73 protein-coding genes and 1 other RNA gene (1 of these 74 running past the window's edge) are annotated in these 115343 nt (G+C 47.6%); 38 read left to right on the top strand and 36 right to left on the bottom strand.

All coding sequences use genetic code 11. From position 1 onward, the window contains the following. From KW844_RS18185 to KW844_RS18170, 4 genes are all read left to right on the top strand, one after another. A protein-coding gene (locus tag KW844_RS18185) for a DoxX family protein (RefSeq protein ID WP_218378201.1) crosses the window boundary here: on the top strand, positions 1-461 show its 3' portion. Its footprint begins 16 nt before the window's first position; 461 of the gene's 477 nt are visible here — the last part of the coding sequence; the start codon falls outside the window, past its left edge; its stop codon occupies positions 459-461. A gap of 336 nt (positions 462-797) precedes the next feature. Continuing rightward, positions 798-1871: a Smr/MutS family protein gene (locus tag KW844_RS18180; protein WP_218378200.1), complete on the top strand. Its 1074-nt coding sequence runs from the start codon at positions 798-800 to the stop codon at positions 1869-1871. A gap of 112 nt (positions 1872-1983) precedes the next feature. Beyond that, positions 1984-2353, top strand: an RNA gene (rnpB, locus tag KW844_RS18175) — RNase P RNA component class A. A gap of 66 nt (positions 2354-2419) precedes the next feature. Further along, the gene (locus tag KW844_RS18170) at positions 2420-2839 is read left to right on the top strand and encodes a DUF4870 domain-containing protein (protein WP_218378199.1); all 420 of its coding nucleotides are present in this window, start codon (positions 2420-2422) and stop codon (positions 2837-2839) included. A 192-nt stretch (positions 2840-3031) separates the two neighbouring features. Here the strand turns inward: KW844_RS18170 and KW844_RS18165 are convergent, their stop codons facing one another. The 10 genes from KW844_RS18165 to panD form a co-directional block, all read right to left on the bottom strand. Beyond that, the gene (locus tag KW844_RS18165) at positions 3032-4729 is read right to left on the bottom strand and encodes a S8 family peptidase (protein ID WP_218378198.1); all 1698 of its coding nucleotides are present in this window, start codon (positions 4727-4729) and stop codon (positions 3032-3034) included. 564 nt (positions 4730-5293) lie between these two features. Next, the gene (locus KW844_RS18160; protein WP_218378197.1) at positions 5294-6820 is read right to left on the bottom strand and encodes an aldehyde dehydrogenase family protein; all 1527 of its coding nucleotides are present in this window, start codon (positions 6818-6820) and stop codon (positions 5294-5296) included. A gap of 22 nt (positions 6821-6842) precedes the next feature. Continuing rightward, positions 6843-7733, bottom strand: a complete 891-nt coding sequence (locus KW844_RS18155) for a DUF1338 domain-containing protein (protein ID WP_218378196.1) — start codon at positions 7731-7733, stop codon at positions 6843-6845. A gap of 10 nt (positions 7734-7743) precedes the next feature. Next, on the bottom strand, positions 7744-8820 hold the full coding sequence (locus tag KW844_RS18150) for a saccharopine dehydrogenase family protein (RefSeq protein WP_218378195.1): 1077 nt from the start codon (positions 8818-8820) through the stop codon (positions 7744-7746). Positions 8821-9306: 486 nt separating this feature from the next. After that, a complete protein-coding gene (gene panB / locus KW844_RS18145) occupies positions 9307-10122 on the bottom strand; it encodes a 3-methyl-2-oxobutanoate hydroxymethyltransferase (RefSeq protein WP_218378194.1) in 816 nt (271 codons plus the stop codon). Between the two features lie 61 nt (positions 10123-10183). Further along, positions 10184-11080: an exopolyphosphatase gene (locus tag KW844_RS18140; protein WP_218378193.1), complete on the bottom strand. Its 897-nt coding sequence runs from the start codon at positions 11078-11080 to the stop codon at positions 10184-10186. Positions 11081-11150: 70 nt separating this feature from the next. Further along, positions 11151-13298 (bottom strand): polyphosphate kinase 1, encoded by a 2148-nt coding sequence (ppk1, locus tag KW844_RS18135; protein ID WP_255578513.1) that lies wholly within the window; start codon positions 13296-13298, stop codon positions 11151-11153. Positions 13299-13407: 109 nt separating this feature from the next. Continuing rightward, on the bottom strand, positions 13408-14841 hold the full coding sequence (locus KW844_RS18130) for a hypothetical protein (RefSeq protein WP_218378192.1): 1434 nt from the start codon (positions 14839-14841) through the stop codon (positions 13408-13410). Positions 14842-14926: 85 nt separating this feature from the next. After that, positions 14927-15961, bottom strand: a complete 1035-nt coding sequence (locus KW844_RS18125; protein ID WP_218378191.1) for a lysylphosphatidylglycerol synthase transmembrane domain-containing protein — start codon at positions 15959-15961, stop codon at positions 14927-14929. Between the two features lie 58 nt (positions 15962-16019). After that, positions 16020-16364: an aspartate 1-decarboxylase gene (gene panD / locus KW844_RS18120; RefSeq protein ID WP_218378190.1), complete on the bottom strand. Its 345-nt coding sequence runs from the start codon at positions 16362-16364 to the stop codon at positions 16020-16022. Between the two features lie 308 nt (positions 16365-16672). Here panD and KW844_RS18115 point away from each other — a divergent pair, with 308 nt between their 5' ends. From KW844_RS18115 to KW844_RS18095, 5 genes are all read left to right on the top strand, one after another. Next, positions 16673-20731 carry a hybrid sensor histidine kinase/response regulator transcription factor gene (locus tag KW844_RS18115; RefSeq protein WP_218378189.1) on the top strand — a complete coding sequence of 1353 codons (4059 nt, stop codon included), beginning with the start codon at positions 16673-16675 and terminating at the stop codon, positions 20729-20731. Between the two features lie 196 nt (positions 20732-20927). Next, positions 20928-24119 (top strand): TonB-dependent receptor, encoded by a 3192-nt coding sequence (locus tag KW844_RS18110; RefSeq protein ID WP_218378188.1) that lies wholly within the window; start codon positions 20928-20930, stop codon positions 24117-24119. A gap of 19 nt (positions 24120-24138) precedes the next feature. Continuing rightward, positions 24139-25788 carry a RagB/SusD family nutrient uptake outer membrane protein gene (locus tag KW844_RS18105; protein WP_218378187.1) on the top strand — a complete coding sequence of 550 codons (1650 nt, stop codon included), beginning with the start codon at positions 24139-24141 and terminating at the stop codon, positions 25786-25788. Positions 25789-25805: 17 nt separating this feature from the next. Then, complete coding sequence (locus KW844_RS18100) at positions 25806-27035, top strand: glycan-binding surface protein (RefSeq protein WP_218378186.1); 1230 nt, start codon at positions 25806-25808, stop codon at positions 27033-27035. Between the two features lie 85 nt (positions 27036-27120). Continuing rightward, positions 27121-28851 carry an alpha-L-arabinofuranosidase gene (locus tag KW844_RS18095; protein ID WP_218378185.1) on the top strand — a complete coding sequence of 577 codons (1731 nt, stop codon included), beginning with the start codon at positions 27121-27123 and terminating at the stop codon, positions 28849-28851. Between the two features lie 91 nt (positions 28852-28942). Here the strand turns inward: KW844_RS18095 and panC are convergent, their stop codons facing one another. Then, positions 28943-29809: a pantoate--beta-alanine ligase gene (gene panC / locus KW844_RS18090; protein ID WP_218378184.1), complete on the bottom strand. Its 867-nt coding sequence runs from the start codon at positions 29807-29809 to the stop codon at positions 28943-28945. 110 nt (positions 29810-29919) lie between these two features. On the opposite strand from panC, the gene KW844_RS18085 reads away from it, so the two are divergent. Genes KW844_RS18085 through metK form a run of 3 tightly spaced genes read left to right on the top strand, consistent with a single transcriptional unit; the run spans position 29920 to position 33422 of the window. Continuing rightward, positions 29920-30738 (top strand): glycogen/starch synthase, encoded by an 819-nt coding sequence (locus KW844_RS18085; RefSeq protein ID WP_218378183.1) that lies wholly within the window; start codon positions 29920-29922, stop codon positions 30736-30738. A 50-nt stretch (positions 30739-30788) separates the two neighbouring features. Beyond that, complete coding sequence (locus KW844_RS18080) at positions 30789-32144, top strand: DUF4270 family protein (protein WP_218378182.1); 1356 nt, start codon at positions 30789-30791, stop codon at positions 32142-32144. A gap of 21 nt (positions 32145-32165) precedes the next feature. Further along, positions 32166-33422 (top strand): methionine adenosyltransferase, encoded by a 1257-nt coding sequence (metK, locus tag KW844_RS18075; RefSeq protein ID WP_218378181.1) that lies wholly within the window; start codon positions 32166-32168, stop codon positions 33420-33422. 67 nt (positions 33423-33489) lie between these two features. Here metK and KW844_RS18070 read toward each other — a convergent pair whose 3' ends face one another. The 8 genes from KW844_RS18070 to KW844_RS18035 form a co-directional block, all read right to left on the bottom strand. Next, a complete protein-coding gene (locus KW844_RS18070) occupies positions 33490-35142 on the bottom strand; it encodes a hypothetical protein (RefSeq protein ID WP_218378180.1) in 1653 nt (550 codons plus the stop codon). A 7-nt stretch (positions 35143-35149) separates the two neighbouring features. Continuing rightward, a complete protein-coding gene (locus KW844_RS18065; RefSeq protein WP_218378179.1) occupies positions 35150-35896 on the bottom strand; it encodes a TolC family protein in 747 nt (248 codons plus the stop codon). Positions 35897-35915: 19 nt separating this feature from the next. Next, positions 35916-37340 carry an O-antigen ligase family protein gene (locus KW844_RS18060; RefSeq protein WP_218378178.1) on the bottom strand — a complete coding sequence of 475 codons (1425 nt, stop codon included), beginning with the start codon at positions 37338-37340 and terminating at the stop codon, positions 35916-35918. 90 nt (positions 37341-37430) lie between these two features. Beyond that, positions 37431-38486, bottom strand: coding sequence for an acyltransferase (locus tag KW844_RS18055; protein WP_218378177.1), 1056 nt, complete (start codon positions 38484-38486; stop codon positions 37431-37433). After that, positions 38486-40687 (bottom strand): exopolysaccharide transport family protein, encoded by a 2202-nt coding sequence (locus KW844_RS18050; RefSeq protein ID WP_218378176.1) that lies wholly within the window; start codon positions 40685-40687, stop codon positions 38486-38488. Before KW844_RS18050 ends, KW844_RS18055 begins: the two co-directional genes overlap by 1 nt. Positions 40688-40818: 131 nt before the next feature. Continuing rightward, complete coding sequence (locus KW844_RS18045) at positions 40819-47847, bottom strand: fibronectin type III domain-containing protein (protein ID WP_218378175.1); 7029 nt, start codon at positions 47845-47847, stop codon at positions 40819-40821. Positions 47848-48226: 379 nt separating this feature from the next. Continuing rightward, positions 48227-49399 (bottom strand): glycosyltransferase family 2 protein, encoded by a 1173-nt coding sequence (locus KW844_RS18040; protein WP_218378174.1) that lies wholly within the window; start codon positions 49397-49399, stop codon positions 48227-48229. Positions 49400-49407: 8 nt separating this feature from the next. Next, entirely contained in the window at positions 49408-50655 is a 1248-nt protein-coding gene (locus tag KW844_RS18035; RefSeq protein ID WP_218378173.1) for a hypothetical protein, read from the bottom strand. Positions 50656-51083: 428 nt separating this feature from the next. Here KW844_RS18035 and KW844_RS18030 point away from each other — a divergent pair, with 428 nt between their 5' ends. Genes KW844_RS18030 through KW844_RS18010 form a run of 5 tightly spaced genes read left to right on the top strand, consistent with a single transcriptional unit; the run spans position 51084 to position 55946 of the window. Beyond that, positions 51084-51473: a response regulator gene (locus tag KW844_RS18030; RefSeq protein WP_218378172.1), complete on the top strand. Its 390-nt coding sequence runs from the start codon at positions 51084-51086 to the stop codon at positions 51471-51473. 34 nt (positions 51474-51507) lie between these two features. Beyond that, a complete protein-coding gene (locus KW844_RS18025) occupies positions 51508-52662 on the top strand; it encodes a sugar transferase (RefSeq protein ID WP_255578512.1) in 1155 nt (384 codons plus the stop codon). A 2-nt stretch (positions 52663-52664) separates the two neighbouring features. After that, complete coding sequence (locus KW844_RS18020) at positions 52665-53891, top strand: glycosyltransferase family 2 protein (RefSeq protein ID WP_218378171.1); 1227 nt, start codon at positions 52665-52667, stop codon at positions 53889-53891. Continuing rightward, positions 53878-54771, top strand: coding sequence for a glycosyltransferase family 2 protein (locus KW844_RS18015; protein ID WP_218378170.1), 894 nt, complete (start codon positions 53878-53880; stop codon positions 54769-54771). The genes KW844_RS18020 and KW844_RS18015 overlap by 14 nt, the downstream gene beginning before the upstream one ends. A 20-nt stretch (positions 54772-54791) precedes the next feature. Further along, a complete protein-coding gene (locus KW844_RS18010; RefSeq protein ID WP_218378169.1) occupies positions 54792-55946 on the top strand; it encodes a glycosyltransferase in 1155 nt (384 codons plus the stop codon). Here the strand turns inward: KW844_RS18010 and KW844_RS18005 are convergent. Together KW844_RS18005 and KW844_RS18000 are read right to left on the bottom strand one after the other, a co-directional pair. Continuing rightward, the gene (locus KW844_RS18005; RefSeq protein ID WP_218378168.1) at positions 55943-56794 is read right to left on the bottom strand and encodes a beta-1,6-N-acetylglucosaminyltransferase; all 852 of its coding nucleotides are present in this window, start codon (positions 56792-56794) and stop codon (positions 55943-55945) included. The genes KW844_RS18010 and KW844_RS18005 overlap by 4 nt on opposite strands. 8 nt (positions 56795-56802) lie before the next feature. After that, on the bottom strand, positions 56803-58143 hold the full coding sequence (locus tag KW844_RS18000) for a lipopolysaccharide biosynthesis protein (RefSeq protein ID WP_218378167.1): 1341 nt from the start codon (positions 58141-58143) through the stop codon (positions 56803-56805). 349 nt (positions 58144-58492) lie between these two features. Here KW844_RS18000 and KW844_RS17995 point away from each other — a divergent pair, with 349 nt between their 5' ends. Continuing rightward, positions 58493-60757: a PKD domain-containing protein gene (locus tag KW844_RS17995; RefSeq protein WP_218378166.1), complete on the top strand. Its 2265-nt coding sequence runs from the start codon at positions 58493-58495 to the stop codon at positions 60755-60757. Between the two features lie 91 nt (positions 60758-60848). Here KW844_RS17995 and KW844_RS17990 read toward each other — a convergent pair whose 3' ends face one another. After that, the gene (locus KW844_RS17990; protein ID WP_218378165.1) at positions 60849-62048 is read right to left on the bottom strand and encodes a glycosyltransferase; all 1200 of its coding nucleotides are present in this window, start codon (positions 62046-62048) and stop codon (positions 60849-60851) included. 183 nt (positions 62049-62231) lie between these two features. Between KW844_RS17990 and KW844_RS17985 the strand changes: the two genes are divergently transcribed. The 3 genes from KW844_RS17985 (at position 62232) to KW844_RS17975 (ending at position 64750) form a co-directional block, all read left to right on the top strand. Continuing rightward, on the top strand, positions 62232-63758 hold the full coding sequence (locus tag KW844_RS17985; RefSeq protein WP_218378164.1) for a bifunctional GNAT family N-acetyltransferase/carbon-nitrogen hydrolase family protein: 1527 nt from the start codon (positions 62232-62234) through the stop codon (positions 63756-63758). Positions 63759-63876: 118 nt separating this feature from the next. After that, complete coding sequence (locus KW844_RS17980; protein ID WP_218378163.1) at positions 63877-64179, top strand: thiamine-binding protein; 303 nt, start codon at positions 63877-63879, stop codon at positions 64177-64179. A 73-nt stretch (positions 64180-64252) separates the two neighbouring features. After that, positions 64253-64750: a PH domain-containing protein gene (locus KW844_RS17975; protein ID WP_218378162.1), complete on the top strand. Its 498-nt coding sequence runs from the start codon at positions 64253-64255 to the stop codon at positions 64748-64750. A gap of 155 nt (positions 64751-64905) precedes the next feature. Here KW844_RS17975 and KW844_RS17970 read toward each other — a convergent pair whose 3' ends face one another. After that, positions 64906-66147 (bottom strand): nucleoside recognition domain-containing protein, encoded by a 1242-nt coding sequence (locus KW844_RS17970; protein WP_218378161.1) that lies wholly within the window; start codon positions 66145-66147, stop codon positions 64906-64908. 119 nt (positions 66148-66266) lie between these two features. Between KW844_RS17970 and ychF the strand changes: the two genes are divergently transcribed. From ychF to KW844_RS17950, 4 genes are all read left to right on the top strand, one after another. Beyond that, positions 66267-67370 carry a redox-regulated ATPase YchF gene (ychF, locus tag KW844_RS17965; RefSeq protein ID WP_218378160.1) on the top strand — a complete coding sequence of 368 codons (1104 nt, stop codon included), beginning with the start codon at positions 66267-66269 and terminating at the stop codon, positions 67368-67370. Positions 67371-67658: 288 nt separating this feature from the next. Continuing rightward, entirely contained in the window at positions 67659-70964 is a 3306-nt protein-coding gene (locus tag KW844_RS17960) for a hypothetical protein (protein ID WP_218378159.1), read from the top strand. A gap of 15 nt (positions 70965-70979) precedes the next feature. After that, positions 70980-72617, top strand: coding sequence for an SWIM zinc finger family protein (locus KW844_RS17955; protein WP_218378158.1), 1638 nt, complete (start codon positions 70980-70982; stop codon positions 72615-72617). A gap of 372 nt (positions 72618-72989) precedes the next feature. Beyond that, positions 72990-74516 carry a reverse transcriptase domain-containing protein gene (locus KW844_RS17950; RefSeq protein ID WP_218378157.1) on the top strand — a complete coding sequence of 509 codons (1527 nt, stop codon included), beginning with the start codon at positions 72990-72992 and terminating at the stop codon, positions 74514-74516. Positions 74517-74745: 229 nt separating this feature from the next. Here KW844_RS17950 and KW844_RS17945 read toward each other — a convergent pair whose 3' ends face one another. Next, a complete protein-coding gene (locus KW844_RS17945; protein ID WP_218378156.1) occupies positions 74746-77568 on the bottom strand; it encodes a TonB-dependent receptor in 2823 nt (940 codons plus the stop codon). Positions 77569-77721: 153 nt separating this feature from the next. Further along, on the bottom strand, positions 77722-78735 hold the full coding sequence (gene metX, locus KW844_RS17940; protein ID WP_218378155.1) for a homoserine O-acetyltransferase: 1014 nt from the start codon (positions 78733-78735) through the stop codon (positions 77722-77724). Between the two features lie 138 nt (positions 78736-78873). Between metX and KW844_RS17935 the strand changes: the two genes are divergently transcribed. The 4 genes from KW844_RS17935 (at position 78874) to KW844_RS17920 (ending at position 83527) form a co-directional block, all read left to right on the top strand. Continuing rightward, positions 78874-79293: an OsmC family protein gene (locus tag KW844_RS17935; protein ID WP_218378154.1), complete on the top strand. Its 420-nt coding sequence runs from the start codon at positions 78874-78876 to the stop codon at positions 79291-79293. 18 nt (positions 79294-79311) lie between these two features. Next, positions 79312-80496: an O-succinylhomoserine sulfhydrylase gene (locus tag KW844_RS17930; protein WP_218378153.1), complete on the top strand. Its 1185-nt coding sequence runs from the start codon at positions 79312-79314 to the stop codon at positions 80494-80496. 108 nt (positions 80497-80604) lie between these two features. Further along, positions 80605-80967, top strand: a complete 363-nt coding sequence (locus KW844_RS17925; protein WP_218378152.1) for a hypothetical protein — start codon at positions 80605-80607, stop codon at positions 80965-80967. A 37-nt stretch (positions 80968-81004) separates the two neighbouring features. Next, a complete protein-coding gene (locus KW844_RS17920; protein ID WP_218378151.1) occupies positions 81005-83527 on the top strand; it encodes a DUF5686 and carboxypeptidase regulatory-like domain-containing protein in 2523 nt (840 codons plus the stop codon). 589 nt (positions 83528-84116) lie between these two features. Here KW844_RS17920 and KW844_RS17915 read toward each other — a convergent pair. After that, positions 84117-84533, bottom strand: a complete 417-nt coding sequence (locus KW844_RS17915; protein WP_218378150.1) for a response regulator — start codon at positions 84531-84533, stop codon at positions 84117-84119. A 665-nt stretch (positions 84534-85198) separates the two neighbouring features. Between KW844_RS17915 and KW844_RS17910 the strand changes: the two genes are divergently transcribed. After that, the gene (locus KW844_RS17910) at positions 85199-86218 is read left to right on the top strand and encodes a rhodanese-related sulfurtransferase (RefSeq protein ID WP_218378149.1); all 1020 of its coding nucleotides are present in this window, start codon (positions 85199-85201) and stop codon (positions 86216-86218) included. 171 nt (positions 86219-86389) lie between these two features. On the opposite strand, the gene KW844_RS17905 is transcribed toward KW844_RS17910, so the two are convergent. From KW844_RS17905 to KW844_RS17880, 6 genes are all read right to left on the bottom strand, one after another. Next, on the bottom strand, positions 86390-89491 hold the full coding sequence (locus tag KW844_RS17905; protein WP_218378148.1) for an efflux RND transporter permease subunit: 3102 nt from the start codon (positions 89489-89491) through the stop codon (positions 86390-86392). An 11-nt stretch (positions 89492-89502) separates the two neighbouring features. Beyond that, entirely contained in the window at positions 89503-90594 is a 1092-nt protein-coding gene (locus KW844_RS17900; RefSeq protein ID WP_218378147.1) for an efflux RND transporter periplasmic adaptor subunit, read from the bottom strand. Positions 90595-90601: 7 nt separating this feature from the next. Then, positions 90602-91873, bottom strand: a complete 1272-nt coding sequence (locus KW844_RS17895; RefSeq protein WP_218378146.1) for a TolC family protein — start codon at positions 91871-91873, stop codon at positions 90602-90604. A 105-nt stretch (positions 91874-91978) separates the two neighbouring features. After that, on the bottom strand, positions 91979-93355 hold the full coding sequence (locus KW844_RS17890) for a HAMP domain-containing sensor histidine kinase (RefSeq protein ID WP_218378145.1): 1377 nt from the start codon (positions 93353-93355) through the stop codon (positions 91979-91981). Between the two features lie 2 nt (positions 93356-93357). Continuing rightward, a complete protein-coding gene (locus tag KW844_RS17885; protein ID WP_218378144.1) occupies positions 93358-94047 on the bottom strand; it encodes a response regulator transcription factor in 690 nt (229 codons plus the stop codon). Positions 94048-94115: 68 nt separating this feature from the next. After that, positions 94116-96080: an ABC-F family ATP-binding cassette domain-containing protein gene (locus KW844_RS17880; protein WP_218378143.1), complete on the bottom strand. Its 1965-nt coding sequence runs from the start codon at positions 96078-96080 to the stop codon at positions 94116-94118. 111 nt (positions 96081-96191) lie between these two features. Here KW844_RS17880 and KW844_RS17875 point away from each other — a divergent pair, with 111 nt between their 5' ends. The 4 genes from KW844_RS17875 to KW844_RS17860 all read left to right on the top strand — a co-directional run bounded on the left by KW844_RS17875 (position 96192) and on the right by KW844_RS17860 (position 100894). Then, positions 96192-96779 carry a DUF3347 domain-containing protein gene (locus KW844_RS17875; RefSeq protein WP_218378142.1) on the top strand — a complete coding sequence of 196 codons (588 nt, stop codon included), beginning with the start codon at positions 96192-96194 and terminating at the stop codon, positions 96777-96779. A gap of 179 nt (positions 96780-96958) precedes the next feature. Beyond that, the gene (gene thrS, locus KW844_RS17870) at positions 96959-98899 is read left to right on the top strand and encodes a threonine--tRNA ligase (RefSeq protein WP_218378141.1); all 1941 of its coding nucleotides are present in this window, start codon (positions 96959-96961) and stop codon (positions 98897-98899) included. A gap of 172 nt (positions 98900-99071) precedes the next feature. Beyond that, complete coding sequence (gene infC, locus KW844_RS17865) at positions 99072-99755, top strand: translation initiation factor IF-3 (protein ID WP_218378140.1); 684 nt, start codon at positions 99072-99074, stop codon at positions 99753-99755. A 158-nt stretch (positions 99756-99913) separates the two neighbouring features. Then, positions 99914-100894 (top strand): cation diffusion facilitator family transporter, encoded by a 981-nt coding sequence (locus tag KW844_RS17860; RefSeq protein WP_218378139.1) that lies wholly within the window; start codon positions 99914-99916, stop codon positions 100892-100894. Here the strand turns inward: KW844_RS17860 and KW844_RS17855 are convergent, their stop codons facing one another. Further along, positions 100895-102103: a serine hydrolase gene (locus tag KW844_RS17855; RefSeq protein ID WP_255578511.1), complete on the bottom strand. Its 1209-nt coding sequence runs from the start codon at positions 102101-102103 to the stop codon at positions 100895-100897. A gap of 322 nt (positions 102104-102425) precedes the next feature. Between KW844_RS17855 and serA the strand changes: the two genes are divergently transcribed. From serA to KW844_RS17840, 3 genes are all read left to right on the top strand, one after another. Continuing rightward, positions 102426-103661 (top strand): phosphoglycerate dehydrogenase, encoded by a 1236-nt coding sequence (gene serA, locus KW844_RS17850; protein ID WP_218378138.1) that lies wholly within the window; start codon positions 102426-102428, stop codon positions 103659-103661. Positions 103662-104055: 394 nt separating this feature from the next. Beyond that, positions 104056-104805: a hypothetical protein gene (locus tag KW844_RS17845; RefSeq protein WP_218378137.1), complete on the top strand. Its 750-nt coding sequence runs from the start codon at positions 104056-104058 to the stop codon at positions 104803-104805. Between the two features lie 38 nt (positions 104806-104843). Then, positions 104844-106433 carry a S41 family peptidase gene (locus KW844_RS17840; protein ID WP_218378136.1) on the top strand — a complete coding sequence of 530 codons (1590 nt, stop codon included), beginning with the start codon at positions 104844-104846 and terminating at the stop codon, positions 106431-106433. A 78-nt stretch (positions 106434-106511) separates the two neighbouring features. On the opposite strand, the gene KW844_RS17835 is transcribed toward KW844_RS17840, so the two are convergent. The 3 genes from KW844_RS17835 to rpmI all read right to left on the bottom strand — a co-directional run bounded on the left by KW844_RS17835 (position 106512) and on the right by rpmI (position 109483). Next, positions 106512-108758, bottom strand: a complete 2247-nt coding sequence (locus tag KW844_RS17835) for a family 20 glycosylhydrolase (protein ID WP_218378135.1) — start codon at positions 108756-108758, stop codon at positions 106512-106514. A 138-nt stretch (positions 108759-108896) separates the two neighbouring features. Continuing rightward, a complete protein-coding gene (gene rplT / locus KW844_RS17830) occupies positions 108897-109241 on the bottom strand; it encodes a 50S ribosomal protein L20 (protein ID WP_073087560.1) in 345 nt (114 codons plus the stop codon). A 44-nt stretch (positions 109242-109285) separates the two neighbouring features. Continuing rightward, positions 109286-109483: a 50S ribosomal protein L35 gene (gene rpmI, locus KW844_RS17825; protein WP_218378134.1), complete on the bottom strand. Its 198-nt coding sequence runs from the start codon at positions 109481-109483 to the stop codon at positions 109286-109288. Positions 109484-109909: 426 nt separating this feature from the next. On the opposite strand from rpmI, the gene KW844_RS17820 reads away from it, so the two are divergent. Then, the coding region (locus tag KW844_RS17820) for a hypothetical protein (RefSeq protein ID WP_218378133.1) at positions 109910-115343 on the top strand (5434 nt) is incomplete at its 3' end.

Raw genomic sequence — 115343 nt, 5'->3', positions numbered from 1 at the left:
GAATCGAAAAATGGGGTGATACACATCATCCTAAATGGCTCAGCGTTGTCCGTATAGCGCTGGGTATTTTCCTGATGTACGTAGGTATCATGTTTGTTCAAAACAGAGATGCCCTGGTACGTGTTATCGATGAAAGCCCTGCGCTGGCAGCTATGTCAGTCGGCATCGCGCATTACATTGTATTTGCGCATACTGTAGGTGGATTATTCATTACAATGGGCCTTTTTACCCGCATCGCGGCAGCGCTGAACCTACCTGTTCTGCTGGGTGCACTGATTTTTGTTCAGTCGCCAACAGGCCTGTTTAATGTTTACCCGGTGTTAGGCCTTTCACTCCTTGTGATGTTTCTGCTGGTCCTTTTCCTTATTGAAGGCAGCGGCCCCATTTCAGTAGATGACTACATGCGCCGTCATCCGGAAAAGAAGCACAGCCGCAACTATTCTGCGGGCATCAAAGATTGAGGCTGTTTTCATACAGGCCTTCACGTTAGACGGGTTTGTTAACCCTGTCTTATCAATTATTGTCTGTGGCAGCCAGCCATTGGCTCATCCAATCTTCAATGCAATAATTCTATCTGTGGTTGCTTCCGGGGCAGCCTGGATTCGCACAATGTGAGTGTCGTTGCAGTTATGCTGTGAAATAATTCTTCCTGCTGCCTTCCCGCGCACAGCGCGGAACCTCCCCAATGACACCGAAGGTGTCATTTAGATCCGAATCAAAAAGCACGATCCCCCTCATTCTCACTTCCTTCTCCATCTTTACCAGAAAAAAATTAGCTTTGCGTCAAGAATGCAATTATGAAATACGAAATAGGAGATAAAGTTCTGCTGCTCAGTTCTAAAGAAGAAGGAACTGTAGTAGAGATCGTGAATGATAATATGGTGATGATAGAAGTAAAAGGTACCTCTTTCCCGGTATACCTGGATCAGATCGACTTCCCTTACTTCCATCGCTTTACAAAGGAGAAACTGGTGAAACCGCAACCCAGGCTGATTCCGGGAGATGAGATCAAAGTAAACCGCAGTAAATACGAAGATCTGAAAACAGATAAGGGGATGTTCATTTCCGTACTTCCCGTGTACCATCATGATGGCTTCGATGAAACCATCAAGCTGATGAAGTTCCATCTGTTTAACGATACGCCCAACGCCATGCGCTTTTATTTCCAGGTATGGCTGGCCAACAAAATGGAGCTGGAGATCAAGAATGAAATCCATCCATACAATCACTTTTACCTGACGGATCTGCATTTTGAATCGCTGAACGACAACCCCCGCTTCGAGTTTACCTTTGTGCTGAAAGATCAGCAGCCGAACCTGGCATCTTCGGTCAAAAAAACCTGGAAGATAAAAGCCAAGCAGATGTTTAGCCAGCTGGAGGACCTGCGTACCAAAGCAGAAGCCACGCTTACCATTCCGCTGTTCGATAAGTATCCTGATAAATCCGCTGAAACGCCACCGCCGGCACCCGCCGCCACAACGTCGGCCGGTGTTCCTGGTAAAAAGCCGGGAAACAACAAGATTGTAGGTACAGGTACCATGGCCAGCTTGCTGAGTAAGATCCAACTGCAGCCGGAAGCCGCCCTGGAACCAAAACATGAAGTGGACCTGCACATAGAGAAACTCGAAAAGAACTGGAAAGGACTTAGTAACATTGCTATCCTGGCTATTCAGCTGAATGAGTTTCAACGTTACCTCGATCTGGCTATCACGCACAAACAGCATCATATGGTGGTAATACATGGTATTGGAAAAGGAAAGCTTAAAGATGAAATTCATGCGATCCTGCGCCAGACGCCGGAAGTGGCCAACTTTGTGAATCAGTACAATGCCCGTTATGGCTATGGGGCTACGGAGATAAATTTCAGATAGTAATTTACTTTATATTATAGAAGTCAATACTGGTAAGGGATTGGGGCTAATAAAAGTCTCAATCCCTTTTCTGTTAATGGTTTGATCAATCTTTTCCTTACCTTTGCCGTCAACTACAAACCGTGCTATCGTCTTTCAGACTTGAGCTGAAAGAAGGAAAGTCTGGACAGCGCAGAGCAACGCACCACCTAACGGGTGGGCCTGTTCGCAGGAACAGGACAGCAAGTGCCACAGAAAATGACCGCCGGGCAACCGGTAAGGGTGAAAATGTGGGGTAAGCGCCCACGGTATAGGCAGGTAACTGTTTATGCGGGTAAACCTTGCGTGCTGAAATGCCATGTATACGGTTGCTTGAGGGCTGCTCGCCCGATGACCGAGGGTAGGCAGATACAGGCGGTGTGTGAACATCGTCGTAGATAAATGATAGCAGTTCTCCGGCTTGCCGGAGTTCACAGAATCCGGCTTACAGGTTTGTAGTTTTTCTTCTTCACTGCTTGGATTTTACAGCATTAGCCTTTAACTTCTTCCTAAATTTATAATCCTCAACTATGAACGAAAGAGACGAAAGAACCTGGGCCACCCTGTTACATATTGCCGGCGTATTTGCCTACATCTTCCTTAACTGGGGATGGGCAGGAAATATAGTGCTGGTACTGGTTTTATGGCTGATCAAACGTCATGATTCCGCCTTTGTGGAAACAGAAGGAAAGGAAGCGCTGAACTTCCAGATTACGATTAGTCTTGCCTCTGCGGCAGTGATGATCATCGGTGGTATTACCTCCGGCATCTGGGCTATCGGAACAGGTATATTTAACGGCCATTTCAATTTTACACGCATTGGTTTTAGCTGGCTGGGACTATACTCTCTGTTGAAACTGTTTAACCTGGTTTTCTCTATCCTGGCTGCTGTGGCGGTTAACAAAGGAGAGCATTATCGTTATCCGCTGTGTTTGCGGTTAGTGAAATAATATCGTAAAGCCGGAATGCTTCCGGCTCCTCGCTTAAAACCCGTTAAGCAACAGGATTAGGGCGACGAGCCGCAAGCATTGCGGCTCTACAATAATTTATACGTAATGGCCAGTCGATGTGCGGCGCCACAATAACTCATAAAAAAAGACCGGACGCATCGCGCCCGGTCTTTTTTTTATGCTTGTAACTAATTAATTCTTCTTAACCGGCTTCATTTTAGCCTTTGACTTTTTGGGCTGTACACGCTCCCCTTTAACAGTAGCAGCGAGTTTCAGTGCCTCGTAGCTATTAACCAGGCCACCAGTTACGGATAAATCCGCGAAAGGAACCTCTGTGTCATCAGCACCTGGTTTGTTTACCATCACACTGCCATCAGGCAATGGGGTAGCACTTTTTTCCAGGATGTATTTTAATTGTTTTGCAGTCAGATCAGGGTAGTAGGAGAGCACGAGTGCCGCTACACCTGCCACCACCGGAGATGCCATACTGGTACCACTTGCAGCGCCGTAGGTATTGCCACCCGGAATGGTAGAATAGATCTGTACCCCTGGTGCAAATAAGTCTACTCCTTCTTTTCCGTAATTAGAAAAGCTGGCTACCTTATCCTTGCCTCTGCCGGTACTGTTAGCGCCTACAGTAATGAAGTTGCTGGCTTTACCGCCGGTGAGATAGTAAGGGTTAGGGTAGTTGGGTACGGAGTCGTTATTCTGACCGTCGTTGCCGGCAGCATGAACGAGGAGTACTCCTTTTTCTTCTGCATATTTTACGGCATCGTCCACCCAGGCTTTGTGAGGGGAGAAGCCTTTACCGAAGCTCATATTGATGATTTGTGCGCCATTGTCCACCGCATAGCGGATAGCCAGTGCCACATCTTTATCGCGCTCATCGCCGTCTGGTACTGCTTTCACTGCCATTATCCTAACGTTGTCGGCTACACCGTCCATGCCTGCGCCGTTGTTGCGCACTGCCGCGATGATACCTGAAACGTGGGTGCCGTGGAAACCGAATTTGCCCATTACGTCGTTGTTGCCATATTTAACATCGGTGATGTCTTCAAATTTATCACCTACGATCCTTTCTCTGTTTGCGTTTGGCTGAACGTCTGTACTTTCTGCCTTGCGCTTGATTTCGCTGATGTATTCATCGAACTCCGATTTGAATTCGTTGAAACTATCTGGCATATCATCACCGGAGGATTTCAGCAGGCGGGATACGAAGTTGCGCGCCAGCAGTACATCCTGGCTGGTGGTTTGAATGCTGTCCAGTTGAGCCACATTGAAATCTTCCTTACCGAGGTAGTTTTTCAGTATGGTAGCACATTTGTTCAGGTTGTCCTGCAGTTTAGACATTGTTTTGTAGGAAACCTTGTATTGAGAGGAAGGCTTTTCCACTTTAGCCTGCAGGCGCTGCCAGTACTCATACTCCTTGGAGTCCTTGCTCAGGGCTGAGTCCGGGTTGATGTACAATTGTTTGTAACGGTAGTATTCCCGGGTAGCTTCGTCAGAGTCCTCTTTGAGACTGCTGCCGTCTTTACCTCCCAGAAAGTTCCAGCCATGGATATCATCGATGTAGCCGTTGCCATCATCGTCTTTCCCGTTGTTGGGAATTTCCTTGCGGTTGGTCCACAGGATAGGCTTGAGGTCTTCATGGAGGGTATCAATCCCCGAATCGATCACCGCCACAATCACTGGCGTACTCTTTTTGCCCTGCAGCAGTTGTTTGTAGGCTTTTTCCGTAGCTGTGCCATAAACAGAGTCCGTATCGTAACTTAATAATTGCCAGTTTTTAGGCACTGGGGTTTTGCTTTGCGCAATGGTTTTGGTATTCAGCGCAGTCGTCATCGCTACACATACCACCGCGACTGCTATCTCCCGACTAAACGATTTCATGTCCAACATTTTCCCGATATAAGAGTAAAATAAACTAGATAGGTTAAAGGTATGGAAAAAGCGGTATAACATTAAAATTTAATGATAAACGCGCAACTAACTAGTTGACTGGTTATAATCTTAGCTGAATATTTATATTAATAAGCTAATATATATTATAATTTTTGTTAAAATAATATTTGAATGCTTATGTAAACGCTTTTCAGTTACAGAAGGATTACTGTCGTAGCACAAACGTTGAATATGAATATTCAAAAATTAGTATCATATTTATGGTCTGAAGAGTATATGATAGCGTCCCTGCTATCAGATATTTTTCTCATAAGCATGGTTTCCGTTTAACGAAAAGCGGGGTTCTCTAGCCTCGCTACTATTTTTGAAAATCATGCGACGTTGATGTATGTAGAGAAACGTTTACCACGGGAGCCGGGTCACACTGGCCGGGGTAAGTCAACGATTTATCAACCGCTTTTAGTAATCTGATCGGGCAGTAACCTCCTGAAATGAAATTAAAAGCTCCGACGCAAAGCGTCGGAGCTGGAGAAAAAGGATTCCACTAATACTTTATAGATCGAACTTGATACCTTGTGCCAATGGCAGTTTGGTAGAGTAGTTGATGGTATTTGTTTGTCTGCGCATATACGCTTTCCAGGCATCTGAGCCGCTTTCACGACCACCACCCGTTTCTTTTTCGCCGCCAAATGCACCACCGATTTCCGCACCGCTGGTACCGATATTAACGTTGGCAATACCGCAGTCGGAGCCGGCAGCAGATAAAAATTCTTCGGCCTCACGGAGGTTCAGCGTCATGATAGCGGAGGAGAGGCCCTGTGGTACATCATTCTGGAAGGCGATACCTTCTTTCAGCGTCTGGTACTTCATTACATACAGGATAGGTGCAAATGTTTCATGCTGTACAATGGCGAAGTGGTTTTGTACTTCGGCAATGCAGGGCTTCACATAGCAACCGGTTTCATATCCCGGACCCTCAAGCACGCCGCCTTCCACAAGGAATTTACCTCCCTGGGCGTTGATCTGTGCAATACTTTTCAGGTAAGCATTCACCGCGTCCTTATCGATCAGCGGACCTACGTGGTTGTTTTCATCCAGCGGATTGCCGATACGCAGCTGGGAATAAGCCTTTACCAGTCGCGCTACAAACGCATCATATACTTTTTCATGAATGATCAGGCGCCTGGTGCTGGTGCAGCGCTGGCCAGCGGTACCTACTGCCCCAAACACGGCCCCAATCAGGGACATATCCAGGTCGGCATGTTCAGATATAATGATCGCGTTGTTACCACCCAGCTCCAGGATGGATTTGCCGAGTCGCGCCCCTACGGTGGCAGCTACCTCTTTACCCATACGGGTGGAGCCTGTGGCAGAGATCAGTGGTACGCGTGGATCTGCCGACAGCCATTCGCCGGTTTCACGGCCGCCGATCACGAGGTTGCAAACGCCTTCCGGTACATCGTTGGCAGCAAATACGGTTTCGACTATACGTTGACAAACCAGCGCCGTCACTGGTGTTTTTTCAGAAGGTTTCCAGATACACACGTTTCCGCAAACCCATGCCAGCATGGAGTTCCAGCTCCATACGGCTACCGGGAAGTTAAACGCGGAAATAATACCGGTGATTCCCAGGGGATGCCACTGCTCATACATGCGGTGGCCGGGCCTTTCGGAATGCATGGTTAAGCCGTGTAGTTGTCGCGACAATCCCACAGCAAAGTCGCAGATATCAATCATTTCCTGTACTTCTCCGAAGCCTTCCTGCAGGCTCTTGCCCATTTCGTACGACACGAGCCGGCCCAGGTCGTGTTTATGTTTGCGCAGGGCTTCACCGATCTGGCGTACTATCTCGCCACGGCGGGGTGCAGGCCACTGCCGCCAGGTTTTAAATGCTTCATGTGCCGTAACTACTACAGCATCATAATCTTCTTTGCTGGCGCCTTTGATGGTGGCGATTTCCTTGCCGTCCACAGGGGAAACAGAGGTGATTTCTGCGCCTCCACCTGGCAGCCAGTGTATGCCGGTACTTACACCGCTTTGCTTACCGGTGATACCGAATGATTTTAATATATCTTCCATGGTAATGATCTCTCTCTTAAAATTAAGAACTTTTTTTCGTCTGGGTGGAGTAGGTGCTTTCAAAGATCTTGTCGGCGTTGCCGGCCTCAAAGCCCTCTCGGCGGTGCTCCCTGCGTATTTCGCTGGCAGGTAGTGATGCAAACTCCGGCAGCACCCTGCGTTCGGCAAACTCCACATAGGAGCCTGCGATTTGATAAGTTTCACCACCTGCAAACTCCGCTTCAATCATACGGGCTACAGTAGCGCTTTGCAGGAGGTTGCCATCCGGACTCGCCTTTATTTTACCGCCTGAATCATTTAGCACAAATCCGTGTTTTTCCAGGAACTCATTAAAGCCCGCTACAGTGTTATATCCTGTCGGCAGGTTATGTACGCTCACGGTGAAGTGATTGAGGTAATACCGGTTATAAATCACCCAGGCGGCATACTCACTTTCGGCAGCCAGGGCTTTAAAATCGGCCAGGGTTGGTGTGCGCCAAAGGCCGCTGTGGAGAAAGGTATCCACTGCCTGGCTATCATCCAGGTTCAGTGCATCCACCGGATCACTGGTAATCGCATCTGTATAGCTGTGAATGATACGCTGTGCGGTTTCGCTCAGGTCATTTACTCTTAGTTCGCTGATGAAAATACGTGGATATTGTGGCTCCGGTGGCGCATACCACCAGGCATCCAGCTTTTTACCGGCGAAATAATAATGTTCTCTTTTGGTATAGCCGTAGTGCAGAAAAATTTTCTCCAGTGACTGTACGCCCAAGTGGGGTACACCCATGGTACGGAAAGCGATATGGTCGTTTTCGATGTCGGAGGCCTGTGCTATCATTCCTTCTCCGATCATAGCGTCAATAACGGCAGCTACATCCGGAACACGTTCCTGGTAGCGGCTCATGAGGCCATGTAAAATCTCGCTAAGCATAACAATCTGTTTAATTCCTGTTGTAATAAACTGCAAATCTGTTGGTGATCAGGTCCTGGAAAATTACATCTTCCTGGCGGATAAAGCCTTTGGCGGGCAACTTGCCGTTTGCATGCAGATCAATGACTGCACAGGCAGCTCCCGCGGTGGTCAGCTGAATGGCAGTAAAATCTCTCCCGTTAACTTCCTGGTTATATATTTTCCTGGAGTAGGAGCGCTGCACATAACGACCATCTATCCTGCCGGCTACTGATACAAATACCAGCACCACATCTTGCGGGGTGAAAGGTATGCTATCCTCCATAATTTCTTTCAAAACCTGGCGTTTTTTGTTCAACTTTAACTCATTCAATAAAATCTTCATAAGTTGACAATGCCCCGGGTAACGCACCGTTTTGTAATCCAGGCTGCTTACCTTTCCGTCAAGGATTTCGGCTAATGCGCCCAGGCCACCGGAGGTGTTAAATGCCTCGTATTCTACGCCATCCAGCGCGAATTTCTCCAGGCCTTCCATTGGCATTACTTCCTTGCGCTGACCTTCATCAATGGCATCACAAGGGTTGCAGTATTCGTTGATTAATCCATCTGTGCTCCAGGTAAGGTTGTACATGAGGCTATTAGTAGGAAACTGCGGCAGCGCGCCTACGCGCAGGCGTACACTATCCAGCTGATCAAACTCTCTGGCAATATCATGGGCGGCGATGCTGATGAAACCCGGTGCCAGTCCGGATTGTGGCATAAAACTAACACCTGCTTCAGCGGCAATTTCGCGGATAGCATTGGTAGTGGCTACATCCTCCGTTAAATCAAAATAATGGGTATTAGTAGCAGCTGCTGCAGTAGCAATTTTCACATTCAGGAAATAGGGGCAGGCACTCAGTACCATGTCCTGTGGTTGCAGCGCCGCTGTAAGCGCTGCTGCGTCGTTTACATCCAGTTGTAAACCCGTAACACCGGGGGAGAGATGGGCTTCCAGCATGGCAGGGTTGTTGTCGGCCATGGTAACCTGGTAGTCACCGGATGTTTGCAGTAAAAATGCGGCTGTTTCGCCGATCTTGCCGGCACCGATGATCATGATTTTTTTCATGTGCGATGGAATTGGTGATGATTAAATATTCTTTCCCGCAAGGCATATAGCTTGCAAAGAAGTAAAGGATTCTATTCTCCCGTGAAGCTGCTTATGCATATCACTTTTTATTGCGGATAGCGGCGGGCCACAAGCCCGCAGCCATATGCCTTTACTCCTGTGCCGGAGGCATAGAAATAAAGCAAAAGCAAATGCAACTTTGCAGGAAAATCAGGTGCAACTCCCACGAACGAACAATTCATTTTTCAGCTAACGCATACGCGCATACGAAAAGCTGTCAGACTAAATTGCTGTAGCAGGAATACAATAAATAATAAAAGGGAAAACCCGCGTCCATTAAGGCACGTGGGAGCAAGTGCTCCGTAGATAGGAGAGTAGAGAAAGCTGTATGTTTAACAGGTAGTTCATTGCTGGAAGCGAATATAGGAAAAAACTACTGAAAACAAAAACGACGCACATTACTGTGCGCCGTTCGTATTGGTGATTTTAGTATTGTTCGCTGTCGTTCGGGAAATCCCTGGTCTTCACATCTTTAATATAAGACTGTGTAGCGTTGTAAATTTCGCCGTAGAGGTCCAGGTACCTGCGCAGGAAGCGAGGTTTGAAGTCTTTGTTGATGCCCAGCAGATCGTGCATCACCAACACCTGACCATCTACATATTTACCGGCACCGATACCTATGATTGGAATGGCCAGTTCCTCTGCCACGCGTTTTGCCAGCAGGGCAGGAATCTTTTCCAGTACAATGGCAAAGCAGCCGGCCTCCTGTAACAGTTTAGCGTCGTTGATCAGTTTGGTGGCTTCCGCTTCCTCGGTCGCTCTTACTGCGTAGGTGCCGAATTTATAGATCGACTGTGGCGTGAGCCCGAGGTGCCCCATCACGGGAACGCCTGCACTGATAATGCGTTTTACAGATTCTATAATTTCTTCTCCACCTTCAATTTTTACACCGTGCGCACCCGTTTCTTTCATGATGCGGATAGTGGAGTTGAGTGCTTCCTTGGAGTTGCCCTGGTAGGAACCGAAAGGAAGGTCTACTACCACAAAGCAGCGTTTAGCGGCTCTTACTACGGAGGCAGCATGATAAATCATCTGGTCCAGCGTAATCGGCAGGGTAGTTTCATGACCAGCCATCACATTGGAGGCGGAGTCGCCTACAAGCAGAATATCAATACCGGCATCATCCAGGATTCGCGCCATGGAATAGTCGTAGCAGGTAAGCATGGAGATTCTCTCCCCGTCAACCTTCATCTTCTGCAATACGTGCGTGGTTACACGCTTGATTTCTTTATTCACAGACATAAGCAGTAAGCATTTGCTTTCCGCAAAGGTGGGGATATAAATATTAAAATGGAAATGTTTTTTACAACTGGCTGGTAGCTGCTGCAATTTCGCTGTGAAGGGCGTGGATCAGCCCATCGGCGAGCCCGATCTTAGGCACGTAGATCTCCGGTGTATCGGTCCAGCGCATGATGTTGATATAGATCTGCAGGGCAGGCACAATCACATCGGCACGGTCTTCCCGCAGGTTGTAGAGATGTATGCGTTCCTCTACGGTGAAGCTGCTGAATTCTTTATGGTAATCTTTCAGTGTTTCGAGCGATAAAGGTTTTCCTTCTTTACGTTTAGACATGCTGAAAACCTTATTGATATTGCCTCCTGAGCCGATAGCCATCACCGGCCCGAGGCCCTTGAGGTTATTTTTGATGAAGTCCTTCAGCTGCTGCCAGGTGCTTTCTTCTACCTGGTTATGCAGCAGGCGGATGGTGCCGATATTAAAGGATTCTTTGAATACCAGTTGTTTCTTGCTGAACAGGGTGATTTCGGTACTACCGCCACCTACATCGATGTACATATAGGATTTGGTATTATCCAGTTGTTCGGCCACATGGTTTTCGTAAATATAGGCTGCCTCTTCACGACCGCTGATCAATTTAATGTCGATCCCGGTCTGCTCTTTTACCTGTTGCAGCAGGAACTGCCCGTTGCTGGCATCCCGCATAGCGGAGGTAGCGCAGGCTTTGAGGTATTTCACTTCGTATACATCCAGCAGGAGCTTATAGGCCCGGATGGTGTCGATGAGGCAGGCGGCACGTTTTTCTGATATCATGCCGTTGGCAAAAACATCGAATCCCAGGCGCAACGGTACTCTCACCAGGTTTACCTTGGTGAAATCCATTTTACCTGCACTGTTGGGTGAAGCTTCTGAAATCAGGAGCCTCGCAGCATTTGATCCTATGTCTATCGCAGCTAACTTCATCTATACGAATTGATTATGGCAGCAAAAGTAATTATTTTCCTTTACCCTAAAAAACAATACCAGTAAAAGCTTACTGGTATTGTTTCTCGTGTAGATATTTTAAGATTTCCACCTGGGACCGGATTTTTTTATCTCCCTCCCGGTAGTATTCATTTCGCTGTTCGTTGTCCAGTACACGGGCTTTAACATTGCCGCTGAGCTGGATTTTCATGATATCGATAATCTCCTTGCGTATAGCCAGGTCCGTTATAGGGGCGGCGGCTTCCACGCGGTGATCAAGGTTGCGTATCATCCAGTCGCAGGAGGCGATGTATACCTTTTCCTGTCCGCCATGATGGAATATAAACACCCTGGCATGTTCCAGGTATTCATCCACGATGCTCACGGCATGGATCTGTTTCTTCCATTTTTTATTTTCCGTATAGGCGCAACAGATACCCCGGATAACCATTTTTATATCCACCCCTGCCTTGGCCGCGTCATACAGTTTGCTGATCAGCACGGCGTCGGAGAGGGAGTTCATTTTAATGATGATGCTTGCTTTCTTTTTGTTGCGGGCATTTTTGATTTCCCGGTCAATCAGGCGCAGGAAAGTGTTACGCATGTTGAACGGACTCACCGGCAATGTTTTGCAGTTCTCCAGGAGTTTGATGTCGTGGTGACCATTTTCCAGGTAGGCGAATACCTTGTTGATATCTGCCATGATGGCGCGATTGGCTGTCAGCAGGCAATGATCGCCATAGACCCTGGCCGTACGCTCGTTGAGGTTACCGGTGCTCACAAAGCCGCACTGGATGGTTTTATTGCCGATGCGTTTCTTAATTACACACAGCTTGGCATGTACTTTCATGCCGGGAACGCCCAGCAGTACTTTTACCCCTTCTTCCTCCAGCCGGGATTTCCAGTCGAGATTAGCCGCTTCATCAAACCGGGCGCGCAGTTCCAGCACAATTGTTACCTGCTTACCATTGCGCACGGCATTGATCAGCGCATTGATAATCTTGGAGTTCTTAGCCAGGCGATAGGCCGTAATTTTAATGCTGGAGACATTCGGATCAATGGCCGCTTCCCGCAGCAGATCGATAATAGTATCGAAGGAGTGGTAAGGGAAGTGCAACATTACATCCTGGCGCTGCACCACATGCATCACACTGGTGGCGTTCTGGAACAGCGGATGAATAAAGGATTTGCGATGTGAATGCGGCGGAAAAATGGATTCCGGAAAATCCATGAAGTCCTTGAAATTATGGATACGCGCGCCGGGAATCAGGTTGTCTTTACCGGACAAACCTAACCTTCTGATGAGGTATTCCAGCAGCAACGGATCAATATCCTTATCATAAACAAAACGTACCGGTTTGCCTTTACGCCTGTCTTTCAGTCCTTTTTCAATCTGGTGAATAATGCTGGTTGCAATATCATTATCGATATCCAGTTCGGCGTCTCTCGTTACTTTGATGATGTGCGAGGAAAACTTATCAAATCCGAAGTAGGAGAAGATATTAGGCAAACAAAAACGCACAACATCTTCCAGCAGCATAATATCATGCTCTCCCGGTTTAGAGGGCAGAATGATAAAGCGTGGCAGTACAGAGGTTGGGATTTCTATCAGCGCGAATTTCTGACTGATGGAATTATCTGCCCGGGCCAGTACTACGGCCAGGTAAATAGATTTATCACGGAGGAAGGGGAACTGCTGAATACTTTCTATCATCAGCGGGATGATGTTGGTACGTACCTGTTCATTGAAGTAGTTCAGTACAAACTTCTGTTGCTCCCTGTTAAGTTGTTTTTCTGTGCGCAGGAAGATATGCTGTGCTTCCAGTTCTTGTGCAATGTCTTTCCACACACGGTCAAACTCACGTTGCTGCTCCATCACAATCGTTTGAATGGAGTCAATGATTTTGCCGGGATTTTCCTCCAGGTGCATCTTTGCAGATTTACCGAAAGAGAGCATACGGCGGAGTGTGGCTACACGAACCCGGAAAAACTCGTCGAGGTTATTGGAAAATATGCCGAGGAATCTGATTCTCTCATACAACGGCACAGTTTTATCTGCAGCTTCCTGAAGTACTCTTGCATTAAATGCCAGCCAGCTGACATCGCGTCCAATCATCTTCTTTTTGGCTACGGGGGCCTTTTTGCGGGCTAATTTCTTTGTGGTTGTTTCTATGGGCATCGTCATAATATCCAGGTTCTCACCTTGCTGCAAACGCATACGGACTAATTTACATTCAAAAATTCACACTAATTGGCGGTGCGATGATACGGTTTTAGGTTAAGTTCCAGTATTATATTAAAGTTAACGATTAGTCGCCATAAATGGTTCATTGTTTTATGGGCTTGCCGCGCATCCATTGGTTCCACACGGTATATACGAGCAGGAACAGGAATAACGGAATTACCTGGAAACGGAAACGGTTATTCTCTCCCAATTCAAGAAAATTACCTGCCAGCATCAGATACAAGATGTTAAAGGCAGCATAAACCGCAGCTATATCCTGCCATTCCCATGCCAATATTCTTTTACGTACCCCTTTCCAGCGTTGAAGGGAGTGCCAGGCCAGCAGGCCGAATGAAACGGCGTAAAGCAGTACCAGTATAGCATTTGTCAGGAAGATATAATCCTTGTGGATCGGAATATAACCGAGATTAAAAAAGTATTCATATCCCAGGATCTTGCTCCGGTTTTTAACCAGATTGAAATAATTAGTAGTAGGGGAGAAGTAGAGCGAATTAGCCGTGAACGTGAGTTTGAGATATTTTTTAGGATCAGCTTTCAGGCATTCCATGCCAGCTTTCTGGAACTGATCAGAGATGTAGATATACTGGATATTATTGAAATTACTTTCGCTGGTACCTTTGCACCAATCGTGCAGCGCACCTATTCCCGGATATTGTTTGTTTTCCGGCAACCACTGTACACCATACTCTTCCAGGCAGCGGAAAGGCCCGATATCGGCATACCTGCGGATGGTATCATTGGTGATGGCAGGCGGCAGCTGCCGGTCGAGTGGCAGCATGATACGCGCCACGTTCATGCCCATCCAGGTGCTGGCGGTGAAATGGCCAAACATCACTTTATTTTTACCATACCAGCCGGTTACCAGCAATACAGGAAACAGGGCAGCCAGTATAGTTTTTTTACGGAGATGTGGTTGGCACATGAGCAGCACCAGCACTACAGCTGCTATCAGCCATACGAGGTGAAACATACTGATTGTAAGGCAGATGACGGCAAGGGTGAGGAATAACGCGAACCCCCATACGAATTTTTCCGTACGCAGAAAACGGATCAGGAAATACAGGGAGTAGGAAAGGAATATCATTCCCAGGTAGGTATAAAAATACCAGGCTTCATACAACAGGAAAGCAGGTGTGATGCAGAAGTAGGCACTAACGGCAAAGCCTATCCATCGTTTGCGGGTAAGCTGGTATATGGAGAGATACAGGAGTATCGTTTGCACAAAGCCGAGGATAATCCACAGGGCCTCCATCACTTGGATGTAATGAACGGGGAAGGCATTCATCAGTAAACTGCATAACCCGTTAAACAGCGGTGGCTGCGAATGCAGGTACCACATACATTCCCAGGGGTGATCGATCAGTAGCTGCCTGTCCAGCAGGTGCCAGGTTTCGAGCACAGGGACTGCATTGATATCAAAATGGTAAAAGTATCGGACGATAAATCGGCTGATGACAGTGATAAGCGTTAACAGCAATATCGCCGGCATGTGCTTACGGGGCATAAGGTGCATCATATCTGCGGTACGGGATTAAATAGTAGTTAGGGCGGATGCAGGGGCATCCGACTCCAAAATACAAAAAAATAACTACGCAGGCAGATTAATTATCGGTAACAGGTTGTAATTCCTGCTTTTGCATTCTTTTTCTGTTATAGATGGGAAGTGCCACCAGGCTTACAAAGCCCAGTACAATCACCAGGATAGTTTGTACCACCCAGATGATCCATCCGAAGGCAAAGCCGATCACCTTATTGATATGATAAAGTTCAAGGGTTTTTTGTACCAGTGTTTGGTAGGCGCCGATACCACCAGGGGTAACGATCATGCCTATACTACCAATGACCAGTACGGCCAGCGCGGCGCTCATACCAAGGTGAGTGGTTTCCTGGAGGCAATAGAAGCCAATATAGACCTGCGAGAGGTAACAGCCCCAGATGATGACAGACTGAATGATGAAAGCCCATTTGTTTTCCATTTTACCGATGGATAAAATGCCTTCCATAACCCCGCGCGCCAGGTTTTTTATGGTGATGGCGGCTTTGGAGCGGGCAAACCTGCGCAGCAGCCATACAATGAGGCCTATGCCGGCGGCAGCGCCCAGCAGGAGTAATGATAATTGGAGAAAATTGGCGTTGGCAAATTTGTTGCCCATGGGAATCAGGATTTCCTTGTTCACATAGGCGCCCAGAACATCCACCTGTGTGAGCACGGTGATGGCCATGAGCAGGATGAGGCATAGCATGTCGACCGCACGTTCTGCGATCATAGTGCCTACCAGCTTATCAGCGGGTATTTTTTCGTATTGGGCAAGAATGCCGCAGCGGGTAACTTCTCCCAGCCGGGGAACGGCCAGGTTAGCCAGGTAACCCACCATCACGGCAAAGAAAGTATTGAGGGTAGTGGGCTGGTGACCCAGTGGTTTCATCAACAGCTTCCAGCGGGTAGCACGGAACCAGTGACTGGCAATACCAAGTATAATAGCAGGTATTACCAGCCAGTAATTTGCCCGTTGAAATGCCTCTTTCATCATCTCCCATTCCCTGGGAGTTAAATCTTTTGTAACCAGCCATATTAATAACACACCTATGCCAAAAAAACAGATGAACTTAATGACATTCTTAAGTGATTTAGGCATAACTAAAGCTGTTTAGGGTGTTACAATATTTACAAATGGTCACAAACCGGCAAGGGTATTATAATTTGTTTCCTTCTTTAGGGAAGATGGCAATAGGCTGGTATTTCTTCGCCTCTTCGAAATCCATGGTAGCATAGGAGATGATGATCACTATGTCGCCCGGCGCCACCAGTCGTGCTGCAGGTCCATTCATACAAATCACACCTGAACCACGTTTGCCTTTTATTACGTAGGTTTCTAATCTTTCGCCATTGTTGACGTTGAGTACCTGCACTTTTTCGTATTCAATCAGGCCCGACGCATCCATCAGATCTTCATCGATGGTAATACTGCCAACATACTGCAGGTTCGCTTCTGTTACAACTGCGCGGTGAATCTTACACTTTAAAATTTCAATTTGCATAGCTCATAAACTCCCTGTGAAAAGGAGCGTCTGCAAAGCTAGGGAAAATAATGTTTTGCGCCAAAGCCACTGAGCTCCCTTACCGTGCTCCCCAAAATGTTTTTTCTGTCCGCCTTTGCAAATACTGTATAATTTGCTGAAATTAGTAGCAGAGGCGTAAGAATAACTGAAAAGTCAACCAAAAAAAGAAATGTTAATATGTTTAAGTACTTGTCAACCAAAATAATATAAAAATAATTTTTCAGTTATTCCCTGCGTTTGCCCGGTTCCTGTGTGATTGATGCTGACCTATAGCCACCCTGATTTCCATGTTTACGAAACAACTGTTGATTCCACTGTTATTGCTGTTATGCCTGCACGCGCCGGCACAGGACTTTGTATCGCTCAATGTCAATGATGGCCTCTCCAATAACCAGATAAACTGCATTTATAAAGATAGCAAAGGGTTTATGTGGTTTGGCACCATGAGCGGCCTAAACCGCTTTGATGGTACTGCCTACCGCATCTACCGCCATAAACCGAATGATTCGCTGTCCATCAGCGACAACTTCATCCTGGCCATTTATCCCGCTCCGGGCGACCGCATGTACATCCGTACCCGCAACGGTGACGCGGTGTACAGCCCCATAACCGAACAGTTTGAAAAGGCTGCCCGCTGGCTCGCCGCCATGGGCCTGCCGGAATACGGTATCACCTGCATGCAGCGCAGCGGTAACACCTACTGGTTTGCCTACCAGGACGGACGTTTGTTCTGCAAAAAACAAGATCACCCTGTACAACAGATAGCAGTAAAGCAGGATCCCGAAAATCCCGTGACAGATATGGGGGCCACACAAAGTGGTTACATGCTGGCGCTGCATAAAAATGGAGAGCTCGATAAGATTGCAGTCAATACGCTGCAACTCAGCGAACGAAAAAATCTTATCTCTCCCCAACCCCAAAAAAAACCACTCAGCATGCACCTGTTTATCGACAGCGACGACGATCTATGGGTGTTTATGGAAGGCTCCGACTATGGTGTTACCTACGTAAATGGCAATACCTGGCAAACACAGCGACTCAGCAGCCGCAACAGCGAACTGAATAATGATATAGTTAATAGCATCGTGCAGGATGATAAAGGCCAGATCTGGATCGGAACAGACCATGGCGGCATCAACCTGCTCCATAAAAAAACGTTTAAGGTACGCCACCTCCTGCACCGCGATGATAACAGCAAAAGTCTGGCAGACAACGCCATCTATTCCATGTACAAGGATGACCTGGGTATCATCTGGTGTGGCACCTACAAAAGTGGCGTCAGCTACTATGCGGAAAGCATGCATAAGTTTGCCCTCCACAACCGCCGCCCCGAAGAGCGCGCACCCATGAGCTACAACGATGTGAACTGCTTTGCGGAAGATAAGAACGGTAACCTGTGGATTGGTAGCAACGGCGGGGGACTTATGTTTTATGACCGCCAGAAAAATACTTACCGCGAGTGGAAACATAACGCCAACGACCCTACGAGCATCAGCACGGACGTTATCCTCAGCTTACTGGTAGATAAGGACAATAGTTTGTGGATCGGCTACTACTACGGTGGCCTGGATCACTTGGTAGATGGACGTATTACCCATTACACCCCGGACCCTGACAACACCCTGAGCCTGGCTGATAAAACGGTCTGGAAGCTCTTCCGTGACAGCCAGAACGATTTCTGGATAGGCACACTCGGCGGAGGGATGGACCGGTTTGCCCCGCAAATACCGGCATTCTATCACAATAACGTGAGCATGCATAACTCCGTGCACTCGAATTTTATTTCCGACCTCACAGAGGATAAAGCCGGCAACCTCTGGATAGGCACGGCATACGGGATCGATATGATGGACAAGGCCAAAGGTCTGTTTATTCATTACCTGCATGATACACATGGACTCAGCAACGACAACGTAAGTACGGTATTATGCGACTCAAGGGGTTTCATCTGGGCGGGTTCCCGGGATGGACTCTGTGTGTTTAATGCAGCAGATCAGCGTTTCCGGACCTTCAGAATGGAAGATGGGCTGCCGGATAATAATATCATTGCTATTCTGGAAGATAATGGAGGGCACCTCTGGGCAAGTACCAGTAACGGGTTGTCGAAAATCACTCCGCGGCAGGAAGCGGGCAAAGGAATCATCGGCATCAGCTGCCGCAACTTTAACTATAAGGACGGCCTGCAGGGAGATGCTTTTAACGTAAACGCAGCGCTGAAGCTCCGCTCCGGCGAGCTGGTATTTGGCGGGGCCAACGGCTTCAATCTCTTCGATCCGGCCAGCATTATCCAGGCACGGACCGAACCACCGCTGGTGTTTACCAGTCTCCAACTATTTAACCGCACCGTAGGAGTAGATGAAAAAATACATAATCATGTCATCCTGCCTGCCGGCTTGCCGGAAACAAAAGCAATTACCCTGCGCTATGATGAAAACGATTTTTCCCTGGACTTTGCCGCGCTGGATTTTTTGAATACGGACAAGAATAAGTACACCTACGTGTACATGCTGGAAGGCTTCAACAGGGAGTGGCAAACCGCTGACGCACGTTCTAAACGTATCACCTATACGAATATCAATCCCGGCACCTATACGCTGCGGCTTAAAGCCCTCAATGACGACGGCGACTCCTCCTGGAAAGGCATCAGCCTTAAAATTACCATCCGGCCGCCGTTCTGGGCTACCGGCTGGGCCTATGGCGTATATGCGTTGCTGTTAGCGGGTGGCTTATTTTTGTTACGCCATTTCACTTTACAAAGGGTGCATCGCCGCTTTGCGCTGGCACAGGAACGAAAAGAGGTGCAGCGCCTGCATGAACTGGACATGCTGAAAATAAAACTCTTTACCAATCTCAGTCATGAATTCCGTACGCCGGTATCCCTGATCCTGGCACCACTGGACGAAGTAATCCGTCATGAAAAAGAGCCTGCCTACCGCCAGAAGCTATACCTGATGCGGCGCAACGCCCGCCGGTTGCTCAACCTGGTAAACCAGCTGATGGACTTCCGAAGGATGGAAATGCATGAACTGAAGCTGGATACAACACCGGGCGATCTGATAGATTTTATCCGCGAAGCAGTGTACAGCTTTTCCGACCTGGCAGAGCGCAAGCAGATGCAGCTGGATTTCCAGACGAATACGGAACAGCTGTTTACCTCCTTTGATCATGATAAGATAGAACGGATATTATTTAACCTGTTGTCCAATGCGTTTAAGTTTACACCGGTGGGTGGTGCTATTCGTGTAGGCGTACAGGTGACTACTGTGGAGGAGGATGCAGTATTGGAACTAAAGGTGGAAGATACCGGCATCGGTATTCCGGCAGATCGCCAGGAGAACGTGTTTGAGCAGTTCTTTAAACACGATGTGCCAGGTGGAATAAACAGTCAGGGTAGCGGTATCGGATTAGCCATTACCCGGGAATTTGTGAAGCTGTGCCAGGGCCAGATCACCGTTAACAGTGAAGTAAACAAAGGCACCGTATTTACCATCACCTTACCTCTGAAAGTGAGTGCAGCCATGCAACCCGGGTTGAAAACTGAGCCGGCCCCGGTAGTGTCGCAACCTGAGTACAAACCTGTTGTAAATACCAAAGGCAAAGCCACCGTGCTGCTGGTAGAAGATAATGATGACTTCCGCTTTTATCTCAAAGAAAATATGAAAGAGGAGTACCAGGTGTTGGAAGCCTGCAATGGCGTGGAAGGCTGGCAGAAAGTGCTGGCGGAGCACCCCGACCTGGTAGTAAGTGATGTAAATATGCCGCTGATGGATGGGATTACACTCTGCGCCAAAATCCGGGGCGACAACCGTACTAAGCGTACCCCGGTAATTCTGTTGACGGCCATGGCCGCAGAAGAAGAGCAGCTCAAGGCACTGGATCACGGTGCGGCTGATTATCTGGTAAAGCCATTTAACGTGGAAATTATGTTGTCGCGCGTGCGAAACGTGCTGGCCGCCAGAACGGTGACACCAAAAGTGACATTACCTGCGGCTGGTAAAGACCAGGCCATCCCAAGTGCAGACGAAAAGTTTATGCAGAAGGCATTGGAAATTGTGGAGCGGAATTTATCGAACCCCGATTTTTCGGTGGAGGAGCTGAGCAAAGAACTTTGTATGAACCGGGTATCCGTATACCGGCGGATTTTTGCGATCAGTGGTCAGCCGCCGATTGAGTTCATCAGATCCGTGCGTTTACAACGTGCGGCGCAGCTGCTCAGCAGGTCGGAAATGAACGTGGCCGAGGTGGCATATGAGGTAGGTTTCAACAACCCGAAATACTTTTCCAAATATTTTAAAATGGTATACCATATGCTGCCAAGTGCTTACCAGGCGGCCAACAGGAAATAAACGTGTAACAAAAAGATACCCCCGCTGTTACATTTGAACCCCTACTTTTGTAACAATTCTGACAGTTAATATTAACAATGCAGTACCTATGAAACCACTGCGATGAGATACCTTTATGCTCATCGTTATGAAAGTAAATCTACTAATGAACCAAAATCGACAGATCGCGAATTTTTAAAACTTAATCTCTCCACGTATGAAAAGAGCCAGTATTACTGGAAAATCATTCCTCCTGGTATGGTTAGTGGCCTCCTGCATGGCATTTCTGAGCCCTGTATATGGTCAGCAACCCACCGGCGCATCACCCAGGGTAACAGGTAGAATCACCTCAGACTCCGGGGACCCGCTTCCCGGCGCTTCCGTGTCCATTAAAGGTACGCGCTCCGGCACCGCAACAGATGGTGACGGACAATTTAGTATAGACGCTGCCGTTGGGCAGGTACTGGTGATTTCTTCCATGGGTTATAATACCCGCGAGGTGAAAGTACCGGCCAGCAGAGTAGTAGCCTTGCGCTTACAGGAAAATGCCACCAGGCTGAAAGATGTAATGGTGGTAGGTTACGGCACCATGAAGAAAACGGACCAGAGTAGTGCGCAGGTCTCCATCTCCTCGGCCGATATCAATAAAACGATCAACACGACCATGGATCAGGCGATTCAGGGCCGTGCGGCCGGTGTTTATGTAACGCAAAACACCGGGCAGCCCGGCGGTGGTATCTCTGTAAATATCAGAGGTGTAAGCACGATTAGTTTCACCACTGAGCCCTTGTATGTGATCGATGGGGTGCAGATACAGCCGAGCCAGATCTCATATGGTAACAGCAGCTCCGTGAATCCGCTGGCAGGTATCAACCCGAGTGATATCGAATCGATGGAGGTATTGCAAGGGCCATCTGCTACCGCTATCTATGGTTCCAGGGGTACGAACGGGGTAATCCTGGTGACTACCAAAAGAGGCAGCAAAGGCCTGAAAGTAGGGTATAGCTACCTTTATACCAATCAGGAACGTCCTAATGAGGTGCCCACCATGAACCTGCAGCAGTTTGCCACCATGAGCAACGCTATTGCCGCTGACCTGAACAGAACACCGACGCCTGAATTCCAGAACCCGTCAGTACTGGGAGCTGGTACCAACTGGCAGCATGAGCTGTTCCGGCCATCTCCGCTGAGTAAACATCAGTTTAATGTAAGTAATAGCAACAGTGTTACCAATTACTATATTTCCGGCGAATACCTTACGCAGCAAGGGGTAGCTACCGGTTCTGATTTCGAACGGTATTCTTTCCGCGCCAACATGGATAACCAGGCGTTTAAATGGCTGAAGCTGAGCACCAGTGTCAACTTCTACCAAACCAATGAGCGCTTGTCCAGTACCTCCGAAGATGTGATCCGTACCGCCCTGAACCTGGCGCCCAACGTGCCGGTTAAAAATCCGGACGGTACCTGGGGAGGAGCTACTACCAATGAATTTGGCTCCAATGCACAATACGCCCCGCTAAATCCGGTGGCTATATCCACACTGATTGATAACACCTACAAGCGTACCGGCGGATTAGGTGGTATGTCCATAGATGTAACTCCTATCCCGGGATTATTGATCCGTGCCAACTTCAATGGTAATTTTGAGTACGCAGATGGGTCCAAGTTTACACCAACCTATCAACTCGGTTACCAGCAGAACACGTCCGCTACCATGAACGTAACCACCGCTAAAAATTTCTTCTGGATGCTGAACCAATTGGTGCAGTACAACAGGAATTTTGGTAAGCATGCGGTAGGGGTGATGGGAAGTCATGAAGCCCAGGCAAACAACTACCAGGGTTTAAGTGCCAACCGTACCGGATTTGCCAGCAACTCCGTGCAATCCATTAATCTTGGAAATGCTACCGGCCAAACTACCGGCGCTTACAAAGGTTGGGGTTCCATGGAATCTTACCTGACCCGTATCAACTATACTTTCAACGATAAATATATTGTGCAGTTTGTAGGCAGGGCTGATGGTTCTTCCAACTTCGGGGCTAATAGCCGCTGGGGGTATTTCCCATCTGCCTCAGCAGCCTGGCGTATTTCACAGGAACCATTCATGCGGTCAGTCACATTTGTGGATGAACTTAAAATCCGTGGTGAGTGGGGTATGACAGGTAACAGTGGCCCTGGAAACAGGCAATTTGCCAACCTGGGACCGGTAACAACTCCATTTGGATCATCTTTCCTGACCTCGCAGTATGGGAATGCTGATCTGGCTTGGGAGCCTACCGAAACCAAGAACATCGGTTTCAATCTGAACATGTTTAAAAACAGGGTTCAGCTGGAAGCAGATTTTTATCTCCGGAATACAGATAAGTTGCTGCTGGATCTCCCGTTGCCAGGCTACCAGGGAACGGTAGGAGAAGGATCGATCCGCCCGCCGGCGTCCAACATCGGTAGTATGAAAAACAAGGGTTTCAATATTACCCTGAATACGGTTAATATCCAGAACAAAGCTGGATTTGTATGGAAAACAAATTTCAACATTTCTTCGTTCCGTTCCGAAATTAACCGCTTTTATTCCGACAATGCTTTCGTTACCAAAACCCTCTGGAGCCTGAATAATTTTGCAGAACGGTCAGCGGTAGGGCAAGCCCCATGGCTATTTTACGGTTACATCTCCGAAGGGCTGTTTACCTCCGTGGATGAAATCAACAAAAGCGCAGTGCCCACCCAGGCCGATGGTACCCGCCTGCCTACTGCCCGCGATGGCGGTGTATGGGTAGGAGATGTGAAATATAAAGATCTCAATAACGATGGTCTCATCGATTCCAGGGACCAGACTTTTATCGGTAATCCATGGCCTAAACTGACTTTTGGATTTAGCAATACTTTCTCCTATAAAGGATTTGACCTGAATATTATGGTAACCGGTTCCCAGGGTAACCAGATTTTCAACTACCTCCGTTTTGAAAATACACAGCCAAATAATATCGTGCTGGGTAGAAACCTTTTCCAGGAAGCATTTGACTATGCAAGAGTTACTAATGACGGAGATAAATCCGTGATCACTAATTCGGGAACTAAAATACCGCGACTGGTAGCCAACGATGTAAACGGCAATAGTAACCGTTTCACGAATGACTATGTAGAAGACGGTTCTTATATCCGCATCAAAAATGTGCAGCTGGGATATAGCTTCCCCTCCTCTTTGCTGAATATGCAACGGATCGTAAAAGCACTACGTGTATCCATTGGCGTACAAAACCTTGCGACGTTTACCAAATACACCGGCTTTGATCCGGAAGTGGGTGCCTATGTAGGTAAAGAAGCCCAGGTTTCTGCCCAATACATTGGTGTGGACGCCGGCCGTTACCCGCTTACACGTATGTATTCCGCCAGCATTGCTGTTGATTTTTAACAGAGAAAAACGACATTTTATGACGCACAGATATTTTCAGTTTTTGTTTTTGATGACATTGGCAGCAGGCATGCTGACCGGGTGCAGCAAAGACTTCTTAAATCGCCCACCACAAGACCAGATCGTAGATGCTAACTTTTACCAGACTGCTGAGCAGGTTATGGCCGGTACCGGAGGTTTATACAACCAGGTATGGTTCGCCTATAATGATAAAGCCTCTCACGGTCTTGGTGATGGCAGAGGTGGAATATTGATGTCGGGTTCCTACCAGGTAGCCAATATTCGTATGCAAACAACGGATGTGACACCGGAGGTATACAGTGCCTGGAATGCCTTCTATAATGTAGTGGCACAATCCAATATGGCCATCAATAACATTACAAAGTTTGCCGGCCCGGCTGTACCGGACAATATCAAGCGGTATGGGATTGCAGAAGGACGTTTTATGCGTGCTTCCGCATACATTCATCTTGTGATGAACTGGGGCCCGGTACCGGTGATAGAAGATAACCTGGCTATCATGACAGACACCAGTGTGGTTCGCAATACGGTGGAATCGGTATGGGAGTTTATCATCAGAGACCTGCGTTATGCAGAAGAGAATCTGCCTTCCACCCCTTATCAGAAAGGGCGCATTACCAAATGGGCGGCCAAAGGTATGCTGGCCAAAGCTTATCTCACACGCGCAGGGCTGAATCAATCCGGCACCCGTGTGCAGCTGGACCTGGACAGCGCAGCTATACTTGCCGATGATGTGATTAAAAACAGTGGCGCTTCTTTAATGGAGAATTACGAAGACCTGTTTTTGACAGCCAGCAATAATAATTCAGAGAGCCTGTTTGCCTTGCAGTGGAAATATGATGGCGACTGGGGCACACAAAACAGCGTGCAGGCGTTCCTGGCCTTCAGTCCGGCTATCACAGGATTTAGTGATGGTTGGGGGGGAGACATAGGAGCCTCTTATGATCAGTTGAAATTGTATTCTCCCAATGATAAAAGGAGAAAGGCCACTTTCATGTTCCCGGGTGATCACTATTCCTATATTCATCAATCGGTGGATGATCCGAATAATCCCGGTAAAAAGCTGATCCAGGAACTGGATGTACCCTGGAACTATGTGGGTACAGAGCGTTATAACACCCGTGCCTGGGTAAAGAAATATATAGTAGGAAGGCCGGAAGATAACGGTGGTAAAGTGACCCAGCAGCACACCGAAATCAATACCTATATGCTACGACTGGCTGATGTATACCTGGTTTATGCAGAAGCGAAACTGGGTAACTCGGCAACAACTACTGATGCAGCGGCGCTTTCCTATGTAAATGCCTTACGCAGACGTGCCGGCGTTGGGCTTAAAACCTCGCTCACCTGGGATGATATTTATATAGAAAGAAGGCTGGAACTGGCCATGGAAGGACAAGCCTGGTATGACCTGATTAGATTGTATTACTACAACCCTTCCAAAGCATTGTCACTTTTAGGTAGCCAGGATAAAGGTACCTACCGCATTGTGCCAAATACGGAGAAAAACGCTACCAGCTGGACGATTACCTCCGATACGCCGGACTTCTATCCCGTTACGGCCAGTAATTTCCAGTTGCCTATACCTGCACAGGAGTTATCAGCAGCACCTAGTTTACGTAAGCCTCCTGTTCCGTATAAATTCTAATCTCAAAAAAATCACTTATGAAAATTATAAAGAATTGCTGGTTGCAGGTAGTGATGGGATTAATGATGCTATGTTATGTGGCCTGCTCCAAAAACGGAGATGTGTCAGCACCACCAAGCGTTACAAAGATTACGCTGTTGGATAGCACCCTGCAGGACAGCTCCTTTACCAAAGCATTGCCCAGTACACTGATATTGGTGACCGGTCAGAACCTCCATGGCATGGTGAAGGTATTGTTCAATAACCAGGAAGCCTACTTTAATCCCACCTACAACACCAGTACGCACCTGATCATTTTGATTCCGGAAAAAGCGCCTACTGAAGCGGTGGATCCGAATGTGCCGAATAAAATTAAGTTCGTTACCACACATGGTGACTTCGAATACAGTTTTGTATTGGATATACCACCACCTTCTATATCCAGCATTTCCAATGAAAATGCATTGGCCGGTGATTCTGTATTCGTGAATGGCAGCAGCATGTACCTGATCAGTAAGCTGGTATTGCCCGGCAATAGAGAAATTACGGATCTGACTACAAATCCTGCAGGGACCCGCGTTGGTTTTGTGATGCCTGATCTGGGTTCAGATACCGGCAGGCTGGTGATGCATGCCAAGTATGGTATTGCAAGGAGTGACGGGCCGCTGAATGATCATGAAAGCGGAGATGTAATCAGTAACCTGACGAATGACGAGCCAGGGGAGAAGCCGGTATTCAACTGGGCATGGTGGGGAGCCGTGAGAACCAATGATGCTACATTATTTCCGGGTACCCGCGGAGCATACCTGCAAAGTGTGTTCGGTAGTGTAGGCGCCAAAGACGGCGGCTGGTGGAATGACAATCGATCCGGTAATTTCAATGATGTGCCGATGTTTACTGCTGGTATACCTAATGCCGAAGCAGGTAATTATGCCCTGAAGTTTGAGATGAATACGAAAGAGGCCTGGTCGGCAGGAATTATGGTACTGCGTTTTAATGATAAATTCTGTTATCGCTATATGCCATATCTCGCCGCTGCGGACGGTAAATTCTCTACAAAGAATAAATGGCAGACGGTGACTATCCCTATTTCTCAGTTCAGACAAACAGCGGATGGGATAGAGGGTACCGGTGCGCCTGCGGCTATGTTTGCAGATGTATTGAAAAATGGGGTGGTCGTATTCGGTTATCGTTTTATTACCGAAGAAGATCCGGTGGACGTTTACAATGCCGCATTCGACAATTTCAGGATTATAAAAATCAAATAGCTGGGTGATAGAAGCGTAGAAGCGCCGGGTGTTTCCAAATGGGGAAACACCCCGGCCTTTTATTTCGCCTTTCAAATTATTATTCATGAAGAGAGCGCATTTAAAATATCTGTTATTGCCGATGTTGTTGCCGCTGATGCAGGCCTGCGGGAGGCATCAGGCAGGGCCGCCGGAAACAGGTAACGTGGACGACACTACGAAAGTAGTGGTGCCACCAGATCCGGCCGTAGCACCCACTACCGGATTTTTTATCGATAGCTGGCAGCCGGTACGGTTTACGGCCCCTGCGGCCGTGGCTGGGAGCAGTCCTGCATCTGGAGCTGTAAAGGTGCTGGTGGATGCATCTACTGTGATTTGCCGTATATCGCCGGCACTGTTTGGCAATAACGCCAACCCCTATATGACGCAGATAGTGACGCAGCCGTTATTGATGGAGCACATCAAGCAATTGCAGCCGGGCATTATCCGTTTTCCTGGTGGAAACCTGAGCAGCATATACTTCTGGAATGCAGCGCCAGGGGTGCCGCCCGCAGACGCACCTGCCAAACGGCTGGATGGCGATGGGAAAGAAATTGACGGAGGGTATTGGTTCGGTAATAACGATTACGACTATACGTTATCGTTGGCTAATTATTACAAGTTATTGCAGCAAACGGGCAATGAGGGAATTATCACGATCAATTACGGATATGCCCGGTATGGGCTGGGACCTGATCCGGTGGCGGCGGCTGCGCATCTGGCGGCGGATTGGGTAAGGCACGATAAAGGCAAAACACGTTTTTGGGAGATCGGTAATGAAAGCAATGGTAACTGGCAGGCAGGCTACCGGATAAAGACGGCGGATAACAAGGATGGTCAGCCCGAAATCATCACGGGAGAATTATATGGTAAGCATTTTAAAGTCTTCGCCGATTCGATGCGCAGCGCTGCTGCCGAGACCGGTGCGAGAATATACATCGGGGCGCAACTGCTGGAAAAGGAGCCTGCTTCCTGGGCCAATGCAACGGATAAAACCTGGAATGCCGGTGTGCTCGCACAGGCAGGGGAGAAGGCTGATTTTTACATTGTGCATAGCTATTTTACGCCTTATATGACCAATGCAGGTCCGGCAGAGATATTATCGAGTGCGACGGATGTTACCACGGAAATGCTGGCTTACATCGATAAAACGAGAAAAAGTGCCAATGCCCCTGAGCGACCGGTGGCACTCACCGAGTGGAATATATTTTCTGCGGGCTCCAAACAGATGGTATCGCAGGTGGCAGGGGTGCATGCGCTGATTGTGGTGGAGGAGCTGATACGTAAGCAGTATGGAATGGCGAGCCGCTGGGATCTATCCAATGCCTGGGAAGACGGGAACGACCATGGCTTGTTCAGCAAGGGAGAGGCGGCATCGGGGGAGTCGCTTTGGGCGCCGAGGCCAGCGTTTTACTACCTCTGGCTGCTGAAAAAGACTTTGGGCGACAGATGCATACCGGCGAGTGTCACCACCGGGCAAAAGGAGGTATTGGCGTATGCGAGCTCCTTTAGCAGCGGAGAGGTGCAGGTGGTGTTGGTGAACAAGGGGAATACGGCTACTGACATCACCCTGGACTTCAAAAACTTCAAACCGGGGGGCAGGTACTACTGGTATACTATTTCAGGAGAAAGCACCGGATTTAGCCGGAAAGTGCTCATTAACGGGCAGGGGCCATCAGGCAGTATTGGCGGGCCGGGAGAGTATACGGCGGTAAAGGCATATAGTGCTGGTACCGCAGGTGGTATCAGGGCAAAGGTGCCGGCGATGGGAGTGACGATTTTACAGATAGAGAAGTAAGGTTTTACATGGATAGGCGGATGGGATAGGGCGCAAGCCCTATCCCATCCGCCTTTTTTGTCTTTGCCGCAGGCAAAGACAAAAAAGGCGGCTATATTTTCCCCTGAATAACCATGTTATCAATCAACCGCACACCGTCCAGCCAGGCGGCCACTGCTGCCACCACGGTGGTTTGATCATCAGCAGGGTGGTCCAGCGGGAGGAGGTCACCGTTTTGCAGCACGAGGATATCGACATACTCAGGGTCAAAGCCCCCGGCTTTGAGGTTGTCGAAGGCTTCGTGGGCGCTTTCCATGAACAAGAGACCTTTACCGAAGTTTTCCCGGATGGTGGTGAGGGCCTGGTAAATGGCTACTGCTTTTTTACGTGCAGCGGGCGACAGGCGCGCATTCCGGCTGCTCATTGCCATGCCGTCCGGCTCTCTTTCAGTTGGACATACAACTAATTCCGTGGAAGATCCGATGATTTTGAGTAACTTACTGACGATAAGGCACTGCTGAAGGTCTTTTTGTCCCATAAACAGCTTATCCGGTTGAACGATATCGAGTAGCTTATGAACAATCTGGCCAACACCCTGGAAGTGTCCGGGGCGGAATTTTCCTTCCAGAATGGTTTCGAGGGTGCCAAAATCGTAGTGGATGTTTTCGGAGAGTCCGTTCGGGTACATCTCGTCAACAGATGGCAGGAATACTATATCTGTTGATACATCATTTAATTTTTTAATATCAGCTTCAATAGTAATGGGATATTTTTCAAAATCTTTCGGGTCGTTGAATTGAGTCGGGTTGACGAAGATGCTGCAGACCGCCACGTCGGTTTCTTTTTTTGCGGCCTGAATAAGTGACAGGTGTCCCTGGTGCAGGGCGCCCATAGTTGGCACAAAACCAATAGTTTTGCCGCTTTTTCTTACCAGGTCCAGGTGCTTCTTCAGGTCAATGCTGCGCTTAAATTGATACATAAAACATTGTTAAAAAGGATGTTAAAACTGACAGATTGGCCAATATTCCTAAAAAAATCCGTAATTTTGCAAGCCAAATTAAAAATTACTGCATTAATAATCAGCGTTAAATGTCCACAAAGAAAAGAATTCTTTTTATTGCCCAAGAGATGTCGCCTTACCTGGAACTGAGTGATTACGCGGCTATGGTCAATAAAATGGCAATTAAGTCCAATGAGGCCGGACTGGAAGTGAGAGTGATCATGCCGAGATTTGGAATTATTAATGAGAGAAGACATCGTTTACACGAAGTGGTAAGGTTGTCTGGTATTAACATTGTGATTGACGGGGATGATTATCCGTTGATTATCAAGGTGGCTTCATTGCCAAATGCCAGATTACAGGTCTACTTCCTGGATAACGAAGACTATTTCAAGCGTAAGACAGTATTTGCTGACGAGAATGAGCAATTCTTTGATGATAATGCTGCCCGTGCTGTATTCTTCTGTAAGGGTGCGTTGGAAACTGTTAAGAAATTCGGATGGCCTCCGGACGTAATTCATTGCAGTGGCTGGATGACCTCCCTGATACCCATGTACCTAAAGACTGCTTATAAAAAAGAGCCGGTTTTTGCCAACAGCAAAATCGTGTATTCTCTCCTGCCTAATACTTTCAAGGAAAAACTGGGAACGACTTTTGTAAAGAAGGCGACCATCAGTAATCAGATCAAAGAAAAGGATATGGAGCTGTTCAAGGAAGGTACCAATACCGCGCTGAACAGAGGCGCTGCTAAATACGCAGATGCCGTAGTGCTTGCAGCCGACAAGCTGGAGAAAAAAGTGGTGGATGAAGTGAAGGCTGAAAAAGGCAAAATTATTTTGCCTTTCAAGAAAGATAATGAAGATCTGAGCGATTACCTGGGGCTGTACAATCAGTTGCTCGGTAAATAGCTATTAATGAAACGAAAGTTCGGCAACTCAACACAAAAACACCATAACGCGTGAAGATCAAATTCAGGAACCTAAGCTATATAGCTGCCATTGTATCTGTATTGTATGTGTCCTCCGGTTGTAATGAGGCTACCCTGCTGGGTAAAAACCTGATTCCTCCCGGCGACCTGGTAAATGCCACTGATACTACTATCACCGGCATCATTACCCACAACGTATTGCAGTATGATTCCTCCATCATTAACGGCTACAATTATTATAATAAAACCCTCGGTTCCATCACTGCTGATCCGGTTTTCGGTAAAACCCACGCCTTTGTTTACATGCAGGTAGGCCTGCCCAGCTCAGGATTTACCTTCGAAGGGGTAAGCCAGACGCTGGACTCCGTAGTGCTTTCCATCAGTTACGGAGGGTACACCGGAGATTCTACCACGCCGCAAACGTTCAGCGTATACCGCATGAACGAAACAGGGTTTAAAATCGACTCCAACTACGCTTATAACAAGCCGTTGAAATACGATCCATCCCAACTGCTGGGAACAGCCACTGTTACTCCATTAACCGCCCGCGACTCCGTGAGCGTATATGGGGCCAAAGAAACCGCGCAGATCAGGATTAAACTCAGCAACGCTTTCGGTAATGAACTGCTGGCTCAAAAGTCAGACGGTGCATTTAAAAATGACTCCGCATTTGCCGTATTCCTCAATGGCCTGGCCATCGTACCCGATACGGTGCAAGCCAACCACAAGAATATGATGTATGTGACCATGAACAGCACCAACACCAAGCTGACCGTGTTTTACAAAAATACAACCACGGATTCGCTGCGTGCTGCCTTTACCTTTAACAGTTCTTCCAGTGCTCACTCTAACTATTTCGCAAGAAACTTCAACGGGTCAGAAGCTGGTAACTATATCAATACGGCCAACCCGCTGGGCGACAGCCTGCTGTTTATCCAGGCGCAACCCGGACTGGCTACCAAATTTACCATTCCAGGGCTCGAAAACTTCCCCAATGTCCTGATCAACAATGCAGAGCTGATAATAACTCAGGTTACAGTAGGAGAAAGTGATCAAAATAATATTTATTCTGATCCAACTAGCTTAATTTTGCGCCAGTATACTAACGGAGACTCCACCAAACTCCCGATAGATGCCAGCGCCGGAACTGCCTACTATGGCGGAACCAAGCAAGTAGTGACCAACTTTGGAGGTATGATGATTTCTCAGTACAAGTTTACACTGAATCACTACCTGCAGATGCTCATTAAGAAAACCGAAACTAACAATGGATTTATACTGATGGGGTACTCTCCCTTGGTAATGGACGTAAACCGTTTGAAAGCTGGCGGTGGAAACCATTCCCAGTACAGTATGAAATTGAGAGTTATTTATACTAAACCATAAAACTGCTAATCCAAGTTTTTTATGCCTTATTTATTTACATCAGAATCCGTTTCAGAAGGACATCCTGATAAAGTTGCGGATCAGATCTCCGATGCATTGATTGACAACTTCCTTGCATATGACGCCAAATCTAAAGTTGCCTGTGAAACGCTCGTAACCACTGGTCAGGTGGTGCTGGCCGGTGAAGTAAAATCAGAAGCTTACCTCGATGTACAGGATATCGCCCGTGAAGTGATTCGCAAAATCGGTTATACCAAAAGCGAATACATGTTCGAAGCTAATTCCTGCGGTATTCTCTCAGCTATACACGAACAATCTCCAGATATTAACCAGGGCGTTGACCGCACCTCTCCTGAAGAGCAGGGCGCCGGCGACCAGGGTATGATGTTTGGTTACGCTACCCGCGAAACTGAAAACTACATGCCGCTGGCACTGGATCTGGCACATAAACTGCTGCTGGAACTGGCTGCGCTCCGTCGTGAAAATAAAGATATCACCTACCTGCGTCCGGATGCTAAATCCCAGGTAACTATCGAATACTCTGACGATAACAAGCCTCAGCGCATCGATACCATCGTTATCTCTACTCAACATGATGATTTCGATAACGATGAGAAAATGCTGGCGAAGATCAAAGAAGATATGATCAATATCCTGATCCCTCGCGTAAAAGCTCAGCTGAAACCAGAACTGCAACAGCTGTTCGATGGTTTTGATATCCAACACCACATCAACCCAACCGGTAAATTTGTAATCGGTGGTCCTCACGGTGATACCGGCCTGACCGGCCGTAAAATCATCGTGGATACTTACGGTGGTAAAGGTGCCCACGGTGGTGGTGCTTTCTCTGGTAAAGACCCTTCCAAAGTAGACCGCTCCGCAGCATACGCTACCCGTCACATCGCTAAAAACCTGGTAGCTGCCGGTGTTTGCGACGAAGTACTGGTACAGGTATCCTACGCGATCGGCGTAGCTAAACCTTGCGGTGTTTACGTGAATACTTATGGTACTTCTAAAGTAAACATGAACGATGGTGAAATCGCCAGAAAAGTAGAAGAGATCTTCGACCTGCGTCCATACGCTATCGAACAACGCCTGAAACTCCGTAACCCAATCTACTCTGAAACTGCTGCTTATGGTCACATGGGCCGCGAACCACAGGTGGTTACCAAAACTTTCAACAAAGGCAAAAAACACGAGAAATCTGTTGAAGTAGAACTCTTCACATGGGAAAAACTCGACTACGTTGATAAAGTGAAGGCTGCTTTCAATATCTAAGCAGTACCGCTCAAAATACAGAAGGCTGGCTCATATGAGCCAGCCTTTTTTTCCGATATACGCACTATTAATAAATCTCTGATGTCACCGAGGCCGGCAGCTTTGCCTTAAATGCCTCCAGGTTCCGGCGCAACGCCGGTGCATCCGCACTATCCAACGCAAAAAAGTGTACAATCTTATCCGCACAAACCACATTGTCCTGTATCGTCCAGTCGCCAGCTGAAGTCCATTTGCCATACAACTCCGGACTATACCAGTTTTTATAAATCACGGCAATTTTTACATGCTCTTTTTTTAAAAAGCCACCCAGGTAGGCATCGCTGTAATGCCCGGTAAGCTTGCTTTTAGCCACTTCATTATTACCAAGGCCCCACACATCAATGATGCGACTGTCAGATAAAAAGCTCACCGCACCAATGTCATTGGCAGCTACGGACGTCTCCGGATAATACTGCTGCAAAAATCTGCCCATCTGCACCTGCTGATCATAAATATTCCGGCAGGCCCTGTATTGAATCCTGTAACCGGATAATGCTCTTACCAGCAAAGGACTGCCGGCGAAGAACAGCAACAGCAGCAATACTGCTTTCTGCGGGATATTAATCCCCTGATACACTGCCGTGATCTGCGGCCATACACACCATAGCAACATGCTAATACTAATAATGCCTAGTCCCACGAGATAGGCCTCGTAACGAAACATCCAGCCAACCGCTGCCAGGGCCAGGTGCAAAGCACAACCAATGCTCGCGATGATACCGAAGTTCACCGCCTGCTTAGTCAGCTGACCCGCTCCTTTAACCCGTACCAGCACTACCAGCAACGGTAGTACGATCAGTATCCTGATCAAAGAAGTACCTGAAATAGAAGAAGCATAGGCCTTGGAATGATCTGAACTAAATAAGCCCAGCACAGTACTGTTGCCATACATCAGCCGGTATACCAGTATGTCCTGTAAGGCCTGCATAATGCTGCCCGAAGAAGCACTGCCACCGCTGCTTTTTAGCAATACAGAGTTGGGCAGTATATAGCCGCCATAGGCCACCGACACCACCGCAAAAATCACCACCGGCAATACCGCGATAACACCTACCACCAGCGCAGTTCCTATCTTCCTATAAAATAATAAGAGTAATCCTGCTGCCCCCAGCAAAAACAGGGATTCAAAGCGGGCTCCTATCATCAGGGCGCCATAAGCGCCAGCAATCAGCATTTGGCGACCACTTACCTTATCGGCCGTGATCATCTCCACCACCACCTGCACAAACAACAGCGAAAACCATAGGTGTAACAGGTGCTCCATACCGGTAAGTATCATCACGGTAAACGGCAATAATATTATCAGTGTCACCAGCACGATTACACGCCCCATTTCCGGCATGCCGTACTTCAACAGTATGCGATGAGTGCTGTAAAGCAGCCCATACGCCGCTGCCACATTAATCCAGAAACCCACCATATAACCATTGATGCCGGTGCGGTAAATGGCCGCCAGCAATACGGTAAACAGGGGAGAAGAAGAGGCCGACCCATAAGCATCACTCGTGATGCCCCAAACGCCGTGTAACGCAAAGTTTTTGGCTACCGCCATATGAATAAATGCATCATCCAGCGAATAACAGAAATGCCCGCCGGTGAGACGGGAAATTTTATACCAGGAGTAGATTAACAATACTGTAAGAAAAATCCAGGCGGTGTAAAGCGGTTTGTTATTTTTCATTCCTTATTTATTTGTTCAATAAACTGATCGCCGATTCCAGTGGCATATTGATCGTGGTTTCTAATTCTATTTTAGTGAGATTATAACTTTTGTTGAGGTTAATTTGCTGCACCATTTCCTGGTTGTACGCCTTGTAACCGGTACTATATACTTCCAGGCTGATTTCTCCGGCAGTGAATTTCTTTTCCAGCGCCTGGTGATTGTTATAAGCATCCTCCAGTATTGGCATGTGGAGCTCCAGTATTTTTTTTGCAGCTACAAAATTTTCATAGTCATTCAGCACTTTATTGCGACTCCCACGCAAATCATCCTGACGCTCTGCGGCCAGTAATTTCTTTTGTGCCACGGCAATTTTTACCATCTTGGGAGTGGTGAATAAATCACCCAAAGCAAACGCCAGACCTACGTTGTAGGTAGGGTAGTAGTTGTTTTGGTTTACATTGGTTTTAGGATCATTGGGGTTATAATACACCGTATTCCTGTTAAAACTGTTCTCATTGAGGTTAGTGAAAAACGACAGGTGATTGAGCCACTGCAGTTTTGCATTTGATATCTGGTAGTCACTGATTTTTTCTTTCGTGTCTACAGCATCCTGTGTAGGCGTTTTACTCGCCAGATTAATCAGTACCTGCTTGAAACGATGTTCCATACCAGGATTTTTAAGAATGGTGTTGATGTCGAGGGAGTCATTTGACTGCGCCGCTGCCAGCAGTACCATGCACAGCGATAGAGCGATTAACAGCAGTTTTTTCATTTCTGTCAGTTTTCAGTATTTATAAATATCTTGATCTTACAATTACACCGGCCAGTGTATTCATGAATACAGCCATCTCCATCAGCCCGCCGGATTCCTGGGCATACATGGAGATGATAAACGCAAATACCATAGAAGCGGTGGCAATGGCCAACAGTTTATCTTTTTCATCTGTAAAGCGGAAGTAATTTTGCAGGCAAAAACGTAGCTGCAGATAATACATGAATAATAAAAACAACAGCATCACCCAGCCGCATTCCAGCACTACTCTCACCAGGTTACTATCCGGTGGAAAGCCTGCCAGGGGATGACCTGGATTATAAGCCCTTCCTTCTCCCCCAATGGTAAACAAACCTCCACCAAAAGGATGCGAATGGATAAACGGCTGCACACTGTGCCGGTTGATTTCACGCACATTCAAAGAGGCATCCTCAGTGCCGATGAAGGCGGTGCGCACCCGGTTGATAGTGGCATTGCCATAAAAAGGACCGAACAAAATACCACCACCGGCAAAAATCAAAAACATGGCTGCCAGTATAGTATTGCGCTTATGAATAGTAACGAGCAGAAACAACAGTAATCCGGCAGGAATCATCACGTAGCCGGTACGGGTGCCGGAATAACCCAGTGCCAGCAAATGAAGGATCAGTGACAGGACAATCAGCCCCTTTCGCTGAAGATTTATCCAGCTATTGCTGGCTGTAAGTAAGATGATCAGCAATATACTGGTGATCGCCATCATGAGGCCATACACCGCCGGATCCGTCATGGTACCATTTACCCGCAAATGCCCGCCAATCATAGTCGTCAGCAGCTTCTCCGGGGTGGTCATGATCAGTGCCATTTCCCAGGAAGGAAGTCCAAACCACTCCTGGTAACAGCCATAAAATGCCGAAATGGTCGACAGTCCAATCCAGAACTTGAAGAAAAAATAAATATCCTTCTTGCTGCGGAGCGCGATGGTAGTGAGTATGGCAATAAACAGGTACCGCAGCGATATCCTGAAAAAGATGCCTAACGTTGTTTTATTAGGAGCCATCGGATTCAGCGACTCCAGCATGTAATAACTAAACTGCAGGAAAAGCATCAGGAAAATCGGCTCCCTGAAGTAGTTGATGGCACCTTCCGTAGTCCTGCTTTTTTTCAGCATGGTCCCAAGGGCCGAGCTGAAAATCATGAGATCAAGTACCACACCCACCGGGGCTTCCTGCTGATATATTCTTTCAAAAAAACGTATAGTGATGACCGTAGTCAGGGTAATATAGAATCCCAGCTTCGCATTGTTTAAACACGTGGTGGCGAGTGCAATGCCGAATATAGCGACCAGGATCAGCACACCTGTACGGTAATTCCCGGCTGTCAGGTATGGTACTGCCGGTACTGCTATCGCCATCAGTGAAAACAGTAAGAGGTCTGACCTATATGCTTTTATCGGTTCCAGCATCAGAGAAATACAACTTTTACAAATAGCGCTATTAGCACGATGATGATAAAAATGTTAATGAGTGCCTGGTGAAAGGCCGGGCTCATTGCTTTATTTTGTTTTTTCATAATAGAGCCGATTCGTTTTTAATGGTCCTTTAAACAACCAGCCCATGTGCAGCCGCAGTAATAGTCTGTAAGCCAGTATGGATAAGGGAATTGAGCTGCCTATCAATACCAGTACCAGTACTATAACCGGAACATCCTGCATCCATCCTGCCTTGAGTAAAACGGCTCTGATAACAGCAGCAATCATTACATGCATCAGGTAGATGTAAAGGCTGTAATGGCCGATAGTTTTCAGCCATTCGGCAATTTTGTATTTAGCCAGCCAGGCAGATAACAATAGCATAAACGCACTGCCAATGAGCGCAATCACTGCATACAGGAACAGGTTCATTTGCTGGTGGTGCAGGAAATACCACTGGCTCACGGCAAAGAGTGGTAGCAGCAGCAACAGATTCTTTCCGGAGGCCAGTTGTTCCTGAGCTTTTTCTGTAAAGAGATAGGAAGCCAGCATGGGGCCAATGGCAAAGAACAGGTAATGCAGCATCACGTCATATATGGTACTCCAAAGCGCCACCAATGGGGCTAATGCGAGGAAAATAAGCCCCAGCGCCATTTGCTGGAGATTATTTAGTCGGAGCACGGTATGCGTAAACAGATATAATACAGATACGTTAAATAGCGCGCACAAATACCAAAGCTGGTCTAACTCTCTCGGCTGTATGAAAATATCGAGGTAGCTCCAGGCAGTACGTTGTGCATTCACATACCGGGAAAAAATAATCTGCAGGCTGATTTGTATTACCGCCCAAACAAGATAGGGGTACAGCAGGTTATTACTTCTTTCTTCCAGGTAGCCCACTGCACCACGCTTTTCAAGTCCACGTTTAAAAAACAATCCTGACAGTAAAAAGAATAGTGGTATGCGAAAGCTATACAGCATATTATTGCCGTCCAGCGCATATTGCGGTATACTCAGCCCGGAGTGCTGTAACCCGTATAGCATATGGCGGTACACCACCAGCACAATCGCGATGCCTCTGGCATAGTCAATCCACTGGTAACGGGAAGCTGGGGTGATATGTGCAGCGCCTGTACTCATTACAATTCCAGGTAATCTTCTTTTACTTTGTTGAGAACGGCTCCAATACATTTGTCGCCCAGGCTATGCAGAAACTGTATCGATTCTTTGCTGGTCTGGTTCAGTGTGCCCTGGGAGGAAAAGATCGCAATCACTCCCTGCACGTAGTTCACCAGCTCTTTACTATCGGTATAATCGTTTAATGGTGCGCCTTCCAACAGAATAAAATCATAGTGCTTTGCCAGCTCCGGGAGGTAATTCAACAGGTGATTTTCTGGCAGTATTTCTGACGGCGTATAGTCGCCACCTTTACAACCGATGACTTCCACACCTTCGGAAGGGTAGCGGGTAACGTAATCTTTTACCTTATCAATACTGAACTGACCCGGCGGTATTGACAGCGTTTCCAGCGTGGGTTTGGCTTCCAGCTGCACCGTGAGGTCGTTGTTACAGAAGTTGGTATCAATGATGAGCACTTTACGGTTGCTCAGGCTCAGGCTATAGGCCAGTGCCTGTGTGAGGGTGGTTTTTCCCTGCTGCGACTCTGTGCTGGTAAACAGGAAAATCTGTTTACCGCTATGTTCCACCTCATATCGTAGTTTCCGCAGCAGTTCCCGGAAAATATTTTGTCGTTGCTTTTTCACGCCAGGGCCCAGTGCTTCCCGTTTCTGCAGGATTTCGAGGATGCTGAATTTATGCAAGTCGGTTTGGTTGATGGAGCTGATCAGTTTCAGGTCCACCGACCTTTCGAAGATGGAAGGTGATTTCAGGGAGTTATCCAGGAATTCTATAAAGAGAATAGCCATCACGCTGAGAAAAAAAACGGAAACACCGGAAAGGCCCATGATGATGAGTCTTTTGGAAGATTCGGGCCTGATGGCCGGTTGCCCGATCAGGCTTTGTTTAAAGCCATCCTGTGGCACCGTACGGTTGTCGATGGCGGCGTTGAGTTTTTCTTTCAGTTTGTTGTAGTCTTCCTGCGCCATGGTTACTTCCTGTTGAAGGGAGCCAACGGTGGCTTCTTTATTGGCATAGGAGCCCAGGGTGCCACGTAAGGAGGCAATACGGGATTCCAGTGAGGCGATGTTCATGTTGGTGGCTTTGATCTGTGCCAGCAGGCTGCCTTTTTGCTGTTGCAGCTCATCCGCACTTACCACGTTTTTACCGGTGACCACCGTCATTTGATCCAACTTGTTTTGCAGCTGTCCGCGGAGGGATTTTAATTTCGCTTCGATGACTTCATCCGTACCGCCTTGTTTAAGGTAGGTTTCGTTGAGGTCGTTGATCTGGCGGCGCAGTGTGATAATATCTGCATTGTTGTTGGTATTATATACTGTTTTACCACTGCCGGCAAGGGTGAGCTGGCCGTTGATATTTTCCAGGGATGCCTGGAGGGTGTTCATGTTGGCACGTTCATCGAAGAGCTTTTTTTCGAAGCCTTTGATTTGTTCCATTTCGCTGCCGCTGGCGGCATCTACGTTCAACAATCTTTCAGAAGCTTTATAGGCACGCAGTGCCTCAATTTTCTGATCGAGTTCAATTTTTTTCTGTTCTACCAGGTTGGCAAATGTCTCGACGTTTTCGACATTTTGTTCGGTACGTTGACTCCGATAGTAGCGTATAAATTCAGTGTACAGCCGGTTTACAATATAGGCGGAGAGCTCAGGATTCTCTGAGCGGTAGGTAAGGTCAATGTAATCGGTTCTTCCCATGCGGCCTGCGGCGAGTCCGCCACGGAGCGACTCATAATCATACCCATACACTTTGAGGATGTCCTGCAATTCCCGCTCATTGGGGCGGTAGGCGCTGAGCATCTGCATGGAGTCGTGTTTCTGCTGGCAGAGTGCGAGTACCTTGGCTTTGTCTGCGTTTTTGAGGAGGGGGTTATTGCTCTGTCCTTCCTTTAATGTGCGGAAAGGCTGGCCTTTCCCTCCCATATCATGCAGCAGCAGGTCGTACGACAATAAGGAGATAACGATCGGGGAAGTGATGGTGGTAAGGATGCCGTCAAATTTCTGATCAATTTCAAACATGCCTACATGATCGTCGCGAAGGCGGATCTTATCAGTGTAGGTGAGTCCGGTGGCCATTTGAGAGCTGGAGACGTAGAGTTTCGGTTTGTTTCTGGTAAACATGAATGCTGCTACCACGGCTAACATAGAGCTGATGAGGATCAGCCATTTTTTTTTCAGTAGTGCCTTCAGAAAATAGATAATATCCATAAGTTGACTATTCTTTCTTTTTGCTTTCGCGATTTAACCCAGGCCTGAGGCCTGGGTTAAATCGCGAAAAACAGGGCCGAGGCCCTGGTTCTCGCGATAAACAACCGCGCTACGCGCGAAACTTTTCGCAATTATTGTTTGATCGTGCGAATCACTTTCGACTGGCGCTGATCATCGGTTAACCTTATCAGGTAGTAGCCAGGTATCTGTATGCTGCTGCCTGTATTGATTCTTAAAGTTGATTTGCCTTGCGGTACCTCTGTAAGCTGCTCGCTGTAAACGAGGCGGCCGGTGAGGTCGAATATTTCCACCAGTACCCTGGAGCTGCGCGTCATGGTCATGTCCAGGTTCAGCTCTGTCACGAACGGATTCGGGAAGGCGGTGAGGTTAGCAAAGGCGGTATTGGATTGTTGCTCAATATTAGTTGGTGTTACTGCGGCCATCAGGTTATTCTGCTGCAGGCTTTGTAAAGAGCCGGTAGTAGTGCCCAGTGGGGTTGGGGTGAAGCCCTGGATAACCAGTGCACCCATCAGCCCATAATTGGCATCCAATGCGGCGTCTATATCCAGTTTGATTTCACCGTTAGCGTCTGCAGTAACGTTGTAAATGGTGGCAGTACCTACGGTGTTGATAGAGCTGTTTAACCAGGTAACCAGTTTACCATTGGCAGTAAACCTGGTGTTGCAGTTCATCAGGTCTCTTGCGCTGGAGAATACGGTGAGGTTATAGGTCATGGCCTGATTCAGACCGGTGATCTTCATGCTCGCGTGTCCGCCGCCAAAGAGTACATAGTTCTCTGCCAAAACAGCATCCGGGTATACTCCGGAATTATTGCCGGTATTCATACCCAATCCACCGTATATACCGAGGAAGTTTTCCAACACTTCCAGACCTACACTGGTTGGAGCGCCATTATCGTCGAGGGCATTGCTGATTAATGGAATACCTACCTGTGGTCTGCGGCCGATGTTGTTCCAAGGTGACGGTGCCACGCTGGTATCGGAGAAGTGGATATACACGTTCATCGCATAGGTGGTAGCGGTGGCTGCGCCGCTGTAGTCGGAGAACACACCGGATTTTACCGCCCTGATACGATATGCATATTGCGTATTGGCGCTGAGGTTATTGTCACTGTAGGCCGTTGCATTGGCAGCGAGCGTAGCAATCTGGGTTTCAGTACCATTGAGTCCCGCTTTTCTCCATACCTGGAAGCCGGTTTCGTTGTTGCTCCTGTCGGACCAGGTAAGGTTGATACGTTTACCATCTAACGCGGTAGCACGTACGCTGGCAGGGCTTACCACTGACACAACCGGATCATATGATTCTACAATCAGCGCATTGAGGAACGACATCGCATTAACCGGCAGGCTGGTTGGGCGCAGGAACCTGATAGTTACCTTGCCATCTACCGGCGTGATGCCATTGATCTGGGAGGTTTTACCAATATTGTAATGACCCTTGATTTTAACAGTATCCTGGTTGATGACAAACCATGTTTCGGTAGGACCACCATAGTTCTGACTCACAAAGAATACGAAGTTGTATTTCAGGTTGTTTTGCAGCCCGGCGATTTCAATGTCCTTAGGATCATTGCCATTATTCATGTACCAGGAAGACTCCATTACCGTATCTGGTACGATACCGATGTTTTGGCCGGTATTCATACCGATATAGGTCCACCAGCCGGAGCCAAAGGAGTCATCCAGGCGGAAGCTCATACCGTTTGCTACATTATTTTCATCTACCACCGCAGGAGTATTAGGTACACCTACACCGTTATTCACTACCGGTGCATACATGATGTTGTTCCAAGGTGCCGGTGCCGGACGCTCTGCAGCAATGTTGAAATAAGTAAGGGTGGTAATACGGTCGGATACAAACAGCTTGAAGGATTTACTGCTGGTACCACCGTAGGTGTCTTTGGCTGTAATAGTGATATTATAACTGCCTACGTGGTCAATAGTAGGATTGAATACCAGCTGTCCGTTGCCAGATCCGCCATCTGTAAATGTTACAAATGAAGGCAGGCCAGCGGCGGTGAAAGTTAGTCCGGTAATATCCGCTGCATCATCGGTAGCATGCAGTGTTACAGTAGCCTGTGTGCCGGCGCGGAGTTTCACATCTGCAATAGAATCCAATACCGGGGTGCGGTTTGGTACTTTAAGACCTATGATCTTTGTGTATACAGAGCCGCCATTGTCGTTGAAGGCACGGACTTTATAGTAATACTTAGTATTCCCTACCGCAGCGGAATCGATGAAGTTATCGGTGTCCGGCAGGGTTGATTTAATCTGTGCGTAGGTACCGAGACTATCCAAACTTCTGTATACCTGGTAGCTGGTTTCGTTGTAGGCAACATCTGTCCAGGTGAGTTTTGGATAACCATTGGTAATAGTGCCGGTGAAATTCGCCGGTTCCGTAGGGGCAATGTTATCCGTATAGTTCCAGCCCAGTTCAATCGTGTTGATGAAACCAGCCTGTGTAATATTTGGATTACGACTGGCAGCTGCAGTAATGGTGCCGTTAGCAGCCGGTTTGAGACCGTAGAAGTTAGCGGTCTGCGTACTGTTGTTTAACTGATAAATCGGAATACTGTCTGTCCCAACACTGAAGATGGTATTGGTCTGGGAGTTATCGCCACCCCATACGCTACCAGCATGGAATTTAAGGTAATAGATTTTGGAAGTATCTAATCCGCTCAGTACAATAGGTACGGTGGTTTGCGAATTGAATACACCAAAGAAGAGACTGGTTTTCAGAATCACGTCCGGATATACGCCCTGGTTGTTGGCCTGCGGGCCATCTTCTCCCCAGAATATATTCCAGGCTTGTACATTCACGCCGATATTGGTGGTTTCGCCCTTGGTATTTTTCAGATTGGTACCGGTCAGCGTGTTCAGCAGATTCCAGGTATCTGGTCCTTGTGGGGCAATGAGCTGCATATTCATGTCGATCAGCACTTTTCCATTCGGACTTGCATTGCTCACCACCAGTTTAAACGTTTTGAGGTCTGTACCCCCTTTGTTATCTGTTACGCGAACACCTATCTGATAGGTACCTGCATCAGTGTAGAACGGATTAACGGTAGCAGTGCATTGGAGCCCATTACCCTGCAGCGTTACGAAGGAAGGAAGGTTTTCACCAGTCCAGGTATACGTGTTGTTGGTATCCTGATCGGTAGCGCTAAAGTTAACGGTTTTGGTTTCTCCCTCATTGATAGTTACATCGCTGATGGCGCTGAGCACTGGTGGATAGTTATCGTTGATCACCAGGTTAAACGTAGCAGTGTCTTTTGCACCATGTGAATCTGTCACAATAACTACGTTATTGATATAAGTACCTTGTTTATTGTCGTCTGTGGCAACATTCAGGTAAGGGCCATTCGGGCCATTCACCAGTGTTACGAACAGTGGCAGGTTCACAAAGCTGAAGGTATAGGTGTCACCATCCGGATCGGTGGCATTCAGCGGAATCTGGATCGGATTATCGTAACGGATGGTACGATTTACCAGCGACTGAATTACCGGCGGATTATTTGGTGCCGTTGCGGTAGCAACATTGGAGAACGCAGATGGACCACCATCATTAATTGCTCTGACACGGTAGTTATATGTTTCGTTGGCGAATACGCTGGTATCGGTATAGGTGGCAGTAGTGCCGCTATTTGCCAGCGAATCGATATTATTCACAAATCTAAAGTCGGTACTGCCCACTCCAATTGAACGTTGTAGTTCAAATTTGGTTTCTGTAGTGGCGTTGTCCGTAAAGGTGAGCTTGATATTGCGGCCATCCAGTGTTGCTGCGAGGCTGCCTGGCGCTGTCGGTGCCGCTGGTAAACTGCTGGTAGCAACGGTATTGACTGGTAAGGTACCATTGTAGAGCTGCCCTGCTTCTGCGGCCGTCACTGCGTAATCAATTACCGTGAGATCATCAATCCGGCCACTGTAATAGAGCAGATTGTTGGCATTGAATGCAGTAGCAGTTTGAGCTGAAGTGGTGCTTGGGCGTCCCAGTGAGAACGCTTCTCCGCTGGTAGCTGCAATGCTGCTGGTGTTGCTGGTGGAAGTAGTAGCCACTCCATTAACATACATGGTAAGGCGTGAACCAGATTTATACACGATGATAACATGGTACCAGTTGTTAATGGCAATACCTGTTTGCTGCACCGTGATAGGCGTATTATTGCCGCCGGTGCCTGCCGCTAATTTAAGGATGGAGCCATCCAGCTGTAATGCGATACCATTGCCTCTGCCACCCTGATCCATGATCAGTTGTCTGGCACCGGTAGCAGTAGGGTAGATCCACATGCTATAGGTCTTTTCTGTATATGCAGTACGCAGGTAAGTGCTGGTAACTGCGATCTGGCTGTTGCTGGTACCGTTGAACTGTGCCGACTGGCCCGATTTTGCGGTATTCGACCAGGTGACGGTTGTTACGGTAGCTGCGTGGTTAGCAAAGTAGCTGCTGTCTGACGCATTCCCGTTGAACTTCCAGATGGCAGAGTAAGGCAGTGAGTTAGCCTGGGCCGAGGTCCCTGCTTTGTTGGCAGCGGCCACACGATAGTAGTAACGGGTAGCTTGTTGTACCTGGTTGTCAGTAAACGTGGTAACGTTAGCGTTTACACGACCTACCATCAGGAAGGTTCCCTGCTGTGTGGTACTTCTGTATACCTCGAATGCTTCTTCGTTTGTGCTGTTATCTTTCCAGGTAACGGTTACGCTCTTATAGGTATTAGCCACCGCGTTGATGTAGCCTGGTGCGGTTGGTACCGTACCAGTTGCAGTGGAGTCCTGTACAAGGTAAGCCGGGTCAATTTCGGTATAGTTACCGCTGGTGCCTCGTCTCCACAGTACACGCATTACCTGGTCGCCAGTGGCTTCGAAGAAGGTAGCGGTGATAGGTATTACCTGACCGGCAGTAAGTGATTGTCCGGAGCTGGTGACAGTAGCTTCACCATGTAAGCCATCGTTGCTCACAATTGCTGTTGCGCCTGGGCTATATGTGGTATTTAAATAGAGTTTACTTCCATCATCGGACACTGTCTGGAAATAATAGGTACCGGAAACGGGTATACGCAGATAAGCAGTCCACTTAAAGGCGAAATTATCATCCCTGTTACGTACGCTCAGGTCCGTAGTGGTGCTGTATCCTGTTTTAAAAGGAGTGAGTGTATTGAAGTTTGGCAGGTTGCTCAAGCTTCCGGTTTCGTAGTAACTATAGTTCCAGCCTCTTTGCACTGAACTGACTGCCAGCTGTGCGCTTGGTGAGGAGGAGTTGCCACTCACATCTCTCGCAATAACATATACCGTATAGGTTTGTTTCGGATTCAAACCTGCCAGTATGATGGAGGTGGTAGTGTCGTCCGTAGTATAATGTTTCACCCCGTCCACATACACGTCATATCCTGCAATTGCCACATCATCTGTGGAGGCATCCCAGGCCAGCGGAATAGAAGTGCCGGCTGAAACGCCTTGTGCACGCAGATTGGTTGGTGCTGTTGGCGGATTAGGGTCACTAAGGGTGAGGCCCTTTACTTCGCTGGATACCGGTCCGGCAGCATTGTTATTCACCGGCCTGATGACGTAGTAATAATCTGTGTTAGGCAGCAAACCATTGTCAGTGTAAGTTTTTACATCTGCAGCAACTTTTGCTACCAGTGTATATGGTCCGCCACTGGTAGTGGAGCGGTATACCTCAAATAATGTTTCGTTGTAAACAGGGGTGGCTTTATCTGTCCAGTCGAGGCGCAGTGCTGTTTTTGATACAGGCGTTGCCGTGAGTGACTGTATGCCGTCAGGCCCGTTTGGACCTACTGCGTTGATCACTGCAAATGGTGCAGATGGATTGCTGGAGCAACCGTATTGTTCTGTTACGCGCACCGTGTAAGTACCTACCACGCTGGTGGTGAAAGTACTGTCGGTACCCACTACCTGGTTACTGGCGTTGGTCCAGGTATAGTTCACATAGCCCGGAGGTACGCGTAAGGTAATGCTGGTACTACCGTCCGGAGCCGGCAGCAGGTTGCTTTTGAGCCCTTTGGTGGTAATAGGAGGCGTTTGTGTTGGCGTCTTGATTTTAACATCCAGTGGGGTAGGAGAGTATTCCGTCCAGTTGGTACCATCTCTGGTCACACTCACACGGTATACACCTAAAGAATTTACTTTAATCTGGTTGGTATGGGCTGTATCAATTAATACACCGTTACGTTGCCATTTATAGCCGGCAAATCCCGGGGCAATTCCCACGGTGAGGTCAATTACATCTCCCTGACAAAATTCTGAACGCCCGCCCAGCGGCCATGGCGTGAGTATATGTGCCCTGTTCATGTATGGGAGAAAATCAGGTTCTCCCCAGGCATGATACCAGGTATCGTGTGCTACGTTTGGATATATCGTATAGCGCATATTGGCGCCTTTACTTTTTGCATCGTTGTATACTGCGGTGGCGGTCCACTCGGAAGGAGAACCATCCAGCTGTCCCTGGAATAGCCATACCGGCGTGAATTTGAATTTGTCCACTACATTGCTCAGCTCATAACCTGCGGAACTCATTGGCAGGGCAGCGGCTACATAGGAAGGATTTTTCAGCTGAAAATCCCAGGAGCCGGCACCACCACTTGAAAGACCATTATCTATCACGCGGAATAAATCCAGTTTATTGTTCACTGCCATGTAGTCGAGTATCTCACGCGTTCTGGTCAGCTCATAGTCTGTCCAGTAGCCGCTGATACTCTGCGGATACAATAGAAATCCATCGAAAGCACCACTGGTAACGTATTGACTAAACATATAACCGCCATGATAAAGCTGGTACTCGTTATCCTGTATTGGTCCTGCTTCACCACGACCGGCAAAGAATACGAACACCGGATACTTTTTACCATCGTTGGCGGTGTGATTATACGTTTTGGGGAATTGTACCCTGAATGCCATGCCACGGTAGATGTAGGCTTTTAATGCGGTAGATTTCCAACCGCCTGGCATTTCGGAACTGCGGTCTCTGCTGATCCATTTACCTATCTGGCCTTCCGCAGGTTGTGCCGGAAGAGCCCCGCTGGTATAGCGGATAATGGGGTCATTGGGGTCAATGACGCTCTGCGCTATCGCTATCCGTGCAGTGAGCAGGATGGCGCAGAACAATAGTTGTAGAAATTTTTGCATAACATTCATGTTTATGAACAGGGACAGTGAATTGCGCTGTAATGATCCGTTTGCGTGCAGACATACAAGTATGGCTATACGAAAACGCATGAAATTCATGGGAGATGGCAAAAATTAAATAATAGTGGATTGGGGATTTATTCCAAACCGTGTTGGCTTTAGCGAAGGATAAGGCGAATTATTGGTTGTTGTGTGTATTACTGGGGTACCATAGACAGGGGCAATCACTCAGTATTGCATTTACAATGCCTGGTATATCCGGTATCGGCCGCTAATTTACTGCGGCATTACAAATTTATTATTCTTTTTAGGCAAAACCTATTTTTTTGTTAGTGAACGTATCGAATCTGCGGTTAAAGGTGAGCGCTGAAAAAATAACTCAGTTTTGTAAAGCCCGCTCCGCTCTTTCCCAGATGGCAGATTGCCGTCCACGTATAAATCGCACGAAACCCTTATACACAGCAATATTCATGAATACGAAATAAAACGGAATATAAAAGTATTTGATTTTCACTTCGTGTAAGGCGAGCTGATACCCCGTATAGGCGGCAGCGTAGAAACTAAGTTGCGCAATCAATAACAGGAGGTACGTATAACCTCCACCGTTAAACACAATAATGGTATTGCTCACCAGGAGCAGTGCCAGGCATAGCGGCGCCAGCGTCCATCGCAATACCCGGTGTGATACATATTGCCAGGTGATCCTCGGGTAACGGAAGATGTTTAATAAGCCTGCCAGGCGCACTATCGACTGAAAACCGCCGGCGGCTATACGCACTTTCCGTTTAAACTCTTCCTGTATGGAGGCCGAAGGCGTCTCCATCGCAAATGCCTGCGGCTCGTATGCTACCTTGTAACCTTGTATATTAATATTAAAGGAGATGATAAAGTCGTCCAGGATACTGTCTTCCGGAATGGGCGCATACAGCGAGGTACGTACGGCCAGCAGTTCTCCTGCCGCGCCCATCACGCTGTAGAGTTCTGCATCCCACTGTTTCAGTTTGGATTCATATTTCCAGTACATGCCTTCGCCCACACCTTCGCTGCCACTGTTTTCATGGGTGATTACTTTCTTTTCACCTGCCACCGCACCTACCTGTGCATCGCTGAAATGCCTCACCAGCTTACGTACCGCAGCTGTATTCAGCAAAGTATTGGCATCTGAAAAAATCACGATCTCTGTATCAGTAAGTGTCATGGCCCGGTTGATGGCAGCTGTTTTGCCATTGCGCGCCGGTTCATACAGCAACTGAATATTTGCATACTGGCTGATCACCTGGTTGGTAGTATCTGTGCTGCCGTCGGTTACAAATACGATCCGGAATATATCCGCCGGGTAGTCCAGCTCCAGTGTATTTGCGATCTTATGGCGAATAAAGGCGCCTTCGTTGTAAGCCGCTACCATAAAGGTTACCCGGGGTTCGTACGTGTTATCGGGATCAGGGCGGCGGGTAAATAGTCGCTTCGCACGCAATACCAGATATAGCAGTAGCCCATATCCGATATAACTGTAAAACACGATGAGTAAACTAAGCAGGCAAACTAATTTCATAGTAATAGTTATCTGAATAAGAAATAGGTTTCCAGCGACAACAGCCCGATAATCATGCCCAGTGCAAAGCGCAGGCATTTGCCATAAGTGAGTTTATCGTAAGGTACCAGCAGGAGAATAAGGAAGGCCGCCGCCTGCCCCACGTAGCGGGAGCTGAACAGATGGGTCACCTTCAGGTTGGTGGCCAGCATCAGCATGCAGCAGCTGAGCAGGTAGAGGAATACGGGCTCCGACCGCCGTTGCCACGCCTGCCACGTGCAGCAGGCTACGTAGTAAATGGCCACCGTTGCAAGTGCGGGCGAAATAATATAGGGGTATACGTTAGTGACTGCCGCTGGAAATACCTTCCCGATTGCCTTACTGAGCGGCGCAAAGCTATATTGCAGCACCGTGATGTTTATCACCAGCAGCAGGATATATAACAGCACCAGTGCCACGCTGATTCGCCGGTTGATCACAAACCAGGAAGGTGCAATGATAAGTGTAAGCAGTGCGCCATAGGAAAAGGCAAGCGTACCATGCCAGAGGTTTATGCCCCCGGCCGCTACCAGTGCCTGCTTAGGCGGTACCAGGCCTTTCCAGATCAGAAATACGGGTACGCATATACTGAGGGCTACAAAGGTATATAGGCCAATACTTATCCAGCTTATTTTACGTCTCCTGTTATACCATAATAATATATAGGAAGATGGTATAAGTATCAGGAAGGGACTGCGCCCAAGGATAGCCAGTCCGCTGGCCATACCTGCCAGCACGGCATACAATATGGTTAGCATCACTGATTGATTGGTCCGGTTTACACTGAGCAGCAGCCAGTATACCGACAGCATGGAAAAAAAGATAGGAGGGATCTCCGTAAGCGCCATGCCGGATATCTGCCAGATCATAGGCACCGCCATGATGTTTAATGCATATACAATCGCAGTATTTAAATTTATCTTGTATTGTAATGTGATAATGCGTATAAGCATAAAGGTTATCCCCGCCAGCAACGTCATGTTTACCAGCCGGATACCAGGCGTTTGCCAACGAGTTACCGCATACAACGGATAATGAATAAGTTGATATAAAGGCCCCGGTGCCTGATCGTTCATTTCCAGTAAGAACTTGCTGGATAGCCCTTCTCTGTCGAACAGATAAAGGTTACGTACAAACAGCGGCTCGTCAAACAACGGTGGCTGCCGGTGCAGGATGGTAATGAGCAGTAATAATGCGTAACCACCAATTCCAAGTATCAGTAAAAGTCTTCGTTCCATAGATGTTATCAGGGATTTGGGATTGGAGATAACGGCATTAGGTATAATTGGGAAGGTAAAATTATAAATCAATATCAGTATTTCAAAATCAGGTATTGTATTTTAATTCATTAGGTGACCAGGTTTTAACACTTACGACTGAAATTGATGCATTCACCCGGAAAAAAATGATCTTCACAAAAAAGAAATCTCGTAAATTACAAAGAATTATAATTTTACACTCAATCTAAATCGCCTGGTTGTGGCTCCAATATTTTAAATAACAACCTATGACCCTGAGATCACCGTATCTCCGCAAGTATCCTCCGAGAAACCACCTTTATAACTGATATTTTCGACCAGATCCCATTTAAAGCCTTCTCATGGTTGTGCTGCCGCATTGGCTGTATCCATGCAGACATCCAAAACCATTTAAACCAGAAGGTGGAATGAAAAAGAAAGTATTAATTATTGATGATAGCATACCTATCAGGTTCTTACTGGAAGCAATCTTCAGCAAGAATTACCATGTGATATCTGCACAGGATGGACTGGTAGCTATGTCGTGGCTGGCAAAAGGTAATACCCCGGATCTGATCATCACTGATTTGCAAATGCCGAATATTGACGGATATGAACTGATCCAGTTCCTAGCCGATAGCAACTTATACCGCGATATACCTGTTGTAGTACTATCCGCATGCAATGATGCCGATACCACCGCTACAGTAAACCGTTACCAGAATGTTCAGGCTTTTTTCAGCAAGCCGTTTGATCCCGTACAGCTGTCAGCCTCCGTGGCCGACATCCTCAGCGGTCAACTGGCTACTGCCATCTAAGAAGCCGATGATTGTTTAACGCCAAATTGTAATTATGGGAACGTCTACACCTGGATTAACTCCTGTTACACCGATGAAACCTGTGCATGAGAAAACAGAAACAGCTGTGATACGCCAACTAAACCCCGAAAAGATTGTCATCTTCGTAGGTAATACCTACCTGGATATCAGAGATACCCCTGGCAATTTCAAGTTCCTGGTAGTACAGGATCTCGCCGCTGCGCAGGCCGCCATCTCCGAAGTACTCAATGTATTTCGTAAAATTCCGGCTGTCATCATCTACCGTTTTAACAGCAGGTACGAACAGGAATGCGAACAATGGGAACAGTACTTCAAGGACAACCAGATCCTGCGCTCCATCCCGTTCTTCATGTATTCCGAACAGGTATCGGAACAACTGAAAACCTTTGCACGTAAATATACTTTCATTGATGAGGTGATCACCCGCGAATGCCTGGTGAGCACGCTCGATAATAAAATAGCTTTCGTCAGCAAATTCAAATACCTCAGCGTGATAACGCGGCAGGAAACTGCGGCAGAAAACCAACTGCCTGGGGTTAAGTGGACTTTGGGGTATTTTCTGAAACGTTCGGTAGATGTTATAGCCGCTAGTATGCTGTTGTTCATGCTCATGCCGGTGCTGCTGCTCATTGCCCTCGCTATACGTATCGAATCCAAAGGCCCGGTATTGTATGCCGCCAAAAGGGCTGGCAGAAACTATAGGGTATTCCGCTTTTATAAATTCCGCACCATGGTGCCGGACGCCGATAAAAAACTCCAGCAGCTCTCGCACCTGAACCAATATGGCAACAACGAGGGTGGGGCCGTGTTTTATAAGGTCACCAATGATCCGCGTATTACCCGTTTTGGTGCTTTCCTGCGCAACAGCAGTATTGATGAGCTGCCACAATTGCTCAACGTAATAAAAGGGGATATGTCGCTGGTAGGCAACCGCCCGTTACCGCTGTATGAAGCTGCCTCTCTCACCACAGATGACTGGTCGCAGCGCTTCAACGCGCCCGCGGGTATCACCGGCCTGTGGCAGATCAGCAAAAGAGGAAATAAAGATATGTCCGTAGAAGAAAGGATAGGCCTGGATATCAGCTATGCCAACAAACATTCTTTCGGGTACGACATGTGGATCATGATGAACACTCCATTTGCCCTGGTGCAAAAAGAAAACGTATAGTGATGCATGTTATTGAAGTGTTGTTGTTCGCCATACCGGCCCTGTGGGTATGTTATAACCTGCTGTTCTGTATGGCGGCTACTTTTAGCCGCAAAAAGAAATCTGATTTCGCCGCTCCGGAAAAGCACCTTCGTTTTGCCATACTGGTGCCGGCCTACCGGGAGGATGCCATTATATTATCAACCGTACAGCATCACGAAGCGCTGCGCTATCCGCGTGGCGCTTATGATATCGTTATCATTGCTGATTCCCTGCAACCGGAAACCCTGGCAGCATTAGCTGCCACCAGCGCCATCGTCATCCCGGTGAGCTTTGAGAAAAGCACCAAGGCGAAAGCTTTGAATGTTGCATTTGCCAGCTTGCAGGAAACATATGACGGCGCTATCATCAGTGATGCAGATAACCTGCTCGATCCCGACTTTCTGCTAAAAATGAACCGCGCCTTTCTGGATGGACACCAGGTGATTCAGGCACGCCGCGTAGCGAAAAATATTGATTCTCCTTTTGCGATACTTGATACGGCCAATGAAATCATTGCTAACCACATCTATCGTAAAGGCAGCAACGCGTTAGGCCTGTCTTCTTCTGTAATTGGCTCCGGAATGGTGTTTAACTACAGGCTGATTAAACATATTATGGCGCAGATTGATGCCACCGGAGAAGATAAAATTCTCCAGATGATGATAGCGGAGAAAAAAGTTTTCCGTGAAACAGGCATCCCTGTGCAACCTATTTTATACATGGAACACGCCCTCGTGTTCGATGAAAAAATTGATAATCCTGCGGCCTTCGCCAAACAACGTAAACGCTGGCTGGCAGCTCAATACAGCTATCTCTGGCAATACCGGGCCAATGGCTGGGATGCGCTTCGTCATGGGAATTTCGACTACCTGAACCTCTTTTTGTGTCATAATCTCATGCCCCCGAGGATGTTGCTGCTGGCTTATCTTACGATAATGCCGGGACTATACCTCCTGCTGGGCAGCTATTTATCTCTCCCTATATCCTGGTGGCTGATATTATGGGCACTCAATGCCTGTTGCCTGCTATTGCCCATACCGCGCAAATTTTTTGCCCGCTATTTTGTGCAGGCCATCCTGAACCTGCCAAGGGCCATCGGTATTATGCTGGCGCTGCTGTTCCGGCTCAAGGGTGCTGAAAATACATTTATACATACCAGTCATCATAAAACTGTGATCAATAATCCCCTGGTAGATGCAGAAGGATAATATTTTACCGCTCGTTTCCATCATTACGGTCAACTACAATACACCGGTAGTGACGCAGGCTTTGCTGGCATCTATTCACCGTAACGATTATACGAATGTGGAAGTGATTGTGGTGGATAATGCGTCCACGGAAGATCCTACGGCCTTGTTGCAGGAAGTGTATCCTGCAGTACGTGTCATCAGAAGTGAGCGCAATCGCGGGTTTGCAGGAGGCAATAACTTAGGCATTGCCGCGGCGAAAGGGGAGTACCTGTTTTTGGTAAACAATGATACAGAGTTTACGCCTGGCCTGATACAAGGACTGCTGGCGGTTTTCGACCGCCATCCCGATGCAGGGATCGTGAGTCCGAAGTTCCATTTTTTTTACCAGCCAGGAGTGATTGAATACGCAGGCTATCAGAAAGTAGATGTACTCACCGGCCGCAATAGTATGATTGGTCGCGGTATGCGTGACGACGGGCAATATACCGGCATCGTTGATACTGCGTATGCGCATGGCGGAGCCATGATGATGAAAAAAAATATCATGAGCCGGGTAGGACTCATGCCGGATATTTATTTCCTCTATTATGAGGAGCTGGACTGGTGTGAGCAATTTCGCAGGATGGGCTACCGTATGTACTTTCAGCCTGCATCGCTGATCTACCACAAGGAGTCTATGACCACCGGAAAATACAGCGCTCTCAAAACCTATTACCTCACCCGCAACAGAATCCTGTTTATGCGCCGTAATGTGCGCTGGCCGCATCTGTTGCTTTTTGCAGGTTATTTTACCTGCATCACGATACCTAAAAATACATTGACTTTCCTGCTGAAAAGAGAATGGAAACACCTGCAGGCCTTCTGGAAAGGCGTTAGCTGGCATCTCAAACCATTCTGACAGCATTTGCCTATACTGCTATGAGCGCTAACAGAAGAATAAAAGTCCTGGAAACAATTCATCAGGGCAAGGTTGGAGGTGGCGAGCGCCATATCCTCGACCTGGTGGCCCACCTGGATAAATCCCGCTTTGCCCCCGTGGTGTTATCTTTTACCGATGGCCCGATGGTGGATACGTTGCAGCAAATGGGTATACCCGTGCATGTGATTCCTTCTACCAGGCCGTTCGACTTCCGCGTGTGGAAGTCGATCCGTAAGCTGATGCAGGACGAGGAAATTGACCTGGTACATGTACACGGCACCCGCGCCAATACGAATATGCTCCCGGCTACACGTAAACTGGGTATTCCGGTGATCTATACGGTGCATGGCTGGTCGTTTCATCATGGCCTGCCTTATCCGATACATAAAGCAAGAGTGATGATTGAGAAGTGGATTACACGTAGAACAGGATTGAATATTACGGTTTCAGCTTCCAACAGGCAAACGGGTATAAGGGCTTTCGGGAGATTTAAATCTGTTGTAATCAGGAATGGCGTGAATATGCAACAATTTCATCCGGAGGTGAGCGACCATGGGCTACGTGCCCATTACGGCTTTACGGAACAGGACATTGTGGTAGGCTTTATTGTCCGCATGACAATTCAAAAAGATCCTTTAGGAATGATCCGTGCTTTTGCCGCTGCTCATCAGTTGTATCCTCAGCTTAAGCTGCTGATGATCGGGGAGGGGCCGCTGAAAAGCGCTGCCGTACAACTGATTAGCGAGCTTGGGATAGGCGGCGCCGTGGTGCTGGATGGTTTCCGGAGCGATGTACCGGGAGTGCTGCAGGCAATCGATATTTACTGCCTGCCCTCACTGTGGGAAGGGTATCCAATTGGATTGCTGGAAGCAATGGCAGTAGGCAAGCCGGTGATAGCCAGTGATGTGGATGGTACCAGGGAAGCATTTGATCATGAGGTGAGCGGCCTGTTGGTACCTGCCAAACATACCGCCGCACTGTGTACCGCCATCTGCCGTATGGCAGCCGATGGAAATTTACGCCAGCGCTTTGCTGCTGCCGCGCTGGAAAGAGCGCGGGCAGATCACAATATTACTACCATGACCCTCAAAGTAGAAGAGGTATACAACAATCTTTTTGTGCAGCATGAAATGACCAAAGCCACCAATTCCTAAACAGTTTGCTGCATCAATCCATCGGCCTGCTGCAGGATTTCCGGTGTAACCGCCATATCAAACTTCCTGGCAAACAGTTTGCCTGAAGCCAGGAGGTTGGGAAGATCCGTTGCTGTAAAGGTTTTTGGACTCGGTTTTTTCTCCGACCAATCGATATAACGGAGATTGTCGTATGTAACTTTATTGCGCCACTCCGGGCTGTTCATCACGATGGTATGAAATATAAATTCATCCGGTCCCCAGGTGTATTTGTAATAACTCAGGATGGCCGGATGTGTGTTGATGAACTGAAGGCAATACCTGGCACACTCTTCACTTAAGCTCCACCACTGACTGCCACCCCAATGTCTGAAACCCATTGGCCGTTTGCGTACCGGCATGAGGCGGTTTACCCATCTCGCCATAAAATACTTTCCTTTAAAATGGAAATCTTCAAAGTGATATTGATCCAGCTTGCTGATAGTGGCCTGCACTTCCTGCTCGGGCATGATGTCCATAAACTCTTTGCCATGGTGGATAGTGAAGAAGTCGAAAATTTCCTGGATGGGGCGCAGGGGGTAGTCGAGGCCGGAAAGCAGGGAGATGTTGACATACCTGCGGCGACTATGCAGCGCCACTTCCATCAGGTTCATGGTAGCGCGTACCATGCTGAAGCCCGCCCAGTTTACTTTTACACGGGAAGGAATAAAATAGACCTGACTCAGCTGAGTACATGGCCAGTAGTCCTGGATGTCTGCTTTTGCATCGAGGTGAACATAGCAGTCTACCAGCGGATGCGATAACCGGGACAATAGTTGGTGCAGTTGCTCCGGGTTCTTGTGAGCCAGGATTAGGAAAGCTAAACGCATGAGGTATTCTATTTTTTAACCAGTTGTAGTTTCGCGGGAATTTTTTCCAGGATAAGCATACATGCAGTCCAACCTTCTTTTAGTATATCCTTTACCGTTATATCCAGTTGTTTTTTCAAACACAGGTAGCCGAAGAGGATGCCGGCAACCAGGTTTAGCAGGGAAGCGGCGGCCACAGCGCGCAGGTCCATAAACAGCCAGATAAACAGTACATCGCCGATCACATTGATGCTTAGTTTGATTAAATTTTTATAAAAGTTGAGATGTGGTTTGTTCATCATATCCAGTGTAACGCCTACAAACCGGTCCATCGGATAAAGGATGGCTGAACTCAAAAAGATGACAACGATAGGCAGCGCTACCAGGTATTCCTTGCCGGCAAGTATGATGATTAACGGATGTATGAATAGAATGAGCCCGAGTATAAATGGCAGGATCAGGAAGGTGATAGCGCCCGTATATTTACAAAAGGTGCGCGCCACTGCTGCCGGATCATTCCTGTTGGCGGCGCTTGATAGTGTAGGCTGGGCGGTGGCGGCAAAACTTCTCAGGATGATTTCAATCACTTCCATAAACTTTTGCGGAATGCTGTAGATGGCTACCGCCGTGGGGTTGATCATGGTGCGGATAAAGAAATTATCCGAGTAGGGGATAAAGGTAGATGCGACCATACTACCTACTATCATTCTCCCATATACGAAAAGTGATTTCACTTCTGCGATGCTTTTAAAATAGAGGCTGCGAATGCCCGTCCAGCGGTGTGCCAGGCAATAGGCGCTTGTAACCAGCATGGCTGCTGCGTACGCGTAAGTGACCATCAGCAAACTGGACTTGCCGGTAAAGTGCATGATGGTGAGCAGTATTAAGAAAGTTGCATTTTGCAGGATGCGGATTTGCACGATTTTATCAAACTGGTGTTTGGCCTGCAACAGCCAGGTGGCGAAGTTGAAAGGCAGCGACAGGAGGAGCACTATGCCGAGGAAGCGCAGAAAGTATTGCCAGTCGGGGCTCAGGTAACGCCAGCCAATCCCCAGTACCAGTAAGTTAATCAGCAGGAATGCCAACGTAACGGCGATGGCGAGATACCACGCACTACCGCATACTTTGCGGGCCGTGTAAGCGTTGGTGCCGGCGTAATACTTGATGAGGCCTGATTGCAGTAGCCCTGTCCGTATCTGGTCCAGCATATTAAATGTCACCTGGAAAAATACCCATTCCCCAAAAGTCGCTTCCGGTAAGGTTCTTACCAGCAGTGCAAACGAAAGAATATTGAAAAATGCTGAAATAACATTCCCCAGTAACGATTGAAAGTGATGATTCCTGATTACACCGATCAGCCTGAAACCCATACAATTAACTATAAATGAAGAACCTGTAACGCAGTGTGGTGACTGCTTTTCAAGTCCGGGATTATCAATGTTGTTCTGGCTTTTATAAACAGGATATAGTTGGAGTTGACGGCAAGGTACAAATTTTTTTAAAATTAGATGATTTTAATTTTTAATAAAAGTTTAAAATAATATGTTGGATGTGTGTTAGTTGTATATATTAAAAATATATGCTTTATGATTTTTGGGTATATATATGAAAAAAAATCAACATTTGTTTGTTGAAATGTACTTACTTTGTAGCTGTACTACTTAACCTCGTACACCTAAAATGTAAACATATCAGGGAAAAACTTTACCAATCTTTACTATGACTAACCTCACGGATTTCAATAAGAGATTGAAGAGAGTGATGAATGCAGGAATATGTCTGTTAATGATGCTGACCGCCCCTAATTTATTTGCTCAGCAAGGGAAATTAACTGCACGCGTTACTGGTCTTTATAATCCCGCCGGACTCCTCGAGTCACTGCCGCAGGGATACTCACCAACGGGGAAAAAATTTCCTTTATTACTATTCTTTCATGGTATGGGAGAAGAAGGCAATGGCACCACGGAAATTAACCGCGTGATTGCCAATGGTCCGCCCAGGTTGATTAACCAGGGGGTATTTCCTGCAACATTCAAAGTGGGGGATTCCTCGGAATCTTTTGTGGTCTTATGTCCGCAGTTCAGAGGGGTACCTAACCTGCCCAATATTGATTCATTAATCGAATACGCCTATCGCAATTATAACGTGGACACCAACCGGGTGTACCTCACCGGGTTGAGCAGAGGAGGAGGCGCCGTATGGGGATATGTAAGCTCGCAGATTTATTCGTGTAACCGTGTTGCCGCCATCGTGCCCATCTGTGGCGCTTATGATCCAGGTCCGTTACGTTCGCCACTCCCCATCCAGTCAGTTTTTATCTCCTCTAATAACCTACCTGTGTGGGCGCTTCATAACGAAGGTGACCCTACGGTTCCTTCCGCATCCTCCAAAAACTGGGTAGCATTAATTAACGCTTATGTGCCGGCGCCAAACCCATTGGCCCGGTTAACGATATTTAATGCCGGAGGTCACGACGCCTGGACAAAAGCCTATGATCCCAATTACAGGGAAGATGGCAAAAACGTGTACGAATGGATGCTGCAGTTCAGCAAAGATAAAAGAGGCGGGGTAGTGGTCAATAAACCGCCAACCGTGAATGCCGGTGCAGACTTTACCGTAGTATTGCCTAACGGTGCGCAGCTGGATGGTGCTGCTTCCAAAGATCCGGATGGTACCATCGCCACCTATAAATGGACGCAAACAGCCGGCCCTAATACCGCCACCATCGCTACACCTGCTGCCGCAAAAACAGCAGTGAGCGGACTGATAAAAGGCGTTTACACCTTCCGCCTGACCGCTACGGATGATAAAGGCGCCACCGCCTTTGATGAGGTAGTGATTACAGTGCAGGATGCAGCTAACACACCACCAACCACCAATGCAGGCGCAGATATCAAAGTTGTGCTACCTGCCAACGGTCAGCTGGACGGCTCCGCATCCAGGGATGCAGATGGCACCATCGCCACTTATAAATGGACACAGACTTCCGGCCCTAATACCGCCACTATTGCCACGCCCGCTGCGGCCAGCACCACGGTGAGCGGGCTTGTAAAGGGCGTGTATATTTTCCGCCTCACTACTACTGATAATGGTGGACTTTCTACTTTCGATGAAGTACAGGTGACCGTGGAAGAAGTAGTGGCCAACAAACCACCACAGGCAAGCGCCGGTGCAGATGTAATTATTACGCTGCCCGTAAACAGCGTACCACTGGATGGTACCGCCAGCAGAGATGCCGATGGAAGTATCGCCACCTATACCTGGTCCCAAACGGCCGGCCCCAATGCAGCCACCATCACCGGTGCCAATGCTGCCCAGGCCACCGCATCCGGACTCGCAAAAGGCGTGTATACGTTCCGGTTAACCGTGAAAGACAACGGCGGCCTCACCGCCACTGATGATATACAGGTGACCGTGCAGGAAGCACCGGTAGATAAAAAGCCGCCGGTAGCCATTGCCACCGCACCCGACACCATCATGCTGCCCGCAAACAGCATTACGCTCAATGGCAGCACCAGCAACGATCCTGACGGCAACATCGTTACCTGGGCCTGGACGCAGATCAGCGGCCCCGGCGTACACCTGGCAGGTAGTGGTACCGCCACTGCCACCGCCGCAAACATGCCGGAAGGGGTATACGCTTTTAAACTGGTAGTAACCGATAACGATGGCCTCAGCGCCACCGCCAGCGTAAAAGTGGTGGTGATGGATGCAAATGATAATCCCACGGATAGTACAACCGTGAGCTATTATCCAAACCCTACCAGGGGAAAGGTGCGGCTTGAAATCAGGAGCGCGCATGTACATACCGCAAGGGTCACCATTTATGACCTGCGCGGACAAACGGAATTCAAATATAACTACCCGTTAAACGGGGTGAGTTATATCGAACTGGATCTCGGCAACCTCCCTAATGGCGTACATATGATTGATGTACGCGGTGAGGAGAATTTTAAATGGGTAGGCCGTATCCTGAAGTTTTAAGTTCTGAGGTTTTAGTATTGTCATTAGTGGGTACTAACCCGCTAATCAAAAAAGTAAAAGGCTGCCTTGTCACAGGGGTGGCCTTTGGCTTTTACGGTTGTTCATGTTTTTGAATGGCCGCGTAAATCCCTGCTACGGAGTTTTCCCAGGTGTGCGATAATGCAAATTCGCGCCTGCGGCCCGCCTGCAATGCCGGCACTTCTACCAGCGCCCTTGCAGCCATTTCTATATATTCGTCCACGTTAGTACCCAGGTATACATAATCCCTGAAAAGTTCCATGGTGGGCGTGGCTGTGGCCAGCACAGGTTTGCCCATGGCCAGGTACTCGTCTACCTTCAGCGGGTAATTCCCGATCGTCATATCATTCACCAGCTGCGGATTCATACATACCTCAAAGTTGGCTACATAGGCGGGTAGTTCAGCCATAGGCTTGCGCCCGGGGAAATAAACGTTGTCCAGCTGATGCAGCGCCGATGCCTGGAAATCGGCATCTTCCGGACCCACCAGTACAAAATTCCAATCCCGGCGCCGTGTAGCCATTTCCGTGATTAACGTTATATCCAGTCGCAAACTGGTGAGCGCACCTACGTACCCTATCACCGGCTTACCGGGAGGGGGCATGTCGGCCGGCCGGGCAAAAGGCTGCCTGGGATCAAACAGGGTTAGTTCGCAACCCTGACCAATGTAATAACTGTTAGGGTTATACGACTTTAGCCGTTCCGCCAGGTACATGGAGTTGGCTACTCCGATGTCCGCCTTGGCAATATGCAGCGGCTCTATGGTTTGGCCGTGCTTTTTCCAGTAATCTACTGCCAGCAGGTAATCCCGGCTGTAATAAATGTAGAGTTCAGGTAGCAGCAGTTCCTTGAGGTGGTAGCCCCTGAAAATATCGTTGTCGTTGAATAGTATGATGTTACGAAACCCTAACTGCCGGATAGCTTTGCGGATCTCTTTGGCAAAACGCCGGTTATTCAGTTTATTAAACACCCGGAAGAGGGCAGTGGAAGGCAGCCAGTTGACCGATTCCATCACCGTAAGCGGGTAATAATTCCACATATTATCGTTGATGCGTACCAGTGAGTCCTGCGGATTTTTCAGCAGGGACTTGTGGTGCAGCAAATTGGCGTCCTGCTTTTCTGTGAGCAGTGTTTTGCGGTCCAGCGGAGCATTGATATACAGCACCCGGTTATGCCTGGAAAATTCCAGGGCAATGTTTTTGCAGTTACTACCTATAGGGGTGTACCACGGCTGCAAGCCAATGACAACAATATCCCGGTTTTGAACAGGCATATAAATGGATTAAATGAAAACTTGGGCAGGTAGTTCGGAGGATGGATGGATAAAATCAGTAGGTATGTAAAGTAAATCAATTCCGTTGGTTCCTGCAAATTTTGTTGGAGGGATGCTCACAGGGGCTGCTAAACCTCTTGTGCCGGAAATATGTTAACTTAAATAAAGAACAATTATCAGGTTATGAGTGATATTGTAGAAATCAGAAATCTCACCGTAGAGGATTATTTTGACCTCAAGGCATCCATGGTGTCTGCCTATGCCGATATGAGCGGCAGCTACTGGCGCGAGCCCACCATACGCCGGCTCATCAGTATTTTCCCGGAAGGCCAGATTGCGGTCACTGTAAATGGTAAGGTGGTAGGCTGTGCGCTCTCAATCATTGTGGACTATAACAAGTATGGCGACGATCACACCTACGAGCAGATCACCGGCTATTATAATTTTAGTACCCACAATCCCAAAGGGGATATTCTCTACGGCATTGAGGTGTTTGTGGACCCTGAATACAGGGGGCGGCGACTGGCCCGCCGGTTGTACGATGCCCGCAAAAACCTTTGTGAGCAGTTGAACCTTGAAGGGATAGTGGCTGGTGGCCGTATTCCTAATTACGAAAAATTTGCGGACAAGCTTACGCCGCGGGAATACATCCGTAAGGTACGGGACAAGGAAATTTACGATCCTACCCTCACGTTTCAGTTTTCCAATGACTTCCAGGTCACGAAAATACTGCGTAACTACCTGCCGGCTGATGAGGCCAGCAAGGGCTTTGCCACGCTGCTGAAATGGTATAACATCTACTATGAACCTGATCAGGATAATATCCGTTATACGAAGTCCACCGTGCGTATCGGGCTGGTGCAGTGGGAGATGCGGGATTACGGCAGCATAGAAGGTTTTTTATCGCAGGTGGAATATTTCATTGATGCGGTAAGTGATTACGGGTCCGACTTTGTCGTATTCCCGGAGTTGTTCAATGCCCCGCTGATGGCAGAGTTCAACCAGCTGGACCCCGCAGGGGCTATCAGGGGAGTGGCGCGGTATACAGAGCAGATACGGGAAACAATGCAGCAGTATGCAGTGTCGTACAATGTAAACGTGATCTGCGGCAGTATGCCGATCCTGCGCAATGATTTGTTGTACAATATTTCCTACCTGTGCCGCCGCGATGGTACCCATGAAGAATATACGAAAATTCATCCTACGCCCAGCGAGGTGTCCGCCTGGGGTATCAAAGGTGGCAATGAAATCAAGGTATTTGATACAGATTGTGGGAAGATAGGAATTCAGATCTGTTATGATGTTGAGTTTCCGGAACCATCCCGCATATTGGCGGACCAGGGCATGCAGATTTTATTTGTGCCATTTATGACCGATACCCAGCATGCGTATAACCGGGTGCGTTTTTGTGCACAGGCGCGGGCGATTGAGAACGAATGCTATGTGGCTATTTCCGGTTGCATCGGCAATCTGCCTAAGGTAAATAACATGGACCTGCAATATGCACAGAGTTGTGTACTCACCCCTTCTGATTTTCAGTTTCCGGTTACGGGGATTAAGGCCGATGCCACTCCCAATACAGAGATGGTGGTGATTGCAGATGTGGACCTGGTACTGCTGAAGGAGCTGCATGCCTTTGGCAGTGTACAAACCATGAAGGATAAACGGAGAGATTTGTATGAGGTGGTGCAAAAAAAGAAGAATGCTTGACCATTTTCCTCACCTTACAGGGTGCCTTTGGCACCAAAAAAGTTCCATACAATAAATCAATTAAATAATCAATCTTTGCAAGGCATTTATAACCAGTTACTAAGTAAACGAATAGCAAATGAGTAAAAAGATCAATCTGGCCCTGCAGATCATTCCCAGCGTGCCATCTGAGCAGGTATATGCAGTAGTAGACGAGGCGATTGCGGTGATTAAAGCTTCCGGTGTGAAGTACAGGGTATGTCCTTTCGAAACGGTGATGGAAGGAACTTATGAGGAGCTGATGGAGGTGGTGCGTCAGGCGCAGGAAGTATGCTTTAAAGCAGGTGCATCACAATTGCTGGTGTATGTAAAAATGCAGATACGGAAAGACAGCGATGTGACCATGGAGGAGAAGACCGGCAAGTATGATGCGGAAGCCTAGTTCCCGCTAAAAATAGCGTCATATCTGGAATATTATTTCTATCTTACTTGCTATAAATCTAAACGTAGCGGATATGAGATTTGCAGCAGTTCAGGACGATTCGTCGAAAATGATCACCCACCTGCTTATTGTGGTGGTTATACTGATAGGGTGCAGGCAGGTGATGGTGGACAGGCATGATGCTATTCCCACCACTATAGCTCTGATTATCCTGCTGCCGGCATTGTTGCTGGCCTGGGGATTAAGTCCGCGCTATTACGTGCTGACAGCCGCCGAAATTATTATTAAAGGTCACCTCCGTAGTATACGTATTCCTTTATCAGCCGTATTGCGCCTGCGTAGTATAGATGAGGAGGAGTTAGGCGAAAGCGCCCGTGTATTTGCCAGTGGCGGTGTATTTGGCTACCTGGGTGCATACCGATCCGCGGAAATGGGGGATTATTCACGGTGGTGTACCAATAATGAACACCTGGTGCTGATTGAATCCGCCAACGCCAAATGGGTCATCAGTCCGGATAACTCTACCGAATTTGTGAAAGCGGTGAATAAAATTATTAACGAAGTGCACTAACGCCCATTGTTATACGAAAAAGCCGGGTACGTTTCCTTACGGATAAGTAGCCGGCTTTTTTTATTTACATCTCCCTAACCCACTGAAAGAGAAAGGGTAGCCTTGTAATACTAATTTTTTACGGGCAGTTAAGCCAGGCCTTGTTTTACATCTCCCTAACTAACCGAATGGAAGAACAGATACCCTAACAGAATAGCCGAAACAATGCCACAGAAATCCGCTATCAGGCCGGCAGTAAGCGCATACCTTGTTTTCTTGATGTTGACAGATCCAAAGTACACGGCCAGAATATAGAAAGTTGTTTCAGTAGTGCCCTGGATAATGCTCGCGAGTCGCCCTACGAATGAGTCCGGCCCGTTATGCTCCATAATTTCTACCATCAGTGCCCTGGAGCCGCTACCGCTCAGTGGTTTCATGAAGGCTACCGGTAATGCAGGTACGAAATCTGTATTCATGCCCATGGCGGCAAACAATGCACCGATACCGTTTACCAGGTAGTCCATGCAGCCGGTGGCGCGGAAAGCACCAATGGCTACGATTATACCTACCAGGTAGGGGATGATGCGTACCGAAATCTGGAAGCCTTCTTTGGCGCCCTCGATAAATACGTCATATACGTTGATCTTTTTTACAAGGCCCGATACCAGGAAAGTGACTACGATCGCGAAAATGATACCACCCCCCAGGCTCGCGGTACGCGGTCCGATCTGATCTGCAGGCATATTTTTTACCCAGGAAAAGAGGCCGAACAACAAGGCGGCAAAACCTGCCAGAAACACCAGTACAGGGAGTTTAAACAGGTTGATTTTCTGGTAGATGGATACCGTTATCATACCGGCAATGAACGCAATGAACGTGGAAATCAGGATCGGGATGAACACATCAGCAGGATTGGCTGCATGGGCAGCGAGTCGCAGCGCGATCACGGAAGTAGGAATCAGGATGACCCCGGCTGTGTTCAGCACCAGAAACATGATCTGCGGATTGCTGGCCTCTTCCGGTTTAGGATTGAGCTCCTGCAGTTCCTTCATGGCTTTGAGGCCCATGGGGGTGGCTGCATTGTCCATTCCCAGCATACTGGCCGAAAAGTTCATCAGCATGGAGCCCATTGCAGGGTGCCCCTTCGGTACGTCCGGAAATAATTTGGAGAAGAAGGGGTTTACGAAGTTGGAAAAGCGTTGGATCATGCCCCCAGCTTCCCCTACACGCATGATGCCCAGCCAGAAAGTCATAATACCAGCCAGTCCCAGGGAGATTTCGGCGCCGGCTTTGGCATTGGTGAGCATGGAATTCATTACTGCCCCGAATACAGCGGTGTCTTGCAGCACGAAGGTTTTGAACAAGGCAACCACAAAGGATATGAGGAAGAATGCCAGCCAGACGTAGTTTAAAGCCATGAGTTTTCAATTATTTAATTCGTGAAGATAGTTTTTTGTTTCTATTAACCAAATGTGCCATTAGTTATAACGCTTTGAGAGATAGAAACAAAACCTTATCTTTGCGCAAATTTTGAAAAATGGCTTTGCAAGTAGGAATTGTAGGATTACCGAATGTAGGAAAATCAACTTTGTTTAATGCGGTAAGCAACAGCGCCAAAGCGCAGGCCAGTAACTACCGTTTCTGTACCATCGAACCAAACGTAGGACTGGTAGATGTTCCGGACAGCCGTCTGACGAAACTGGAAGAGCTGGTAAAACCTAACCGTGTAGTACCTACTACTATTGAATTTGTGGATATTGCCGGCCTGGTAAAAGGCGCCAGCAAAGGGGAAGGACTTGGCAACAAGTTTCTCGCCAATATCCGTGAGGTGGATGCGATTGTACACGTTATCCGCTGCTTTGAAGACGATAACATTCTCCGTGAGGAAGGTGCCATCAATCCGATGGGCGATAAAGGAATCATTGATACTGAGTTACAGCTGAAAGACCTGGAAAGCGTGGAAAAGAAAATCGCGCGTACCGAGAAAATGGCTAAAACCGGTGGTGATCCGAAAGCTAAAAGAGAATATGAAATCCTGAAACAATGCCAGGAACACCTGGAACAAGGTCGCAATATCCGCGAGCTCCAGCTGAGCAAAGAGGATAAGGTAGCTATCGCTGACCTGTTTCTGCTGACAGACAAACCCGTGCTTTACGTTGCTAACGTGGACGAAGGTTCCCTGCTCACCGGTAACAAATACTCCGTAGCGCTGACAGAAGGCGTTAAAAGCGAAGGCGCACAGGTAATTGTGATGAACAACACCATTGAAGCACAGATATCCGAAATGGAAGATCCTGCTGATAAGGAGCTGTTCCTGAGCGAATACGGTCTTACTGAGCCAGGCCTGAACCGCCTGATCCGCTCTGCCTACGACCTGCTGGAACTGATCACCTATTTCACCGCCGGTGTACAGGAAGTACGCGCATGGACCATCCACCGCGGATGGAAAGCCCCTCAGGCTGCCAGCGTGATCCACACCGATTTCGAAAAAGGCTTCATCAAAGCAGAGGTGATCTCCTACGATGACTACGTAAAATACGGTTCTGAATCTGCTGCCCGCGATGCCGGCCGTTTCCGCATCGAAGGTAAAGAGTACCTCGTTGCCGATGGCGACGTGATGCACTTCCGCTTCAACGTATAAAAGATACTTCAAGGTAATACCTGAAGGTTACAACAAACAACAGAAGGGTCGGGGGTCCTCCGGCCCTTCGTCTATTTAAGGCCGTTAGTCTCCCACGAACCGTATCCACAAATCAGGTGTGAGCCAGGGCGCGAGCCCTGGCTCACACCTGATTCCCTGGCCGCAGGCCAGGGAATCAGGCCCTAAAACATATATCGTTTTTGTTTTATATAATCAAAATAAAAATCCCCAAATCCCTCTAAATCAAACATTAATTTCTTAGTTTAGCCCCTCAATTATCGTTAACTCATGAAATTTGTAAGGACTGTGAAGCTCTTCTTCCGGGAAGGGAATTCAGACAAAACCTATGAGATCGATCTGTGCGAAGTAGGCCCTGACCAATACCTTGTCAATTTTCGCTACGGAAAGAGAGGTGCCAACCTGAAAGAGGGAACAAAAACAACGAGCCCCGTACCTTTGGCCACCGCGAACTCCTTATTCGACGGACTCGAAAAGGAAAAGCGCAGCAAAGGCTATATCGGTGAGCAGGAATCGGCCAGCAAAGAACAGCTGACAGACGATGCCTCTGCTGCTATTATCGACGGCATCAGCAATCCCCGCCACAAAGCGATCCTCAGAAGGTTACAGAACCGCCCGGCTGGCAAGCACGCGTGGAAAATGTCCAGGGTGATCTGGAGGGCAGGGGAACTGCGCATCGGCGAATCCGCCCCCTTCATTATCAAACAGGGCGATAAAAAGGATGTAATGCACCGCTACTCGGTGATATGGTCGCTCAGCCGCACCGGCGATGCCACCGCCATACCCGTATTGAAAGCCTATATGGAAAACAGCGCCTATCCGCTTAATATCCGTATGCTGGCTGCCAACGGTATGCTGATGCTATTGCCGGAAGATGAGAAACCGGCATTTCTGCAGCCTTACCTCCACGCTATGCCGGATCACCTGAAGGCCGCCGTGCTGGCAGGTGATACCTCGGAAATATTCCGTTTGCTGAATGAATATATCGTAGTGCAGCAAGCCTCCCAGTACCCGCTGCTGGAGGAAAGCTATTTGCTGTCCACTGCCTACCCGGCACTGCGACAAGCACTGCTCATCCTGCTCACCCAGGTGGCATTCCGCCCGTCGTGGTTCCAGCACCTGCGCCATATCTTCAAGCAGGCAGAAATGAAAGATGACCACATGGTAGTGGCAGCACTCGCACACCGCATAGAGCGGGAGCCAGCCATGTTTACCATGCCGGCAAAAGAATACGAAGAGTGGCGGCCGGAAACGTTCATCGCAGAGCTGAACGCATTTGTAAAAGTACGCTCCGAAATCAAAAAGCCTGGCAGCCGTATTGCCTTTTCCCATAAAACACGCCGGTACTTTAATCGCCGCGTATTGCGTCGCTTAAAGCGACTGGGTAGCGCAGGGGATAAAGAGTATGTGCGTTTTGCCACCGCCCTGCTGCTGCAATATGTACAGGAAACGGATGCGACTAAACCATACCACCGGCGCGACTACGCATACGTCAACAATCGATATACAACCATAGAAAAGCAGTTTCCGGAAAACTCCAAAGCCATCTTCCTGAACTATATCATCCGTGGTAATGCTACCGACCTGCAATACCTGTCGGGTATGGAAGAATGGATGTTTAAGGTTGATACCAGCGCCAGCACCAGCGGCACGCCGCGTGCTACTGCGAATCCGGACCTGCTCAAAAAAGAAAATAACAGCCTGCTGAAAAAACTCTTCAGCTGGCTCAATACCGATAAACACGTAGTGCCGCAACCGGGTACCTATCAGCCGGAATCCGCGCCAGCAGCGCCTGTACATTCAGACGTGCCTTTCCAGGAATTATGGAACGACACCCCGGAAGCATTTATTCAAATGCTCATCGGCGGCAAAATGGACCAGGTGCATGTATTTGCAATGGAGCAACTCAAAGCACATCCCCGCTTTGAAGAGCTGAAATCGCGTATAACCGAAGACGTTATTGCTGCACTGTTGTACAACAAGCACCATATCCCGTCTTTATTCGGGCTGGAACTGGCCAGGGAAAAATACAATCCCGCCGCACCTTCCGCCATGCTCCTGCGCATTCTCCTCATTTGCCCGTTGAAAGAGGCGAGGGACCAGGCCATGGAATGGATCAGCGCCAACCCTAAAGGGATACTCGCTGACAATGCCATCCTGCAAACGCTGATCTTTAACCCTTACGAGGAAGTACGCCAGTTCGTGGTTAACATCTACCCGCCAACTGATATGCCTGCGCAGCAGGCACAGGTACTGGCAGGACTCACCATCGCACACCTGATGCAGGTGGAGGTGAAACCCGAAGCAGAAAACCTGATTATCACCGACGCCTGCCGCATTCTCGAAAGTTACTGTGGTAGCGTGTTCCGCCAGCTGGACGTCATGGTGATCTACGACCTGATGCAACGTAATATAGTAGCCCTGCAAGCCTTCGGCGTGCGGTTACTGTTACTCAAGGCAGACGATAACTATAACTTCGACCAGATATCCACGGTACAGCTGATGGGTATCCTCAACAGTGAATATGGTCCGCTCCGCGATGCCGCCTGGTCTGTCGTTCGCAAAATCAGCGATGCCGAAATGCTGCGTCGCCCGGAAATGATACTCGACTGCCTGCTGTCGAAACATAAAGGTATCCGCCGGCAAATGGCTACACTCGTGGCACGACTAATCACCGTCGATAACCGCCTGGCCGTATACCTCGTGAATGAACTGGTTCCCCTGCTCATGCGCACGGAAAAATCAGAAGGCAGCCATGAAGATATTGCGGCATTGCTCCGTGCCCAGCTGGCAGACTATCTCCATGATATCGATACCGCATCCGCACTGCGACTGCTTTACGCCAACTACCGCCCCGCACAGGAATTTGGAATCCTGCTGCTGGATAAATATATCCCTGCTGATACGCTCACGCTCAAACAGATCATCGCCACCGGCGCTCATGAACTGCAACAGGTGAGAGAATGGTGCTGGAATTTTTACCGTAATAATGTGGCGCGCATCCGCGCAGAAAAAGATACCGCTGTAGCACTGCTCGACAGTAAATGGGATGATACCCGCCGCTTCGCCATCGATTACTTCCGTCATACTTTTACGGAGGCCGACTGGAGCCCTGAAAGTCTGATTGCGCTGGCCGACAGCGTACGCACCGATATTCAGGCCTTTGGCCGTGAGCTGCTGATGCGCTATTTCAAAAATGAAGATGGTACGCAATACCTGCTTAAACTGAGCCAGCACCCAAGCGCTGCCATGCAGATCTTTGCTACCAGCTATCTGCAGACCTATGCATCCGGTCAGCTGGAATATATCAAACTGCTGGAGCATTATTTCCGCTCGGTGCTCACCCGCGTCAATAAAGCCAGGGTAGCTAAGGAACGTGTATTCACCTTCCTGGAAACCGAAGCGCTGAAATCAGCTGAAGCCGCAGCATTCATAGGCGGTATCATTACCGACATCTCTGCTACCGTAGCCATCGGCGATAAAGCCAGATGTATCAGTATCATGCGTAACATCAGTCAGCACTTCACGCTGGAGCTGCCAATCGTTTTTGTTGAACCGGCAGTGCGACTGCAATAAATCGTTTATCCGTTTATGTTATTTAACTACAGATATAGTGGTACCTCTCAGGTGTTCAGTGATGCCGGCAGCGCCGGGATCTCCTTTGCACCTGATACCCATCGTGCACCCACTTTTTTCGTAGGAAAGCTCAGTAAAAAAATTGCTTTCCGTGAAGCCATATCTGCCTTACATGATGTAGTTGTTTCTGATCTCCGCTTTAAACCGAAAGATAAAACGGAATATAAGGAATGGGCTGCACAGCAGGAATCGATCTGGCTTGCTGAATTCATGCAAGGCTATGATGCGCAGGCAGCCGACCAGAAAATTGAAGGCCTCCGCGCGGATCTCCGTCAGATATGGGATCAGAAAGACAAGGCCATGGGGCCGTTTAACAAAGCCAAACGTGCGTACTTCGACTATCTCTATCAGAAAGACAGGGATGCCTGGTTTGTGCTGGACCCGGTGATCAGCGTGCATCCTGATGAAATTTTCTTCGAATGTTTTAGTCAGGATGAATCTACCTACGGGAAGCTGAGCGCCAGCTACAATGTGTTTAAAGAAGTGAATGAGTTTGAATGCGGTACTACCAATATCGACTATTCAGCTGCATTATATAATGAGTTTCAAAAAATCAGGGACTATAAAGAAACTGATTTCCGCGTGGACCCGGGCGGCTTCCAGGTACAAACTTCCCAGGAAGAATTGTATCATGAAGTGAAAATTGACTTACCTGATAGCTGGGTGAGAGGTTTTCTGCAGGTGAGCTCCGCTATGACCTTACCCGCTGCTACCTTTGATCTGCATCCCATGGATGTATATAATTTCTGTAGCTGGCTCAGGAGGTTTAAGGAGACGAAAGGGCCACGGTCTATACGGTTTATCCTGGAGCCTGGAAAACCTATCCGCGCGGTGTTTGAACCATGGAACCGCGAAATCGTATGTGCGAGATCGTTATATACCGGTCCGCAGGCACGTGAGATTCGTATATGGGGCAGAAGGCGTATCCTGATATTGGAGCGACTGATACCTATTGCCCGCAAATTCACGGTACACCTGACTGGAAGCGGATTACCTTCTTTCTTTATTGCGGACCTGGGGGATATGCAATTTACCCTCGGCTTATCCGGGTGGACCGCCAATGACTGGTCCCGCGCCGGACAGTTTGACCTCATGGCACCAAGAGCGGAGGTCGCAGAGCCGGATAAATTCAGGGTATACAATGCCTTGCAATCGGTTTGGTTTAGTACTGCGGCGGACCTGGTGAAAGCCACCGGCTTAAGCAGTGCTACTGTGCTGGGGGCATTGGGTTTGTTTACGCAGGCCGGTAAGGTCATCTATGATCTGCATGCAGGCGTGTACCGCTTGCGTGAGCTGAGCCGGGAGCCATTGCCAATGCATCTGCTGCGCTTCAGTACTCCTGAAGAAGCTGATGCGGAGCAACTGGTTGCCCAGGGTAAAGTATCCTACACGGAAAATCAGATTACCGGTGTAGGTACCCAACTGAAAGGAACCGTAACTGTACAGCGTGTATACCATCCCGTTATGATCATAGACGCCGATGAAAGAATGACCAATGCGCAGTGCGATTGTGATTTCTTTTATCAGAATAAACTGTACAAAGGTCCGTGCAAACACATGTTAGCACTGAGAAAAGCATATGCTGCAAAATAATTTCTGTAGAAAATTTTTGATATCAGAAATTATTATATAACTTGCCGGCACAATAGAAATAAAGATCTTTATAAAGAGGAATTGATTGCACTTGCGCTCCTTCATGGAGATGAATGATGTTTCGTCATTCAGGTATTCTGACTATACATGCTTCACTAAATGCAATCTTTACTTTGGGAGGGGCCTACTATGTCGATATTTACGGTAGGAGCCCCTGGGGCTTAAATATCGACATAGTAGGCCCCTCCCTGGAGTTGATTGATTTAGTCAATGGTTTGCACGAAGCGCCCTTTCCTCTTTATAAAATCTTTACCCCTCTCACTCCGGCAGCTATATACAGCAAATTTTTAATAGTACTTTAATGAATTGACTATGCCGGAAGGTTTAACCCGTCAACAGCTGTACGATAGAATTCGCGAAACATCCAAAGAAGAATACATCCTGGAAGAGATGGTACGCCTTGGTTTCTGGTCAAGGAATACCGACAGGCCCTCCATTCCTGAAGCGCTGATTAAGCAGGAGGGGGAGCTGAACCGCCAGCTGAACCAGCTGTTATCAGAGCGCTCAAAATATCGTGATAAGAAGCGCCTGCTCGTGGAAATGCGCAAGCAGCGCATGGCACAGGCGAAAGCCAGGCGTGCGGAAACGAAAAAGCGCAAGGAGCAGCAACGTATCGAATGTGCTGCTGCCTGGGCAGAAAAAAAGCAGCAGGACATTATTTACCTCGGTGAAAATGTATCTGCGGGATTGAATAAAAACCAGTCCGATACAGCGCAGCTTCAAAAATATAATTTGCCGGTATGGCATAACGCTACCGACCTGGCCACCGCTATGCAGCTGCCTTTGGGCAAACTGCGTTTCCTCGCCTTTAACCGCAGTGTGGCACACGCTACGCATTACCAGCGCTTTGCCATTCCCAAAAAATCAGGTGGTACCCGTATTATTTCCGCACCAATGCCACAGCTGAAAGCTGCCCAGCACTGGATACTGGAACATGTTCTGTACAAAGTGGCCAACAGTAGCGCTGCTAACGGTTTTGTGCCCGGCAAGTCTATTGTTACCAATGCTATCCCGCACGTAGGTAAGGATATTGTGGTCAATATTGATCTGAAAGACTTTTTCCCCTCTATTGCCTACAATCGCGTAAAGGGATTGTTTTGCAAGTTAGGCTATAGTGAACAGGTGGCTACGATTCTCGGACTCATCTGCACCGAACCGGAAGTAGATGAAGTGGTGCTGGACGGCCGCAAATATTTTGTAGCCAAAACCGCCAGGGTGCTGCCGCAGGGCGCACCTACCAGCCCCGCTATCACCAACCTGATCTGTTTTAAAATGGACCGGCGTTTCGAAGGATTATCCGCTAAATACGGTTACGCCTACACGCGCTATGCCGACGATATGACTTTTTCCGCCAAGGGAGATCCTGCTGCCAAAGCCGGACAGCTCTTATGGGCAGTGAAAAAAGTAGTGGCCGAAGAGGGATTTGTATTGCATCCGGATAAGCTCAAAGTGATGCGCAAAGGGGATCGCCACGAAGTAACCGGTATTGTCGTAAACCAAAAGCTAAGCATTGATCGTACCACGCTCCGTAAGTTCAGGGCACTGTTACATCAGGTGGAATTAACCGGCCTGGCTGGTAAATCCTGGGGCAAAGGCAACATCATCGCCAGCATGGAAGGCTATGCCAACTTTGTAATGATGGTAAAACCGGAGCAGGGCCGTGCGCTTAAAACCAAACTGGCGGCGATTTTGAGTCGCGCTGATATAAAAGCCGAAGCACAGGCCATATGGAAAAATGAGCAGCCTGCTGAACAGCCGGCAACACCGCCACCCGCTGCGAAACCAGCGGAGGCGCCTCCTAAGAAAGATGGGGATGACCCGTGGTGGAAAGTGGTGTAACAATCCATGATTCCGGTAGAGGCGTAATGCTTGCGCCTCCTCGCTACATGCCTATTGCTCAATTGCTACGAACTTTGTAGGCGAAAGCATTGTGTCTCCTCGTTAAAAATTCATTGCTAACAGTTACGAAATATCTAGGCGCAGGAATTGCGCCGCTCCATAAAAAAACACAGGAGGCGCCAACCGGCGCCTCCTGTGTTTTTTATGGAAACAGTCTTTATTAAAACCCTTACAGGTTATAACCCAGTGAAACATACCATTGTGAACCAACAGTTGGGTTACCCCATGACTGGATATACTTTTTATTCAGGATGTTGGCGCCGCCCAGCTTAATGGTTGTTTTAGCTTTAGGGAACAGCTTAGTTACCTGAGCATCCATGGTGCCATAGGCAGGAATCACGCCCTGGTTGGCCACGTTGATGGCATTGCTGGCGAAGGTAGACTGCCAGACAAATTCATCCTGCCATCTCCAGGTAACGTTGAAGCCTATGTAGCTTTTAGCGATGTTTCTGTTACCAAAATTCAGATTGTAACGGACTTTTGGTGTGTTATACATCGGCAGGAAGCTGCCCAGTTTATCCGCGTCCAGCAGTTCGTTATAGCTGATGTTACCACCAACGGTGAAGCTGGCAGGCAGGGAGTAATCCAGGCCCAGTGCCCAGCCCCATGATCTGATATCTTTATCAAGGCTCACCGGTACGGAGAAGATATTCTGCGTGGTAGCAGAGGTTGGCTGTACCAGGATTTGAGGGCCGTTGAAGTTTTTGAAATTATTGGTATAAATGTAGGCGTCGATCAGCAGTTTTTGTGCTACGAGGCCTTTGTAACCAATTTCGAATGCACGGATTTTTTCAGGCTCGAAATCACGGAATACGTATTGAGTAGGTTTACCTGCCTGTACGGATTCCAGCGTGTATACGGGACCGGTATTCAGTCCATAACGGTCACGCAGGAACGGTAATCCGCCAATGAGGTGCGCCTGTGGTGTTTGCAGGTCGATGTATTGATCCTGGTTGGTTGGAATACGGAAACCTGTTTGGTAGGAAGCCCTGATATTGTGGTTTTGCAGGAAAGTATATACTGCTGACAAGCGTGGGCTGAACTGGCCTTTAAAGTTCTCGTTTTTATCATAACGAAGGGAACCAGTCAGTTTGATATGCTCGTCCAGCAGGCTTTTCATTACCTGCACATAGCCACCGTATTCGTTGATGTTAAACTCGTCGCCGTTGTCTTTCACTGCGAAGAGTGTTTTTTCAGAGTTGAGCGTATAAATGCGGTAGTTACCACCGATCAGTATTTCTGCAAATTTCACCAGGTCTTTGAAGTTGTACATGAATTCGGCCTGGTAGAGGTTTGTTTTATCGAGGAACTTAGCACCTACGCCGGTAGCATCTCCGGGGATTGGTTTGCTTTTTACTTTATCCGCAGCAGCGTTGAATTCTGCTGATCCTGGGAGGAAGCGGCCATTGTCCGCTACGTTCCTGGAATTGCTGTTAAACGTGCCTCTCGCCCCATTTACTGCGTCCTGTCCAATAACAAGTGCCTGCGCAGGAGTGGAGCCGGTTTGGAGCGCCCTGCCATATGCCTGTGCGAATGCGGTAACAGATTGTGTGGCATATGTACCAAAGTATTGGGTAAACCAGTCGCGGCTGGTTTTCCAGGCTTCGTTAATACCGGAGGCCAGTGTACCTACGGCATAGCTGTCGCCGGATCTTTCCTGGGTAGTATAAAATCTTACATAGAAGTTATCGCCGCGTAATTCCGCTTTATACTGACCCATGCGGAAGTTCTTGATAGAGTAGCGGTCGGCCCCGGTGTACACGGTGGTACCGGTACCATAGCTACCCTGGATCAGGGCTTCCAGGTTTTCACGGATTTTATAGTGGAGGGCTGCGTTAAACTTCAGGTTTTTGGTGTTGTAGTCTGCCACATCTTTTTCGGCATAACCGGTACGGCTAACGTAGGCGTTAGCAGCGCCTGGCAGGGCAGATGCGAGGATCTGTGCCGGTGTAACGGTATTGCCCAACTGCGCTGCAACAGCGGCCAGTGTTTGGTTTAACGCGCTGCCTGGCGTATTGGCCTGCTGGGTGAGAGCGGCAGTCATATTCTGATTGATTTCATCACCGTAGGTGTTCACGCCATTATAGGCTTCGTTGTTGGCGCGGGTACCATCGGCGAGGGTATGGCCGTTTAACAGGCTCTGATCCCTGGTGTCGTGTGCCTGCCAGTCGTCCGCCTTGATATAGCCGAAGTTTAATTTGAATGCAAATTTGTTGTTGAATGCTTTGGCGTAACGTACCGCGATATCGTAATAGCCGGTGGTACCGGAGGTACGGCCGCTTTCGTTGAGGATACCGGTTTTCACGTTAGCGCTGAGGCCCTGGTACTGGAACGGATTTTTACTGTTGAGCAGTACGATACCATTCAGTGCATTAGGACCATACAATGCGGAGGCCGCGCCGGGGATCAACTCTACGTTGTCCATGTCCAGCTCGGAAATACCGACGATGTTACCTACGGAAAAGTTGAGGCCGGGCGCCTGGTTATCCATACCATCTGTCAACTGCAGCACGCGGGTGTTACCGTTGGCATTAAAGCCGCGGGTGTTAACAGATTTGAAGGTCAGGGACTGGGTGCTCATTTCCACGCCTTTGAGGTTGGCGAGGGCATCGTAGAAGGTTGGGGCAGGACTGGCCTTGATGGCGCGGGAGTCCAGCTTTTCGATTGACACCGGTGATTTCAGGATGCTTTCCTGCACACGGCTGGCTGCTACCACCACTTCCAGGCCGAGGATTTCGGTGGAATTCATCTCTACCGGGATGTTGGCATTAGCATCATTCACGGTTACTTCTTCTGTTTTAAAACCTACGTAAGAAAACACAAGGGTTAACGGAAAAGATCGGGACGTTTTAATGGTAAATCCACCGGTATTGGAACTAACGGTGCCTGCATTGGTGCCTTTAATGGCCACGCTAACACCTGCCATGGGATTACCACTGGTTTTGTCTTTCACAGTACCAGACAGGGTGGATTGTCCTTGGGCGAATAACATACTTGGGAGCAAAAAGAGCAAGTACAGAATTCCCCAGATAAATCTGAGATAATTGCGCTTCATAAACAGTGGAGGTTTTGTTTGATTTCAGTTGATACTTAATAAATATAAGTAAAAAATCCTAATACAAACTTCACCACTGCAAAATATAACCTAGATCCAGTCCTGTAGTATGTTTCCGATCTTTTCAAACTCGATCAGGAAGCCATCATGACCATAGGAGGAGTCTATTTCATGATAAGTTGCATTAGGGAGATGTTGAGCCAGCAGTTCTTGTTCTTCCGGAGGGCATAATATATCGGAGGTAATACCGATCAGCAGCACTGGTTGTTTGATATGGGAGAGGGAAGTGGTCACGTCTTCGTGGCGGCCCCTTGCAATGTTGTGACTGTCCATTGCTTTTGACAGGAGCCAGTACGTTTGCGCGTTGAAACGCTTCACCAGTTTATCTCCCTGATAAGTGATATAGGAAGATGCCCTGAAATGATCCGTTTTTTCTTTATCGGGGTCCGATTGGGTACGCACAAAGGTTTGGTAATTGCGATAGGTGAGCATACCAATGGCCCTGGCAGCCTTGAGGCCTTTATGGCCGGCATGCGGCGTATCCTGTTCCCAGGTATGATCCGCCTCTATGGCAAGGCGTTGTGCTGTGTGTATAGCAATGCCCCAGGCGCTTTCGGCTGCCCCGGTGCAAAGGAGGAATAGTCGTTTGATCCTGTCAGGCTCCATCAGCGCCCATTCCATGGCCTGGTAGCCACCCATGGAGCCGCCTACCAGCAATGCGATGGCTGGTATGTTAAGGTGCCGGCGCAGCAGGATATGTGCGTTCACGATATCCCGGATGGTGATGGCAGGAAAGCTGCGGTACCAGGGCTTGCCCGTTACCGGGTTAGTCGTAGCAGGGCCGGAGGTGCCATAGCAGGAGCCAAGGATATTGGCACATACAATGAAGTGGCGGCTGGGATCAATCACCTTGCCGTCGCCTACGAGGCCGGTCCACCAGTCGGTTACATCACTGTTGGCAGTCAGGGCATGACATACCCAAACCACATTACTGCCGTCAGGCAGCATGTTGCCATAGGTGTGATAAGCGATTTGTAATTCGGGTAATGATCCCCCGGACTCCAGTCTGAATTCAGCCTTGCTATGAAATACCTTTGCCGACAATGATTTAAAATTTTCGCAAAACTAAGGTTTCAAACACTTAAAATGCAAACAAAATTCGGAAAGCCCTGCCAGCCTGCGTTACAGCATGCTTTGCAAGATGAGGTTGAATAGTTATCTTTACAGAAGAAATTATAAGTTATGAAGATAGCATTACAAAGAATAGACGACGGATTCAATATGGAAGCAGTAGATGAGAACGGCCACAAGGTGCTGATGGATTCTTCTGTTGAAAACGGTGGAAAAAACAATGGCGTACGCCCGATGCAGATGATTATTATGGGCCTTGGCGGCTGCTCTGCCATCGACATCGTGATGATCCTCAAAAAGCAACGCCAGGAAGTAACCGATTTTCGTATTGAGGTCGAAGCTGACAGGGAAAAAGGTAAAGAGCCTTCTCTCTGGGAAAATGCACATCTTGTATTCCACCTGTCCGGCAACATCGATGCAGATAAAGCTGCCCGCGCCGTTGAACTCTCCATGAACAAATATTGCTCTGTAGCGGAAACCCTTCGTAAAGGCGGTACCAGGCTTACCTGGGAAGTGAAACTGAATGCCTAACCATAGAACTTAGAGAGAATGCAGAAAGAAAATCAATACCAACCGGAAACCAATGCGGTAAGGATTCAGACGGCCAGAACCGACGAGATGGAGCACTCAACGCCCCTGTTTCTTACCTCCAGCTTTTGCTATGATAATGCGGAGGAAATGAGAGCCACCTTTGCAGATGAAACGGACTTCAATATATACAGCCGTTTCTCCAATCCAAATGTGGACGAGTTTGTAAGCAAAATGGTATCCCTGGAAGGAGCGGAAGCGGGTTATGCTACTGCTTCCGGTATGAGTGCCGTGTTTGCCAGTTTTATGGCATTACTCAAAACCGGCGACCACCTGTTGTCTGCCCGCTCTATCTTCGGTTCCACACACACCGTGGTAACCAAGTTCCTGCCAAAATGGGGTATCGAGTATTCGTACTTCGACATGAATGATCCTGCCAGTATTGAAGCGATGATTAAGCCCAATACGAAGATGATCTTTGTGGAAACGCCTTCCAACCCGGGACTTGAAATTATTGACCTGGAACTGCTGGCCGGCATCGCCAATAAACATAACATCATTCTCAACGTAGATAACTGCTTTGCTACACCGGTGCTGCAACGCCCGCTGGAACTGGGGGCACACCTGGTTACCCATTCCGCCACCAAATGGATCGACGGCCAGGGCCGCGTACTCGGCGGAGCGGTAGTAGGCAGAAAAGACCTGATCAGGGAAATCTATATCTTCTGCAGAAGCTCCGGCCCTGCCATGTCCCCGTTCAATGCATGGGTACTCAGCAAGAGCATGGAAACACTGTTCGTACGCATGGAGCGCCACTCCCAAAGTGCACTGACACTTGCGCAGGCACTGGAAGGTAACCCGCACCTGTCCATGGTACGTTACCCGATGCTGCCAAGCCATCCGCAATATGAAATTGCAAAAAAGCAGATGTCCGGCGGCGGCGGTATCGTATGCTTCGAGCTGAAAGGCGGCATTGCCAGCGGCGTGAAATTCCTGAATGCACTGAAACTCCTGTCTCTCACCGCTAACCTGGGCGACTCCCGCAGTATTGCCTCTCATCCGGCCAGCACCACACATGCTAAGTTAACGGATGCAGAACGGGCTAATGTGGGTATAACGCCAGGGCTTATACGAATTTCGGTGGGACTGGAAAACGTGAAAGATATTCTCGCAGATATTGAACAGGCACTTGATCAAAGCAAGTAATTTTTTCCGAAAGTCCCCGCTGCAAGCGGGGGACTTTATCGGATTAGAAAAGGGCCGCAGGCCCTTTTCTAATCCGATAATTTAAGGCAAAACCCTTATATTCGGTTCATGAAATCCTTCGCCCATTTTTTGCTCATCCTGATACTGGCCTATGTAGCCGGCATGGTGCTCCCCTGGTGGAGCGCGCCACTCTCCGCATTTTTAATAACCGTGATGTACCCGTTGCGTCCGGGAAAGGCCTTTTTCAACTCCTTTCTGTCTGTATTTATCCTTTGGCTGGTGTTGGCGTTCTACCAGGACGTGAGAAATGATCACCTGCTCGCGAACAAAATGAGTATGATCATTATGCAGGTGAAGTCTGCGCCATTACTGGGTGTGATCAGCGCCTTCCTCGGAGGCCTGGTATCCGGATTTGCCGGACTTACTGCTGCCTACCTGCGTAGTGCAAGGAAACCTGTTGCCACTGCCTGATTGGGCTTGCCTCTAACCGCTGAATGTCTACCAATTTATGATGAAGCACCTGCTTTTACTGCTGTCCATGATAGCAGGATACCATGCTGTATTGGCCAACACACTCAAAGGGGTGGTAACAGATGAACGTAATCAACCCCTTCCATATGCCACTGTACTGATCAAAGGCACTACTACCGGCACCACTACCAACGCCTCCGGACAATACCAGCTGGAATTGAATACCGGCGAGTATACTATCGTATGCCAGTATATAGGTTTTCGTAAATCCGAACAAAAAGTAGCGGTAACATCTCCCGTACAAACCCTGGATTTCAAACTGCAACCGGTAAGTATGCAAATACAGGAAGTGGTAGTGAAAGCGGGTGGGGAAGATCCTGCGTATGCGATTATCCGGGAGGCGATTAAAAAACGCCGCTTTTACCAGCAGCAGGTGTATGAGCTCACCTGTAACGCCTATAGCAAGGGAACCATTTCATCTACCAATGCCCCTGATAAATTTTTTGGACAAAAAATCGATAAGTCGGAAATGGGCGTGGATAGCCTGGGCCGAGGCGTTATTTTTCTCACAGAAACCTTTAGCAAAGTAGCTTTCCGCAAGCCCGACCTGATGAAGCTGGAAGTGATCAGCTCCCGTAAAAGCGGGGGAGGATTCGGAATCAGCTTTCCGGCATTCATTAGTTTCTATGATAACAATGTGCAGGCAATCATCTCGCAGATGGGCCCCCGTGGCTTTATTTCACCGATTGCCGAAAATGCTTTACACTATTATAAATACCATCTTGAAGGCACTTTTTCGGAAGATGGTAAATTAATATACAAGATAACGGTAACGCCTAAACGTAAATATGAACCACTGTTTTCCGGCAGTATTTTTATTACAGATACCGACTGGCGTATTCATAGCACCGACTTATTGCTTACGCCGGAATACCAGCTGGAAATTCTGGACACCCTGAATATCCGGCAGACCCATGTACCGGTAACACCGGAGGTTTGGCGCATAAAAGACCAGGTGGTACATATCGCATTTAAGAAATTTGGGTTTGGGGTAGATGGTAATTTCGTGAGTGTGTATAGCGACTATAACCTGAAGCCGCAACTCTCTGAAAAGTATTTTGAGAAGGTGATCCTGAAACTGGATTCGGCTTACGATAAAAAGACGCAGCTGTATTGGGACAGTATCCGGCCGGTGCCGCTGGAAACCTATGAACAGAAGGATTTCCATACGCGGGATAGTACAGCGAAAGCTAACAGGGACAGTGCTTCTAGCCGTTACCGTCTCGACTCCCTCCGCAAAAAACAGGGGCCGGTGAAATTGATGAACATCCTTTGGAGCGACGTGACACGCAAGTATTATTTTAGTCGCGACAGCAGTATTCAAAATCATACACTGCGCCTGAAAGGCCTGGCAAAATCCCTGAAGTACAATACCGTGGAAGGCCTGGTGCTGGCAATAGAGCCAAGTGTTACGTTTAACACCGGCGAGGAAAGCAGGCTGAGATTATCGCCCTACTTCCGGTATGGCTTAAGTAACACGCACTTCAATTCCTACCTGGATGCAGTGCTAACAAAGGAAAGCCGGCTGTTTAACCGCATTGGCAATGATCTGTTTATGTTGTCGGGTGGTAAGCGGGTTTCACAGTTCAATCATGAGGAACCCATTGATAACCTCACCAATGAGTTTTACACCTTGTTATTACGGGAGAACTACCTGAAAATTTACGAGAACTGGTTCGTGAAAGGCGTGTACAGTCGTACGTTTCAGAACAAAAACCAGGTAAGTCTTTCGGCGGTATATGAGAACAGGAATCCCGTAGAAAATACGACCGATTTCAGTTTCTTTGGCAGTAAGCAAAAGCAGTTTACTCCCAATCATCCTTACGAACTGGCGAATGTGCCGTTTGAAAAACATAGTGCATTTGCAATAGGTGCCAGCTTCAGTTTTCAGCCAGGGCAGCGGTTTGTAGAGCTACCGGATCGTCGTGTGCCTTACGGTTCCAAATATCCGCAGTTTGAGGTGGCCTATACCAAAGGTATTCCGGGTGTTGGGAACAGTGTGGTGGACTACGACAAATGGCGGCTGGGCATCCAGGATAATATGAACTTTAAGCTATTCGGGGAGTTCAGGTACCATGTAAATGTAGGCGGATTTTTGAACAGCAGGGTAGTGGAGATACCGGACTATCAGCATTTCAATGGCAACCAGACTTTTTATACCCTCCGTTATCTAAACAGTTTCCAGCTGGCGCCTTATTATTTGTATAGTACCACGGCTGCCTTCTATACCACCGCTAATGTGGAGCATCATTTCAATGGCTTTCTGACAAATAAAATTCCATTATTCAACCGGCTGAAGTGGAACCTGGTAGCGGGTGCCAATGCGTTCTATGTCAATGGCGATAATAATTACCTGGAGATTTTTGCAGGATTGGAAAATATATTCAAGATAGCGCGTATAGATGTGATTGCAGGCTATCAGAGCAAGGATAATACACGTATAGGGGTGCGCGTTGGGTTCGGGGGTATTTTTGGAGATATGATTAAGCCTGGAAAATAAACACCCGGATCATACGGCTGTTGGATCGGATCAGTTCCCGACTGATCCGCCGGGGGCAAGGTGAGCCCTGTTGAACGTCACCAGATTCAGCTATACGATAAAACCCTGACCGCAGGCCAGGGTTTTATCGTAATTCTTTACTTGTTCTTCCGAACTTTCCTGGGATGATTGGTGTCAAAATAATACGCCAGCAATCTGTAAATCCAGATGCCAACAATCGCGTAAACGAAGTAAGTAATGTAATGACTCATATGGTAACATTTTCGGGTTAAACAATAAACTCCTCGAACTTGAAATTCAAACTAAGTGCCAATCGGGGTGCCTAAACTTTAGTGTAAACTTATATACAATAATAATCAAATAGTTACATTTACAAGAATATTTTTTTCAACACTGGAAGGGGCTAATAGCGCTAAATATAACCGGTATTTTATATCTGATGAGGCAGCTTATTCTGGTTCTTTACTTCACACATTAGTGTTAAGTCTAATCAATGTGTGGAAATTTATTTACAAGTCTGGCATTAAGTCATAAAAAAACCAGGGTGGATACCCTGGTCCGTTAATTATCCATTTAATTCTATAAATCCTTAGTTCGGTGCGTGCACCGTTGCCGTGATGGCTATTATTTTTATCAACAGTGATGCTAAGTCATTTGTACATTTGGAGATAAACCCGGTGGCTCCTGCGGCAACACAATCTTCCTGTTCAGATGCGATGACAGCCGTTCCGAATATGATAACAGGAGGTTTATGAGGCTGGAGGATGTCGCGGATTAATGCAGGGAGCGGAATGCCTGTCACATGATCATCAATTAACACCAGGCTGTAGGAGATAGTGCGTGCGCGCTCCACGGCGGCCTGATGATCTTTCTCCCAATCCACCTCATAATGCACTTGTGCCAGGGCATCCTTCAGCGAGGCGCCAAAACATTCATCTGCATCAACCAACAATAATCTTTTTTTGCTAATATGCTGAAACCTGCCGGGTAGAATTGATGGGGTCATACAGACTCGTGGTTTTGGTGTTTCAGTAAGTCCCAAAAATAGTTAAGCGCGGGACTCTTGCGATGCCGAACAGGACCCCGTAGGATGAGGGAAGGAACGGCAAAGAAGAGCCCGCGCCAGTAGCACGAGCTTTATCTTCTCCTCGTTTTCCTTCTATGAAATTTCCTACGTTTCCTGAAGACGAGATTAAAAGAGTCAGCTTCAATATTTTGGAGCTGCAAGGTAGCAATTTAAAGCTTCTTTTCAACTCCGAAATTAAAATTGACCCGATTAACTGTAAATTAACAAGAATATTTGAAATATTAACCAGGCTAGATAAATTTACTGGATTTTGTGTTTAAAATTTAGGTGGTTAAGGATAACGTTAACGTATATAGGAAAAATGCGGTTATGTGCCTCCACCTGTAGAGCCGGGCTGTGCCCGGCTCATCGCTTTGGTCATGTGAGCCGGGCGCAGCCCGGCGCTACGCTTAAATCATAGGAGGGCGCAGGCCCACCGCATTTATGACAAATATCAGTTCAACCTAATGAAAATATTCAATAACTTTGCAGGCCTTTCCAATAAAAAGTATTATCGGAAAGTGTTATAATTATTCGTTGATAATCATATGATTACACCGAAATTTTGTTCACCAGGCAAGTGTCCTTAAAATTTCAGGTCCACAATGGCTTTACACAACAGGGTATCGGCAACCGAGCTTAAACAGCGGCTGCACGAGGAACCATTCAAACGCGTCACCATCTCTTTCTACCAGTATGCGAAGATTGAAGATCCGCAGGCTTTCCGTGATGCACTCTACACCTCCCTCTTCGAATTAGGCGTATTTGGACGTATATACGTCGCCAATGAAGGTATTAACGCGCAAATCAGCGTGCCGGAACATCATTTCGATGCCTTCCGCGATACCCTCTACAAAATCGATTTCCTCAACGGCATCCGACTCAACGTTGCCGTAGATGATGACGGGAAATCATTCTACGTACTGAAAATTAAAGTGCGGGAAAAAATTGTAGCCGATGGTATCGAAGACCCTACCTTCGATATGGCAGTAAAAGGTAAATACCTCAATGCCGAAGCATTTAACGATATGGTCGACACCACCGAAACCATTATCGTAGATATGCGCAACCACTACGAATACGAAGTAGGACACTTTGAAGGCGCAATCGAAGTACCTTCCGATACTTTCCGTGAACAACTGCCTATGGCAGTCGACATGCTGAAAGACCAAAAAGATAAAAACATTATCATGTACTGCACCGGTGGTATCCGCTGCGAAAAAGCCTCTGCCTATATGCTGCACGCCGGTTTCCAGAATGTATACCACCTCGAAGGAGGCATCATCGAGTACACCAACAAGGCAAAATCACAAAATCTCCCCCTGAAATTCAAAGGGAAAAATTTCGTGTTCGACGACCGCCTCGGTGAACGTATCACAGACGATATCATCAGCCTATGCCACCAATGCGGCCAACCATGCGATACGCATGTTAACTGCGCCAATGATGGCTGCCACCTGCTCTTCATACAATGCGAAGCCTGCGCTACCAAATACAACGACTGTTGCAGCGATGAGTGTAAAACTACACACGAGCTGCCATTGGAACAACAGGCCGAACTCCGCAAAGGAATTGAAAAAGGGCTGATGTTTAATAAATCCAGACGCAGACGCAACCGCGTATAAATAAAAAATCCACCCCGCGTTGTTTCTTCTCAGCGGGGTGGAGGAAGTGAGTCTTATTCTAATGGTCGGATCTGATCCGGCCATTTTTATTCGGACCCATTCTATCAACCTATATGCGAACTAAAAAAGCTTCCCGGAATATAGCCGCATTACCATTTCCCGGGTTATATCTTAACTGAGCTCCTGGTGCTTGTTGCGGTATGCCGTATAGAAAATTATAGGGAACACCAGTAAGGTGAGTACGGTAGCTGTAATTAAACCTCCGATTACAACAATCGCCAGTGGCTTCTGCGTTTCAGAGCCTATGCCATGTGATAATGCCGCCGGTACCAGCCCGATAGCCGCCATCAGCGCTGTCATCACCACGGGGCGGATACGGCTCTGTACTCCCAGCCGGATTGCTTCATTCAACGTCATCCGCTGCTCCAGATTTTTATGGAACACCGATATCAATATCACCCCGTTCTGTATACAAATGCCAAACAACGCAATAAAGCCTACGCCGGCAGAAATACCGAAGTTCATACTAGTGACGTGCAATGCGAGAATTCCCCCTATCAACGCAAATGGTACATTCATCAGCACCAAACCTGCATCTTTCACATTCCCCAGCATGATAAACAACACCAGGAATATCGCAACAATACTGATAGGTACCACCTGACCCAGACGTTTGGTAGCACGCACCTGGTTCTCGAACTCGCCCGTCCAGCCTATGCTGTAGCCTTTCGGCAGCTTCACCGTTTTGCTTACTTTTTCCTGTGCCTCCGCTATGGTACTGCCCAGGTCACGGTCGCGCACGGAGAACTTAACACCGATAAACCGCTTATTACTATCCCTGTAAATAAAGGCCGGACCAGTGATCGTAGTGATCTCTGCTATCTCCTTTAAAGGCACTTTATTTCCATTAATAGTAGGCACCATCAGGTTGGCCAGGTCATCCTCCGTTTTACGATAGTTCTCATCATAACGGATACGGATATCGAATTTTTTCTCGCCTTCATATAACTGTGTCGCTGTTTTGCCGCCAATAGCCATTTCAATCACGGCCTGCGCATCGCCGGTAGATACGCCATACTGCGCCATCTTATTGTCGTCGAGGTTAATGCTCATTTCGGGCTGACCAATATTACGTATCACCCCCAGGTCCTTAATACCTTCCACACTTTTCAGCTGGCTCACCACCTGCTGCGATAAGGCTTCCAGCTTCACCAGGTCGTCACCGTAAATCTTCACGCCATTGGAGGCCTTGAAACCAGCCACCGCTTCTGCCACATTATCACTGATAGGCTGGGAGAAGTTGAGCACAATACCGGGATATTTTCTTAACCTGCCTTCCATCTGCGCAATCAGCTCGTCCTGCGTGATTTTCCGCTTCCAGTCAGCCTTTGGTGCCAGGTCCACCTGGTACTGTACAAAGTAAAAACCGTTAGGGTCTGTACCGTCATTGGAGCGGCCCACCTGCGATAATACCCGCTTTACTTCCGGAAATCCGCCCAGATCCTGCCGGATATCACGGGCCAGTTTCACACTTTCGGTGAGCGACATGCTCATCGGCAATTCAGTTGTTACCCAAAGGGAACCCTCATTGAGTTGGGGTAAAAATTCTGTTCCCAGGAATTTGGCGGAGGCAAAAGTAAGTACCATGAAACCTAATGCCAGTCCGAGACTCAGCCTTTTGTTCCGGTACGTCCAGCCAAAACCTTTTGTTACAATGCGGTCGAAAAATATTACCACCACATTGTGTTTCTCCTTCACATTTTTATTCAGGAGAATAGAGCACAGCACCGGCACAAGTGTAAGTGTAAAGAGCAAGGCTCCTAACAGCGCGAACCCTAATGTCCAGGCCAGCGGAGAAAACATTTTACCTTCCACCTTCTGGAAGGAGAATATTGGAATCAGGCTGATAATGATAATCAGCTTGGAAAAGAAGATAGCCTTAGCCAACTCTCCACCGGTTTGTTTAATCCATCCCAGCTTGGCCATTTTGTTGAACCGCTCCATGCCGTATTTATGGGCTTTGTGGTCCAGCATCACGAAAATGCCTTCCACCATTACCACGGCACCATCTATGATGATCCCGAAGTCGATAGCGCCCATCGATAGCAAATTGGCACTCATGCCTTTCAAACGCAGACACATAAACGCAAACAGCAAGGCCAGCGGAATGATGATCGACACAATCACTGTCGTGCGCCAGTCGGCCATGAAGAGGAACACAATCACCGTCACGAATATGATACCTTCCAACAGGTTATGCATCACGGTGTGGGTGCAGAACTCCATCAGTGTATCGCGGTCATAGAACGTGATCATTTTGATGTCATCCGGCAGTATGGTTTCATTCAGCTCGCTGAGCTTTTCTTTCAGTCGTGCCAGCACTTCCGAAGGGTTCTCACCTTTTCTCATCACCACAATACCTTCTACGATATCATCGTCTTTATCCAGTCCAACCTGGCCAACCCGAGGGGCAGCCGCTTCATGTACATTGGCCAGATCCTTCACCAGCAACGGTACGCCGTTGATGTTCTGCACAATAATATTCTGTATATCGTTGATACTGTTGAGCAATCCGATGCCGCGAACTACGTAGGCCTGTCCGTTCTTTTCAATCACATCACCACCTACGTTTACATTGCTTTTATTCACTGCCTGGTATAGTTCCAGGGGAGTAATATCATATTTTGCGAGCCTTACCGGGTCCGCCGATATTTCATAAATTTTCTCCTGTCCGCCAAAGGCCACCACATCCGCCACTCCCGGCACACTTCTTATCTGCCGGTCGATAACCCAGTTTTGCCAGGTAAGCAAATCACGGGAATCACGCTTAGCGCTTTTGAGGTAGTAGCGGAAAATTTCACCGGTAGGGCCGTAGGGGGGCTGTACCTCCGGCTCGGCGCCATCGGGGAGATTTACACCTGCCAGCATATTATTTACCTGCTGCCGTGCGAAAAAATCTTCTACATCATCGTCGAAAATGATTCTTACTACGGACAAACCGAACATAGTCACCGAGCGGACGCTGGTTTTCTTTTGTACGGCGTTCATGGATACCTCAATCGGCAGGGTAACAAAGCGTTCTACTTCCTGCGCACTGCGGCCATTCCATTTCGTTACAATTACAATCTGCGTATTGGTAACATCCGGAAAGGCCTCTATAGGCGTATGTATAAAGGAAAATACTCCTGCTATGATGAGCGTAGCTACTGCTATAAAAACAAAGAGTTTGTTTTTAAGGGAGAAGGCTACAATATTTCTGATAAACTTATTCATATACTGCGTGCTTAGTCTTTCAGTGCGTCATAAATGAGCAGCTGATTTTTGGAGATCACTTTTTCACCTGCCTGCAAGCCAGATTCCAGGTAAGTAGTATTACCGGAGGTTTTGGCTACTTCCACCGGCCTTACGCTGATGTTGAATTTATCCTTAAATACCAGCACGTAATTTTTGCTGTTGTCGAAAATAACCGCAGCACTTGGAACGGCGATTTTTGCATCGTTATCTTTATAGGTCACATAAACGGTAGCAAACATTTCAGGTTTCAGCTCCATATTTTTATTGTCGATGCTGATACGCACCTGCATGGTTTTAGTAGCCGGGTCGAGAAAGTTATAAATCTTGTCAATCTTCCCGGTGAACGGCTGATCCGGGTAGCTCACCGTTACCACCTTGGCATCATATCCTTCTTTGATTTTAGCAATATCGGTTTCAAATACATTGGCCATGACCCACACATCATCCAGTTCTGATATCGTGAAGATATTAGTGCTGTTATCTGTACGGATTTCCATGTTATTGTTGATATTTTTCTCGATGATATAACCGGAGATGGGCGCTGTAACCAGGTAGGTGGCGCCTTTACCTTTACGGTAAATTTTAAAGAGGTCGTTGAGCCGGGTGATTTCTGCATTGGATTTTTGCAGGTCGCCATTGGCGTTGATCACATCTTTTTCGGTGTTGAGGCGACTATCATACAGGTCCTGCGCCACTTTCAGGTTTTTTTCGGCCACACCCTGATCTGATTTGGCCTGTGCCAGTTGCTTCTCGTAATCGGCAATTTCGGCACTATGGATCACGGCCAGCACCTGGCCTTTCTGTACATAATCGCCCAGCTGAACTTTAATGTCTTCCACATATCCACTCACCAGCGGATAAACCTTTAAGACCTTACCACCATTAGGGGTAACCTTACCGGATAAACGTAATTCGTTTTGTACCGGCTCCAGTTGTGCGGTATCAATTTTAATATTATTAAGCATGGTGTCGCTCAGTACGAACGTGCTTTTTTCAGTGTCTTCTGCCTCGCTGTGTTTGCATCCGCTCCACATCATTGCTGCCAGCAGCGCGATTCCGAGGAATATCACCGGGTGTTTCATATACTGCTTATTTAAATAATTCCTGTCCTGTTGCATAATTGAGTTCTTCATATGCGTTTACACGATTGGATAAAAATCTGTTGATGTTTTTTGCATTATCGCTATAGCTGTTGAAATAGTCGATAAATTGTAACAGGGAGATGTTACCCTTGCGGAAGTTTTTGGCCACTTCGTCAATGAGGGTATCAAACTGCTGCTGAAACTCCTGCAGGTCGAAGCTCTTGTAACGCTTTTCCAGCGCCAGAATGCGCTGATAGGCATTTAATACTTCTGTTTGCGCTACCGACTGTTGTTGTTTAAACTGTTCGGCTTCACTTTTTACCTGGTTTTGCGCTGAGCGGATATTGCCCTGGTTTCTGTTCCAGAGGGGGAGGTCTATACCGAGTTTAAGACCTACAAAATTGTTGATGTAGCTGCCGGCCTTGTCGTACGTAGCGCCAACGTGCAGGTCAGGAACTGCCATAGATTTTTGCAGGCGATAATTCAGCTCCGCAGTCTGATACTGGAGTGCGGCAACACGCACATCAGGCCGGTTCTGGGCCGCACTGTCCAGCAGCTGCTGGAGCTGAATATGATCCAGGGTATAGTGTGCAAGATCCCCGGACGCCAGCCTGGCTTCATAAAAGTCCTGGCTATGGAGTAACTGTTGTAGGTTTTTTTGAGCGTTTAGTTCCTCCTGTTTCAAATCGGCGTAATCGTTTTCCAGCTCTACCTGTAAGGCTTGCAGCCTGATCACATCCGAATGGGGTACCGATCCTTTTTTATCGGCTTCTACATATGCATCCACAATTTTTTGCAGGTTATCCAATTGTTCTTTTAATACCAGCCCTGTTTGCTGGGTATAGTAGATGTCATAAAAATTTTCTCTCAATTGCAGCTTCAGCGTGCGTACCAGCTCGTCGAAGGTGGCTTCATTCATTGAGGCAGCGGCACCCGCTAGTTGTATGTTTTTGTTTCTTTTGCCTGCCAGTTGTATCAGCTGATCTATATCGTATTGCGCCTGTCCGCCGCTGCCTATATTAAATGGTTTTAATTGGTCGGTGCTGCCCCAGCCCAGTACAGTACTGAATTCGGGGTTGTCCCATATTTTTGCCTGGCGCACGAGTGCCTTCGAGGCATCGATCTGGTAGCGCTGCGCCAGCAACATATAATTCTGAACAAGGAAGGTGTCTTCCACCGACTGAAGTGTTACAGGAATCCGCTGTAGGGAAGCCTGTGCCTGAGATGGTGTGATATAGCCCAGGCCCGCTGTACATACTGATATTATCAGTAGCTTCATCTTTCGCATATAGCCCAATTTCATGACACAAAGCTCTGTAAGCGAGATTAAAGGGGCCTTTAAGAGGAATTAAAAAAGCCTTAAAATGTGGTTAGGAATACTGGCTTACGCGCCGAGGTGGGGGAGTATAACAGTAAAGGTGCTGCCATTATCAGGTGTGGAAGTTACAGTCAGATGCCCTTTATGGATCTGTACTATTTTTTTGCAGATGGAGAGTCCGAGTCCGTGTCCGCGTGTCTTTTGCGCATTGCTGCCGCGATAAAAAGGTTCAAATATTTTTTGCTGATCTGCTGAGGGAATACCAATCCCGTTGTCTTTTATTTGTACAGTAATATATTGTGTGAAGAAGTCAATGGTAACGTAAGCAGTATTGTCGCGTGAAAATTTGCAGGCATTATCCACCAGGTTAATGAATAAAACTTTGAGCAGACTTTCATTCCCGAAACAGGTGACCAGCAGGTCGTTGTCGGGCACTTTATTAAATTGTATATCGATTTTAGATTCCCGTTGTTTGAGTCGTATCAGGTTGGCCATTTCCATCAGCAGTTCATCTATGCGTACATTGCTGAATACAAATTCCTGGCTCTTCATTTCTGACTGGGCGAGCTGTAACAAGCCGTTGGTGAGGTCTGTGAGACTTTCTGCATCTTCCAGTACTGACTGTAAAACTTCCTGGTATTCTGTGGCGCTGCGTTCTTTGGAAAGCGTTACCTGTAACTGGCTGATGATACTGGCCAGCGGGGTACGCAGCTCATGGGAGGCATTACTTACAAAGCTTTTCTGTAAATCAAAGGAGCCGCTGAGGCGCTGCAGCATCGTGTTGAAATTGGCTGCCAGCACGGCAATTTCGTCTTTGCCTTGTACAGCCACCTGTCTGTCTTGCAGGTTATTCGCGTTGATACTGTCCACTTCCGTAACCAGTTTATCAATCGGCCGTACCATCTTCCTGGCAAAAAAGTAACCCACTGCTACCAATACCAAAATGGCGGTAGCCAGCTCCAGGAGCAGGATACGGCTCAGGTTCTGCAGATTTTGAAATCCGTATTTATCAAAAGAAGAAACAATCACGATGACGGAAACATCGCCTTCTGTATAAAAAATACCTACTACTTCACCACCACCACCACGGTCATAGCTATACGATTTATTCTCTTTGATATAATCCAGCAGGCTCTTATGGGTGCGGATAGTGGTATCTTTCAGGTTGCTGTAAAGGAGGTCGTAGTTGGGATTATAAACGAGAATGCTCTCTTTGTATAAGTCCTGAAACGTAGTGCGGTCCAGCTTTCGGAGGAGGTCTACCTTCACGTGTCCGTCTTCCACAATTACATTGGCAATGGAGCGGGCGCGGTATTCCAGTCTTTCCAGGTATTCAGCTTTGCGGGATTTGGCGGAGAGATAATATACCAGCACGGCAAAGATCATCAGCATCAGGGTGGCCGACAGCGTATAGTAAAGCGCTATTTTGTATTTGATCTTCAACGTTATGGTTCTTCCGATAAATAGTAGCCCATGCCTGTTTTGGTATGCAGTAATTTGCTGTCGAAGTCCTTATCAATTTTTTTACGCAGGAAGTTCATGTATACTTCAATCACGTTGGTACCTGTGTCAAAGTCAATGTCCCAGACCTTTTCAGCGATGGTGAGCTTGGATATTACCTTTCCTTTATGCAGCGCCAGGAATTCCAGTAGCTGGTATTCCTTTGCCGTGAGTGCAATTTTTTTTCCTGCGCGGGTAACTTCTTTTTTCTCGCGGTCAATTTCCAGATCGGCGATCGCGATTTTAAACTGGGTGCTTTGCGTAGGCTCAGCGCCGGCGCGTTTAAGGAATACGCGTATCCTGGCCAGCAGTTCGCGGAAATCGAAAGGTTTTACCAGGTAGTCATCTGCGCCCAGTTCAAAGGCCTGCATCTTATCATCCACGCCGCCGAGAGCGGTAAGCATGATGACAGGTACGCGGTTATTTTTAGCGCGTATCACTTCACATAGTTCGTAGCCGTTGAAATGGGGGAGGTTGAGGTCGAGGATTACAAGATCGTAGGAGTTACTGGCGGCAAGGCTTTTGCCCATTCGACCGTCATAGGCCACGTCTACTTCAAAGCCGTTTTCTTCCAGGCCTTGTTTTACGGCATTGGCCACTTTTACTTCATCTTCTACCACCAGGATTTTTTGCATGGATAATGATTTAGTGGTTTCCTGCCATTTAGTAGCAGGCCCCAGGCCTGTAGCCCGGGGCGTTATCACTAGTTAGTCAGTGAAGCTTCCAGCTTCATAATTTTATCAAAAAGCTCTTCATACTGCTGTTCCGCTCTTTGCAGGAACTTAAGTACATCGTTATATTCCGCTTCTACTGAAGCATATTTATTTTTATCCTGGTAGATGTCAGGGCTGCTCATAGTACCTTCCAGTTCAGCTCTGCGGGCTTTCAGGTTGGCCAGCTGTCCTTCCACGTTGGAAAACTGTTTCTGCTGCTTTTGCAGTTCACGTTGTACTTCCTTGTTGATGGCGCCTTTAGGGGCTGCCTCAGCTTTGGCTTCTTTTTTAGGTTCCGCAGCGGCGGTGTTGCCACCCTGGGGATTGGATTTAACAGGGGCAGGTGTGTTGTTGGCTGCCATCCTTTTTTTCCACTCTTCCCATTCTGCGTAGGTGCCTTTAAATTCTTTGATTTCGCCGTCTACGATTTCCCAGATTTTGTTGGCGGTCTGGCTTACGAAATAACGGTCGTGGGATACCAGTACGAGGCTGCCTTCGTATTTGGCGAGGGCATCGATCAGCATTTGGACGCTGTTCATGTCCAGGTGGTTGGTAGGTTCATCGAGCATCAGGAAGTTGGCCTGGCCGATGATGGTTTTAGCGAGGGCCACACGGGCTTTCTCACCTCCGGAGAGGATACGTATTTTCTTGAATACATCGTCGCCGGTGAAGAGGAAGCAACCGAGCAACTGACGGAGTTCCAGTTCTGTTTTACCGCTGCCACAGTTTTTCAGCTCATCGAGGATTTCGCTGTTGAGGTCCAGGGATTCGAGCTGGTGCTGCGCGTAGAAGCTGGTTACTACGTTATGGCCGGGTGTACGGTCGCCGTCAAAAGATTCCTCGTCGGCAATGATGCGCAGGAGGGTGGATTTACCTTTACCGTTGGCACCGATCAGGGCGATTTTATCACCGCGATTGATTTCGGCACTGGTATTTTTGAGGATGACGTTATTGCCAAAGCTCTTGCTGATCCCGCTGAGGGTCGCTAGGATTTTGCCTGGCATTTTATCTACGCTGAAACTAATTCTGATTTTGGATGGGCCGTTATCCACCTGTTCGATGCGATCCAGTTTATCGAGCCTTTTGGCGATAGACTGTGCCTGAGCGGCTTTAGAAGCTTTAGCCTTAAAGCGCTCAATGAAGCGTTCCTGCTGGCGGATATAATCCTGCTGGTTTTCGTAGGCGCGTTGCTGCATTTCCCTGCGCAGGTCCTTTTCCACTTCATAGTCGGAGTAGTTACCGGCGTAGTGATGGAGTTGCTGCTGATATACTTCTACGATACCGTTTACCATGCGATCCAGGAAGTAGCGGTCGTGCGATACGATGATCACCGCGCCATTGTAGCTGGTGAGGTAGCGCTCGAGCCATTCGATGGATGGTAAGTCAAGGTGGTTGGTAGGCTCATCGAGCATGAGTACATCCGGCTGCTGGAGGATAAGGCGGGCCAGGAGCACGCGCATACGCCATCCACCGGAAAACTGGCTGTAAGGACGATCCAGGTCGGCAGTGCTGAAACCAAGACCTTCCAGTACCTGGGCGGTTTTGTGTTTCATGTTGTAGCCATCGAGCGACTCAAACTCATGCAGCTTGTCGCTGAATTCGTGGAGTAGTTCGTCTGTCTGGCTATGTTCGAGTTCTTTGGTGATACGGTCAATATCTTTTTCCAGTTCCAGGGCTTTTCCGAATGCCATCATACCTACGGTGAGGATGGATTCATCTGTTTCAAAGCTCAGGAGGTCCTGGTTAAAGAACCCTATAGAGAGGCTTTTGCTTTTATTTACACTTCCTTTGGATACAGAATATTCTCCGTTGATGATACGGAGCAATGTAGATTTCCCGGTACCATTGAGGCCAATGAGGCCGATGCGGTCACCCGGTTCAATGTGCCAGGAGGACTCTTCCAATATCACCCTGGAGCCAAACTCAAATGTAATATCCTGTAAAGCGATTAACATAGTAAATTCAAAAAGTTAATAAACGCGCAAAGTTACTGATTATAAGGATAATTATCAGATTATAATCTCTATGAATACAATTCTTTAGTTTTGTTTAACATTTTAGCAATTATGAAAATGAAGATATTCATGCCTTTGGGCGCCCTGGCATTGGCTGCCGGCCTGTTTAGCTGCCAGAATAACACCCCTGCTGCCACTGAATCGGCTGCCACAGCCCCTGTGGCTTTGCAGGCGCCATACAGCCAGCAGTACTATGATTCGCTGGGTCAGGTAATGACTGCCTACCATGAATTATCTGCAGCACTGGTGAAAAGTGACACGGGTGCTGCCACTTCGGCGGCTATAGTGCTCAAACAGCATGTAGATAGTCTGCCGGTACAGTTGTTGCAAATGGATAGTGCCCGGCTGGCCACCATCACAGGCATCACCGGCAGTATCAGTGCGGAACTGAATGGCCTGGTGGGTGAAAAGGCCCTGGAAGGCAAAAGGGAAGAGTACCAGATGGTATCTGACATGTTGTACGACCTGATAAAAACCACCGGATATAAGGGACATACGGTTTACAGGCAATTTTGCCCGATGGCCTTTGATGATAAAGGGGCGTACTGGCTGAGTGAAACGAGAAATATTGTGAACCCGTATTTTGGCGATAAGATGCTGGAATGTGGTTCAACGAATGACTCCCTCATTTACAAATAGATTTTTATTACTGCATCCCGGTTGCCGTTTTTCATGTTATTTTACGAAAATTGCCATATATAATTGTTATTTTCTGATAGTAGTTGGTTAAAAACCAAGAGCTATTCATTAACTTCGCAACCATTTTAATAAAAGAAGACAGTATCTGCCCAAAAAAAATCGGATACTTTTATACACATATGATGAATATCACTTTTCCAGATGGCGCGGTGCGACAGTATGAAGCTGGCGCAACTGCATTGGACATCGCCAAATCCATTAGTGAGGGATTGGCGCGTAAGGTTTTGGCTGCAAAGGTAAACGGCGAAGTAGTGGATGCCACCCGCCCGATTACAACGGATGCAACGTTGCAGTTACTTACGTGGACGGATACGGATGGAAAGTCGACCATGTGGCACTCTTCTGCTCACCTGATGGCAGAAGCGCTCGAAGCGCTGTACCCTGGCGTAAAACTGGGTATTGGCCCCTCCATTGAAAATGGTTTTTATTACGATATAGACCTGGGTGGTCGCACCATCACCGAAGAAGATCTGAGAAAGATCGAAGCGAAAATGGTGGAACTATCCAAACAAAACAGCGTGTACACCCGTGCGGATGTAAGCAAGGCGGATGCACTGCAATATTTCACTGAAAAAGGAGATGAGTACAAACTGGAGCTGATCAATGATCTGCAGGATGGTACCATCACTTTCTATACACAGGGTGGCTTTACGGATCTTTGCCGTGGCCCGCATATTCCAAACACCGGCTTTATCAAGGCTATCAAGCTGACAAACATCGCAGGTGCTTACTGGCGCGGTAACGAAAAGAACAAAATGCTGACCCGTATTTACGGCATCACCTTCCCTAACCAGAAAGAGCTGGATGAATACCTGACATTGGTGGAGGAAGCAAAAAAACGTGATCACCGTAAGCTCGGTAAGGAACTGGAACTCTTCACTTTCTCTGAGAAAGTAGGTCTGGGCCTGCCAATGTGGTTACCTAAAGGGGCACTGCTGCGTGAACGCCTGCAACGTTTCCTCCAGGAAGCGCAGATGGAAACAGGCTACCTGCCTGTGGTAACACCGCATATCGGTAATAAAAACCTGTACGTGACTTCCGGTCACTACGAAAAATACGGGAAAGACAGTTTTCAGCCGATCCATACCCCGGAAGAGGGAGAGGAGTTCATGCTGAAACCTATGAACTGTCCGCACCACTGTGAGCTGTACAAAGCATCGCCTAAGTCATATAAAGACCTGCCGGTTCGCTTTGCCGAATTTGGTACTGTGTACCGCTACGAGCAACATGGTGAGCTGCATGGTTTGACCCGCGTAAGAGGCTTTACTCAGGACGATGCGCACTTATTCTGCCGCCCTGATCAGGTGAAGGAAGAATTCATGAAAGTGATCGACCTGGTATTGTACGTGTTTAACAGCCTCGGCTTCGAGAACTACACTGCACAGATTTCCCTGCGCGACAAAGAAGACCGCAGCAAATACATCGGTACAGAAGAAAACTGGGAACTTGCTGAACAGGCCATCATTGAGTCAGCAGCCGAAAAAGGCCTGCCTACCGTGATTGAATATGGCGAAGCAGCGTTCTACGGTCCTAAACTGGACTTCATGGTGAAAGATGCCCTGGGCCGTAAATGGCAGCTGGGAACTATCCAGGTGGATTACAACCTGCCGGAGCGTTTTGAGCTGGAATATATCGGTGCGGATAATGGCAGACATCGTCCGGTGATGATCCACCGTGCACCTTTCGGTTCACTGGAGCGCTTCATCGCAGTACTGATTGAGCATTGCGGCGGTAAATTCCCGCTGTGGCTCACACCTACCCAGGTAAAAATCCTGCCTATTTCGGACAAAACACAGGAATATGCCGAGGCAGTAGCTGCAGCCCTGAAAAAAGCCGATATTCGCGCTGAAATCGACGATCGCAGTGAAAAGATCGGTAAGAAGATCCGTGAGGCAGAATTGGCGAAAATTCCTTATATGTTAGTGCTGGGCGAAAAAGAAGCGACCGATAGTATGGTAGCGGTACGTCGCCAGGCCAAAGGGGATCTGGGTGCCATGACGCTGGAGCAGTTCATCGCACTGGCTAATGAAGAGGTGGTAAGCAGGAAACCATTCGAATAGAGTCATTCATAAATGTGGAAAAAAAGAATATAACTAGATGAACATTACTATTTTCAGGTATGTTTATTGCTATGGAATTTCACATTAACTTTGCAAGAAATTGTTTAGGGTCCATGGCAGGAATGTGGACCATGGACTATGGACAATTAATTACTTAACTTTTATTTTTTTAATGCAAAACAGACCCAAACCAAGTTTTAACGGTGGCAACAGGGGCAACAGAAACCCTAATTTTCGCAGAGAACAACAACAGGAACACCGTACCAACAGAATGATACGCGTGCCTGAAGTAAGGTTGGTAGGCGACAATGTAGAGGTGGGTGTTTATAAAACAGAAGACGCTCTGCGTATGGCAGAAGAACAGGCATTAGACCTGGTGGAGATTTCTCCAAACGCAGCGCCACCTGTATGCCGCATCATCGATTATAACAAATTCCTTTACGAGAAGAAGAAGAAGGAAAAAGAAATGAAGGCGAATGCGCATAAAAGCGAGGTGAAAGAAATCCGCTTTACGCCAAACACCGACGATCATGACTTCGACTTCAAAGCAAAACATGCTGAAAAATTCCTGAAAGACGGTAATAAGGTGAAAACCTATGTTCAGTTTAAAGGTCGTGCTATCATGTTCAAAGAACGTGGTGAGCTGATCCTGCTGAAATTCGCTGAAAGACTCGCCGAAGTAGGTGGTCTGGAAGGGATGCCAACCATGGAAGGTAAACGTATGATTGCCATCTTTGCCCCAAAAACAGCAAAGAAAAAAGACAAACAGCCTAAAGAAAATAAAGAGCCTAAAGAGCCTAAAGAGCCTAAAGAGCCGCGCGTAGCTGAAAGCAAGCCGGAAGAAGGCGCTCAGTAATTTTCAAGGGTTCTGATATTTAAGCAGCCACGCCATGTGTGTGGCTGCTTTACTTATTTATACCTGCATCACCTAACGGGCATGGATATATTTTGATAATGATCCGTGGAATAACAATTTGATTACCTTCGCTGTATATAATAACAAAAAGCTGAACCTTGCTTAAAAAAGAACTGCGCATTATACTCATTTCGCTGGCAGTGAGCTTTATACTTACCGCTGCGAAATTCCTTGCGTATATGCTAACCCACTCCGTGGCCATCCTGTCGGATGCACTGGAGTCAATCATCAACGTAGTAGCAGGCGCCTTTGCCAGTTACAGCATTTACCTCGCAGGTAAGCCTAAAGATGAAAACCATCCTTACGGCCATGGAAAAGTAGAGTTCTTCTCCATTGGTTTTGAAGGAGCCATGATATTTTTTGCCGGCATATTAATCCTCGTAAAAGCTGTACAGTACTTCATTTATCCCAAAGAACTGCACCAGGTAGAAAACGGTCTTTGGCTGCTGGGTGCCACTACAGTGGCCAACCTGGTCTTGGGCCTGTATCTGCGCCGCTCCGGCAAGCAACTGAACTCCCTTACCATCAGTGGTAACGGCCAGCACATTATGACGGATGTGTATAGTAGTCTGGGCCTGATTATAGCCCTGGTGGTCATTCATTTTACCGGCTGGCATTGGCTGGACCCTGCCGTGTCTGTAGTGATGGGAGTACTGATTCTGATCAATGGATACCGGCTGATGCGCCGCTCTATTTCAGGGCTGATGGACGAAACAGATATGCAGGTTGTGGATCGGGTGATTAAAGTATTATCCGCCAATCGCCGGCATAACTGGATCGATATTCATAATATGCGGACACAGCAATATGGCAACAATTATCACATTGATTGCCATATTACCCTGCCTTATTATCTGGAATTAAATGAAGTGCACGACGAAGTAAAAAGGGTAGAGGAGCTGGTCAGCAAGGAATTTGAAAACGGAGAAACCGAATGCTTTATCCATACAGACCCCTGTATCCCGATGTGTTGTCATTACTGCCTGAAGGCGGAATGTCCGGTAAGAAGTCACCCTTTTACCGGAGAAATCACCTGGAGCCGCGATAATGTATTACCTAACCGAAAGCACGGTTTGTAATTACTCTTCACCGGCTTCTTCTCCATCTCCATGACCCAGCATTTCCCGGATGGGTTTTACCGCATGGTAGATGCCTCTGTTGTATTTATTGCCGAGTATAATGAGTGTAGTACTGTCTTGTATAAAGCGGTAAAACACGGTGTTATTTCCATGCCACCAGCCGTTGTGGTAAATGATGTTGCGGGAGCTGTCCGGATATACCATCAGTCGCCATCCCAGGCCGTAGTTACGGATGCCTGGTTTTTCATGGCTGTAAGGTGTATACGCTGCCTTCAGGGTTTCTTCCTTTAACAGGTTACCGGAATATAATGCCTGGTCCCATTTGAGCATGTCACGTGCGGAACTGTAAATACCTTTATCGCCCATGACACCATCAAAATACGTATCGGGCTCCAGTTGTCCGTTGTACTTGTGGCTCTGCGTCTGGTGCGGCCTAACAGCGGATGCAGGATCATACACGAAGGTGCTGGTCATGCCCAGTGGCTTAAAAAACGTTTGCTGCATGAAGTCAGCATATTTTTGTCCGCTTACTTTTTCAATGATGGAAGCCAGCAGGAGGTAGTTGGTGTTACAATACTGGAAATGTGTGTTAGGGAGATGTTGAATCCGCGGCCGGTGTAATTCCATGAGGCGGATTACTTCATCGTTGGTGATGAACCGGGACGGTTCTTTCCAGAGGCTGTCGCAGAAATACAAATAGTTAGGAAGACCGCTTCTGTGGTCCAGCAGCATCTTTACGGTAATCCCTTTGTACGGGAATTCCGGGAAGAATGTTTGCAGACTATCATCCAGTGAAAGCTTTGCTTTGTCGGCCAGCCACAGCACTGCTGCGCCGGTGAATGTTTTGGATACAGATGCCAGCTGGAAGGAGGAGGAATCGATGATAGGGGTTTTGGTCCGGTAGTTTTCCAGGCCATGGTATTTTTCAAAAATAATCACCCCTTTTCTGGCCACTATCATGGCACCGTTGAAGCCTGTACGCACAAACTTACTATAGAAATTTTCCAGTTCTCCCTGGAGCTGGATAGTCCTTGGTGCATGTAAAATGGCATCCTGTTGAGCTGCCGTTAGCTTTAGTGTGTATAGTGCACTGTCTGCCGCCTTTTTTGTTTTCTCTGCCGCCTTGCGTGCTGCTGTGCTCTGACAGCTTGATATGATTACAACTCCTGAAATAGTGAGTAAGATGCCTGCTGCTTTCAATCGCTTCATTATGAAGTGTGTGACTCTTTTAATGCCTATGTTTCCCGAACGGTTAATTCATTAACACAAAATTACTTACGAATGTTAACCACGCCCAAATAAAAAAGCCGCTGTTTTCCTATTTTAACGCATTTTTAAGAAAAAGATAGTGACTTGCGTTGGAAAAAATGAAACAATTTCCTGGGTTGATTAGATAGAATCTAAAATAAAATACTAAGTATTTGATTATTCTTAAACATCCAGTAGATTTGTGCCCTGTTAATGCCCACGAAACCAGCAATTATTAAGCCAATTGCCATAAAGGAATACACATATAATTATATATAATACTATGGATCAGCACAAATTGACAAGTTATCCGAAGGAGAAGATTAGCATTTTATTGTTGGAAAACATCAGCGATGCCGCTGTTGCAGAGTTCACCAACGCGGGCTATTCGGTACGTAAGTTGTCGGGGGCGCTGAGCGAAGAAGACCTGATAGCAGAAATTAAAGATGTACACCTGTTGGGAATCCGTTCCAAAACACATGTAACCAAGAATGTACTGGATGCTGCCAAGAAGCTCCAGGCGATTGGTTGTTTCTGTATCGGTACCAACCAGGTAGACCTGAAATCAGCTACAGAAGCTGGTGTGGTGGTGTTTAACGCACCTTACTCTAACACCCGCTCAGTAGCAGAGTTGGTAATAGGTCTGTCTATCATGTTGATTCGTCGTATTATAGATAAGAACAACGCTGCGCATAACGGCTCCTGGATGAAAGAAGCCACCGGCAGCTATGAGCTGCGTGGTAAAACGCTTGGCATCGTAGGTTATGGTAACATTGGTTCACAGGTGAGCGTGCTGGCAGAAGCAATGGGGATGAACGTGATGTATTATGATGTGGAAACCAAGCTACCGCTGGGAAATGCCACACAGATCCGCACGATGAAAGACTTGTTTGCGCAGGCAGATATCATTTCCCTGCACGTGCCATCCAATAAATCCACTGCTAATATGATCAAAGCAGAGGAGCTGTCTTATGCCAAACCGGGAGCTATTTTCATCAACTATGCGCGTGGCGAGGTAGTAGACCTGGAAGCCCTGAGAGATGCGCTGGTAGCCGGAAAGCTGTCCGGTGCTGCCATTGATGTGTTTCCGGTAGAACCTGAGAAGAACGGCGCTGCCTTCTCCACACCATTACAAAAACTGCCAAACGTGATACTGACTCCGCATATCGGTGGCAGTACGGAAGAAGCACAACATAATATAGGCCTCGACGTTAGTGCCAAAATGCTGAACTACCTGGAAAAAGGTGCCAGCTTTGGTTCCCATACGGTGCCTGCTATCAGCGTGCCTGCAGTTGAAAATACCCACCGTATCCTGCACATTCACGAGAACGTGCCAGGGGTATTGTCGGCTATCAACACCGCGCTTTCTACCAATAAAATCAATATCCTTGGGCAGTACCTCAAAACCAACGATAATATTGGTTATGTAGTGCTGGACGTGGACAAGCAGTTGTCTGCCGAAGCCCTGGCATTATTGAAGGAAGTGCCGCATACGATTAAGACAAGATTGCTGTACTAGGTTCTTTGCTCGCAAAATGGTTTAAGCCAGCAACGGCGCCTTCCGCGCCAGGAGCGCTTTTTTTGCTCGCAAAGCAGCCAAGCAGCTTGTTTGTCGGAAACCAGAAGAAAGCCGCCCGCACACAGCGCGGAAGTATACCAGCAAACCCCCAGGTTTTGCTTCCTGAAATGCTACACAATTAAAATAATAAACCGGGTGAAAGGGAACCATTCCTTTTCACCCGGTCCTTTTTTGCGCATTCACCCCGAAATATTGCCCTTTCATCGACTCCCCGTTCACCCGAAAATGTTTTTGCTTACCTTGTTGAGAAATAGCTATCTTATGGCCCGAAATAATGTTGTTTTTCATGAAATTTAACAGGTCAATTTTAGCCGGAACCGCAATAGTGGCCGGTTTGCTATTTTCAGTTACAGTGAATGCCCAGGATGAGGATCCTAATAAATGGGCGCCGGCAGGACTCAAAATCGATGGCAAGGCAAATGAATGGCCAAAGCCACTGACGTTCTATAACAATGATGCTAAACTATTTTACACCATAGCGAACGATTCCAGCAACCTGTATGTTGTAATTAGTTCACCGGATAAGGTGAGTCAGATGAAAATAATGCGGGCGGGTTTTACGTTTTCCGTAAATCCGACCGGGAAAAAGAAGGTTGTTTCTTCCATTACCTTCCCGTTGCTGGGAGAAGAGGCGCCAGAGGTAGTGGAATCCCAAAATCAACGTAATTCAGTAGAATGGCAGCGCAGTATCCTGCAGAACGCCAAACAGATTAGTGTAGAGGGGCTTGTGGGCGTTCCGGATGGCGTATTGCCCGTTAAAAATGATAAGCAAATCGAATCTGCCGCATCAATGGATGATCAGGGCAACGTGGTATGTGAGCTGTCAATCCCGCTGCAATACCTTGGTTTAACTATCAGCAACGATAAGCCCATCGCATACCGGTTTAAGGTAAATCCGCTCAATCGCGACGATCGTAAAGCAAAAGAAAAGGAAGTAAAAGACCGGATGGCTGCTATGCAGGCGGCAGAAAAAGAAGGCAAAACACCGCCTCCGATGCCGGCCGGATTAACAGGCCCCGGAATGGAAAATCTCTTTTATCCGAAGGATTTCTGGACCCGGCAGATCATGGTCACCCACAAATAGCTAGCTGACAAAAAATATTTCATATAGCCCTAATTGTTATGCAACAGCAACTTCACAAATTCGCCGGTAAGTTTACCCTGGCTGCGTGCTGCCTGGCATTGTTTTTTTCGTGCCGGAAAGACAAGCTGTCCACCGATGGTAATGGTAACGGAGGAGGAGGTAATGGTAATGGCAACGGTACTACCGCCTTATCTGCCGAGGACTCCCTTAAATACCTGATGTATAATATTATGCAGGTATCCTACGCTGATGGTGGCCGCAATAAGGCACAAGGGTTGCCGACCTACTTCTGGTATTCCGTTGTACCAGTCATTAATCCGCTGGACAGTAAGTACAGTTCTGCCGATGTGTTGTTGAGTACGATGGCGCAGTATGCGATTAATCCTACTACCAAAAGGCCGTATGACCATTACAGTTTCCTGGACCGTACCGGTTCGTTAACGAATAAGCTGCTCAATGGGGTGTCTGCCGCTACTACAGTTGCTGCTACCAGCGGGGATGTGGGGCTGGATTATGGTGCTGCGTGGGATGCCACTAATCAAAAGGTGCGCTTTTTTGTGCTGTATGCCGACAAAAACAGTCCTGCCGGGAAGGTAGGGGTGACGAGAGGTTACGAAATCATCTCTATAAATGGTAATAATAAATTTGATACTACCACGACCTTTCTGAATCAGGCATATAATGCGATTTTGAATTCATCCAATGTTACAGTGGGCTTTCAAAGACCGGATGGCAGCACATTTACGGCTAACCTCGCAGCAGGTACCTACAATGTGAATCCTGTAGCATTTGATTCTGTACTTACTATGGGTGCCAAAAAAGTGGGCTACTTTGTACTGTATACTTATTCCAGCGTCACTAATTCCAGTGGTGATCCTACTAATACAAAAACCGCTATAGACGAGGCTTTCACCAAGTTTAAAGCTGCCGGTATAAATAACCTCATCGTGGACCTGCGCTACAATGGCGGTGGTGCGGTATCTACGGCTGAATACCTGGATAATCTGATTGCGCCTGCAGCTGCCAAGGGTAAGTTAATGTACAATTATCAGTACAATGATAAACTGCAGGCAGTTGCCAAAACCATAGAACTGGAAACGGAGGTGAATTTTTCGACGGCTGATCCTGGAGGCCTGGCACTGGAAAATGTATTTTTTATTACCAGTCGCAATACGGCTTCTGCCAGTGAGCTTACGCTCAATAACCTGCGTCCGTATATGACTGTGCAGCTGGTGGGGGATACCACCTATGGTAAGCCGGTTGGTTTTATTGATTTTAATATATCCATGTACGATAGTACCGGTAAGAAAAAATACCTGGCTGATTTATATGCCATCAACTTTGCTACTACTAATGCAAGTGGCTCTGGTGGCTATTATACAGGTATTGCTCCGCAGGCACGTGCGAGGGATCTGATCAATATACCCTGGGGGAATATTGTGTATGATGAGCACCTGAATATGATTAATAATTACCTGAAAGGGAATGGATACAAGATCACACAAACCGCAAGAACGGAAACGGTAATGCCTGCACTTTCTGCCATCAGCAGTGCCACGAAGATGACCGGGTTCAATGGGATGGTGGATTATCGCCTGAGTAATAAAATTCAACAGGCATTGAAATAAAATTCCTGATAAAGTTTTAAAACAGGGATGCGAATTTGTCTTCGGCAAATTCGCATCCCTGTTTTTATGCGGGTTATTTTAATGAACAATCACTTCATCAGCAAAGAGGAAGCCCTTTTGTGCGTTTTTTGCTTTCACGCGTATATACCTTGCCAGCTGGCCGTTGAGGCTGGTAGCAAATTTTTTGAAAGTAAGTACGGAGATATTATCCGGCACATCATTTTTTTGCAGTTGCACTGTCTGAAAGGCTTTACCATCGGGCGATACTGCAATTTCCACTTCAGATGGAATATAGATACCAACGCCTGTCAGCTGCATGAAATTGATGCTTACATCGTTTAATTTTTCTGTGGTTCCCATATCGATGGTTACATCCATGTCATGTGCCTCAAACCCTTGCCATTGGCCGTCGCCGTAGGATACGCTTCCACGGTACCCGTTGGTGAGGGTACTTTCTTTTTGTGCAGGATAATTTTTACTATAGGGGAGATTGTAGGTGACGCGCTTGCCGATGGCTTTGTGAAAGTCTGCTTCCAGCAAGGCTGGTGTACCCTGTATCATGGTATCGCGAAATATGGCTGCGCGGATGAGCGCGGGGCCGCTGAAAGTAACCGGACCGGAATACAGAGTGGAGGCGGCATTGGGTGTAGTACCGTCCATGGTATAGCGGATGACTGGTTGGTATTGTTCGGAGGTAAATGTAACAGTGGTTTGTTTAGACTGGTAATTGATTTCAGGTTTGATGGTGACAGTATAGGAGGGCCTGAAATAATTTACGTTTAGCCGTTGGAGTAGGAGGTAGTGAGATTGGAGTCTCGCTTTGAATGCTGCAAAGTTTTTGTGTGCAGTATCGCTCCAGGCTACCTCTGACAAGGCGATGATACGTGGATAAGCCATATATTCCAGGTGTGCTGCGTGTGGGATGAGTTCTGTCCAGATGTTGGCCTGCACGCCGAGGATATGTTTGGCTTCTGTTGCTGAAAGTGCTGCTGGTACAGGATTATAGCTGTATACTTTTTCCAGTGGCACGTAGCCGCCCTGTGCTTCCGGTTGTGTGGCGGGATCGGCCTGGTAGTGGTCGAAGTAGCAGTAGGCGCCGGGTGTCATGATTACGTTGTGGCCTGCTTTGGCAGCGGCGATACCTCCGTTTTCTCCGCGCCACGACATCACGGTGGCGTCAGGGGCGAGGCCGCCTTCGAGGATTTCGTCCCATCCGAGGAGGTGGCGTTGGTGTGATTTCAGGAAGCGTTCCATGCGGCGGATGGCGTAGCTCTGGAGTTCTTCTACATCTTTGAGCTGTGCTGATTTAATACGCTGCTGGCATTTTGGACATGTTTTCCACGCGGATTTATTGGCTTCATCGCCGCCCATGTGGATGTAGGCGGATGGGAAGATGTCCATCACTTCGATTAATACTTTTTCCAGGAAGTCGAAGGTTTGGTCATTGCCGAGGCAGAACTCACTGTTTTTATAGGGGATACCGGAGCAGGAGAGCTGAGGGTATACGGCGAGGACTTCCTCTGCGTGGCCGGGCATTTCAATTTCGGGGATGACGGTAATGCCGCGTTTGGCGGCGTAGGCGACGATTTCGCGGGCCTGCTCCTGGGAGTAGTAGCCGCCGTAGGCGTTGGGATCACCTTCGTGGGCGTAGCGGTGACCGGTGGCGGCCCAGTCTTTCCAGGTGTTGCCATAGCGCCAGGCGGCGGTTTGTGTAAGTTCAGGGAACTGTTTGATTTGTAATCGCCAGCCGGCGCCGTCGGTGAGGTGCCAATGGAAGGTATTCATTTTATAGAGCCACATCAGGTCGAGGAATCGCTTGATGTAGGAGATGGGGTAGAAGGTGCGGGATACGTCGAGCATCACGCCGCGGTGGCCGAAGCGGGGCTGATCATTAATGGTGACGGCGGGGATGAGGTTGGTGTCGGGCTGGAGGAGGCGGAGCTGCATCAGTGTTTGCGCGCCGCTGATGGCGCCTGCGGCGTTGCGGGCATAGACGGCTATGGACGACGGTGTGACCTGTAGTTGGTAACCGTTGCTGTCGGGCACAGTGCGGGAGTCCGCTTCGAGGATACGTATGGTTCCTGCGAAGTCAGCTTTATGTCTCCCTGAAAAAATTTTTACAGGCTGGTTTTGTGTGGCAATAAGGTCTGCCACATTTTTGAATGCCGGAGATGCGATGATGGGCGTGTGCTTTTGCCATTGAAAATGGCCGGGTTGACTGCTTATTTCCCTGGGTTGCGGGATCAGGTTTAGGTTGGCCTGTGCGAAGGCGGTGGTGTAGGTGGCAACAATGGCGGTAACCATTATGGCAAGTTTTCGGATCATGTTCACTATTCTTTAGTTGCGGCGAAAATAGGGAATTTAGGGAGATGTAAATGCTGAATTGGGGTGAGGGGGCATTAAAAAAGGGAACTTCCGGAGGAAGTTCCCTTTTCAGGTATTTACACTAAGTAAAAGTAGCAATTACTTTACAGAAGCAACCAGCGTTTTGAAAGTTTCTGGTTCATTCATAGCCAGGTCAGCCAGAACTTTTCTGTTCAGCTCAATACCTTTACCTGCTAATTTGTTCATGAATACAGAGTAGGTCAGACCTTCTGCTCTTACTGCAGCGTTGATACGAGCGATCCACAGCTGACGGTAATTTCTTTTCTTCAGTTTACGACCTACATAGCTATAAGTCAGACCTTTTTCGAGGACGTTCTTCGCTACGGTGTAAACATTTTTCCTTTTGCCATAAAAGCCTTTGGCTTGCTTTAAGATCCTTTTTCTGCGGGCTCTTGAAGCTACGGCGTTAACTGAACGAGGCATTTGTTGTTTTTTTTCTCAGGTTAAAAATTCGATTTACTCTTAGACTAGCGCATGCAGAGCATTCTCTTCACGAGATTCAGGTTAGCTTCGTGAACCAGCGTACTACCTCTGAGGCTACGTTTTCTTTTTGTAGACTTTTTGGTCAGTAAGTGACTTTTGAAGGCCATGAAACGCTTAATCTGTCCGTTCCCGCCAACTTTGAAAGTTTTCTTAGCACGGGAATGTGTCTTGAATTTAGGCATCTTACATCAAATTTGGACTGCAAAGGTAGGGGAAAATAATGAAAAAACACAGTCATGGCCAAATTTCTCCGATTTCCACCGTCTTGTGGAAAAAAAAATCTAAAATTCTTCTAAAACCTTAACCCTTTGAGAATCAGGAAGCAATCCCATCTCTCCAACTACTCTAGTAAAATTTATCATATTATAATTATTATCACTTTTTTTATTTTTCTATATTATTGTTAATTTTAATTTTATAATAAGCCGATTTTAGCCATATCGAGTTTAAACACCGATGCCTATGAAAACATTCTACACAACACACAACGCCCGCCGGCGCCGAGTTTCCGGCGTTTTTCACCGATGTATGCAGTTAAACCAGCGAAGGCAGTGACGGCCTGAAAATCCGCCATTTCTGATACTTTTTTGATTTAACCGTTTACACCTATGAAAAGATTTCTTACCCTCATATTACTGTTACTGTCGTTCCTGCTTGCCAGGCAAGGCGTGATGGCGCAATCAAATGCGACACCACCCACCGGCCAGCCGACAAAGCCGTTTATGAACATCCCGATAAATGTATGTGCTGGCAACTTTGCCAGTATAAACGCATTTATATGGGACTCCACCTATAGGTCGGGGGGCCAGGACCGGCAGTTTAACTATCCAAACGTTAAAGTGGATTGGTCCATTACCGGGGGGGCCTTTGCGGTTCTCTATAATAATAAGCCGGATAGCGCCAATGGTAAAAGGGATACAACTATCACCAACCAGACCTCCGATTCGTACAAAGTAAACGCGCTGACCATCAGGTTTAATACACCCGGGGTGGTTTATACCGTAACGGCGAATATTACCTATACCGACGCAAGAGGGGCTACCCGGACAGCTACGATATCCAGAACGATCACTTCGGTGGACTGTTCCATTACTGAATGTAAAGGAAGTACCACCATGTCATCCGACTTTTTGGAAGATTTTGGGCGGTTCAGAAAATATACTGATAACTCCCTTAGTAATAAACCACGTGCGTATTGGGTAGCCGGTGCGGTAGGATATAATTATAATGATAATATCTTTTATTCATATCCCAATCCTGATATAGGAGGGGATTTTTCTGATAATAGCTATGCCATTTACTGGAATACTAAGTTAAGATCAGAATGGGATAGTGTGGGGGATCACACCGGTCAAATCAGATATATATCTCCAACATCGGATAGTGTGGGAGGTATGCTGATTGCCAACTCAGCAAATGATAAACGAATATTTTATACCCGTGATGTAACGGTATGTCCAGGCTCACAATACAACTTCAGCGCCTGGTTTCTTAATACCAATACCAGAGAAGTATTTAACTCTACCTGTATTCAGGGTAACTCGACCGGTTATCGTTATGCAGGTGTAACCTTTAAAATTTTAGACTCACTTGGAAACGTCCTGAAGCAATTCAAGACTTTTGACGTTTCGATGAACCTGAATACCACCGGTGAGCGGTGGTTACCTTATGGTGGTACTTTTAAGGTACCAGGTGGAATCAAGAAATTAAAACTGCAGATTGTTAACGACAACGAAGGTGGTTGTGGTAACGATATCGCCATTGATGATATCAAGTTTAATTATTGTTCCCCTAACATTTATGGATTTGTGGATGGTTTGAAAGATGATGGGGTGACCGAGTCTGTACAATGCGCGGGATCTGCTATTAATCTCACCGCATGGTATACACCGAACGGTTTTGATCCCAATGATCCCAGTAAACCATATGATAAAAACCTGGACTATTTTACACAAAAGGTATTCAGGTGGGAATATAGTTATAATGACACGACCTATTATACCTTAACGGATTCAATCGGGGTGAATACCGAAACTGGCGTTACTGAAACTATCAGGTACGGAAGCCAGGATTCTGTGCTGCATTTTTTGCCGGGAGCACTTCAGGGAAATCCCACACAGCCTGTAATACGTTATTACAGGTTGAACATATTTGAAAAAGGAAATGAAAATATTAAGGATTGCGGATCGCCATCCACACCGATTGCCATTACCATCTTACCTAAACCGGTAGTAAAGCTCTCTTCTTCTGCCATATGTTTGGGAGACAATGTAAATCTGACGGTGGAGGGTCAGTACACGCGATATGAATGGAGGGCCCCGGCCGAGATTGCCGGTATTAAAGATGAGGCGGTTGTTGTTTCACCAACACATAATACAACTTATACAGCATACGGTTATGCTAACTATGGAGCCGGTCGTGTTTGCGTCGACTCCGGATCAGCAACAATACGCGTAGATACACCTGCTATAGTACATGTGACCGGTGGGCCAATCGAACTATGTGCCGGACAAACATCTACCAGTTTCCAGATCGAACCTGAAAACAATAAATACACCATCAGGTGGAGCAGTACCTGGCCAGTGGCGCAGGATACCGTTTATGGCAGCACCACCAATGTGCTGAATAATATTTATCCATGGCATGTGGGTGATAATTATTTTAAGGCAACTGTAACAAAGGGTGTCTGCGTTACGAGAGACTCCCTGCTGGTACAGGTGAGGTCAATGCCAATTGCAAAAACCAACCTGGATGAACTGGTAGGACAGTGTAATAAGACACAGTTCACCATGAAAGCCAATCAGCCGCTGAGTGATCAGAAAGGGACCTGGACTTTCATTCGTGGTGTGAGCAATGGCAGCAGTACTATCACCAATCCGAACCTGTATAATACCACGGTAAACATTACGCCGGCAGGTACGAAGGATACACTGATCTGGACCGTTGTGAATAACAACAAATCAGATTGTATTTCCCGTGATACGGTTATTCTCTACAATACCAAACCACTCACTGTTCCAAAAAGTATGGGCAGTACGCAGGTTTGTGTGGTAGCAGGGGAGTCGGTAGTGCTGAATCTGAATGGTACCAGACCGGAAAACGAGGGTGAATTTGGTAAATGGACATCTAATCCTGTTACCAATGTTACTTTCGCCAACGATGCATTATATAATACCACTGCAACGATAGTTGGAACAGCTAGTCCTACCAACTACACGTTGTATTGGACGATTAATAATGGTATTTGTCCTGCTGGTCCTTCAGCATCCATGGCGGTAAGAACCAAAACGCCTCCAACTATCGCTATTACCAATTCTCCGGTATTGGCTTGTAATACCACGCCGACAGTAAGACTGAACATCACCAGTGGTAGCAGTACTATCACTGATTACAGTATTACGACCACCAGTGGTAATCCAATGCCTGGATTTGTTCCGGTAACAGCGGCTTGGACTGGGGCTTCCTACATCGACATGACGATACCTGCCAATACACCGGCGGGTATATATACATTTGTAATGAATGTATGGGAGAGAAATACCACTACCAATGAACAGCTGGCTGGTTGTAGCAAAACGGTAACCTTTACAGTGAACTTATCAGAGCCAACTACGCCTCCTACAGATATAACCGTTAACAATCCTGCAATTTGCGGAAGAGGCAATGTATTGCTGACGCTGAATGGTGCAGAATTGGGAACTAACCCGGATGGTACAGTAGCCTCCGTATGGAAATGGTATAAAGGTTCCTGCGGTGGCACGCCGGTTACACCTGATAGTGCGAACGCAGATAATTCTATCGTACTGTTTAGAAATGTAACAGCTACCACTACGTATTATGTACGAGGAGAAAGTGCTGGTACCTGCGGTAATTCTATCTGTATACCTGTTACAGTAACTGTTTATCAACAACCTGCTGTACCTACTGCAACGCCTGAGCAATCACATTGTAATATGCCAACATTTACCATGGATGCCAGCAATCCTTCACCTGCAGGAGCTGCGGGCAAATGGTCAATTATAGGCGGCAGTGCCACCGGTGTGGTGATTACTGACCCGGGTAATCCTAAAACCACTGTTACTGTTCCTGCCGGTACCTTTGTGGAACTGAAATGGGCAGTGAGCAATGGTGTTTGTGATTCTGTAAGTACAACAGTTAAATTATATAACTACGCTACCAATCCTGCAGCTGAAGCAGGTCCGGATCAGGAAGACTGCGGCAGAACTACTGCATTCCAACTGGGAGCAACGCCAGTAGTATCTACAGGTAACATTGCGCAAATCGGTACCTGGACGGTGCAGTACACTGGTACAAATACGGCTCCGACTGTAAGTGATATCCATAATCCTGCGGCTACCATTACGGTGCCGGTAGGAGATCAGGTGCAACTTACATGGACAGTGACCAGTGTCTTAAATGGTACGATCATTAACCAATGTCCGGCTACTACTGATCAGATAACACTTTATAACTTTGCAAATAACCCGGCTGCAAACGCCGGCGCAGATCAGGAAGATTGCGGCAGAACCACTGCCTTTACCCTGAATGCAACACCTGTGGTATCTGCTGGTAACATCCAGCAGGTGGGCACCTGGACTGTGCAGTACACTGGTGCTAACGCCGCTCCGACAGTAAGTAATGTCCATGATCCGAGAGCTACTATTACAGTAGCACCTGGAGATCAGGTACAACTGACCTGGACCGTAACTAGTATCGTAAATGGTGTAGTAAACACTAATTGCCCAGCTACTACCGATGTAGTAACTATCTATAACTACGCTGCCAACCCAGCGGCCAACGCAGGAGCAGATCAGGAAGATTGCGGTAGAACTACTGCTTTCACTCTGGATGCAACACCTGTGGTATCAACTGGAAACATCCAGCAGATTGGTACCTGGACGGTGCAGTACACTGGTGCTAACCCTGCTCCGGTTGTAAGTGATATCCATGATCCAAAAGCTACTATCGTAGTACCAGTAGGAGATCAGGTACAACTGACCTGGACAGTTACCAGTATCGTAAATGGTGTAGTTAACACTAATTGCCCGGCTACTACTGATGTAGTAACTATCTATAACTACGCTGCAAACCCAGCTGCTAACGCAGGTGCAGATCAGGAAGATTGCGGTAGAACTACTGCCTTCACCCTGGATGCCACCCCAGTGGTATCTACTGGAAACATCCAGCAGATCGGTACCTGGACAGTGCAGTACACTGGTGCAAACGCTGCTCCGGTAGTAAGTGATATCCATAATCCGAAAGCTACTATCGTAGTGCCAGTAGGAGATCAGGTACAACTGACCTGGACCGTAACCAGCATTGTAAATGGTGTTATCGTTACTACATGTCCCGCTACTACTGATGCCGTAATTATCCGCAACTTCGATACAGATCCACTTGCAGAAGCAGGTGCAAATCAGGAAGATTGCGGTAGAACTACTGCCTTCACCCTGGATGCCACCCCTGTAGTATCTACTGGAAACATCCAGCAGATCGGTACCTGGACGGTGCAGTACACTGGTGCTAACACTGCTCCGGTTGTAAGTGATATCCATGATCCAAAAGCTACCATCACGGTAACACCTGGTGATCAGGTACAACTGACCTGGACAGTAACTAGTATCGTAAATGGTGTAGTAAACACTAATTGCCCAGCTACTACCGATGTAGTAACTATCTATAACTACGCTGCTAACCCAGCTGCCAACGCAGGCGCAGATCAGGAAGATTGCAGTAGAACTACTGCCTTCACCCTGGATGCAACCCCTGTAGTATCTACTGGAAACATCCAGCAGATCGGTACCTGGACGGTACAGTACACTGGTGCAAACGCTGCTCCGGTAGTAAGTGATATCCATGATCCAAAAGCTACCATCACGGTAACGCCTGGTGATCAGGTACAACTGACCTGGACTATCACCAGTATCGCAAATGGTGTAGTAAACACTAATTGCCCAGCTACTACCGATGTAGTAACTATTTATAACTACGCTGCTAACCCGGCTGCCAACGCGGGTGTAGATCAGGAAGATTGCGGTAGAA

The organism is Chitinophaga sp. sic0106 (assembly GCF_019219075.1).
Classification (GTDB): Bacteria; Bacteroidota; Bacteroidia; order Chitinophagales; family Chitinophagaceae; genus Chitinophaga.
Note: the sequence above shows the minus strand (reverse complement) of the source record. Positions and strands in the feature narration are given on the sequence as shown.

Excerpts from the sequence above, each read along its gene's own strand:
- KW844_RS18105 (WP_218378187.1), top strand. The coding sequence starts at position 24,139 with ATGACGCACAGATATTTTCAGTTTTTGTTTTTGATGACATTGGCAGCA.
- KW844_RS18125 (WP_218378191.1), bottom strand. The coding sequence starts at position 15,961 with ATGCCTAAATCACTTAAGAATGTCATTAAGTTCATCTGTTTTTTTGGC.
- KW844_RS17975 (WP_218378162.1), top strand. The coding sequence starts at position 64,253 with ATGAGATTTGCAGCAGTTCAGGACGATTCGTCGAAAATGATCACCCAC.
- KW844_RS18070 (WP_218378180.1), bottom strand. The coding sequence starts at position 35,142 with ATGAAAAATAACAAACCGCTTTACACCGCCTGGATTTTTCTTACAGTA.
- KW844_RS17875 (WP_218378142.1), top strand. The coding sequence starts at position 96,192 with ATGAAAATGAAGATATTCATGCCTTTGGGCGCCCTGGCATTGGCTGCC.
- infC (WP_218378140.1), top strand. The coding sequence starts at position 99,072 with ATGCAAAACAGACCCAAACCAAGTTTTAACGGTGGCAACAGGGGCAAC.
- KW844_RS18010 (WP_218378169.1), top strand. The coding sequence starts at position 54,792 with ATGAGCGCTAACAGAAGAATAAAAGTCCTGGAAACAATTCATCAGGGC.
- KW844_RS17930 (WP_218378153.1), top strand. The coding sequence starts at position 79,312 with ATGCAGAAAGAAAATCAATACCAACCGGAAACCAATGCGGTAAGGATT.
- KW844_RS18045 (WP_218378175.1), bottom strand. The coding sequence starts at position 47,847 with ATGCAAAAATTTCTACAACTATTGTTCTGCGCCATCCTGCTCACTGCA.
- KW844_RS17885 (WP_218378144.1), bottom strand. The coding sequence starts at position 94,047 with ATGCAAAAAATCCTGGTGGTAGAAGATGAAGTAAAAGTGGCCAATGCC.
- KW844_RS18085 (WP_218378183.1), top strand. The coding sequence starts at position 29,920 with ATGTCCACAAAGAAAAGAATTCTTTTTATTGCCCAAGAGATGTCGCCT.
- ppk1 (WP_255578513.1), bottom strand. The coding sequence starts at position 13,298 with ATGCGTTTGCAGCAAGGTGAGAACCTGGATATTATGACGATGCCCATA.
- metK (WP_218378181.1), top strand. The coding sequence starts at position 32,166 with ATGCCTTATTTATTTACATCAGAATCCGTTTCAGAAGGACATCCTGAT.
- KW844_RS17855 (WP_255578511.1), bottom strand. The coding sequence starts at position 102,103 with ATGAAGCGATTGAAAGCAGCAGGCATCTTACTCACTATTTCAGGAGTT.
- KW844_RS18050 (WP_218378176.1), bottom strand. The coding sequence starts at position 40,687 with ATGGATATTATCTATTTTCTGAAGGCACTACTGAAAAAAAAATGGCTG.
- KW844_RS17880 (WP_218378143.1), bottom strand. The coding sequence starts at position 96,080 with ATGTTAATCGCTTTACAGGATATTACATTTGAGTTTGGCTCCAGGGTG.
- rpmI (WP_218378134.1), bottom strand. The coding sequence starts at position 109,483 with ATGCCTAAATTCAAGACACATTCCCGTGCTAAGAAAACTTTCAAAGTT.
- KW844_RS18095 (WP_218378185.1), top strand. The coding sequence starts at position 27,121 with ATGAAGAGAGCGCATTTAAAATATCTGTTATTGCCGATGTTGTTGCCG.
- KW844_RS18020 (WP_218378171.1), top strand. The coding sequence starts at position 52,665 with ATGCATGTTATTGAAGTGTTGTTGTTCGCCATACCGGCCCTGTGGGTA.
- KW844_RS17840 (WP_218378136.1), top strand. The coding sequence starts at position 104,844 with ATGCAACAGCAACTTCACAAATTCGCCGGTAAGTTTACCCTGGCTGCG.
- KW844_RS18015 (WP_218378170.1), top strand. The coding sequence starts at position 53,878 with ATGCAGAAGGATAATATTTTACCGCTCGTTTCCATCATTACGGTCAAC.
- KW844_RS18115 (WP_218378189.1), top strand. The coding sequence starts at position 16,673 with ATGTTTACGAAACAACTGTTGATTCCACTGTTATTGCTGTTATGCCTG.
- KW844_RS18100 (WP_218378186.1), top strand. The coding sequence starts at position 25,806 with ATGAAAATTATAAAGAATTGCTGGTTGCAGGTAGTGATGGGATTAATG.
- KW844_RS17925 (WP_218378152.1), top strand. The coding sequence starts at position 80,605 with ATGAAATCCTTCGCCCATTTTTTGCTCATCCTGATACTGGCCTATGTA.
- KW844_RS18030 (WP_218378172.1), top strand. The coding sequence starts at position 51,084 with ATGAAAAAGAAAGTATTAATTATTGATGATAGCATACCTATCAGGTTC.
- KW844_RS18180 (WP_218378200.1), top strand. The coding sequence starts at position 798 with ATGAAATACGAAATAGGAGATAAAGTTCTGCTGCTCAGTTCTAAAGAA.
- KW844_RS18155 (WP_218378196.1), bottom strand. The coding sequence starts at position 7,733 with ATGCTTAGCGAGATTTTACATGGCCTCATGAGCCGCTACCAGGAACGT.
- KW844_RS17955 (WP_218378158.1), top strand. The coding sequence starts at position 70,980 with ATGTTATTTAACTACAGATATAGTGGTACCTCTCAGGTGTTCAGTGAT.
- KW844_RS18060 (WP_218378178.1), bottom strand. The coding sequence starts at position 37,340 with ATGCTGGAACCGATAAAAGCATATAGGTCAGACCTCTTACTGTTTTCA.
- KW844_RS18140 (WP_218378193.1), bottom strand. The coding sequence starts at position 11,080 with ATGAAGTTAGCTGCGATAGACATAGGATCAAATGCTGCGAGGCTCCTG.
- KW844_RS18165 (WP_218378198.1), bottom strand. The coding sequence starts at position 4,729 with ATGAAATCGTTTAGTCGGGAGATAGCAGTCGCGGTGGTATGTGTAGCG.
- KW844_RS18040 (WP_218378174.1), bottom strand. The coding sequence starts at position 49,399 with ATGAAATTAGTTTGCCTGCTTAGTTTACTCATCGTGTTTTACAGTTAT.
- KW844_RS18110 (WP_218378188.1), top strand. The coding sequence starts at position 20,928 with ATGAAAAGAGCCAGTATTACTGGAAAATCATTCCTCCTGGTATGGTTA.
- KW844_RS17950 (WP_218378157.1), top strand. The coding sequence starts at position 72,990 with ATGCCGGAAGGTTTAACCCGTCAACAGCTGTACGATAGAATTCGCGAA.
- KW844_RS17915 (WP_218378150.1), bottom strand. The coding sequence starts at position 84,533 with ATGACCCCATCAATTCTACCCGGCAGGTTTCAGCATATTAGCAAAAAA.
- panD (WP_218378190.1), bottom strand. The coding sequence starts at position 16,364 with ATGCAAATTGAAATTTTAAAGTGTAAGATTCACCGCGCAGTTGTAACA.
- KW844_RS17835 (WP_218378135.1), bottom strand. The coding sequence starts at position 108,758 with ATGATCCGAAAACTTGCCATAATGGTTACCGCCATTGTTGCCACCTAC.
- KW844_RS18025 (WP_255578512.1), top strand. The coding sequence starts at position 51,508 with ATGGGAACGTCTACACCTGGATTAACTCCTGTTACACCGATGAAACCT.
- KW844_RS18055 (WP_218378177.1), bottom strand. The coding sequence starts at position 38,486 with ATGAGTACAGGCGCTGCACATATCACCCCAGCTTCCCGTTACCAGTGG.
- KW844_RS17990 (WP_218378165.1), bottom strand. The coding sequence starts at position 62,048 with ATGCCTGTTCAAAACCGGGATATTGTTGTCATTGGCTTGCAGCCGTGG.
- panC (WP_218378184.1), bottom strand. The coding sequence starts at position 29,809 with ATGTATCAATTTAAGCGCAGCATTGACCTGAAGAAGCACCTGGACCTG.
- KW844_RS18130 (WP_218378192.1), bottom strand. The coding sequence starts at position 14,841 with ATGATGCACCTTATGCCCCGTAAGCACATGCCGGCGATATTGCTGTTA.
- KW844_RS18000 (WP_218378167.1), bottom strand. The coding sequence starts at position 58,143 with ATGGGTTTCAGGCTGATCGGTGTAATCAGGAATCATCACTTTCAATCG.
- thrS (WP_218378141.1), top strand. The coding sequence starts at position 96,959 with ATGATGAATATCACTTTTCCAGATGGCGCGGTGCGACAGTATGAAGCT.
- KW844_RS18005 (WP_218378168.1), bottom strand. The coding sequence starts at position 56,794 with ATGCGTTTAGCTTTCCTAATCCTGGCTCACAAGAACCCGGAGCAACTG.
- KW844_RS18065 (WP_218378179.1), bottom strand. The coding sequence starts at position 35,896 with ATGAAAAAACTGCTGTTAATCGCTCTATCGCTGTGCATGGTACTGCTG.
- KW844_RS17985 (WP_218378164.1), top strand. The coding sequence starts at position 62,232 with ATGAGTGATATTGTAGAAATCAGAAATCTCACCGTAGAGGATTATTTT.
- KW844_RS17920 (WP_218378151.1), top strand. The coding sequence starts at position 81,005 with ATGATGAAGCACCTGCTTTTACTGCTGTCCATGATAGCAGGATACCAT.
- rplT (WP_073087560.1), bottom strand. The coding sequence starts at position 109,241 with ATGCCTCGTTCAGTTAACGCCGTAGCTTCAAGAGCCCGCAGAAAAAGG.
- KW844_RS17945 (WP_218378156.1), bottom strand. The coding sequence starts at position 77,568 with ATGTTATTCGCCCAAGGACAATCCACCCTGTCTGGTACTGTGAAAGAC.
- KW844_RS17910 (WP_218378149.1), top strand. The coding sequence starts at position 85,199 with ATGGCTTTACACAACAGGGTATCGGCAACCGAGCTTAAACAGCGGCTG.
- serA (WP_218378138.1), top strand. The coding sequence starts at position 102,426 with ATGGATCAGCACAAATTGACAAGTTATCCGAAGGAGAAGATTAGCATT.
- KW844_RS18035 (WP_218378173.1), bottom strand. The coding sequence starts at position 50,655 with ATGGAACGAAGACTTTTACTGATACTTGGAATTGGTGGTTACGCATTA.
- KW844_RS17900 (WP_218378147.1), bottom strand. The coding sequence starts at position 90,594 with ATGAAACACCCGGTGATATTCCTCGGAATCGCGCTGCTGGCAGCAATG.
- KW844_RS18160 (WP_218378197.1), bottom strand. The coding sequence starts at position 6,820 with ATGGAAGATATATTAAAATCATTCGGTATCACCGGTAAGCAAAGCGGT.
- KW844_RS17935 (WP_218378154.1), top strand. The coding sequence starts at position 78,874 with ATGAAGATAGCATTACAAAGAATAGACGACGGATTCAATATGGAAGCA.
- KW844_RS17995 (WP_218378166.1), top strand. The coding sequence starts at position 58,493 with ATGACTAACCTCACGGATTTCAATAAGAGATTGAAGAGAGTGATGAAT.
- KW844_RS17905 (WP_218378148.1), bottom strand. The coding sequence starts at position 89,491 with ATGAATAAGTTTATCAGAAATATTGTAGCCTTCTCCCTTAAAAACAAA.
- KW844_RS17980 (WP_218378163.1), top strand. The coding sequence starts at position 63,877 with ATGAGTAAAAAGATCAATCTGGCCCTGCAGATCATTCCCAGCGTGCCA.
- KW844_RS17970 (WP_218378161.1), bottom strand. The coding sequence starts at position 66,147 with ATGGCTTTAAACTACGTCTGGCTGGCATTCTTCCTCATATCCTTTGTG.
- KW844_RS17960 (WP_218378159.1), top strand. The coding sequence starts at position 67,659 with ATGAAATTTGTAAGGACTGTGAAGCTCTTCTTCCGGGAAGGGAATTCA.
- panB (WP_218378194.1), bottom strand. The coding sequence starts at position 10,122 with ATGTCTGTGAATAAAGAAATCAAGCGTGTAACCACGCACGTATTGCAG.
- KW844_RS18150 (WP_218378195.1), bottom strand. The coding sequence starts at position 8,820 with ATGAAAAAAATCATGATCATCGGTGCCGGCAAGATCGGCGAAACAGCC.
- KW844_RS18170 (WP_218378199.1), top strand. The coding sequence starts at position 2,420 with ATGAACGAAAGAGACGAAAGAACCTGGGCCACCCTGTTACATATTGCC.
- KW844_RS17895 (WP_218378146.1), bottom strand. The coding sequence starts at position 91,873 with ATGAAGCTACTGATAATATCAGTATGTACAGCGGGCCTGGGCTATATC.
- ychF (WP_218378160.1), top strand. The coding sequence starts at position 66,267 with ATGGCTTTGCAAGTAGGAATTGTAGGATTACCGAATGTAGGAAAATCA.